95 protein-coding genes, 6 tRNA genes and 1 pseudogene (1 of these 102 only partly in view) are annotated in these 115343 nt (G+C 45.4%); 46 read left to right on the top strand and 56 right to left on the bottom strand.

The features are described 5' to 3' along the window. The 7 genes from CIK94_RS03770 to CIK94_RS03740 all read right to left on the bottom strand — a co-directional run. On the bottom strand, positions 1-151 hold the 5' end (the start) of the coding sequence (locus CIK94_RS03770; RefSeq protein ID WP_094387475.1) for a DUF4738 domain-containing protein. The gene continues 641 nt to the left of window position 1, outside the view; only the first 151 of its 792 coding nucleotides appear in the window; it begins with the start codon at positions 149-151; its stop codon lies beyond the left edge, outside the window. After that, a complete protein-coding gene (locus CIK94_RS03765; protein ID WP_022311483.1) occupies positions 148-1464 on the bottom strand; it encodes a UDP-glucose/GDP-mannose dehydrogenase family protein in 1317 nt (438 codons plus the stop codon). The genes CIK94_RS03770 and CIK94_RS03765 overlap by 4 nt, the downstream gene beginning before the upstream one ends. Beyond that, positions 1464-2012, bottom strand: a complete 549-nt coding sequence (rfbC, locus tag CIK94_RS03760) for a dTDP-4-dehydrorhamnose 3,5-epimerase (RefSeq protein WP_022311482.1) — start codon at positions 2010-2012, stop codon at positions 1464-1466. Before rfbC ends, CIK94_RS03765 begins: the two co-directional genes overlap by 1 nt. A 438-nt stretch (positions 2013-2450) precedes the next feature. Beyond that, entirely contained in the window at positions 2451-2774 is a 324-nt protein-coding gene (locus CIK94_RS03755) for a hypothetical protein (protein ID WP_094387476.1), read from the bottom strand. Positions 2775-2846: 72 nt separating this feature from the next. Next, positions 2847-3647, bottom strand: a complete 801-nt coding sequence (locus tag CIK94_RS03750; RefSeq protein ID WP_094421382.1) for a hypothetical protein — start codon at positions 3645-3647, stop codon at positions 2847-2849. Position 3648: 1 nt separating this feature from the next. Beyond that, on the bottom strand, positions 3649-4932 hold the full coding sequence (locus tag CIK94_RS03745) for a Na+/H+ antiporter NhaC family protein (protein ID WP_094421380.1): 1284 nt from the start codon (positions 4930-4932) through the stop codon (positions 3649-3651). A gap of 4 nt (positions 4933-4936) precedes the next feature. Beyond that, the gene (locus CIK94_RS03740) at positions 4937-6004 is read right to left on the bottom strand and encodes a LacI family DNA-binding transcriptional regulator (protein ID WP_094387125.1); all 1068 of its coding nucleotides are present in this window, start codon (positions 6002-6004) and stop codon (positions 4937-4939) included. Positions 6005-6172: 168 nt separating this feature from the next. Here CIK94_RS03740 and CIK94_RS03735 point away from each other — a divergent pair, with 168 nt between their 5' ends. From CIK94_RS03735 to CIK94_RS03625, 24 genes are all read left to right on the top strand, one after another. After that, positions 6173-7198 carry a sugar kinase gene (locus CIK94_RS03735; protein ID WP_094421378.1) on the top strand — a complete coding sequence of 342 codons (1026 nt, stop codon included), beginning with the start codon at positions 6173-6175 and terminating at the stop codon, positions 7196-7198. Between the two features lie 19 nt (positions 7199-7217). Next, on the top strand, positions 7218-7889 hold the full coding sequence (locus CIK94_RS03730) for a bifunctional 4-hydroxy-2-oxoglutarate aldolase/2-dehydro-3-deoxy-phosphogluconate aldolase (RefSeq protein ID WP_094387140.1): 672 nt from the start codon (positions 7218-7220) through the stop codon (positions 7887-7889). Positions 7890-8018: 129 nt separating this feature from the next. After that, positions 8019-11435, top strand: coding sequence for a DUF5112 domain-containing protein (locus tag CIK94_RS03725; protein WP_094421420.1), 3417 nt, complete (start codon positions 8019-8021; stop codon positions 11433-11435). A 12-nt stretch (positions 11436-11447) separates the two neighbouring features. Continuing rightward, positions 11448-12170, top strand: coding sequence for a DUF5932 domain-containing protein (locus CIK94_RS03720; protein WP_094421376.1), 723 nt, complete (start codon positions 11448-11450; stop codon positions 12168-12170). After that, a complete protein-coding gene (locus CIK94_RS03715; protein ID WP_022311471.1) occupies positions 12160-12750 on the top strand; it encodes an AbgT family transporter in 591 nt (196 codons plus the stop codon). The genes CIK94_RS03720 and CIK94_RS03715 overlap by 11 nt, the downstream gene beginning before the upstream one ends. Before the next feature lie 99 nt (positions 12751-12849). Then, on the top strand, positions 12850-13065 hold the full coding sequence (locus CIK94_RS03710; RefSeq protein ID WP_094421374.1) for a hypothetical protein: 216 nt from the start codon (positions 12850-12852) through the stop codon (positions 13063-13065). 651 nt (positions 13066-13716) lie between these two features. Next, positions 13717-17334, top strand: coding sequence for an isoleucine--tRNA ligase (gene ileS, locus CIK94_RS03705; RefSeq protein WP_094421372.1), 3618 nt, complete (start codon positions 13717-13719; stop codon positions 17332-17334). A 70-nt stretch (positions 17335-17404) separates the two neighbouring features. Continuing rightward, positions 17405-17785, top strand: coding sequence for a molecular chaperone DnaK (locus CIK94_RS03700; protein ID WP_094421370.1), 381 nt, complete (start codon positions 17405-17407; stop codon positions 17783-17785). Between the two features lies 1 nt (position 17786). Next, the gene (locus tag CIK94_RS03695; RefSeq protein ID WP_094388924.1) at positions 17787-18455 is read left to right on the top strand and encodes a lipoprotein signal peptidase; all 669 of its coding nucleotides are present in this window, start codon (positions 17787-17789) and stop codon (positions 18453-18455) included. Further along, positions 18430-19395, top strand: coding sequence for a DUF4296 domain-containing protein (locus CIK94_RS03690; RefSeq protein ID WP_094421368.1), 966 nt, complete (start codon positions 18430-18432; stop codon positions 19393-19395). The genes CIK94_RS03695 and CIK94_RS03690 overlap by 26 nt, the downstream gene beginning before the upstream one ends. A gap of 36 nt (positions 19396-19431) precedes the next feature. After that, a complete protein-coding gene (nadC, locus tag CIK94_RS03685) occupies positions 19432-20280 on the top strand; it encodes a carboxylating nicotinate-nucleotide diphosphorylase (RefSeq protein WP_022311465.1) in 849 nt (282 codons plus the stop codon). A gap of 61 nt (positions 20281-20341) precedes the next feature. Continuing rightward, positions 20342-21931 (top strand): dipeptidase, encoded by a 1590-nt coding sequence (locus CIK94_RS03680; RefSeq protein ID WP_371591407.1) that lies wholly within the window; start codon positions 20342-20344, stop codon positions 21929-21931. Between the two features lie 185 nt (positions 21932-22116). Further along, positions 22117-23067 carry a signal recognition particle-docking protein FtsY gene (ftsY, locus tag CIK94_RS03675; protein WP_094387134.1) on the top strand — a complete coding sequence of 317 codons (951 nt, stop codon included), beginning with the start codon at positions 22117-22119 and terminating at the stop codon, positions 23065-23067. Between the two features lie 16 nt (positions 23068-23083). Beyond that, a complete protein-coding gene (gene rimO, locus CIK94_RS03670) occupies positions 23084-24394 on the top strand; it encodes a 30S ribosomal protein S12 methylthiotransferase RimO (RefSeq protein WP_094421364.1) in 1311 nt (436 codons plus the stop codon). Next, positions 24391-24684, top strand: a complete 294-nt coding sequence (locus CIK94_RS03665) for an HU family DNA-binding protein (RefSeq protein ID WP_094387136.1) — start codon at positions 24391-24393, stop codon at positions 24682-24684. The genes rimO and CIK94_RS03665 overlap by 4 nt, the downstream gene beginning before the upstream one ends. Continuing rightward, positions 24677-25975: an HU family DNA-binding protein gene (locus tag CIK94_RS03660; protein WP_094421362.1), complete on the top strand. Its 1299-nt coding sequence runs from the start codon at positions 24677-24679 to the stop codon at positions 25973-25975. The genes CIK94_RS03665 and CIK94_RS03660 overlap by 8 nt, the downstream gene beginning before the upstream one ends. A 53-nt stretch (positions 25976-26028) precedes the next feature. Continuing rightward, positions 26029-26673: a WG repeat-containing protein gene (locus CIK94_RS03655; RefSeq protein WP_022311459.1), complete on the top strand. Its 645-nt coding sequence runs from the start codon at positions 26029-26031 to the stop codon at positions 26671-26673. A 74-nt stretch (positions 26674-26747) separates the two neighbouring features. Further along, positions 26748-26933, top strand: a complete 186-nt coding sequence (locus tag CIK94_RS14330) for a hypothetical protein (protein WP_022311458.1) — start codon at positions 26748-26750, stop codon at positions 26931-26933. A 487-nt stretch (positions 26934-27420) separates the two neighbouring features. After that, positions 27421-27496 (top strand) — tRNA-Lys (locus CIK94_RS03645). A 29-nt stretch (positions 27497-27525) separates the two neighbouring features. Further along, positions 27526-27598: transfer RNA gene (locus CIK94_RS03640), tRNA-Lys, on the top strand. A gap of 115 nt (positions 27599-27713) precedes the next feature. Beyond that, positions 27714-30278, top strand: a complete 2565-nt coding sequence (locus CIK94_RS03635; RefSeq protein WP_094421360.1) for an ATP-dependent Clp protease ATP-binding subunit — start codon at positions 27714-27716, stop codon at positions 30276-30278. A gap of 42 nt (positions 30279-30320) precedes the next feature. Continuing rightward, positions 30321-31208, top strand: coding sequence for an RluA family pseudouridine synthase (locus CIK94_RS03630; protein ID WP_022311455.1), 888 nt, complete (start codon positions 30321-30323; stop codon positions 31206-31208). Between the two features lie 5 nt (positions 31209-31213). Further along, a complete protein-coding gene (locus tag CIK94_RS14545; RefSeq protein WP_173823497.1) occupies positions 31214-31372 on the top strand; it encodes a hypothetical protein in 159 nt (52 codons plus the stop codon). A gap of 390 nt (positions 31373-31762) precedes the next feature. Further along, a complete protein-coding gene (locus tag CIK94_RS03625; RefSeq protein ID WP_094421358.1) occupies positions 31763-33823 on the top strand; it encodes an AAA family ATPase in 2061 nt (686 codons plus the stop codon). A 7-nt stretch (positions 33824-33830) separates the two neighbouring features. Here the strand turns inward: CIK94_RS03625 and CIK94_RS03620 are convergent, their stop codons facing one another. Continuing rightward, positions 33831-38945, bottom strand: coding sequence for a DUF4062 domain-containing protein (locus CIK94_RS03620; protein ID WP_094421356.1), 5115 nt, complete (start codon positions 38943-38945; stop codon positions 33831-33833). A gap of 179 nt (positions 38946-39124) precedes the next feature. Here CIK94_RS03620 and CIK94_RS03615 point away from each other — a divergent pair, with 179 nt between their 5' ends. Beyond that, on the top strand, positions 39125-39460 hold the full coding sequence (locus CIK94_RS03615) for a cupin domain-containing protein (RefSeq protein ID WP_094386873.1): 336 nt from the start codon (positions 39125-39127) through the stop codon (positions 39458-39460). Here CIK94_RS03615 and CIK94_RS03610 read toward each other — a convergent pair whose 3' ends face one another. The 15 genes and pseudogenes from CIK94_RS03610 to CIK94_RS03545 form a co-directional block, all read right to left on the bottom strand. Beyond that, the gene (locus tag CIK94_RS03610) at positions 39461-40495 is read right to left on the bottom strand and encodes a hypothetical protein (RefSeq protein WP_022311449.1); all 1035 of its coding nucleotides are present in this window, start codon (positions 40493-40495) and stop codon (positions 39461-39463) included. It abuts the gene before it with no gap. Continuing rightward, positions 40492-41634 carry a glycosyltransferase gene (locus tag CIK94_RS03605; protein ID WP_094421354.1) on the bottom strand — a complete coding sequence of 381 codons (1143 nt, stop codon included), beginning with the start codon at positions 41632-41634 and terminating at the stop codon, positions 40492-40494. Before CIK94_RS03605 ends, CIK94_RS03610 begins: the two co-directional genes overlap by 4 nt. Beyond that, the gene (gene lysA, locus CIK94_RS03600) at positions 41631-42788 is read right to left on the bottom strand and encodes a diaminopimelate decarboxylase (RefSeq protein ID WP_094421351.1); all 1158 of its coding nucleotides are present in this window, start codon (positions 42786-42788) and stop codon (positions 41631-41633) included. Before lysA ends, CIK94_RS03605 begins: the two co-directional genes overlap by 4 nt. A 35-nt stretch (positions 42789-42823) precedes the next feature. Then, positions 42824-44146: an aspartate kinase gene (locus tag CIK94_RS03595; protein WP_094386876.1), complete on the bottom strand. Its 1323-nt coding sequence runs from the start codon at positions 44144-44146 to the stop codon at positions 42824-42826. Positions 44147-44190: 44 nt separating this feature from the next. Further along, the gene (locus tag CIK94_RS03590; protein ID WP_022311445.1) at positions 44191-44910 is read right to left on the bottom strand and encodes a cell division ATP-binding protein FtsE; all 720 of its coding nucleotides are present in this window, start codon (positions 44908-44910) and stop codon (positions 44191-44193) included. A gap of 16 nt (positions 44911-44926) precedes the next feature. Continuing rightward, positions 44927-45568 (bottom strand): bifunctional phosphoribosyl-AMP cyclohydrolase/phosphoribosyl-ATP diphosphatase HisIE, encoded by a 642-nt coding sequence (gene hisIE, locus CIK94_RS03585; protein ID WP_094421349.1) that lies wholly within the window; start codon positions 45566-45568, stop codon positions 44927-44929. A 3-nt stretch (positions 45569-45571) separates the two neighbouring features. Further along, entirely contained in the window at positions 45572-46336 is a 765-nt protein-coding gene (gene hisF / locus CIK94_RS14540) for an imidazole glycerol phosphate synthase subunit HisF (RefSeq protein WP_254046130.1), read from the bottom strand. 21 nt (positions 46337-46357) lie between these two features. After that, positions 46358-47044, bottom strand: a pseudogene (gene hisA, locus CIK94_RS14715) (1-(5-phosphoribosyl)-5-[(5-phosphoribosylamino)methylideneamino]imidazole-4-carboxamide isomerase); the annotation flags it as partial. Beyond that, positions 47041-47634 carry an imidazole glycerol phosphate synthase subunit HisH gene (gene hisH, locus CIK94_RS03575; RefSeq protein ID WP_094421345.1) on the bottom strand — a complete coding sequence of 198 codons (594 nt, stop codon included), beginning with the start codon at positions 47632-47634 and terminating at the stop codon, positions 47041-47043. The pseudogene hisA and the gene hisH, both read right to left, overlap by 4 nt. 78 nt (positions 47635-47712) lie before the next feature. Then, complete coding sequence (locus tag CIK94_RS03570; RefSeq protein WP_094421342.1) at positions 47713-48246, bottom strand: FHA domain-containing protein; 534 nt, start codon at positions 48244-48246, stop codon at positions 47713-47715. After that, on the bottom strand, positions 48246-49262 hold the full coding sequence (locus CIK94_RS03565; RefSeq protein ID WP_094421340.1) for an SPOR domain-containing protein: 1017 nt from the start codon (positions 49260-49262) through the stop codon (positions 48246-48248). Before CIK94_RS03565 ends, CIK94_RS03570 begins: the two co-directional genes overlap by 1 nt. 330 nt (positions 49263-49592) lie before the next feature. After that, the gene (locus CIK94_RS03560) at positions 49593-50894 is read right to left on the bottom strand and encodes a glycoside hydrolase family 28 protein (RefSeq protein ID WP_094421338.1); all 1302 of its coding nucleotides are present in this window, start codon (positions 50892-50894) and stop codon (positions 49593-49595) included. 54 nt (positions 50895-50948) lie between these two features. Beyond that, positions 50949-53285 carry a GH92 family glycosyl hydrolase gene (locus tag CIK94_RS03555; RefSeq protein WP_094421336.1) on the bottom strand — a complete coding sequence of 779 codons (2337 nt, stop codon included), beginning with the start codon at positions 53283-53285 and terminating at the stop codon, positions 50949-50951. 39 nt (positions 53286-53324) lie between these two features. After that, positions 53325-53795 (bottom strand): 23S rRNA (pseudouridine(1915)-N(3))-methyltransferase RlmH, encoded by a 471-nt coding sequence (gene rlmH / locus CIK94_RS03550; RefSeq protein WP_094388935.1) that lies wholly within the window; start codon positions 53793-53795, stop codon positions 53325-53327. Continuing rightward, the gene (locus CIK94_RS03545; protein ID WP_094388936.1) at positions 53792-54076 is read right to left on the bottom strand and encodes a DUF4491 family protein; all 285 of its coding nucleotides are present in this window, start codon (positions 54074-54076) and stop codon (positions 53792-53794) included. Before CIK94_RS03545 ends, rlmH begins: the two co-directional genes overlap by 4 nt. A gap of 122 nt (positions 54077-54198) precedes the next feature. Here CIK94_RS03545 and CIK94_RS03540 point away from each other — a divergent pair, with 122 nt between their 5' ends. Continuing rightward, on the top strand, positions 54199-55944 hold the full coding sequence (locus CIK94_RS03540; protein WP_094421334.1) for a phospho-sugar mutase: 1746 nt from the start codon (positions 54199-54201) through the stop codon (positions 55942-55944). A 60-nt stretch (positions 55945-56004) separates the two neighbouring features. On the opposite strand, the gene CIK94_RS14325 is transcribed toward CIK94_RS03540, so the two are convergent. Then, positions 56005-56175, bottom strand: a complete 171-nt coding sequence (locus CIK94_RS14325; RefSeq protein WP_158216504.1) for a hypothetical protein — start codon at positions 56173-56175, stop codon at positions 56005-56007. Positions 56176-56296: 121 nt separating this feature from the next. Here CIK94_RS14325 and CIK94_RS03535 point away from each other — a divergent pair, with 121 nt between their 5' ends. Continuing rightward, positions 56297-57118 (top strand): MBL fold metallo-hydrolase, encoded by an 822-nt coding sequence (locus CIK94_RS03535; RefSeq protein ID WP_094388938.1) that lies wholly within the window; start codon positions 56297-56299, stop codon positions 57116-57118. Here the strand turns inward: CIK94_RS03535 and CIK94_RS03530 are convergent. The 7 genes from CIK94_RS03530 to mltG form a co-directional block, all read right to left on the bottom strand. After that, positions 57093-57974: a glycosyltransferase gene (locus CIK94_RS03530; protein WP_158216503.1), complete on the bottom strand. Its 882-nt coding sequence runs from the start codon at positions 57972-57974 to the stop codon at positions 57093-57095. The two genes, CIK94_RS03535 and CIK94_RS03530, sit on opposite strands and share 26 nt — an antisense overlap. 4 nt (positions 57975-57978) lie before the next feature. Further along, positions 57979-60792, bottom strand: a complete 2814-nt coding sequence (uvrA, locus tag CIK94_RS03525) for an excinuclease ABC subunit UvrA (protein WP_094421329.1) — start codon at positions 60790-60792, stop codon at positions 57979-57981. 120 nt (positions 60793-60912) lie between these two features. Further along, positions 60913-61473 carry a pyridoxal 5'-phosphate synthase glutaminase subunit PdxT gene (gene pdxT, locus CIK94_RS03520; RefSeq protein ID WP_094421327.1) on the bottom strand — a complete coding sequence of 187 codons (561 nt, stop codon included), beginning with the start codon at positions 61471-61473 and terminating at the stop codon, positions 60913-60915. Then, complete coding sequence (pdxS, locus tag CIK94_RS03515; protein WP_094421325.1) at positions 61470-62345, bottom strand: pyridoxal 5'-phosphate synthase lyase subunit PdxS; 876 nt, start codon at positions 62343-62345, stop codon at positions 61470-61472. The genes pdxT and pdxS overlap by 4 nt, the downstream gene beginning before the upstream one ends. Further along, a complete protein-coding gene (locus CIK94_RS03510; protein WP_094388942.1) occupies positions 62342-63283 on the bottom strand; it encodes a bifunctional hydroxymethylpyrimidine kinase/phosphomethylpyrimidine kinase in 942 nt (313 codons plus the stop codon). Before CIK94_RS03510 ends, pdxS begins: the two co-directional genes overlap by 4 nt. Positions 63284-63392: 109 nt before the next feature. Continuing rightward, positions 63393-66197: a prolyl oligopeptidase family serine peptidase gene (locus CIK94_RS03505; protein WP_094386892.1), complete on the bottom strand. Its 2805-nt coding sequence runs from the start codon at positions 66195-66197 to the stop codon at positions 63393-63395. 119 nt (positions 66198-66316) lie between these two features. Then, the gene (gene mltG / locus CIK94_RS03500) at positions 66317-67369 is read right to left on the bottom strand and encodes an endolytic transglycosylase MltG (protein ID WP_094386893.1); all 1053 of its coding nucleotides are present in this window, start codon (positions 67367-67369) and stop codon (positions 66317-66319) included. 207 nt (positions 67370-67576) lie between these two features. On the opposite strand from mltG, the gene CIK94_RS03495 reads away from it, so the two are divergent. Further along, positions 67577-68215, top strand: coding sequence for an HAD family hydrolase (locus CIK94_RS03495; protein ID WP_094386894.1), 639 nt, complete (start codon positions 67577-67579; stop codon positions 68213-68215). 12 nt (positions 68216-68227) lie between these two features. Here CIK94_RS03495 and CIK94_RS03490 read toward each other — a convergent pair whose 3' ends face one another. From CIK94_RS03490 to CIK94_RS03460, 7 genes are all read right to left on the bottom strand, one after another. Then, positions 68228-68830 carry a riboflavin synthase gene (locus tag CIK94_RS03490; RefSeq protein ID WP_022311425.1) on the bottom strand — a complete coding sequence of 201 codons (603 nt, stop codon included), beginning with the start codon at positions 68828-68830 and terminating at the stop codon, positions 68228-68230. Positions 68831-69129: 299 nt separating this feature from the next. Then, the gene (locus CIK94_RS03485; protein ID WP_094421323.1) at positions 69130-70377 is read right to left on the bottom strand and encodes an NAD(P)/FAD-dependent oxidoreductase; all 1248 of its coding nucleotides are present in this window, start codon (positions 70375-70377) and stop codon (positions 69130-69132) included. Then, the gene (gene gcvPB / locus CIK94_RS03480; protein WP_022311423.1) at positions 70364-71821 is read right to left on the bottom strand and encodes an aminomethyl-transferring glycine dehydrogenase subunit GcvPB; all 1458 of its coding nucleotides are present in this window, start codon (positions 71819-71821) and stop codon (positions 70364-70366) included. Before gcvPB ends, CIK94_RS03485 begins: the two co-directional genes overlap by 14 nt. After that, entirely contained in the window at positions 71811-73133 is a 1323-nt protein-coding gene (gene gcvPA / locus CIK94_RS03475) for an aminomethyl-transferring glycine dehydrogenase subunit GcvPA (RefSeq protein WP_094421320.1), read from the bottom strand. The genes gcvPB and gcvPA overlap by 11 nt, the downstream gene beginning before the upstream one ends. Before the next feature lie 34 nt (positions 73134-73167). Further along, entirely contained in the window at positions 73168-73545 is a 378-nt protein-coding gene (gcvH, locus tag CIK94_RS03470) for a glycine cleavage system protein GcvH (protein ID WP_022311421.1), read from the bottom strand. Positions 73546-73598: 53 nt separating this feature from the next. Next, entirely contained in the window at positions 73599-74693 is a 1095-nt protein-coding gene (gcvT, locus tag CIK94_RS03465) for a glycine cleavage system aminomethyltransferase GcvT (RefSeq protein WP_094421318.1), read from the bottom strand. 19 nt (positions 74694-74712) lie between these two features. After that, positions 74713-75426 carry a lipoate--protein ligase family protein gene (locus CIK94_RS03460; protein ID WP_094421316.1) on the bottom strand — a complete coding sequence of 238 codons (714 nt, stop codon included), beginning with the start codon at positions 75424-75426 and terminating at the stop codon, positions 74713-74715. Between the two features lie 659 nt (positions 75427-76085). Between CIK94_RS03460 and CIK94_RS03455 the strand changes: the two genes are divergently transcribed. The 3 genes from CIK94_RS03455 to CIK94_RS03445 are packed head-to-tail and all read left to right on the top strand — an operon-like array spanning position 76086 to position 78166. Further along, the gene (locus CIK94_RS03455; RefSeq protein ID WP_094386897.1) at positions 76086-76691 is read left to right on the top strand and encodes a TetR/AcrR family transcriptional regulator; all 606 of its coding nucleotides are present in this window, start codon (positions 76086-76088) and stop codon (positions 76689-76691) included. Positions 76692-76733: 42 nt separating this feature from the next. Next, entirely contained in the window at positions 76734-77492 is a 759-nt protein-coding gene (gene fabG, locus CIK94_RS03450; protein ID WP_022311417.1) for a 3-oxoacyl-[acyl-carrier-protein] reductase, read from the top strand. Then, positions 77492-78166: an RluA family pseudouridine synthase gene (locus CIK94_RS03445; RefSeq protein WP_094386898.1), complete on the top strand. Its 675-nt coding sequence runs from the start codon at positions 77492-77494 to the stop codon at positions 78164-78166. Before fabG ends, CIK94_RS03445 begins: the two co-directional genes overlap by 1 nt. 19 nt (positions 78167-78185) lie before the next feature. Here CIK94_RS03445 and CIK94_RS03440 read toward each other — a convergent pair whose 3' ends face one another. The 4 genes from CIK94_RS03440 to ppdK form a co-directional block, all read right to left on the bottom strand. Beyond that, positions 78186-78866 carry a tetratricopeptide repeat protein gene (locus CIK94_RS03440; RefSeq protein WP_144008161.1) on the bottom strand — a complete coding sequence of 227 codons (681 nt, stop codon included), beginning with the start codon at positions 78864-78866 and terminating at the stop codon, positions 78186-78188. 17 nt (positions 78867-78883) lie between these two features. Continuing rightward, a complete protein-coding gene (gene dnaB / locus CIK94_RS03435) occupies positions 78884-80389 on the bottom strand; it encodes a replicative DNA helicase (RefSeq protein WP_094421314.1) in 1506 nt (501 codons plus the stop codon). A gap of 399 nt (positions 80390-80788) precedes the next feature. Beyond that, complete coding sequence (locus tag CIK94_RS03430) at positions 80789-81295, bottom strand: hypothetical protein (protein ID WP_094421311.1); 507 nt, start codon at positions 81293-81295, stop codon at positions 80789-80791. Between the two features lie 86 nt (positions 81296-81381). Beyond that, the gene (ppdK, locus tag CIK94_RS03425) at positions 81382-84102 is read right to left on the bottom strand and encodes a pyruvate, phosphate dikinase (protein ID WP_094421309.1); all 2721 of its coding nucleotides are present in this window, start codon (positions 84100-84102) and stop codon (positions 81382-81384) included. 199 nt (positions 84103-84301) lie between these two features. Between ppdK and rlmD the strand changes: the two genes are divergently transcribed. Both rlmD and CIK94_RS03415 read left to right on the top strand, forming a co-directional pair. Then, complete coding sequence (gene rlmD, locus CIK94_RS03420; protein WP_022311410.1) at positions 84302-85759, top strand: 23S rRNA (uracil(1939)-C(5))-methyltransferase RlmD; 1458 nt, start codon at positions 84302-84304, stop codon at positions 85757-85759. Between the two features lie 15 nt (positions 85760-85774). Further along, complete coding sequence (locus CIK94_RS03415; protein ID WP_094421307.1) at positions 85775-86887, top strand: porin; 1113 nt, start codon at positions 85775-85777, stop codon at positions 86885-86887. Positions 86888-87640: 753 nt separating this feature from the next. On the opposite strand, the gene CIK94_RS03410 is transcribed toward CIK94_RS03415, so the two are convergent. From CIK94_RS03410 to CIK94_RS03400, 3 genes are read right to left on the bottom strand one after another with little or no spacing between them, the layout of a single operon-like run. Next, a complete protein-coding gene (locus tag CIK94_RS03410; protein ID WP_094421305.1) occupies positions 87641-89191 on the bottom strand; it encodes a peptide MFS transporter in 1551 nt (516 codons plus the stop codon). 5 nt (positions 89192-89196) lie between these two features. Next, complete coding sequence (locus CIK94_RS03405; protein WP_094421303.1) at positions 89197-89940, bottom strand: porin family protein; 744 nt, start codon at positions 89938-89940, stop codon at positions 89197-89199. Then, entirely contained in the window at positions 89940-91295 is a 1356-nt protein-coding gene (locus tag CIK94_RS03400) for a LysM peptidoglycan-binding domain-containing protein (protein WP_094421418.1), read from the bottom strand. The genes CIK94_RS03405 and CIK94_RS03400 overlap by 1 nt, the downstream gene beginning before the upstream one ends. A gap of 108 nt (positions 91296-91403) precedes the next feature. On the opposite strand from CIK94_RS03400, the gene CIK94_RS03395 reads away from it, so the two are divergent. The 12 genes from CIK94_RS03395 (at position 91404) to CIK94_RS03340 (ending at position 107486) form a co-directional block, all read left to right on the top strand. Continuing rightward, positions 91404-92111, top strand: a complete 708-nt coding sequence (locus tag CIK94_RS03395; protein WP_094421301.1) for a gliding motility-associated C-terminal domain-containing protein — start codon at positions 91404-91406, stop codon at positions 92109-92111. 19 nt (positions 92112-92130) lie between these two features. Next, positions 92131-94959, top strand: a complete 2829-nt coding sequence (gene uvrA / locus CIK94_RS03390; RefSeq protein ID WP_094421299.1) for an excinuclease ABC subunit UvrA — start codon at positions 92131-92133, stop codon at positions 94957-94959. Between the two features lie 142 nt (positions 94960-95101). Then, entirely contained in the window at positions 95102-96724 is a 1623-nt protein-coding gene (locus tag CIK94_RS03385; RefSeq protein ID WP_022311401.1) for an ABC-F family ATP-binding cassette domain-containing protein, read from the top strand. Positions 96725-96772: 48 nt separating this feature from the next. Continuing rightward, positions 96773-97348, top strand: a complete 576-nt coding sequence (locus tag CIK94_RS03380; protein WP_022311400.1) for a nucleotide exchange factor GrpE — start codon at positions 96773-96775, stop codon at positions 97346-97348. 19 nt (positions 97349-97367) lie between these two features. Then, positions 97368-98516, top strand: a complete 1149-nt coding sequence (gene dnaJ / locus CIK94_RS03375) for a molecular chaperone DnaJ (protein WP_094421297.1) — start codon at positions 97368-97370, stop codon at positions 98514-98516. Between the two features lie 6 nt (positions 98517-98522). Next, positions 98523-99809: a folylpolyglutamate synthase/dihydrofolate synthase family protein gene (locus CIK94_RS03370; protein WP_094421295.1), complete on the top strand. Its 1287-nt coding sequence runs from the start codon at positions 98523-98525 to the stop codon at positions 99807-99809. Between the two features lie 177 nt (positions 99810-99986). Then, positions 99987-101078, top strand: coding sequence for an aldose epimerase family protein (locus tag CIK94_RS03365; protein WP_094388955.1), 1092 nt, complete (start codon positions 99987-99989; stop codon positions 101076-101078). 34 nt (positions 101079-101112) lie between these two features. Beyond that, positions 101113-102429, top strand: a complete 1317-nt coding sequence (locus tag CIK94_RS03360) for an MFS transporter (protein WP_094388956.1) — start codon at positions 101113-101115, stop codon at positions 102427-102429. 44 nt (positions 102430-102473) lie between these two features. Beyond that, positions 102474-103634 (top strand): galactokinase, encoded by a 1161-nt coding sequence (gene galK, locus CIK94_RS03355; protein WP_094421293.1) that lies wholly within the window; start codon positions 102474-102476, stop codon positions 103632-103634. 181 nt (positions 103635-103815) lie between these two features. After that, positions 103816-104976 carry an aldose epimerase family protein gene (locus CIK94_RS03350; RefSeq protein WP_094421416.1) on the top strand — a complete coding sequence of 387 codons (1161 nt, stop codon included), beginning with the start codon at positions 103816-103818 and terminating at the stop codon, positions 104974-104976. Between the two features lie 43 nt (positions 104977-105019). Then, the gene (locus tag CIK94_RS03345) at positions 105020-107038 is read left to right on the top strand and encodes a transketolase (RefSeq protein WP_094421291.1); all 2019 of its coding nucleotides are present in this window, start codon (positions 105020-105022) and stop codon (positions 107036-107038) included. Between the two features lie 4 nt (positions 107039-107042). Next, the gene (locus CIK94_RS03340; RefSeq protein WP_094385399.1) at positions 107043-107486 is read left to right on the top strand and encodes an RpiB/LacA/LacB family sugar-phosphate isomerase; all 444 of its coding nucleotides are present in this window, start codon (positions 107043-107045) and stop codon (positions 107484-107486) included. Between the two features lie 61 nt (positions 107487-107547). On the opposite strand, the gene CIK94_RS03335 is transcribed toward CIK94_RS03340, so the two are convergent. The 9 genes from CIK94_RS03335 to CIK94_RS03295 form a co-directional block, all read right to left on the bottom strand. Next, positions 107548-108582: an esterase-like activity of phytase family protein gene (locus CIK94_RS03335; RefSeq protein ID WP_094421289.1), complete on the bottom strand. Its 1035-nt coding sequence runs from the start codon at positions 108580-108582 to the stop codon at positions 107548-107550. Continuing rightward, a complete protein-coding gene (locus CIK94_RS03330; RefSeq protein ID WP_094421287.1) occupies positions 108569-109174 on the bottom strand; it encodes a 4'-phosphopantetheinyl transferase superfamily protein in 606 nt (201 codons plus the stop codon). The genes CIK94_RS03335 and CIK94_RS03330 overlap by 14 nt, the downstream gene beginning before the upstream one ends. 2 nt (positions 109175-109176) lie before the next feature. Then, entirely contained in the window at positions 109177-110505 is a 1329-nt protein-coding gene (gldE, locus tag CIK94_RS03325; RefSeq protein ID WP_254046128.1) for a gliding motility-associated protein GldE, read from the bottom strand. Positions 110506-110522: 17 nt separating this feature from the next. After that, entirely contained in the window at positions 110523-110939 is a 417-nt protein-coding gene (locus tag CIK94_RS03320) for a single-stranded DNA-binding protein (protein ID WP_094385407.1), read from the bottom strand. Then, positions 110936-111499, bottom strand: coding sequence for a hypothetical protein (locus tag CIK94_RS03315; protein ID WP_094385409.1), 564 nt, complete (start codon positions 111497-111499; stop codon positions 110936-110938). The genes CIK94_RS03320 and CIK94_RS03315 overlap by 4 nt, the downstream gene beginning before the upstream one ends. Before the next feature lie 42 nt (positions 111500-111541). Continuing rightward, positions 111542-111614: transfer RNA gene (locus tag CIK94_RS03310), tRNA-Gly, on the bottom strand. Between the two features lie 22 nt (positions 111615-111636). Continuing rightward, positions 111637-111720, bottom strand: a tRNA-Leu gene (locus CIK94_RS03305). A gap of 28 nt (positions 111721-111748) precedes the next feature. Then, positions 111749-111830, bottom strand: a tRNA-Leu gene (locus CIK94_RS03300). A 37-nt stretch (positions 111831-111867) separates the two neighbouring features. Further along, positions 111868-111940, bottom strand: a tRNA-Gly gene (locus CIK94_RS03295). 414 nt (positions 111941-112354) lie between these two features. On the opposite strand from CIK94_RS03295, the gene CIK94_RS03290 reads away from it, so the two are divergent. After that, a complete protein-coding gene (locus CIK94_RS03290) occupies positions 112355-113446 on the top strand; it encodes a hypothetical protein (protein WP_022309601.1) in 1092 nt (363 codons plus the stop codon). Positions 113447-113449: 3 nt separating this feature from the next. Here CIK94_RS03290 and CIK94_RS03285 read toward each other — a convergent pair whose 3' ends face one another. Further along, a complete protein-coding gene (locus CIK94_RS03285) occupies positions 113450-114037 on the bottom strand; it encodes a YigZ family protein (RefSeq protein WP_022309600.1) in 588 nt (195 codons plus the stop codon). Beyond that, positions 114030-115280 carry a DUF1015 domain-containing protein gene (locus tag CIK94_RS03280; protein WP_094421285.1) on the bottom strand — a complete coding sequence of 417 codons (1251 nt, stop codon included), beginning with the start codon at positions 115278-115280 and terminating at the stop codon, positions 114030-114032. The genes CIK94_RS03285 and CIK94_RS03280 overlap by 8 nt, the downstream gene beginning before the upstream one ends. Positions 115281-115343 lie beyond the last annotated feature (63 nt).

The raw sequence follows: 115343 nt of genomic DNA, 5'->3' as shown, positions 1-115343 counted from the left end.
AGGCAACGTCTTCTCCGTCCTCGTTTATCCAGATTCCCTGTAGCATCCTTTTGGCAGCCCTGTCTTCCTGTATAATCTTTTTGGTGTGCGGCTGTTGGCTGCACGACAAGATTAGCAGCAAGGTAGCTGCAAAGATTGTAAACTTCTTCATCGTCCAATGCAGTGATAAACAAAGCCAGCTGCTTCAAGTTCGCTGGGTTCGAAGATGTTACGACCATCAAGCAGTATGCGGCGGTTCATAATCTTGCCTATAACGTCCCAATTAGGCAGACGGAATTCCTTCCATTCAGTAAGTAACAGTAACGCGTCAGCACCATTGGCGGCGTCATACATATCTGTAGCGTATTCAACGCTGTCGCCAATTCTTCGCTGACATTCATCCATAGCCACAGGGTCATACACCTTGATGCGGCAGCCGGCTTCCTGCAGTTTCTTGATGATTACCAGTGAGGTAGACTCTCGCATATCATCGGTCTCGGGCTTGAACGAAAGGCCCCACAGGGCAACAGTTATGCCCTTGAGGGATTCGCCGGAAAAGACAGATGTGAGCTTGTCAAACAAGACACGCTTCTGTTGCTCGTTGACACGTTCTACGGCTTTGAGTACTTCCATGGAATATCCGTTGTCGTCGGCGGTCTTGATAAGGGCTTTGACATCTTTTGGGAAACAGCTTCCGCCGTATCCGCAGCCTGCGTAGAGGAATTTACGACCGATACGCGTGTCGCTTCCTATGCCCGCTCTGACCATATTGACATCGGCTCCAACTTTCTCGCAGAGATTGGCGATGTCATTCATAAAAGAAATACGTGTAGCAAGCATCGAATTGGCGGCATACTTGGTCATTTCGGCGCTGGGAATATCCATAAATATGACGCGGAAATTGTTGAGCAGGAAGGGCTTGTACAATCTTGTCAGAAGCTCCTTGGCCCGGTCGCTTTCTACGCCTACCACTACACGGTCGGGGCTCATGAAGTCTTTGATGGCATTGCCCTCCTTGAGAAACTCAGGATTGCTGGCCACATCAAAGGTAATGTCTACGCCTCGGCGGTCAAGTTCTTGCTGGATAGTGGCTCTGACTTTCTTGGCAGTGCCCACGGGCACTGTGCTCTTGGTCACCACTACCATATATTTATTGAGGTTTTCGCCAATGGTCTTGGCCACCTGAAGCACGTACTTCAAATCGGCGCTGCCGTCCTCGTCGGGTGGGGTGCCTACAGCCGAAAAAATAATCTGCTGGTCATTGATAATATCTGCCAATGATGTCGAAAACTTCAATCTGCCTGCTTTGATATTCTTTGTTACCAGTTCATCCAATCCGGGTTCGTAGATAGGAATCTGTCCGTTCTTCAGGCGTTCAATCTTCTTGGCATCTACATCGACACATGTAACTGTAGCGCCCGTGTCTGCAAAGCATGTGCCTGACACAAGACCTACATAACCTGTTCCAACTATTGCTATATTCATTATTCAAATAATTTAGCTTCCTTAAATGATTTGCCCGCCAAGTCCTTGGCGCTTGTTATCACCTTGTCAGGGTCAATTGGCCATTCTATTCCTAATGTTTCATCATTCCATCTTATGCTCGCCTCGTGTTGGGGGGCATAGATGTTGTCCACCTTATAGGTAAAGATTGCCTCTTCGCTAAGCACAAGGAAACCATGTGCAAATCCGCGGGGAATAAAGAGCTGTTGTTTGTTTTCTTCGCTTAGTTCCACCATCACATGATGGCCGAATGTCGGTGAATTCTTACGCAAGTCAACGGCAACATCTATCACTTTGCCCTTGATTACTCTTACCAGCTTGGCTTGCGAATACTCGCCCTCCTGGTAATGTAAACCACGGAGAATGCCGTATCCCGATTTGGACTCATTGTCCTGTACAAAATTGATTTTTCCGACATTCTGCTCAAATTCATCTTGCTTCCAAGCCTCGTAGAAATATCCTCGAGCGTCAAAAAACACCTTGGGCTTAATAATATATACACCTTGAATTTCGGTTTCTATATATTCCATAGTCTGTTTGTTGCTTATTGTTCTTTTTTCTTTCATCGCAAATTATTGCTATCGTGTGATAGTTGCGATATCTATGCAAAGGTAAAGATAAAAATAGACAATATGCTAACTTCGGTCCATTTTTTTTACACAATTCATAACTATTGTTGTTAATATATATAGTCAAACAGAGCTGAAACATCCAATCCTATTGCGTGGCAATAACAAGAAAGCACGCCTTGGTATGCGAGGCGTGCTTGAAGGTAGTGCTTGTTGTTAACTTGTCAATCCCACTCTGGGTCATTGTTGTCTTCCGAATGGTGATGGAGTGGAGCGCGTGCATTTCCTGGGCTTGCGCTTACTCCAGACGAAGTGGCAAAATTTTGGCCCAATAAATCGGATGGCAATGTAATGCGAATTATCTCCGGATGTATATATTCTTTTTTCATAGATGTGAATTTATTTGATAATGAACTTTTTGCCGTTTCTTACGTAGATGCCAGAAGGTAGGTTGGTGGTATCGTTTATCTTTATGCCTTGCAATGTATACACTCCATTGGCTTGTTTCTCGGTATAGGTGTTGGGGTGGATGGCTGTAGGTAAGTCCAAGCCTATGCTTTTGTTAACCTGCTGCGAACCAGATGGGAACAAAAAGTAGCAGCGGGTACCTTTGAGTGTGCCGGTTTCACTGACATTTGCAATCACAGTACCGTCATTACCGCCTAACAATCTGTATTTGTCATCGGCTTCGATTTCTGTTGCGCTATATGTGCCAACAAACATTGCGGTTGAGCATGATGTTTGCCCATTTATTAAGATTCTCCTTTAATATGGGGTGCTATTTACGAACTTGTTCTACTCCTCAACTTCGGCAATAGAACGCGCCATTGATAGAAATAGATAGCTAATGGTCTCTAATGGCGCATAACGCATATATCTTGTACACCGACGCACCCTGCGCCAAAGTGCTTTGGGGTTGTTGCGTATGAAGAGAGGTTTGGTGTCGCTGAGATGCCAGGCTTCGTACTCGTGCTGTCCATGGGACAGGGCGTAGTCAAGCAAGAATTCTGCCCGGGGCTCCGAAGAGTGAACAAATGGCAGCTCATCGGGTTCAAAGCCCATTGCCGTGATAAGGAAACTGCCTTGTAATGCTGCTGCCCTTGTCACATGAAGTTTCTGCAACCAGCGGTCAAGTTTGACAAAATCGACCTTGTCTCCCCTTGTACGAAGATAGACGGCAAGTTGCACGAGATGTCTGAGTGACGCATCCTGTCCCATCATTGCTGTAATGGATGAGAGTAGAATATCAAGTATCTGCAAGGTATCTACTGATGTGTCTATAGCATGTCGCTCTGTGTTGCGTATTCTTTTAAGTTGGTGGTTAAGCCATAGGTTTGCCATGGAGGCTTGTCGCATGGGAATGGCAGTCTGCGCCGAAGTCACTTCGCCATCGCCCAATTGTAGTGAAGGAATTCCCAACCCCTGATCATACTGGTGGTGTCTCAGTCCGAGGGAGACGGTAGGATCCACACCACGGCTAAGTGCCATATCGCCCAACTTCCTCCACTTACAAGGAGTCATTGGTTCAAGTCTGGTATATTCACCTAATGCACCAGAGCGTATGAGCGCAAAGAGATTTCGTTTTACTATATCCATATCAACTGTATTTTCGAGGATATCGGAAGATGATGGCTCCGAGTGCTACCACTCCTATAGCCATGGGATAATATAAATAAGGTATAATGGACATCGGGCTGATATGAGCCAGTCCTGCTGCGAGCAGCATCTGCACACCATAAGGAAGCATGCCCTGTACCATACACGAGAACGTGTCGAGTATGGATGCAGCCTTGCGATTGTCCACTCCAAATCTGCCACCTATACGACGGGAGATATCTCCTACGGTGAGTATGGCTATAGTATTGTTGGCGGTACAGAGATTGACCATGCTCACCATGGCCGCAATTGACAGTTCGGCGCCACGCTTGGTGTGCACCTTGGCAGTAAGTCGGTCTATAAGATAGGAAACTCCGCCCATTTCACTTATGATTTCGAGCAATCCACCCGCCATCATAGCAATAATGACCAGTTCGCCCATAGATGTGATACCGCTGCCCATAGCATCAAGGAGTCCGAAGAAGTCGTAGGCTCCCACTGCGATTCCGATGATAGTACAAAGGGCTATGCCCAGGCTTAGTACAGCCATAACATTCATTCCAAGCAAGGCCATAACCAGTACGGCAACATAGGGTACTATGCGTATCCAATCGATGGGTTCAATGGCTGATGGAGACGCTATGCCACGTCCCATAAAACCATAGACGGCCAGCAGTACAATTGCCGCAGGCGCCACAATACGCAGGTTGACTCTGAACTTGTCGCTCATCCTACAGCCTTGGGTCTGTGTGGCTACAACTGTAGTGTCAGAAATGAACGAGAGATTGTCGCCGAAATAAGAACCTCCAACGATGACTGCCACCATAAGCGGTACGGAAGCCCCAGTATCGAGAGCTATTCCCGCCGCCACTGGTACAAGTGCCACGACAGTACCAACACTCGTGCCAATAGAGAGTGAGATGAAACATGCCGCAACAAATAGTCCCGGAAGCAGCAAGTTGGAAGGAAGTACATGGAGCGCCATAGCCACAGTGGCATCGATGCTGCCCATGGCCTTGGCAGACGAGGCAAAAGCACCGGCTAATACATATATCCATAGCATGAGCAGCAAACGTCCGGAACCTGCTCCACGGCTATAGATGTCAATGCGTCTCTGTAGCGTATGGCCGCCCGAAATACATACGGCATAGACGCTCGCCACCATAAACGCCACCGTAACAGGCACGCGGTTGAAGTCGCCCGCCAGAAGAGATAGCGAGAGGTAGAACGTGATAAACACTACAAGGGGCGAAAGTGCCAGCAGGCCTTTTTTATTACTTGTCATGATACTAAAGGCTGCGTCGGTAAAAATCCATATTCTCGCGTGTAATCAACTCTATCGGCATATAGTTGACAGTCGTTACCTCCTTGTGGAGCACTACCGATTGGAACAGCGTTTCTACGCAGAGACTGCCTTGCATAAAGGCATGTTGGGCGATAAGGAAAGAGATAGTGCCTTCCCTCAGGCACATCGCATTGCGGTTGACCATGTCGTATCCCATAATCTGGACATCCTTGCGATGCGTCGCCAATAGGTAATCGGCTACTATATATGCCTTGGAGTTGAATGTGATGCAGTGATGGATGTCTGGATGCAGGGCAAAGAATGAATCTATCATGGCCGTATAGAGCTCATGGTCGTCGCGGTGCTCAATGGGAAGGTCGAGGTAACTCACGCGCACATTGGGAAACCGTTTTTGCATATAGCTCATAAATCCTACGGCGCGGTTTTCCTGCTGACGACTTACTGCGCGCCCATCTTTTAGCAGTCGCATAAGCATCACCTCCTTCTCTTCACGCGCTATAAGCATAAGCATCTTGGCGGCAAAATAACCACTGCAGAAAGAATCCTGGCCAAAGAAGGCGAGGGGTTTGAGGTCGGGAATGAAAGAGTCAAGCAAAACAAATGGGATGTCCATCGAATGAAGACTATCGGTAAACGCTCGTGTTGTTTCCTCATCCATTGGGACGATTATGAGTCCATCGGGGCGGGCTGAGAGGCAATAGCGGCACTGCTTGACATAAGACTCACTGGAGAAACGGTCAAAATAAACTATCTCGAGACTTATGTGAAAATCGCGACGGGCATCATTGGCCTTCACGGCTCCCAGCTCAATTTCTTCCCAATAAGCCTCGGACTCATACTCTGGCATGAGCAGGATAAAACGATAGGAGCGGTTGCGCGCCAGAGCACTGGCATAGACATTGGCTTTGTAGTCCAACTCCTTGAGTACTGCGTCAACTTTGGCTTTTGCAGATGGCGACACGTTGGGACGACCGTGCAACACCCTGTCAACCGTACCAACCGACACACCGGCACGCTCGGCAATATCCTTGATTCTAATCTTCTCTGACATGTTATAACGATTAATCATTGCAAAAATAACAATAATAACCGAATTGTGTAAACACACAGCTCTAAAAAATGGCATCATTAGTTTTTTTTTCTTCAATTCTTTCCTTATTATATAAATTATGTGTACTTTTGCTTGATGACAATAAACAGATAATCTAAAATAAGAAAAATGGCAAAAATCGTAACAATGGGCGAAATCATGCTTCGTCTCTCGTCACCAGGACAGAAACGTTTTGTTCAGAGTGATTCCTTTGATGTAGTATATGGAGGCGGCGAGGCCAATGTGGCAGTAAGTTGCGCCAACTATGGACATGAGGCTTATTTCGTTAGCAAACTTCCCGAACATGAAATTGGACAGTGTGCCCTTAACGCCCTCCGACGCTATGGGGTACACTGCGATTATATAGCCCGTGGCGGTAATAGATTGGGCATCTACTATCTGGAAAGCGGTGCATCGATGCGTCCCTCCAAGGTAATCTATGACCGTGCCGGAAGCTCAATGGCCGAAGCTACTGCCGAGGACTTCGATTTTGATGCGATTATGAAAGACGCCGACTGGTTTCACTGGAGTGGCATTACGCCCGCCATCAGCGACAAGGCTGCCACGCTTACCCTTATGGCATGTCAGGCTGCCAAGCGTCATGGTGTGACCGTAAGTTGCGACCTCAATTTCCGCAAGAAGCTGTGGACATCTGCCAAGGCACAGCAAGTGATGCGTCCACTCATGCAGTATGTAGATGTGTGTATAGGTAATGAGGAAGATGCAAAGCTCTGTTTGGGCTTTACTCCCGAAGCAGATGTGGAAAAGGGTCAGACTGATGCTCATGGATATTATGGCATATTCAAGGGAATGATGCAAGAATTCGGATTCAAGTACGTAGTGAGTACATTGAGGGAAAGCAAATCGGCATCGCACAATGGATGGAAGGCGCTGAGTTATGATGGGCAGCAGTTCTATGAAAGCAAGCACTATGACATACTTCCCATAATTGACCGCGTGGGTGGAGGAGACTCGTTCTCTGGTGGATTGATACATGGCCTCATTGCATATGACGGAGACCAAGCGCGTGCTTTGGAGTTCGCTGTAGCTGCATCAGCCCTGAAGCACACGATACCAGGCGATTTTAATATGGTAAGCCGAGAAGAGGTGGAGAACCTTGCTGGTGGCGACGCTTCTGGAAGAGTGCAGCGATAAAAACAAAAGACATACAATTATGGCAAGATTTAATAAAGTTCAAGTGATACAGGCCATGCATGATACCGGTATGGTGCCTGTTTTTTACAATAGCGACCTAGAGATATGTAAGCAGGTAATCAGTGCCTGCTACAAGGGAGGGGTAAGAGTATTCGAGTTTACCAATCGTGGTGATTTTGCCCATGAGATATTTGGAGAACTCGCAAAATGGGCTGCTGCAGCCTGCCCGGAAATGATTTTGGGAGCAGGCACTGTAATAGATGCCCCCACTGCAGCCCTGTATATGCAACTTGGCGCCAATTTCATTGTCGGCCCCAATTTCAACGCTGAGATAGCTACTGTCTGCAACCGTCGCCTTGTCCCTTACAGCCCCGGGTGCGGATCGGTAAGTGAAATCAGCAACGCCCAGGCTGCTGGCTGTGATGTGACTAAGGTGTTCCCCGCAGGAAATGTGGGCGGACCGTCGTTCGTTAAAAATGTCATGGCGCCTTTGCGCTGGAGTAATATCATGGTGACAGGGGCTGTAAGTCCCGAAGAAGACAACCTCACCGCATGGATTAAGAGTGGGGTACTCTGTGTCGGCATGGGCAGCAAGCTCTTTCCAAAGGATGTGATAGCCCAAGGCAATTGGCAGGCTATTACAGACAAATGTGTTGAGGCATTAGGTTATATCGCCAAGGCGCGCCAATAACCAAATATCCAGCCAGTATAGGCTTACGCAATGAATAGCAATGACGACATAAAGGCAAACCCAAAGTATGCTCGTTTCCTGAAAGGCTTTATTATATCGCTCGTCGGTATATGGAGCCTTTCATGGCTTATGTCGTGCACAAATCCCACGGCAGGACGCATAGACGGTCTCAACTCGCAAGCCTATGCCTACCATTATCGTAACCTGGACAGCACGGCCTACTATGCACGCCAGGCCCTGCAGCTGTCGTCTGACTACCCGGACGGAAAAGCGGAAGCCCTTAATCATCTTGCCTTTGTCAGTATGGCAAAGATGGACTATGACAGTGTGAAAACGCTCATTGGAAACCTCGACAGGATAACTAACAATCAGGTGGAATTGCTCGTTGCTGACGTGCAGATGATGCGCCTCTGCCAACGTAAATCCTATAACAAGGATTTCTATGTTTATAGGGAGAGGGCTCTTGGTCGGCTGCACCGGATAGAGGAGGAAAGCCGTCTGCTTAACTCACACCAGCAACATCGTTTTGCTTATGCCTGTTCAGAGTTTTACATCGTTGCCTCGGTCTATTTTTATTACATGGGACTGCCCAACCAGTCGCATGACGAACTGGCCCACCTTTCCCAGAGCGACTATCTTAAAGAAGACACCCTACAACTTCTCAATTATTTATATAATGTAGGTTCGGGAGGTATCATTCGTGCGCGGACTCAGGAGAAAGTCGAACAACTTGAATTCGAAAGCCTTATCAAGTGTTATGTCCTTGCCCGCCAAGAGGGCATCCCATTCTTTGAAGCTCAGGCTCTGCAGGGCATGAGTGAGCACCTCGTAGATACCCGTGCACTCTCCAGACTTTTAGATAATAACCAGCCTGCGATGAGTTATATCAACAATGATGATATGCCCGATTCGCTCTTTGCTGGAAATCTCGCACAGCGTGCGCTGCATATTTTCCAGCATTATGGTGACGTCTATCAGACAGCTGGTGCTTATCGTACTCTTGCAAAATGTTATTGGGCACTCAATGATTACCGCTCGTCACTCATTTGTCTGCATAACGCTCTTGAGGAAGACACAGTTATAGAGCGTGCCCCTGACCTGGTAGCCTCTATTCGGGAACAACTGTCACTGGCTTATTCTGCCATCGATGACAAACCCAACAGTGATTATAACCGCAATATCTATCTCGACATGCAGGAGAAAACGCGACAAGACCGGCAGCTTGAGGCGCGTGCCGAGCAGTTGGACAAGTCGGCCAAACTGCTCAACTCGATGATAGCAGCTATACTTGTAGTGCTTGTAGTATTGGTAACCCTGCTCATAGTCCTTTACCTGAAGAGAAAAAAAACCGACCGAAGCAGTGATATTGAATCGTTGCTCATGTCTCTGCGTAAGTGGAAAGAACTCAATGACCGACAAATGAGTCGGCAGATGGAGAAGAGCGACGAGATATGCGAAATGATAGAGATAGAAAAGCTGCACCTGACGCAGAACCGCCGCCGCAACCTCGAGCAGAGGGCCAAGTTATCTTTGGTAACCAGCATAACACCCTTTATCGACCGCATGCTTCATGAAGTAAGAATGCTACGCAAGGTTGGTGATACCAACAACGAACGAATAGAGTATATCGCTGAACTCACAGACCAAATCAACAAGTATAACGAAGTGTTGACCGATTGGATAAGACTACGCCAAGGTCAACTCAATCTACATATCGAAAGTTTTGCTCTACAATCATTGTTTGATATCGTGGCCAAAAGCAAGATGGGATTTCAGCTTAAAGGAATCTCTCTCGATATACAAAAGACCGACCTGACGGTCAAGGCAGACAAGACCCTCACGCTTTTTATGATAAATACGATGGCGGACAATGCACGTAAATTCACTCCCGAAGATGGGCATGTGGAAATCTATGCAATACGCCATGACACTTGTGCCGAAATCAGTATTTGCGACACCGGGCCCGGGATGAGTGATACTCAGCTGAAGCATCTCTTTGACCATAAGCCGATAGTAGATACCTCCGGCGCGGTGCAAGACGGAAAAGGGCATGGGTTTGGACTGATGAATTGCAAGGGAATTATTGAAAAATACAAGAAGGTAAGTCCTATCTTCGCCCAATGTGCAATCGGAGCTGAGAATACCGGCACGGGTAGCAGATTCTGGTTCAGACTTCCGGTGGGTGTTGTGAGATTGTTTATAGGACTCTTTATGTCTTTGACAGTATCTACCACATTCGGGTACGATATGTCTGATAAAGTTCGTAAATATGCTGACTCCATCTATCAATGCAATGTTGACGGACGCTACCACCAAGCACTCGTTATGGCCGATAGCTGTATGCAGGCACTTAACGGCAGACGGGGTTATATACATAAGCACCAGACTTCTGTCGATTTGATGGCTATTTATGACAGTACTGGCAAAGAGGCGGCTGAATTAAAGTGGTTCCGGAGTGGGGTAGAGGCTGACTATACTACTATTCTGAACATGCGCAATGAGATAGCGGTAGCTGCCTTGGCGCTGCACAGATGGAAGCTCTATGAATACAATAACCAGGCATATACCCAGCTGTTCCGCCTGCGCAGTGCCGACCAGTCGCTGAGCAATTATGTGCAGGTTATGCAGAAGGCAGAAACAAACAAGAATGTTGCAATTATCATTCTGATACTCTTGCTGCTTGTCCTTTTTCCAGCATACTACATATTCTATTATCGTTATAGGCTGATGTATAGGCTTTGTCTGGATAGACTGAAACTCATAAACAACCTGCTGATGGAAGATGAACGGCCGGAGAGTAAGTTGCTAAAAATCAGTAAAATCTGGGTGATGCCTAAAGTTTCATTTGATAATGATGTCCGGCAGCTTGACCGTCTTGTGGCACAGATTTGCAATGACCTTCGGCAGCAGGTGGTCTATAATGAAAAGCAGCGGGATGCCATTGAAATGGAAACAGATGAGCTCAATCGACGCCAATATGAAGTGGCGCGTCTGCACGTAAGCAACAGTGTGCTCGACAACTGCCTTTCCACCCTTAAGCATGAGACGATGTACTATCCCTCGCGTATCAGGCAGATAGTGGATACCAGACCTATAGACTGCGATGCTCTCGACGAGGTGACCGGATACTATAAGTCGCTTTATGACATATTGAGCCAGCAGGCATTGCGACAGACAGAGACGCCTATGCGCATAGATGGTGAAATGTGGGAAATGTTGTTGGATATATTGTCCAGCATTAATCAGGCTCGCGTAACATGGACTGCCCATACAAGTGACGGACAATATCAGACAGTGCGGATACCCATGCCTAACGTCAAGCTGACAGAGCAAGAGTGTCGGCAGCTCTTTACACCATCTACCAAAGATGTGAGATATTTGATGTGTCGACAGATAATAAGGGAGCTCGGCGAAGTAAGCCAGGCTCGCGCGTGTGGTATCAAGGCAAGCCCCGCAGAGACAGGCATTGTGGTGATGCTTGTGATTCCGCGAAACACCTCATTCTTTGCCAAACAGCAAGGCGTACAATCTCAACCAGGAACGTAACAACTTACAGATATGGAAAAATTTCAAGTAGTCATAGTAGAGGATGTTCCTCTCGAACTCAAAGGAACCGAAGGTATCTTCAAAAATGAGATTCCCGAAGCCGTAATTATTGGAACTGCAGACAATGAGCAGAACTATTTTAAGCTCATGAAGCAGCATCAGCCCGATTTGGTGTTGCTCGACCTGGGACTTGGTGGCTCTACCACTGTGGGCGTTGAGTTGTGCAGATACACCAAAGAGAATTATCCAGGGGTTAAGGTCCTTATCTTTACAGGAGAGATACTTAATGAGAAACTCTGGGTGGATGTGCTCGATGCTGGTTGCGACGGAATTATTCTGAAGAGTGGCGAATTGCTCACCCGAGGTGATGTTGCCAGCTGTATGAGCGGTAAACGTCTGGTTTTCAATCAGCCCATACTCGAGAAAATAGTAGAGCGATTCAAGCATAGTGTCGGGAGTAGCCTTATGCGTACCGAGTCGCTGATTGACTATGAGATTGATGAGTACGATGAGCGTTTTCTGCGACATCTTGCTCTGGGGTATACCAAAGAGCAAATTACCAATCTGCGCGGTATGCCTTTTGGCGTGAAGAGTTTGGAAAAGCGTCAGAATGAGCTGGTACAAAAACTCTTCCCCGACGGAAACCGTATGGGAGTAAATGCCACGAGACTGGTGGTAAGGGCTCTCGAGCTGCGCATACTTGACATTGATGACCTGCATCCCGATGAAGAATAGGCTCCCTCAGACGGCGTTGACTTTGTTGGTGGCTTGGATAATGCTTGTGCTGCTCTCATGGATACTTACAGCACTAAATCCCACGGCAGACCTACGCTCGCTCCTGAGCGCAGAAGGCATACGCTGGTTGTTCGGCAGATTTGTATACACCCTCTCGTCGCCTTTGCTTATATGGCTCGTGTTGGGTGTTATGGCATATGGCCCTTTGACAGAGAGCCAACTGTTCAGGCTCCGCCGTCCGCTAGGAGTAAAAGAACGGTTTGCCCTGCGCGTGGTAATGCTCGAATTGACCATTGTCGTAGTGATAATGGCCCTTCTTACCCTTTTGCCTCAGCCCTTGCTGCTTACGGCTACGGGTACTGTCAATCATAGTAGTTTCCTTCATTGTCTCGTGCCGGTCACTTGCGTGACATTGATTATAGCAGGGCTCACATTTGGAGTAGGGGCGGGAAAAATAGATGGACTGGCGGGCGCCTACAATTCGCTGGTAGCAGGATTTAGAAGTGGTGGACATCTTTTTGTTTTCTACGTGCTCATCGTGCTGCTTTGCTCTACGATAGGCTACGTATTCGACCTATAAACGGCAAATGTTTGAGAGATGATAAAAATTAAGGTCAAAACGCCTTTAGTTTCAGTATTATTTGTTAATTTTGCACCTATAAAAAACAGATAGACAAATATGAATGTATTTTTTTGCGTATTAGCATTGTTCGTGGTGGCCCTCATTGGTTGGGCTGTAGCCGAGTTTAAGAGCAAGTTCTTTGGATACACCGTGTCTGAAGAAGAAATCGAAGCCGCCCATCATGAGGCAGCTCACCGTAGCCCAGACGGCAAGGAGATGGGTATCAAGGAAGTAATTGAAACCATTAGCACAAAGGGCTATAAGTCTGTATAGGCCAGCTGAAAAGTATGGAATTGCCGAACTGTGTGTCGGCAGAAATTAGTATTGGGCAAAGTGCATCGAGACATGCATTTTGCCCAATTGTTTTTTGCAGACAACTCGAATTTGACGCATTGTTTATGACATTAAAATGGAGGAAACATCGTTAAGGACGTTTTCAAATGCAAATTGCATCGTGAATCGATAATATCCAAGTCTGAAATAGTGGTTGCCAATATGTATTTTTTCAATTCGTGATTTAATTGCTAAAAGAAACAGTATCAGGATTATTTGTGGGCCCTGTTTCGGTCTTTGTGTCCCTATGAGGTAGCTTTCAAACGTTTCGCGCGGTTTCTGAGAATCACTGCCATTCTGCTTGCTATCATTCAGAATGAAGGAAACCTTAAAACAAATTCTTTGTAAATATACTTGGAACTTTGGCAGATTGTCTTTTTCCGTCTAATACAACTTACGCTTATTGTACAAAGGACTATTGATAGACAATTGGTGCCGTTCCCTATTGCCGAACCTGCACTAAATGCTTGTTTGTGATAGCGCCATACATAAAAAACCTCTAAAATTGTGCATATCATCGATTTTTTTGTGTAACTTTGCCAAATTAAAAAAAAACAGGTATAATAGGTATTAAACGCAAACATAGGTAATATGGCTAAGAAATTTGCCGAACACAATGGCTTGAATCTTGTTGAGGTTAACAAGAGCGTATTGGAAGAGTGGAAGAAGAATGATATCTTCCACAAAAGTATTGATGAGCGTGATGGCAATCCCCAATTTATATTTTTTGAAGGTCCTCCTTCAGCCAATGGTCACCCTGGTATCCATCATGTTCTGGCACGTGCCATCAAGGATACATTCAATCGCTATAAGACCATGCAGGGAATGCAGGTACACCGCAAGGCAGGATGGGACACTCATGGACTTCCTGTAGAATTGGGTGTGGAGAAAGAACTTGGTATTACCAAAAAAGATATTGACAACAAGGCATCGGACAAGTATATCTCAACGGAAGAGTACAACCATAAGTGTCGTGAAAACGTAATGAAGTTTACCGCTGAGTGGCGTCAACTTACCGAGGAGATGGGATATTTCGTAGATCTTGACCATCCCTACATCACTTACGACAACAAATACATTGAGACCCTTTGGTGGCTTCTCAAGCAGCTTTATAATAAGGGACTGCTCTATAAGGGTTATACTATCCAGCCTTACAGCCCCGGTGCCGGAACCGGTCTTTCGAGTCATGAGCTCAATCAGCCGGGATGCTACCGCGATGTCAAGGACCTTACCGTAACAGCTCAGTTTGAAATCGTCAATCCTAAAGAGGAGTGGACCAAGTGGGGAACTCCATACTTTGTGGCATGGACTACCACTCCATGGACATTGCCCTCCAATGTGGCGCTCTGCGTAGGCCCCAAGATTGACTATGTGGCTGTGGAGACATATAATCCCTATTCGGGCGAGCCTATGACCATGATTATGGCCGAAAACCTCGTGACTTCATACCTCAAGGCCGATCATGAAGCCAAAGAGGGAGAACTGCCTGCATTTGACAAAGACAAGAAGATATGCCCTTGGCGCATCGTGGACCGCATGAAGGGTACTGAACTTGAAGGATACCACTATCGCCAGCTCATGCCGTGGGTCAAGCCTTGCGAGAAACTTAATGATCTGTCACCCGCCTTTGTAAGCGATTATGCCGAGGCTCATCCGGAAAAGGTTTTTGCCAGCGAGGATGGTCGTGACCGTTTTGTTGAAATGAATGACCAGGCTTTCCGCGTAATCTTGGGCGATTATGTGACCACAGACGACGGTACTGGCATTGTTCACATTGCTCCTACGTTCGGTGCCGACGACGCCAAGGTAGCCAAAGATGCCAATATTCCGGCACTATACCTTATTAATAAAAAGGGCGAGACTCGTCCGATGGTAGATTTGCAGGGTAAGTTCTATCTCATTGAAGACCTGGATACTAACTTTGTCAATGCTTGTGTGGACAAAGATTTGTATGCTAACCATGCGGGTGATTATGTCAAGAATGCTTATGATCCACGCTTCAACGAGAACGGAGTATGGGACAAGGCTGCATCCGACAAGGCCGAAGACCTGAACGTGGTATTGTGTATGGAACTCAAGATGGAGGGTAAGGCTCTCCGTACAGAGAAGCATGTGCACAATTATCCTCACTGCTGGCGTACGGACAAGCCAATTTTGTACTATCCTCTTGATTCTTGGTTTATCAAAGATACCGCTGCTAAAGAGAGAATGGTGGAACTCAACAAGACCATCAATTGGCAGCCCGAGTCAACAGGAAGTGGACGCTTTGGCAACTGGCTGGAGAACCTCAACGACTGGAACCTCTCGCGTTCTCGTTTCTGGGGTACGCCGCTCCCTATTTGGCGCGATTCCAATCGTAACGAGAAGTGTATTGGTAGCGTCGAAGAACTCTACGATGAAATTGAGCGATCGGTAGAGGCAGGTGTGATGAAGAGCAATCCGCTGAAAGACAATGGATTCGTTCCTGGAGATTATTCTCAGGAGAATTATGACCGTATAGACCTCCACCGCCCTTATGTGGACAATATCGTGCTTGTCAATGCCGCAGGTAAACCAATGTATCGTGAAACCGACCTGATAGATGTTTGGTTTGATAGTGGCTCTATGCCCTATGCCCAGCTGCACTATCCATTCGAGGGAGAGATGGCACGCGGTACAGAAGCCGATCGTCAGGCTATGATACACTCTGATTACGAAGGAACGCCAATACCTCCTGCCTATTTCCCAGCCGACTTTATCAACGAAGGAGTCGACCAGACTCGAGGATGGTTCTTCACGCTTCATGCTATTGCTACAATGATATTCGATAGTGTAGCATTCAAGAATGTTATTTCTACCGGCTTGGTTCTTGATGCCAAAGGCAATAAGATGAGTAAGCATGTGGGCAATGTGACCAATCCATTTGAAATGATGGAGAAGTATGGTGCTGACCCTGTACGCTTCTATATGATGACCAACAGCGAGCCATGGGATAATCTCAAGTTCGATCCTGAAGGCGTGGATGAAGTTCGTCGCAAGTTCTTCGGTACATTATATAATACATATAGCTTCTTGGCTCTTTATGCCAACGTTGATGGTTTTGACCCGGAGACCATGCTTAATCAAGGCAATCTGGCAGAACGCCCAGAGATTGACCGTTGGATTATTTCCAAGGCCAATTCTTTGATTATTAATGTCTGCAAGCAGTTGAATGATTATGATCCAACAAGAGCAGGCCGTTTGATAGACAATTTCGTCAACGATGACTTGAGCAACTGGTATGTACGCCTCAACCGTAAACGTTTCTGGGGCAAAGAAATGGACAGTGACAAGCTCAACGCCTATCAGACACTTTATTCATGTCTGATGACAGTAGCCAAGCTCGTTGCACCGTTTGCTCCGTTCTATGCTGATCGTCTCTATCACGACCTTGGTGGAAAGATGGAGAGTGTGCATCTGGAGAGTTATCCTGTGGCTGATACCGAGGCCATTGATGCCGAACTTGAAGCCCGCATGGATATCGCTCAGAAGATAACATCCATGACTTTGGCTCTCCGTCGTAAAGTTAACATCAAGGTTCGTCAGCCTTTGGCCCAACTGATGATTCCCGCCATCGACGACAAGCAGAAGCAGCGTATCTGCGCTGTCAAAGACCTTATTAAGAATGAGGTGAATGTCAAGGAGGTCAACTTTGTAGAGAATTCTGGATTCCTCGTGAAGAAGGTAAAGTGCAACTTCCGCGTGATGGGCAAAAAGTTCGGCAAGCTGATGAAGAGTGTTGCTGCCCATATGGATGGCTTGGATCAAGACGCGATAGCATTGTTGGAACAGAATGGTAGCATTTCGTTTGATATCGATGGTGCTCCTGTCACCGTTGATGTAGCAGATGTCGAAATCATCAGCGAGGATATCCCTGGATGGCTCGTTTCCAATGATGGAAATCTCACTGTGGCATTGGAGGTTGAACTGACCGAAGATTTGCTCAATGAAGGTATGGCACGTGAACTCATTAATCGCATTCAGAACATGCGAAAGGACGCTGGTCTTGAAATTACTGACCGCATAGCAATAAAGGTCAGTCCTAATGACAGTATTGCCAAGGCTATTGCCAACTACGAGGATTATGTGAAAACTCAAGTTTTGGCCGATAGTATCTCTGTGGAGGACAATGCTGGGACAGATGTAGAGTTTGATAATTTTGTCGTTCGCATACAAGTAACTAAAATTTAATAATAATAATCCAACCATGGCGCAGTTGTCAAGCGATGTCTGCGTCATGGTTAACCTAAATCACCGATGCATGGAAACTAAGGTACGTTACAGCGATGAAGAACTCCAGGAGTTCCGCGCTATTATTAATGACAAACTGGCAGTTGCACGTGAGAGTTATAGCAAGGTAATGCGTAGGCTGATGAATCAGGATACCAATGATGTTGATGATACATCTCCTACATATAAAGCATTGGAGGAGGGTAGTCTTACCCAATCCAAGGAACAGTTGGTGGAGATGGCGGCACGGCATCAGAAGTTTATCCAAGGTTTGGAGGCGGCATTGATTCGTATAGACAACAAAACCTATGGTATAGACCGTATGACAGGTGAGCTTATACCAAAGGAGCGTTTACGCGCGGTGCCCCATGCCACTCTGAGCGTGGCGTCAAAAAATGCTCGCAAGCAATAAAATGAAGGATATTAGAAATGTTGTGACCCGAGGACGTCTCTCGGTTCTGCTTATTGTGGTGCTATTGGTTATTGACCAGATTATCAAGATTCTGGTCAAGACTAATATGTGCTTGGGTGATGCCATCCATATAACTGATTGGTTTTATATCGATTTCGTGGAAAACAATGGTATGGCGTATGGCATGACGTTTATCAACAAGTTCCTGCTTAGCCTATTGCGTATAGCTGCTATCTGCATTATAGGTTGGTATATTCATCGCCAGATAAAAGTACGTGCCCGCTATTGTTATATCATTTTGTTGTCTATGGTATTTGCCGGGGCTGCAGGAAATATATTTGACTCTATGTTCTATGGGCTTGTCTTTGATGCTTCAACCCCATTTGACGTTTCCTCTCTTGTTCCCTTTGGCACTGGCTATGCTCCATTCCTGATGGGAAAGGTGGTAGACATGTTCTATTTCCCAATCATCGTAACGACGTGGCCTTCATGGGTTCCAATGGTAGGTGGCTCTGAATTCATTTTCTTCTCACCCGTATTCAACTTTGCTGATGCTTGCATTAGCGTAGGTGTGGTTATGTTGCTCTTAGTTTGTCGCAAAGAGCTTGAGACCTTATCTCTTTTTTCCCAATCTAACAAGAAGGATGTTGATAATTCAGAACAAAAATAAAAGGATGTTAGGTAAGGTGCTCTCCTTTATATCCGTTTCATTTCTGCTTATATTTATGCAAGGATGTAAGCCATCCTTGCCTTCAGACATTCTGTCACGTGGAGAAATGGAGGATGTTATGTACGACTATCATCTTTCTAAGAGTTTGGCTTCTCAGCAGGGGAACCCTGGAGAATGGGAGCGTATTTATGAGGATGCGGTTCTTCGCAAACATGGGATTACACAGGAGCAGTTTGACCGTTCGCTGACCTATTATATGCGTCATACCGACGAGCTTTCTAAGATATATGACAAACTTGAGGACCGCCTGCGTGCTGAGGCAGGCTCTTTGGGAGTGTCGACATCAGAGTTGGGCAGTCTTGGCACATTGGGTGCGACAGGAGATACTGCCAATGTATGGAGCGAAACGCGTTCTCTTACACTTATTCCCCAAGCTCCATTCAATCAGAAGAGTTTTGTTATAAAGTGTGATACCTCATATCATGCTGGCGATGCCTTTGCATTAGCATTTGATTGCAATTTCATCTATCAAGACGGAATGCGCAATGCTTGTGTGCTTCTTGCTATCACATTGGCAAATGATAGCATCGTTTCTTCTTTCACTCAAGTTTCTATGCCATGTCATCAGACGGTAAAATTGTCTGATTATGGGCGGGTAGGCATTAAGGAGATTCGTGGCTACTTTATTTTGAGCAAGAGCCAAAGCCAACTGGAGTCGGCTACTACTTTGCAGCTTATGTTTATCAATAACATACAATTGGTAAGAATGCACTCCAAGCCACAGCCGGCTACATTACCGGATGATGCAGATACATCGGAAATACGTCCGGTTAACGTGCCCCCAATCCCCCGCAAACCTTTATCCCTCCCACAAAGCGCTTCTGGGCAAGTGCAGCAAATAGATAGGACGTTGAAGGTAGAGCCCACAAAGTTGAAATAACTCATTAATTTAGTGTCAAATAAAATTATTCAAGTCATGCAGAGTGTTAACGAATTAATAGACAGACTGATTGATTTGTCTTTTGCAGAAGATATTGGTGATGGTGACCACACCACACTATGTTGCATCCCTGAAGATGCTATGGGTAAGTCTCATCTCCTCATCAAGGAAGATGGAATCCTTGCCGGTGTAGAAATTGCCAAGGAAGTTTTTGCCCGCTTCGACCCAACTATGGTTGTAGAGGTACTCATTAATGATGGAGCCAAGGTTCATCGTGGCGATATCGCAATGGTTGTAACTGGCAAGGTAAGGTCTTTGCTGCAGACCGAGCGCCTTATGCTCAATATCATGCAGCGTATGAGCGGTATTGCCACAATGACCCATCGTTATGTAGAACGTATAGAAGGTACTGGTGCACATGTTCTCGACACACGTAAAACCACTCCTGGTATGCGAATGCTTGAAAAGATGGCAGTCAAGATTGGCGGTGGCGTAAACCATCGTATCGGTCTTTTTGATATGATATTACTCAAGGACAATCATATTGATTTTGCTGGCGGTATTTCCAACGCTATCAACCGTTGTCATGCTTATCTTAAGGAACGCAACCTTGACCTGAAGATTGAGATTGAGGTTCGTAATTTCGATGAGCTCAATCAGGTCCTTGAATGTGGCGGTGTAAATCGTATTATGCTTGACAACTTTACTGTGGCAGATACCAAGAAGGCTGTAGATCTCATCAATCATCGTTATGAGGTTGAGTCGAGTGGCAATATAACCCTTGATACCATTCGCAGCTATGCCGAGCAAGGTGTAGATTATGTTTCTGTCGGTGCTCTTACTCATTCTGTAAAGGGCCTTGATATGAGTTTCAAAGCCTGTTAATCTTTCGCCTATGTATCGTTATATCATAGCATTTATCTTCTCATTGGTGAGTGCAAGCAGTATGGCCTGTACCAATTTTATAGTGGGAAAACAGGCTTCTACCGATGGTTCGGTCATCTGCACTTATAATGCCGATGATTATGGCATGTTCATCAATCTTGCCCACTATCCTGCGGGAATTCATCCCAAGGGAACTATGCGCCAGATTTATGATTGGGACAATGGTGAATATCATGGAGCCATCCCCGAGGCACCTGTTACATATAATGTGATTGGCAATATCAACGAATATCAGGTTACTATTGGCGAAACCACCTATGGTGGACGTGAAGAGATGATAGACCCTACCGGTATTCTTGATTATGGTAGCCTAATATACATCGCGCTTCAGCGTAGCCGCACGGCCCGCGAAGCCATTGAGGTGATGACCACGCTGGCAGAGACCTACGGCTTCAATAGTAGTGGTGAGACATTTACTATCTGTGACCCCAACGAGGCCTGGATTATGGAGATGATGGGCAAGGGACCTGGTTCCAAGAGCGTGGTTTGGGTGGCTATGCGTATTCCCGACAATGCCATTTGTGCCCATGCCAACCAGAGCCGCATAGGCAAATTCAATATGAAGGACAAGAAGAATGTCCTTTATTCCAAGGATGTAATCAGCTTTGCTCGTTCTAAGGGATGGTTTACTGGCAAGGACGCCGATTTCTCTTGGAAGTGGGTATATGCAGCTCCCGATTTCGGCGGACGCCGATTCTGCGACGCACGCGTTTGGAGTTTCTTCCGTCATTTTGACAAGGGCTTCGACCGTTATCTCCCATGGGCATTGGGTAAAGATAAAGATGCCGAAGATATGCCTTTGTGGATTGTTCCCGACCACAAGGTTTCTGTTCAGGAGGTGCAGGCATGTATGCGAGACCATTATGAAGGCACTCCTCTTGCCACCGATACTCTTGATATGGGTGGCGGTATCTGGCAGATGCCTTATCGTCCCACTCCGTTGTCATATACGGTTGATGGCGTCAAGTATTTCAATGAGCGCCCGACCAGTACCCAGCAGTCTGCTTTCAGTTATGTCAGCCAGATGCGCTCGTGGTTGCCTCGTGAGATTGGAGGCGTTATATGGTGGGGTAACGATGATGGCAATATGATAGCCTATACTCCCATATATTGTGGCAATACCGTGCAGCCCGAGTGTTATAATACGCCTGGAGCTGATGCTGTTACATTCTCAGACCGCAATGCTTATTGGGTTTGCAACTGGGTAAGCAATATGGTTTATCCCCGTTATAGCCAGATGTTCCCCACTTTGCGTGAGGTGCGTGACAGTTTGGAGAATAGTTATTTTGCTCAGCAAAAGAGTGTTGAAGACGAAGCCCTCACCTTATATAATAAGGATAAGGCTGCTGCTCTCAAATATCTCAACGATTATAGCAACACTCAGGCTCAGAACATGCTTGCTACATGGCGTGAACTTGCTACTTTCCTCATTGTTAAATACAATGATATGGTTGTCAAGCCCACCGAAGGACGTACTTTCCTGCGTACCAAGACAGGATTGGGAGCCCGTGTAAAGCGAGAGGGTTATCCTGAACAGTTTGCCCGCCAGTTTGTCAAGACTACAGGGACGAAGTTCCAGTCTCCAGAGTAGTCTGATAAAAAAATCATATAACCTTGCAATTGTTACAGATTGCAAGGTTTTTTATTTCATTATGTTCATATTCATTTCTTCCATGTTTATTTTTTTATCAGCTGTTAAAGAAATGAAAACATTGCTTCGCCTAATTGGAAAAAATACCGTAACTTTGCAAATATATAATAATAAACAAGTTACTCATGGGTATTTTTGATTTTTTTAGCAAGAAGAAGAAGGAAACACTGGATCAGGGATTAGAGAAAACCAAGCAGAGTGTCTTTGAGAAGATTTCGCGCGCCGTTGCCGGAAAATCCAAAGTTGACGACGAGGTTCTCGATGATTTGGAGGAAGTGCTGATAACCTCTGATGTGGGTGTCGATACAACCATTAAGATTATTGACCGCATCCAGCAGCGTGCCGCACGCGACAAGTATGTCTCTACCTCCGAACTGAATGCCATCCTTCGTGACGAAATCGCAACTCTGCTTGCTGAGAATGATAAGGATAGTTTTGCAAATTGGGATCTTCCTGGCGACCATAAGCCCTATGTTATTTTGGTTGTCGGAGTCAATGGTGTGGGCAAGACCACTACCATAGGCAAGTTGGCCTACCAATTCAAGCATGCTGGCAAGAAAGTTTATCTTGGTGCTGCCGATACGTTCCGTGCCGCTGCTGTTGAGCAGTTGCAGATATGGGGCGACCGGGTAGGAGTTCCTGTTATCAAGCAGCAGATGGGTGCAGACCCCGCTTCCGTTGCTTTCGACACTCTTCAGAGTGCCAAGGCCAACGATGCCGATGTAGTGCTTATTGATACGGCAGGCCGCCTTCACAATAAGGTGGGCTTGATGAACGAGCTCAAGAAAATCAAGGACGTGATGAAAAAGATTCTTCCCCAGGCACCCGATGAGGTAATGCTTGTCCTTGACGGAAGTACAGGTCAGAATGCCTTTGAGCAGGCTAAGCAGTTCAGTGCGGTCACCCAGATTACCAGCCTTGCCATTACCAAACTTGACGGCACAGCCAAAGGTGGCGTTGTTATAGGAATCTCAGACCAGCTCAAAGTGCCTGTGAAGTTCATCGGACTTGGTGAGAAGATGGAAGACCTGCAACTTTTTGACCGTAAGGAGTTCGTTGATTCTTTGTTTAAGTAAAACAGGCAAGAGTAACATGAAAAAGAAGCATATCGACTTCATCACCATGGGATGCTCCAAGAATCTTGTAGATTCAGAGAGCCTGATGCGTCGGCTGGAGTCCAACGGCTATCATTGCACGCACGACCCTAAGCATCCTTCGGGCGAGATTGCCATAATCAACACTTGTGGCTTTATTGGCGATGCCAAGGAAGAGAGCGTCAATATGATATTGGAATATGCCCAGCGTAAGCAGCAGGGTAAGTTGTCACGCCTCTATGTCATGGGCTGCCTTTCGCAGCGATATCTGGATGACCTTGAGGCCGAAATTCCTGAAGTGGACAAGTATTATGGCAAATTCAATTTCAATCAGTTGATTGCCGACTTAGGTCCGGCTGAGGGTTGCGTTCAGGCTGGTCCCGATTCGCTTCCGGTTCGCCATCTTACCACGCCTCACCATTATGCTTATGTCAAAATAGCCGAAGGATGCGACCGTCGTTGTGCCTATTGTGCTATCCCGCTTATTACCGGCAAGCACCATTCGCGTCCTAAGCAGGAAATCTTGGATGAGATACGTTCGCTTGTTGCCGGTGGCACCTGCGAGTTTCAGATTATTGAGCAGGAATTGACTTACTATGGCGTAGATATCGATGGCAAGCGTCATATTGCAGATTTGATAGAGGACATTGCCAATATCAATGGCGTCAAATGGATTCGTCTCCATTATGCCTATCCCAATCAGTTCCCAATGGAGCTGCTTGATGTGATGGCCCGCCACGACAATGTCTGCAAATATCTCGATATCGCCCTACAGCATATATCCGACCACATGCTTGAGCGCATGCACCGCCATGTCTCCAAGCAGGAAACCATCGACCTCGTGAAGGCCATCCGCCAGCGCGTGCCCGGTATTCATTTGCGTACCACGCTCATGGTCGGATTTCCCGGTGAAACCGATGAAGATTTCAATGAACTTGTCGAGTTCGTGCGTTGGGCACGCTTTGAAAGGATGGGCGCCTTTGCTTATTCAGAAGAAGAGGGGACATATAGTGCCCAGCACTATGCCGACGATGTTGCACCAGAGGTCAAGGAGCAGCGACTTGCCCAGCTTATGGCCGTGCAGCAGGATATAAGTGAAGAGATTGAGGCCGCCAAGGTTGGACGTGTCATGCAAGTGATTATTGACCGCAAGGAGGGGGACTATTATATAGGACGCACAGAGTTCTGTTCGCCCGAAGTCGACCCCGAAGTTCTCATTCGTGCGTTACGCCCATTGCGTGTAGGCCGTTTCTATCAAGTAAGAATTACAGACTCCGATGAGTTTGATTTGTATGGTGAAGTAGTATGAACAACAAGGAATTTATTGCAGCTCTGTCACAACGCAGCGGATATACCCAGACCGATACACAGCGGTTGGTTAATTCGCTTATTGACGAGATGGCCAACTGTTTTGGCGAAGGTGAAGTCGTTTCCATTCCGTCTTTCGGGTCGTTTGAGGTAAAGAAACGTTTGGAGCGCGTTGTTGTCAACCCTTCGTCGGGTGTGCGCATGCTGGTTCCCCCTAAACTTGTTTTGGGATTCAAGCCCGCAGCATCGGTTAAGGAACAATTAAAATACGGAGGAGGAAGCGATGAGTAAAGTTGGCATAAAGGAGCTGGCAACCATTCTTGCCAAGAAGCGCAAACTTGATTCCGAGGCAGCTCTTGCGTTTGTCGAGAGCTTCTTTGACGTCCTCTGCGACAGCCTCCGTGATGAAAAGATGGTAAAGGTCAAAGGGCTTGGCACATTCAAGGTGGTGCCAGTCAGTGCCCGCAAGAGCGTTGATGTCAATACTGGCGAATCTATCGAGATTTCCGGCCGTGACAAGATTTCTTTTACCCCAGATACAACCCTTCGAGATTTGGTTAACCGCCCATTTGCGCAGTTTGAAACCGTGATGGTCAATGAAGGAGTTGACTTTACCGCTATAGACGAAGCCGCCAATCTGTCACAAAGTGAGGCTGATGTGGATGAGCCTGAAACCGCTGCACATAGCGTAGAACCTTTGCTTGTTGAGACCCAATCACAGGTAAATCCCGAGGTCGAAGAACCAAAGACCGTCGCAGAACCGCAAACTCCGCAGATTGACGAAGCGATAGAAGGCGCTGAGCAAGCGGTGGAAGAGGCAGGGGAAGTGGGAGAAGATACCTCTGAGTCCCAGGAGGCAGCCCCTGCTTGTCAACCGGAAAAGGAAGATGCCAAGGCAGAAAACATAGAAACTGTTCCCGAGCCTGTAGAGATACCCGCCGTTGAAGCGTTAGAGCCTACGCCCATGCCCGTAGCTGTGGTTGATGATAGTGCCAAAATGCTTAGCGAAGTCTTGCGCAAGCAGAACGAACAACTGTCTGAAGCTAACGACCTCCTGCGTGAACAGTTGGAGCGTTCCCATCACCTTATGCGTCTGATAGGCATCGCCGTCGTGGTTGTATTGCTTTTGGTCCTTGGCGGTGGTTATTATATATTTACCAACTTCAGTTCTTTTGCTCGTCTCGCCAATACGGCCACGACGCCTCAGGTTGCCGTTGTTGCCAATCCACAATCCACAGTCAAAGATACGGTTCCCGTCAAGGTTGTCGAGCAGCAGCCAGCGGTCGATGTGCAGCATAAGGACACCACCAAGCATGTGGCTGCAAAAAAAGAAGACAAGCCTGCAGCTGAGCCTCAGCCCATGACCGAGTATAACAATGATGCCCGAGTGCGCACTGGAGCCTATAATATAATAGGTGTAAAAACGACCGTAAAAGTTCGTGCCGGGCAGACCCTCGCATCGATTAGCAAGTATTATCTTGGTCCGGGCATGGAGTGTTATGTAGAGGCGATAAATGGCACGCGTGAAGTCAAGGAAGGACAGATGATTAAGATTCCCGAACTTAAAATAAAGCGGAGATAGTTTGCTCCTTACAAGAATTATTGGTAATTTTGATGAAACTTAGTGTATAGAATATGATAACTCAAGAGAATTTTGAAAAGCAATATAGCGACCCCATTGAGCAGCAGCAGATAGACAAGTTCGTCTGTGTCGAGATGGGACGCCAGATACACCGTTACATCAAAGGTATGTCTGGCACGCTTGCCATGATGCATCGCTTTGAAGAGCAGCTGGCCCACCTCAATACCGAACAACGCGAACAGGCTATAGCCCGATATATAGACCTGAACCGCAAGGTGCTTGACGGCCTCGATCTCAAGGTCGTGCTGGCAAGAGCCATTGCCAACTATTGCGACACGTTCAGCTATATGCTCGAATTTATCAACGACAAACAAAGGGTGAACTTCTATCTCGCCCGTATCAAAAGCAAATATATCCAGTATCATCAGATATATGAAGAGAATGGCAAATATGGCATTCTTGACCATACGGGTAAGGTGATATTGAAGGCTCAATATGATTTCTTGCGTACTCCTTACGTCTATGTAGATGATTTGCGCACAATGCCTATTATAGCCCAGAAAGACGGCAAGATGGGTTTGGTGCTTCCAGACCGTAAAGATACCATTTATGCCGATTTCATCTACGATGACATTACCCTCCGCGAAGAGCCTCCGTACTTTGAGGCTGTAAAGGATGGCAAGGTTACCTTATTATAATACGGCTGGCAGCTGTTTCGCCGATTTCATCGGCATCGTGACTATCAACTATATATTTTAGGCCATAGATCTGTATGCCTGAATATATAGTTGATAATTTTATATCGGGCAAGGTCGTTTTCTGGATTATTGTCAGACCGACCGTTGTCATCGTGATTCGTCGCATCAGTTTTGATGATTGCAACGCCGAGCTATTCCACTATCGCATCGCGGTAAAAGGACTGCTTGCACCTGGTTTCTCCTTCACCCTTGTTCCATAGTATGTCTCTGCCGGTCGGTAGCGACTTGTGCCGGAACGGTTCGAAAAGTGCCGTGTCGACGTAATCTCCATGTTCGAGGCATGAAACCATAAAATCAAAGTTCGATTTTATCATTTCGCAACTTGATTTGTTAGTTTCAAACTTTGAAATCAAGAAAAACATGCATTTGGGAGAGATGTCGTAGGATAGGGGAGCCGCGTGGTATGGCCAGGATGTTGTCTATGTCTTCATAGCAGTGCCGAATGTGACTTTTATGCAGCCTATGGTAAGCATTGTGCCTGCAGATGAGGTTTGGTGGTGTCTAACAAATTAATTATTAATATGTTCGCATGATAATGGCATCCATGTATGCCAAACGCACAATGGTATAATGATGCCCAAGCCTCACGAATACTGATATTTTTTCAAAAATATGTTCTGAAAAATTTTGTGGTTACCAAAATAAGTCGTACCTTTGCACTCGCAAATAAGGAAAGTCAAAACATGAGCACCCTTAGCTCAGTTGGTAGAGCAACTGACTCTTAATCAGTGGGTCTAGGGTTCGAATCCCTAAGGGTGTACCACAAGACAAATCATTTTGCACTTTCCACTTGCACCCATAGCTCAGTTGGTAGAGCAACTGACTCTTAATCAGTGGGTCTAGGGTTCGAACCCCTAAGGGTGTACAAAAGAGATAATCTGACAAAGATTATCTCTTTTTTTTGGTACGCTTTTTGCATATTCAATAATGAATGTGTAATTTTGCATAACAATTAATAAAAAGGGAATCGAAACGCATATATGAATAATCTGTTTTCACAAAAAGTATCTGATTTATTGGTATTTGCTCGCAAGGAGGCTGACAGGCTTTCCAGCCAGGCCATCTGTCCGGAGCATATACTGTTGGGCGTTTTGCATGACGATAGTGGTAAAGCTGCAGAATTTCTGAAACATCTCAATATAAACTATACATCTTTGAAAGAGACTGTTGAGCATCGCATCATTGACGAGTATCGCTACGAGTCAGCCTCAGACAGCGAGATATCGCTCACCGAGCAGGCCAGTAATATATTGAGGTTGGCTGTCTTGGAAGCCCGTTTGCAGCATAGCCAGATGGTGGATGTCCACCATGTGCTGCTTGCTATCCTGCATGACAAGGCTCACACCGCTGCTAAGGAAATTCTCAATGACAACAATATAAAATACGAAGATATGCAGAACTATTTGGCTCAAAAAACCAATAGTGGTCCTGTAGACGGACTTTTCATGTCTGATGACGATGAGGGAGAAACTCCTGAATACGACAATCGTTCTGACCGTGACACGGCTGCTGCCACCAAGGGCAAGGACGCTATGGGTGGCACTCCCGTCATAGACAACTTCTCTGTAGACCTGACCCGCGCTGCAGCCGAGGGCAAACTTGACCCCGTGGTAGGGCGCGATGAGCAAATTCTGCGCGTCACCGAAATTCTCTGTCGGCGTAAAAAGAACAATCCCATACTCATCGGAGAGCCAGGCGTGGGTAAAAGTGCCATCGTAGAAGGCTTGGCACAGATGATAGTTGAGCAGAAGACTTCGCCGCTGTTGTTCAACAAGCGTCTGATTAATCTTGACTTGACAGCAATCGTAGCCGGAACCAAATACAGAGGTCAGTTTGAAGAACGCATCCGCGCATTGCTGAAGGAACTGGAGAACAATCCAGACATAATCGTCTTCATCGACGAGATACACACGATGATTGGTGCAGGCAGCACACCGGGCAGCATGGATGCTGCCAACATCATGAAGCCGGCATTGGCGCGCGGCACCATACAGTGTATCGGCGCCACCACCTTTGACGAATATCGCAACTCCATAGAGAAGGACGGAGCCTTGGAGCGCAGGTTCCAAAAGGTTCTGGTCGAGCCGACATCTGCAGAAGACACCCTGTGTATCCTGCAGAATATCAAGTCTCGCTACGAGGAGCATCACCATGTCGAATATACCGACGAGGCCCTCAAAGCGTGTGTCCGTCTTGCCGATAGATATATAAGTGACCGTAGTTTCCCCGACAAGGCAATCGATGTCTTGGACGAGGCCGGCTCCCATGTGCATTTGTCTCATGCCACCATCCCTGCCGAAATCCGACAGGCTCAAAAGGAGCTGGCCGAGATTAAGGACAAGAAGCAGAGTGCTGCCAAGAAGCAGAACTTTGAGTTGGCAATAAGCTATCGTGACCGGGAATTGGTCTTGGAAAAGGAATTGGCGGATATGCGCAGCAAGTGGATGTCTGGAGAAAGCGAACAAAGGGAAAAGGTAAGCGAAGCAGACATCGCAGAGGTTGTCGCCACGATGACCGGTGTGCCCGTTCGGCGCATCTCTGAAGGCGAGACCGCACAGTTGAAGACGCTGGCTGCCACACTCAAGCAGACCGTAATAGCGCAGGATGAAGCTGTGGAAAAGGTTTCCAAAGCCATCATGCGCAATAGGGTGGGGCTGAAGTCGCCCAACCAGCCTATTGGCGTCTTTATGTTCCTCGGTCCAACCGGTGTCGGCAAGACCCATTTGGCCAAGAAGATAGCTGAGCACTTGTTTGGTTCTACCGACTCTCTCATACGCATAGATATGAGCGAATATGCCGAGAGCTTCACCACTTCCAGACTGGTTGGAGCTCCTCCCGGATATGTAGGTTATAATGAGGGCGGCCAGTTGTCCGAGAAAGTGCGTCGTCATCCCTATTCAGTCGTTTTGCTCGATGAGATTGAAAAGGCCCATTCCAATGTTTTCAACATGTTGTTACAGGTGCTCGACGAGGGTCGTCTTACCGATGGCAATGGTCGTCTCGTAGATTTTCGCAATACCATTATTATTATGACCTCAAATGCCGGAACGCGCCAACTGAAAGACTTTGGTCGTGGCATTGGCTTCTCCAAGCGCAATATCTTGGGCGCTGACCTTGACGAGGATGATAAGAGGTATGCGCGCGATATCATCATGAAGAGCTTGAGCAAGCAGTTTGCCCCCGAGTTCCTCAATCGTCTTGATGATGTCATCACCTTCGACCAGTTAAGCATTGAAGCTCTCGAGAAAATCGTTGACATTCAGCTTGCCGACTTGTCTGAACGCCTCCTGTCAATGGGCTATCGTCTTAGCATAACCGATGCAGCCAAGTCGTTTGTCGCCAACCATGGATATGATGTGCAGTTTGGCGCACGCCCATTGAGACGAGCCATACAGACCTATATAGAGGACAAACTGTCGGAAGCGTTGATTTCAGAAGAGTTCACCCCCGGTCAGACGATAGTCATAGACAAGATTACGGATAAAGATGAGCTCTCGTTTACGGTCGAAACCGAAAACAATGCAGATACCGCGCAGCCATCATAAGCGCACCGAATATTGAGACATTAACTGTTCAAAAGCAAACAGATGATAAACAATTATAACAAGAAGAACGATTATGCCCAATATGTGGCGCAAGAAGATGATACGTTGCTCTCATGGCTCCTTGCCAACCTTAAAGAGAGCCGCTCTAAAGTCAAGGCGACTCTGCAGGGGCGTGGCATAAAAGTCAATGGCAAGCAAGTAACCCAATTTGACTTCCCCATCCATAAAGGAGATAAGATTTCAATCAGCCGTTCAAAAAAGAACGACCAGTTCAAAAGCCGCTATCTCAGTATCGTCTATGAAGACAAGTACCTTGTCGTGATAGAGAAAAACGTGGGCATACTGAGTATGGCAGCTGGTCATTCTTCGCTCAATGTCAAAACAATATTGGATGATTATTTCCGTCGTACACGCCAACGCTGCACTGCTCATGTCGTCCATCGACTGGACCGTGATACATCTGGTCTGATGATTTATGCCAAAGATATGCAGACGGAGCAGATACTGGAACATGATTGGCATAATATCGTATATGACCGTCGCTATGTTGCCGTTGTTTCTGGTGAGATGGAAGACAACGAGGGTACTATTGCCAATTGGCTGAAGGACAACAAGAACTACGTGACCTATTCATCGCCTACCGACAATGGTGGCAAATATGCTGTTACCCATTTCTATGTATTGAACCGTACTACTGAACATTCTTTGGTAGAGTACCAATTGGAGACAGGGCGCAAGAATCAGATACGTGTTCACTCTGCAGACATGGGACATCCGGTATGTGGTGATGTCAAATACGGTAATGGCGACGACCCGCTCGGCCGATTGTGTCTTCACGCTTACGTACTGTGCTTCTATCATCCAGTGACACACGAGCGGATGGAGTTTGAAACAATGATACCCACACAATTTAGAAAACTCTTCAAATAAACGATATGGATATTAATTTCACCTATTTTATCTTTATTCTCATTGCTGTAGTCGTGGGCGTGATAGTAATCAAAAAGATAACAGGTTGCCTAATCAAGACAGCCATTCTGGCAATAATCGTAGGCATTCTGGCTTATATCTATTTTGCCTACTTCAGGTCATAGGTGCCTAATTGTAGGTTTATAGGTTATCATGCATAATGTGGGCATGTCCATTGTTTGGGCACACCCACATTATTTATTATTAGGGGGCTCATCCTGTGTTCTGTGCAAAAATATACTGAAAATATTTGGCAGTTAAACAAAAATCATTACCTTTGCAACGAATATTGACGGTAAAGTCAAAAAACACAATAACAAAGATTAAAGATAAATCAATGCAAGCAAACATTCTATTCGGTTTCTCGTGGCCATGAATATGAAGTAAAATTCATATAGGTCCAGATAACTGAAAGGGATTGTTGTACGCGTTCATTGGTTTATTGATACACCATGAAACGGAAGGCCGTTTCATATTTTATAAATTTCACTTTATTCATTTAATCATTTGTTATTATGACTGATATTGTATCTGTTAGAGTCGTATTATCCGACTCCTTCCATGTTTATTATGACATTACGTTTGCCTCTCATCTCAATAGAGGCGACAAGTATTCAATCTCTAATTATGACCATACACTTATGTGTTATGTCAACGACTTCCAGCCTCAGCGCATTGGTATAAAGCGTAACCGTCTGCTCATCCGATGTGAGTCGCGATATGCCATGCTATCAAACGATTATTTTGCAATCTTGACATGCAATGACCGGGCTGTGGCCAAAATATCCTACAACCTGTCTGCCGATGACAGCGTAAGCAATCTTACGACCACTACGCTTACCCATGCCATGATGGAAAGTATAGTCGTAGAGCAGCTCTCACGCAAAGAGTTTTACCAGTTGGAATGGGATAAACTTGGAGATTATCCTGGGATAACTCCAATCAAGCAGCGTGCCATAGAACTGTTTCGATGGAAAATGTTCAATGAGCGTCGTTATATCATGAATCTGAAGGATGTGCGCCCTTGCCTTAACTTTACAGTGAGCAGCGATGATGCTCAGTATCTGACAAATCCTTTGCAGAACTTTGCTAAGATTGTAGACATGACATGGAATGTAAGCGATGACGATTTGTCTTCTGTCATTGAAGAGGGCAATGGCTCCAATTTATTTCAAACCGCTGATAAGTATTTTGAATCTAATCAGACTTTCTATATTCTGCACCACATCGGCAGTCTGCTCTGGGGAGCAGGAGCGTCTTTAGCCAAAATGATAGAGTCGCGTATGAAAGTGAATGGCGACATTGGCTTTATCTTCGTTGGAACGAAGGCAGAAATTACCCTGCTTGGTGAAAAGTATCCTACGTTGATTGCCAAAATCGATGAGCAAAACCACTTGGAATTGCAGCCCATGAACGTTAAAGAATTCCTGTTGGGAGTGCAATGCGAACTGAGGAAAATGGACTTGCGTTTGTCTTCAGATGCATTGAATGAATTGAATATAGGGCTGCTGCTTCGGTCATTACAGAACACTCTACCCAAGTTGTCGCTATCTATGCTTTCGCGCTTTGTCACAAAGGGACTGGCGGAGCGTTTTGTCAAGCGTGTAGCAAATACAGATAGCGTTGTTGAGCCACAATCGGCTATGCAACTGCAGATGATAGATAGCCGCGATATTGACTGGAGTATGTTCGAGACAGCCAGCCTGAGTGTTGATGACGTCATGCATTCTCTGTCCAGTATGGTCGGATTGACTTCTGTCAAGAAGGTTGTCGCAGATATGGCCTCTCTCGAACGTTATGCCCGTCTTTGTCAACAACAAGGAATCAATATTTCCTGTGTTTCCAATCACCACATGATATTTACGGGTAATCCAGGTACTGGCAAAACCACTGTGGCCAAGAAAATAGGTCAACTATTCCACTCTCTTGGCGTGCTGTCCAAAGGTGATGTCATAACAGCAGAACGCGGAACCATAGTTGGAAGATATTTGGGGGACACCGAAAATAACATGCAAAATCTGTTTGCGCAAGCAAAGGGCAATGTCTTGTTTATAGATGAAGCCTATTCTCTGAATACCGGAGCAGGCGATAAAGCGGATTTCGGCAATAGAGTGATAGAGTGTCTGCTAACAGTCTTGGCACAGCCCAACCCTGATATGATAATTATTATGGCTGGCTATCAGAACGAAATGGACAAGATGCTTGATAGCAATCCTGGACTGAGAGGACGATTTACCCACTATCTGCATTTTGAGGATTACTGTTCAGAGGAACTGCAGGAGATTGCTCAAATGAGAATTGCTTCAAGAGGATTGAAACTGTCTCTCAGTGCCAATGAAACCTTGGCTGACGCTATTGGCAAAACCCTGAGGGATAAAACCAATGGATTTGCCAATGCGCGATGGGTTGAGCAGTTTGCTGACAAGGCCATCTGCCACACCGCAAACAGAGTCCTGGCTTCTCACCTGTTTACTCAAGACTATCTGGTAACCATTACCTCAGAAGACATTGAAGCCGCCTATAATGAATTGACTATCGGTAACAATTATGCGAAGCCTAAAATTGGCTTCGCATAATCTGTAATCAGATGCCATCAATGAGTCTCATTCTGTTCTGGCATATCCCACTATTGCAATTGCTCATGAATTTAAGAGCCTTAGCTTTGGCTTGTTTCGCAAGTCTGTGCTCGTTGTTTTCAATCAACGCAAGGGCTGTTTCAATATAATATAGAGCGCAGTATTGAAGCACGGCATCGTCTTGACATTCATTGTTCTCCTTACCGTCTTCGATGTTTGCTTCTTTGGCAGCCTGTTCAAAGAGTGATTGCGCATCAGCCATCAGATGGCGGTGTACATAGGCGATGGCCTCAACAATCTTTATACATGCGAGACCATCATCAGAGGGATATGACGTAGTAGGATTATTTATTAATTTGATAGCCTCTTGCTCTTTATTGCAATAAATGAGGCATAATGCTTCGTCTCGAATAGTATGATCCCAATCACTAAGGTCATTTTCGCCATCATTTTCTTCTGCTATCTTGTGTATATACTGATAGATGTTTAATGCCTCTTGGTATTTTGCCTGCTGGAAGAGGCATTGTGCCTTGTCATATTCGGCATCGGTGATGTAGCTGGTAATGAAGTCGGCATGATGTTCGTTGGCTCCATAATCATTACAAACCGACAATGCTTCTTGATAGTGGCCACGATATATCAATTCTTTCCGTAGCTTTTCGGCAACTTCTCGTTGCACATAATATTCAAGATGAGACTTTTTCATCTGGTTATATTTGCCTATAACGGCGTCTATGTCATTATAGTCCTCATCGCGTATAGGTAGCACTATAGGCAGCCCGCATAGATTGTAAAGGTGGGTCAACATCTTCATGTCATTGATATCCATATTGTATATCAGTTGCATGATGACCTGACCAACGGTTCGCTTGTCTTTAACTGTTGTGTCGGAATATTGGCGAATTAGTTTTGCCGTCTTTTCAATAAATAGTATGAAGATATCCGCTGACGATGAGTGGCTTACTTCATCAATCTTCCTGATGACTTTGGCAAGTTCTTCCTCACAATGAGGAGATTGGGTAATGGCTTCGATGACGGCACGGACAATGGTCTCAGTCCATTCTTCGTATCTACACAAACGGAATATAGCCTTGCTTATGGGATAATCAGGCAGAATCTGCCTTATCTCAGACAAGTATTGAGTAACACATTCGTCTATATTGTACCTGCCATTTAGTATTATGCATCTAATCTTGATATGCAGCTTTATATAGTCGGTAGTCTGTCTTTCATCAAACGCTTGAACGGAGGACAGATATTTTACCCAAACTTCATCGTATGTCTCTGTAGGTTCAGGGTCGCTAAGAATATAGTGGTCAACACACTGCATATAAAGCAGACCTGCCAAAGAGATATCATTGTCTTCGATGAGAGGTAAGGCTGTATAGAAATCTTCTTTGGTGATGAATTGAAAATAGTGGCGGGTGTAGTGTTCTAACAGTTTTGTATCAACTGGCTTGGTATAGTTGTTGTTAACCAAGTGGATAAATCTATCCAAAAGATACTCAATGCCCTCCTTCTTGACTCTCTTGTCTGTACTCTTGGTTTTGAGCTGGGCCAATCTGGTTTCATCAAATGCTCCTTCCTGCATTGCCTTGGTTCCTGTCAAGATGGCTTCCTGATTATTTCCCTTCAATGTCAATAGTTGGCACTTGTTTGTATAGTAACTCTCTGCGTCTTTATCTTTTATCTTCTCATTGTATGCTTCCAATGTGTCAAGTTGGGAAGCAGTAGCATAATCGGGATATTCTATCAGGCAATTGACCAGATTGAAAGCAATGGTTTTTGCAGCCTCATCATCAAGAGCAGCCAATTCGTAACTTTTAAGAAAAGCTTCAAAGGCCTTGTCGTAATATGCTTTGGACTTATCACCACTCACCTTGTTTATCATGTTATAAGAGCAGAGGCCAATAATATTATAAAAGTCTTCAGCGTAGTGAGATGCATTCACTGTCTTGGCTTCCAGTGATTGTTCACAGAGATTGATACAATCTACATAATGGGCTCCAAGATATAATTGCCTGACTGCCTGATAGGAGCAATGGTGGTATTTGGAGTTATTATGAACTGCCTTATATGCGTCAGCAGCATTTGTATAAGACTTATATGCCTCGTAATATTCTTTGTCTGAATCGAAACAATCTGCAGCCTGCGAATAGAAATATGCATTCAGCTCTGGAGAAGAGGGGGAGATGTAATTGTTAAGTTCAAGGTAAGCTGTAGCCGCAAGGTAATATTCCCTGAATATCAATAACTGTTCTGCCAATTGCTGGAGTGTGCCGATTTCGTTGGCGTAGGTGCATGATGATAAAAGATTCCACATCCGCTCCATACATTGATGGACATCTGGGCTCTTGCCTAATTTGACTTGAAGGATGAACATATAGCGCTCACTATCTACTTTTTGTGTTGACTGTTCGATGGTGCCATCACGCATACTCATAATCTTATCCTCTATCTCTTGGGCATTTGTCAAATCGTTAAAGGTCAAATCAAATAGTATTTCAATTCTGGTTATAATAAAGGCATACTTATCAATATATGCCACTGTGTCAAGCATGTCTTCTGCTTCCTTTCTATTCTCCAATCGTATATAGCATTGGGCTGCTATAAGTAGAAAGAGAGTTTTTTCCATATCGCCGTCTTCATAATGGTCTAACATCATGTTGGCCTGTTGTAGTATATGCTCAACGCGGTTCGTATCCAATATTGTCTCTATACTATTGAGCAGAAGCGGCGTCTGTACATAATCTATTGTGCGTCCTGGACTCCATGTGTCTTCAATATTAATATCGTCGTTGAAGTGTTGTCCAACAGCATAATTTCGTAGGTTATTCTTTATTTCTCTCTTCATTCCCCATGGGAGCAGAAGTACCCAATTGACATTACGAACAATCCGGTTGATTTCACGGGTGCGTATGTCTTCTGGCAGAAGCATTGAGGGTAACGTGATAGCTGATATTAATGTCATAAATTGAGATCGGTAATTCTCTGGGGAAACAAAAAACGATAAAAGTATCAGACGGTATAATGACCAACACGAAAGCTGGCTGGATATGACATGATAGCCAGCTTTGTACAATTCAGGATAAAGGCCATAGAGTTCGGTAGGAGGAATGTTCAAATCAGATAAAGCGGTTATCGAACGGATGCGTTGATATAATTTCCCCCATTCCTGGGTCTCAGCGTAGAGCTTTACCAGTTCAGTGTTATTGCGGCGAATGGAGTTCTGGAAATGTTCTTCGATAGTGTTGGCAAACAACAGATTGATGAGAATGAATCCCAAGAAGCCATTGTGGCGTTTTGTCAGTTGGCGACTTTGCCTATCCAAGTTGTTGGTTTCTTTCTCCAATAGTTTTATGGCTTGGCGCATAAATGATTCTTTCTTAGCTCTATCGTCGATGTAACGTTGAATGACAGCTTTCTGCAAAGATTGATTGGCGAGCATAATATGCCCGTCGATGTCAATGGTAAGCAACCGCAGCGCGCCATAAAGACTTGCCCATTCTATAGGAGGCAATGACAAATGGCTGGCCAACAGATTTTCGGCCAGACCAGTTTGGGTAACGGCAAGAAGACATAAAATTTGCGCAGTCAAATCGCGTCCGTGCTCTTCTTCAACTCCTTCAATAATAAGGTTATAAAAGTCGTTTTCATCACGTGCAGACAGGTAATGGTCAATGTATTCGTCAACTCTTTCGTAAATGCCAAATTCTTGAAGTTCATTTAGAAACATTATCAGTAATGAGGGATTTCTTAGTATGTTGCATCGGGCAATGTGCAGATACTGATTGTCTACGAGATGTTTGGCTTTGATGGCAAGATAACGTTTGGTTATCTCTATGATATCCGTAGAAGATAAATCGCATAGTTCATAGTGCTGCATTGAACGACAGGCTTGTTTTATTTTTTCGTCAGTAGCCGTGACCACAAGACTGATTTGGTTGGGCAGTTGGTTAACCCATGCCATAGAGAGGTCGTCATCTCCAATAAGACGGTCAACTCCATCAAGCATCCAAAGGATACGCTCGTTATAGTGTGCATTTTCAAAGATGTCTTTAAGCGAAATGGGTGTCTCATCATACAAGTCAATGTCGGCAAAAGTTGGACAAGTCTGCCCAAGTTTCTTCAAGAACATGCGATAGCACTTATCAACGGTGTTGATGTCGTTATCTATATAGGTGCGAATAATGGGTACAAATCGTTCGGTGTATCCTTCTTCGTGTGTTCTTTTGTCATTTACATAACCAAAACCATATTCATCTTCTGCCAAATAGATTCCTTCAACTCCATCCTCGTTGGTAGTATCAGCATAATAATTCGCAACAAATGCACTTTTCCCCATTCCGTTTTTACCGATAACAAGACGATGTGTGTCGAAATCAGCTGCAGCCGTAAACAAAGCAGGAATACGCCCATTAATATAGACCTGTCTTAACTCATTTTCCTTAGCTCGTTGTAGCTTATCGGCAATCGAATAGAAATCCAGATTCTCGTCAGGGTAGAGGTCATTGATTTTGGCCATTAGCTGATTGTATATTCTGCGTCCCAAATCCTTTGGGGTAGTATAGGATGTAGCACTGCAGAGTCCTTTACTTTCGGCTTCTGCAATGCAGGTCTTTAGTCTTTTGAGCTTCTCGATCTTTACTTTATCGGTTTCTCGTTTTTGCTCTGGTATATAGTTGTCTTGTCTGATGAAGAACATTGCATTGACGGGCGTCTTGCTCTTCAGAGCCCCATATTGCATCTCTATTTCGGTAATCGACATATTGCTATTGAGATACTTCTCTATCCATGGGTATTTCTGCAAGAGACGGTTGTTGTCTCCATATCCGTTGGCACCTGGAATCCATCCATATCTTCCGCCAATCATTCCGATAAAGAATGGGCGTGTATGCTCTATCTCATCAATACATATTTCTATTACTTTGCCGCTTTTTGAATCTTCTTCAGTAACGCCCCATCTCAAATCAATAACAGAGAAATTGACGTTACGGCGATGACATTCGGCCTTTATCATGGGGAATACTTTTTTTACAAGGTAGTTGCGTTCGTCCTGCATATCTGCAAAGGTGGATGACAAGAAAACGCGAATCTGTCTTTTGGCAGTATTGGTGCTCATACAAATGATGTTGGTTTCGGTAATAAGTAAACTTTCATTACAAAAATACTTATTTATTCTGAAAACCGAAAATGATTTATGCTATTTCTTCGGTGCAATTCCAAAAAATATGGTCAACCATTGTGTTGACTACATACATTTTTATAACTTTGCATCAAAATCTTATTAATAGTTGCAGTATGGTAATTGACTTTGATGACATTAAAGAATGTCGTACGATGAATTTCAAGGGCGGTAAGGGGCCTTTGGATTCTCGAAGTTTTTCAGATGATAATGTAAAAATAATGTATTCTACTCTTCGTCCTGGCTCGTCTACTGGTTTGCATACCCACAATGGCAACAGCGAGGTAATCTATATTTTAAGTGGTGAGGCTACTTTCCACTATGATGATACAACGGAGGTGGTAAGAGTAGGGCAATGTCATTATTGTCCAGAGGGACATTCGCACTATATGGAGAACCTAACCGATCACGATTTGGTGTATTTGGCCATAGTGCCACAGCACAACAAGTAATTAGTTATTGGGTACAGAGTAGAGAAGCGCAGGGATAAAACCTTCGCTAAGACCGGTTATCTCTTGCATATCGGTCATAAGTTTTTTGGCCTTTTGAAAGAGGTGATTGCGTTTAAGCATCTCTACCAATTTGTCCTCATCATAATCTGCGTTATGTAATAATTTATAACATGAAGCATAACGGGATAGGAGAGGGCAGCCCCTTTTCTTGTCTTCTATAATTTTAGATATTGTGGCATAGACAATGTCAGTAGCATTTCCAGTTTGGATTGTTTCCTCATTGCAATCTGCCTGCCTAATGCTATTGTCAAATGTTTTTATCTGTCTGATGTCCATTAGGGGTATGCGTATCTGTAGCCTCTCCAAGGCGTTGTGTATGTAATCTATTATACCTTGGTCATAGGAATAAAGCATAATATGGCGCCATTGCTCTTCTGAAAATGTCTGTATTCTTGAAGTAACACCTCCAATGAATGGTTTGTCTTGTAGTAAATTATAGTCAAGGCCAATCTGAAGCAATGAATAGACGTCTTGGCGCAAACCGCGGTCTATAGCCATTTCAACATGTGTGTCTATTATCTTCTGGTAAAGTTTAATAAACTTGTCACACATGTCTTCTTTGCTAATGGTTCGTGTTACAACTGCATTGGGAATAAATACCAAGTCAACGCATTGAAGGATACGTTCCAAGTAATTCTGCTCTGTTCTGCTCCAAGCATGGATGGCTTGAGATGATTTCATCATGCTTTTTTGTAATACAAACCGCATAGATGATTGAGTGTTGGTCCAAGGAAGGATTTCGCCCAAAGGGGAATATAGAGATGGAATGTGTTTGCTGGCTGTCGTAGAAATGAGTCTACAAGAATAAAGGTCATTTCCTCCCAAAATATGAACAAGGTCTAAGGTGGGGTCCAACTTGTCATGACGGGTCAGTGTCTGGACTCTGTTGCCCAAACCTTCACTCAACAGGTTGGCAAATGCATAGGCCAAAGGATCCTTTGCACAGCTGGAGGAAATATAAAGACCAATCTTCATAATTTGTGACAAGTAAATTCATTCTTATCAGTAAACTTGTGCAAAAGGGCAGTCATCGCATTGTGCCAGATGATACGAAGTTCATAGATGGGAATAAGAAAAGTATTTATCTTGATATCCAATTGCCTAATAACTTTTCGGGCCTGGATAATGCGTGTAAAGAGTAAACACAAAAACAGAAAGGCTGCAACTCCCAATGAAATCCAATGCTGTGTAATTCCGCTTGCGACTGCCAAACCTATGAGGACGATATAGGAAAGATGGAGTACAGTCTGATCAGTGATATAGGTCAAGCGAGTAATAAAACCATGCTTAAGATGACGGCGAATTTCCCATGCAGCAACTGCACGGTTACGCCAAATATGGCGCGATGGCGTTTGCTGGATGAGCTGCGCTTTAGGATTAACAAATACGCTTGTCTCTTCTCTTGTGGCATATCGATTCGTGAGAATCTCATATTCTCCACCTATAAGGTGTAGGCTTCCTAAGAAGCCTTGACCTTGCATGAACATGTCTTTACAGAATAGCAGGCTGTTAGAATTGGAACCATAAGCGGCACCACTTACGGCAGAATGCATATAGTAAAGTGAACGATGTAGATGCTCAAACTGATAAAAGCCTTTGCATGGCTCTTGGTAATGGGATAGAGGCATGACCATGGTGCAGGAAGATGGGTTGTTGGCCTGTACCAATAGTGCCAGGGTTAAATCCGAAGCAGGACTACAATCTGCATTGACAAGCATTACCATTTGGTGATGTGCCGCTTTCACACCTAAAGTTACAGCCAGTTTGGTTCTGCTCATGTAACGTGATGTTTGGGGTACGAAGGTTCTGTGAATATCATGCGTTGTAGCAATGCGTTTTAATACATCGTCAGCATAATGGTCCCCCTCGTCGGTAACAACGATTATCTGCAAATCTGCGTTATACCGTTGAGTTAACCATAATGGGAGATTTTCCTCCAATGCTTGGGCATTGCCTTGAGTTATGATGACAAGCGACAATGGGGGATTGTCTGTAGTGTCTTCATTAGCTTCCGCATTGAAAATTCTTCGGCGGAATGGGTTGAAAAGCCATGCGAGAAGCAGAATGAACAACGCGACCAAACTACATACTATAGTAAATGTGTCGAATATCATAATTCTTCAGAGATATATCCTTTAGGTAGTTGTCGGCAATTATAATGGCTTGCCATAGCTTCCCCATAAGCTCCCGCGCTACGGATGGCGATGAAATCACCACGATGAGTACTATTGATATCAATGGATTTCGCAAAAACGTCGCTTGATTCGCAGATGGGGCCAACAACATCATAGGTGGCAAGAGGAGCTTCGCTACTGATGTTTTCTATCTTGTGATAAGCCTGATAGAGCGCAGGGCGGATTAAATCAGTCATTCCTGCGTCTACTATTGCAAACTGTTTGTGTGTCCCTTGCTTCACATAAAGGGTTCGAGTTATAAGAGTTCCACATTGGCCCACGACAGCACGTCCCAATTCAAAATGAAGATGCTGATATGGCCGTAACTTGAGATGTCGGGCATAACATTCAAAATAGGCCTTGAAATCAGGGATAGATACGCGGTTGGGGTGGGCATAGTCAATGCCCAATCCGCCTCCAACGTTAATAACGTCAATGCGTATATTATGCTGCTCCATTTGCTTCTGGATGTCGTTGATGCGATTACACAAGGCTTCAAAATCGCCCATGTCAAGTATCTGTGAGCCGATATGGAAATGTAATCCCATTATATGTATATGGGACATAAGATGCGCCTTCTCAATCACGTCCATCATATCGCCCAAGGCAATACCAAATTTGTTCTCAGCAAGTCCTGTGGTGATGTTGGCGTGGGTATGTGCGCCTACATTTGGGTTGATGCGAAGACAAATATTTGCCTTCTTGTTCATATCCGCAGCAAGTTGCTGGATAATTTCAAGTTCGGCAAGGCTCTCAACATTAAAGCAAAATATGCCTTTCTCCAGGCCCAAACGAATTTCCCAATCGCTCTTGCCGACTCCCGCATAAACAATCTTGTTTGCAGGAAAGCCCGCTTTACTTGCTGCCTCTATTTCACCGCCGCTTACACAGTCTGCTCCTAATCCTGCCTGACAAATGATGTTGAGCAACTTGTGATTGGCATTGGCTTTTATCGCATAGTGTACTTCAAACCGCTCATAACGTTCAACCTCTTTGTGTATCACATTCAAGGTGCGCCTGAGCAGTTCTGTATCATAATAATAGAATGGTGTCTCAATGCTTTGAAACTTGTCTATTGGAAATGTTCCTTTCACTTATCCTGATTTTTTTCAATATGTCCTTTAACTACTTATGCTTGTTCGAAGAGTTCTTTGCTAAGGTTCTGCAGAGCTCTCTTCTTGTCAGCTTCCTTAATGAGGAATGAAATGTTGTAATTGCTACCGCCATATGAAATCATGCGTACAGGAATGTCCTTCATTGCATGAGTTGCTAACGACTCGAATCCCAAGTTGTTCCAGTCCAAATCACCAACGACACATATGATACACATGTCTGAATCAACGGTTACGGTACCGTATTTCTTAAGCTCATCTACAATTTCCATAAGATGCGCGGCATTATCAATGCTCATTGACACGCCTACCTCACTGGTGGCAATCATGTCAATAGGAGTCTGGTAGCTCTCAAATATCTCGAACACTTTGCGGAGGAAACCTGTAGCAAGTAACATTCTCGATGATTTGATTTTTATGGCTGTAATGTTATCTTTTGCTGCCACCGCCTTTATCTTGCCATGCATGATTACATTGTCAATGATGGTTCCGGGAGCATCTGGATCCAATGTGTTCTTCAGACGAACAGGAATACTTGCGTATTTGGCTGGTTGTACACAGGTAGGGTGGAGAATCTTTGCACCGAAATAAGCCAACTCTGCGGCTTCTTCAAAGTTGAGTTGAGGGATGGCTTCCGTGTGCTCAACGATACGTGGATCATTATTATGCATGCCATCAATGTCGGTCCATATCTGAATCTCTTCTGCGTTAAGTGCTACTCCTATCAGAGAAGCAGTGTAATCACTACCTCCTCTTTGGAGATTATCTATTTCTCCGTATGCGTTACGGCAGATAAATCCTTGTGTGATATATACTTGATGACCTTGATGGTCATTCATGATATCCGTTAGCTTCTCCTTGATATAATGTGGGTCTGGCTCGACATTTTTGTCGGTACGCATAAAGTCCAAGGCGTTAAGCAGGCATACGTTGAATCCTTGCTCCTGCATATAGTTGGCAACCATATTGGTGCTGATGATTTCACCTTGAGCGACGATGGACTTCTCTTCAAATGAAGTAAACAGGTCTTTGGTGAATGAACGCAGATAGTTAAACTCTTCACGAAGGAATGAACGTGTTTTCTCTTTATACTCTTCTGTAGAATAAAGGGTTTCCACATGGCGCATATATGTATTTTCGAGAGCATTAATATGCTCGTTGGCCCCTTCAGGATTTTTCTTATAGAGGTAGTCGCTGATTTCGACTAAGCTATTGGTGGTCCCACTCATTGCTGAGAGAACTACAAATGTCTGATCATTTGACTTTGTGACAAGTTGTGCAACATTCTTCATTCTTTCAGGAGAGCCTACTGATGTGCCTCCAAATTTCATTACTTTCATAATACTGTGTATTGAATTGAAAAATATGTTTATACTTCTATTACTTAATCTGTTGTCTGGGCATCTTCACTGAGATCCATACTATTATATTCGCTTGTTACGTCCTTGACGCTTCCATCGTGGCAACGATATACTATGCCGGGGAATTTGTCGAGCATTTGTATATTGTGAGTTGACATAATCACTGCCGTTCCGGTTAAGGTGATATCCTTGAGTAAACGTACTATGTATTCTGCTGTCTCGGGATCCAGATTGCCCGTCGGTTCATCTGCGATGATGATGTCGGGATGATTGAGCATCGCACGTGCAACAACGATGCGCTGTTGTTCTCCTCCAGACAGTTCGTGTGGCATGCTGTTCTTTTTGTCAGATAAACCAACAGTTTCCAGAACTTCATCTATACGTGCTTCTACTTTCGCCTTGTCTTTCCAACCAGTTGCTTTCAGAACGAATAAAAGGTTCTGATATACAGAGCGGTCATGAAGCAATTGGAAATCCTGGAAGATAATGCCCAAATGGCGTCGTAGTTCCGGAACATCCTTGCGGCGTAATGTTAACAGGTTGCGGCCAAGTATTTCTGCTTTTTCGCAATCTTCACTGTAGAGGTCGAGTTCGCAATAGAGAGACTTGAGCAAAGAACTTTTGCCCGAACCTACCTTACCGATGATATAGGCAAATTCACCTTTGTCGATGCCAAAATTGACATCTTTAAGAATGACAGTATCTTGTTGGTAGATGTTTACGTGATTATATTCTATTAGCATGATATCTTAATATGTTTTATTTGTTAGCCTTGTCTATGCGACGTAGCCGGTCCCATTCGGGGTCATGTCGTTTCTTCAGTTCTATGGCCACATCATTCAAACTTAACCCTTTGCTGGTGAGAAGTACTATAAGGTGATATAGCAAGTCTGCAGATTCATAAACAAGATGCTCGTTAGTCCCGTTGGTTGCTTCAATTATGGTTTCGCATGCCTCTTCGCCGACCTTTTGCGCCATCTTGTTTATGCCTTTCTTGAAAAGGCTTGTGGTATAGCTCCCTTCAGGCATCTGCTTAAACCTGTTTGTAATAAAATCTTGCAACTCGGAGAGAAACAAGATTGGGTCGGCTATATTGTCTTCGCCCCAACATGTGTCAGTACCTTTGTGGCATGTAGGTCCCAATGGGTTGGCTTTGACTAACAGTGTGTCGCAATCGCAATCGAGTTGCATGCTTACCAGCTCAAGGAAGTTGCCAGAAGTCTCTCCTTTTGTCCACAAGCATTGGCGGGAACGGCTCCAGAATGTTACCTTCCCAGTGTTGATGGTCTTCTCATATGCTTCGTTGTTCATAAAGCCAAGCATAAGCACTTTACGAGTCGTTGCATCTTGTATTATGGCAGGAACCAGTCCGCCCATCTTGTCGAAGTCAATATTTGTCATTGTTTACAATCTCACGTTTATATGTTGACCATTAAGATATTGTTTAAGTTCAGGTATGCATATTTCTCCAAAATGAAAAACACTTGCAGCCAGAGCAGCATCAGCTTTTCCTCTCTTAAACACATCACTAAAATGCTCTGGTCTTCCAGCGCCACCACTGGCAATTATTGGAATCGAAAGTATCTCAGAGAGATGTGAAAGTGCATTAATGGCAAAACCATCTTTAACCCCATCATGGTTCATGCTGGTGAAAAGTATTTCTCCTGCCCCTCTATATTCTACTTCACGTGCCCAGTCATACAGGGTTAGAGATGTACGTTCTCTACCTCCTTTGATATAACAATTCCATTGGCCTTCTTCATATTTTGCGTCGATTGCACAAACGCATACTTGAGAACCGAACTTTCCAGTAATGTCATTGATGAGTTGGGGATTTTTAATTGCTGCAGAATTAACACTCACCTTATCAGCACCGGCATAGAGCAAGCGTTCAACATCATCAATGGTATTGATGCCTCCTCCTACAGTGAAAGGAATATTGATTTCTGATGCTACCCGAGTTACCATTTCTGTGAAAGTGTTACGTCCTTCTGCACTGGCGGTTATGTCCAAAAATACCAATTCGTCCGCCCCCGCCAGGCTATAAGACTTGCCCAGTTCAACTGGATCGCCAGCATCGCGCAGGTTAACGAAATTTGTACCTTTGACAGTCTTGCCATCTTTTACATCAAGGCATGGTATGATACGCTTTGTGATACCCTTTGGAATAAACAGACTATGAGTGTCTATACGCCCTTCATAAAAAGCTTTTCCGAATACCACGGAAGGAATGCCCGCTTTGGCAAGGTTATGGATGTCTGCAGTCGACGAAACACCACCGCTGGCTATAAGGTGCAGGGTGGGATGGCGTTTCATGATATCTGCATATAGCTCGATGGCAGGTCCGGAAAGGGTTCCATCTTTGCTGATATCCGTACACAACACTTGTGTTACACCTTGGTTGATGTATTGTTCCAAGAAAGCAAAGAGGTCTATCTCTGAGTCTTGTTTCCAACCGTTGACAGATATTTTTCCATAACGTACGTCTGCGCCGAGGATTATTCTATGTGCTCCGTAATGGTTGAGCCACTCAACAAAAAGCTCAGGCTGGGTAACGGCTACACTGCCAATGGTTACCATAGAAGCACCAGCTGCAAAAGCCTTTTCTATATCCTCCTGCGTTTTTATCCCTCCGCCAAAATCTACTTTTAATCGAGTCTGGCTTGTGATATCTTTGAGCACGTGTTCATTGACAATGTGGTGTGACTTCGCTCCATCCAGGTCTACGACATGAAGACGCTTAAATCCGAGACTTTCAATATGTTTCGCCACATCAGTTGGATTTTTGCTATATACGGTTTGAGCATCGTAATCACCACAAGTGAGTCTTACGCATTGACCATTGATAATGTCTATGGCAGGTATAAGTTCTATCATAGGTTCAAGAAATTATTAAGAATGATTTCACCTGTTTTCCCACTCTTTTCCGGGTGGAATTGAGTGGCATAGAAATTGTCTTTGCAAAGGCATGCGCTAAATGGAAGTATATGATATGCCTCTGCCGTAGTCCATTTACATGTTGGCACGTAATAGCTATGTACGACATATGCATAAGATTGTTCGCCGAGACCTTTGAGCAGAGGGTTGTCGCTAACAATATTAAGTTGATTCCAACCCATTGCAGGAACTTTGTCTTCTTTATTTTCAGGGTGGAACCTCTCTACATCAATAGGAAATATGCCCAAGCAATCTACGTCACCTTCAGCCGAACGGCGACACATAAGCTGCTGGCCTATACATATCCCCAAAACTGGTTGAGTAAGATGGACAAGAACTTCGTCCAGGCGATGTGCTCGGAGATAGGACATCGTAACACTTGCTTTTCCCTGTCCAGGGAAAAGAACTTTGTCGGCAGATGCTAATTCTTCAACGTCATCTGTGAGTATAGGGTTAACACCTAATCGTTTCAGTGCGTTTTCTACAGAGAATATGTTGCCGGCGTTATATTTAACTATCGCAATTTTCAATATCGTTACACTTTAGCAATTTCTGCAAGTGCAAAGATACAATTTTCTTTTGAAATATGTGAGGTTTAGTTATATTTTTTACGCATCATCGCCATCAGGAGTCTTGAGAATGATACTTGTGGCTCCAATGGTGAAAAGTGTACCGTTCTGTATGACTCGACGTTCGCGGTCGCCAAGGATTACGTTGTCAACAAATGTGCCCGTATAACTTGGTCCATCACGGAGTATATATTTTAATGCCCCATTTTTGTCATGTTGTACAGTAATAATACAATGGTGCATATCTATGCTTGGGTCGACAGTTTCAATAGGACAGTTTATGCCAGACCCTTTCATGTATCTGCCTATTATGTTTTCTCCCATGTGGAGAGGGATAATCTGCTTATAATGGAAAACATTTTCGATTACCACAATCGAGCCGAAGGTGGTATCCTCTACCTCTTCTTCGGGATTCTCATCACGTTGAAGACGTCGTAATTTGGAAACTCCCATACGTATTCCAAACTGTTTTCCGCACCTGTCACATACAAAAACAAGTGATTGGCCTTCTGTGTATTTGGTTTCGTCAAATAGTATATACTGATCGCATTTTGGGCATCTTACTCTTTTCATCAGTCTTTCATTTTAGTTACCCAACAATCAGAGATGCCAGTATTCTTCTGGATGCGAATAGCCTCTAAAGAGGCTTCTCTTTCAGATAAAAAGCGACCTAAAACCACTTTGGTATAGTTTCCTTGCGTTGTCACCCGAGCTTCCATGAGCCCTTGCCTGTGTAGCTGCTCAACATATGCGTTCGCATTTTTAACTGTTACACGGCTACATAATACAATAGTATAATAAGGACTATGGCTAATTGTGTCTGATGATTCTGCCATGGTGTTCTTAACGGCCTCAACGGAATCTTTATTCTCGACGTCTAACTTTAGTTGAGCCTTTTCTATATTCTCGCATCGTGGCATAATTCTTAGGAGCATATCAGTATTGATACGTGCTTCGTTAGAATTCACATCAGAATTATTTATAGGTGATGAGATAAAGAAAAATGCGATGATGGTTATGCATGCCACGGCAATATTGCGCAAGGTGCTCAATTTGATGGTACGCTCATGTTCTTCATCTTCTTCGTTGCTATCCACCAAGATGTCAAATGGGCTTGCCTCTTTTTCGGGTTTGTCAATAGCTGCCGGAATGGTTTGGACAGATGAAGATGCTATCGGCTTCATAATGAATGAACTTAACCCATACAATTCAGGAGTAAGAATTCCTGCTTCACATGGCTCAAATTCATATTTGCCATACTCGTTCAGGCGAATAATACCTAAATCATATAGCTCGTAACTGCCATTACACTCAATATGCTGACGCAGTTCTCTTACCTCGTCCTCTATACGGCGCAAGGCTTCTGGATAACTGATGTCGTATGCTTCGATATATGATTGAGCCAACAAAGAATCATTCAGCGTCAACTGTGGGTTGAAGCCAATAGTGCGCTGCGGTGGCAAGAAGAGATTTTCCTGTTCGTCGTAACGTGCATCTACATGATGAGCCATGAAGCCCCCAAAACCAGGGACTATCACACAGTCGTTGCTCAAAAGTAGGATTTCAATATGTCTTTCGAGTTCAATCATTATTTGCAAAGTTACGGATAATTGACCGATATACCAAATAAATATTATTAATTATTTCAACATTTTTTTAGTGTCTTTCGTATGCTCTTTATTTACAGTTGTTTGCAATTTTGGGCTGTTTTTTTGAAAGATTTTGTCCTTTCGCAACTTTTTTTTTGAAAAAGTTAAAAGAATTATTTGGCAGTTAAAAAAAAAAGCGTATCTTTGCAAATGTTATCCTGAAAACAATCTTTTTACCTTAGAATAGCTAATACCTATTGAAGAGTGAAAGTGGTCGCTGTGAAGCTGACCGCTTTTTTTTATTTTAATACCATATACATTGCCAATCATTTACTTGGCGGTTTTTGTGATGATGTTGCAAGCCGATGTTGATGGCTTTTTATGTACGTTGTCATAGATTATGGGTGTGCGATAATCCTTTCCTTTCAGCTGGAGGGTAACGTTCTTTAGTTTTACTTGCCCAATATTTCTAAAATACATGCCCCAACAGGGGAATACTGGCCATTCGCTGAAATCTTTCCCGTCAAACCATGAGGGAAGGGTAGGGTCATCTTTTCCCACGAACTCCATATGCACATTGCGCATGCAGACTAAATCAGTGAGAGCGCTTCCCCAACTTTTTACTGATAATGCCATATGGTTGACATTGGTGGCCTTGACGTCATCAATGACGATTGTACCAGCTGTGTTGTCTTCACTTAATGTGACAGAGATAGGAGTCAGTACATTATTTATAATACAATGCTTTATATATATACCATCCAATCGTCCGGGAGCTTTACCCCATCCTCCGGGTTGAATGTTGATTGCAGACTCTGTCGCTGTGCGGCCCGATGTAATGTGTGGATAGACACCTGGACCTTCAAATCGGCAATGAGATACATGTACATTGGTCGATGGCATTATCATGCGTATACCATTGCAAGATGAGTTGAGCGTGCAATTGGTTATCTGTGCTTTTTCCCAATAGCCACCAGCCAAAGCATCGTCGCCGGAATGAATGTTACAGTTGCTAATATGGAGACGCTTGGCTCCGCGCACATGGATTCCATCCCATCCGCCATTGATTTTGATTCGTTCGTAGCGGGTGCTTTCTATCTGATAGGCCAAGAATGCATAATTGGCCGAATGATTAACTGTGAAATCGCAGAAACTCATGTCCTTACAGCCCGCCAATAGGACAGTGTGAGGACCACGCATGTGTTCTTCACCTTTTGGATTGCGTACATTGTCGCCGTCTATGGTTCCTTCGCCACATATTCCTGCATTATGTACACCTATGGCAAATATAAGCGAGCGCGACCATTCCGGGTCTGTAGCGCTGTTATAGTTTACCGTTCCTTCACCGCTTTCATATTTAGACAAATCAAGTGTTGTCTTTAGCGATTGATAGTCTTCAAGGCGTGGGGAGCCTTTCAATACTGCCCCCTGTTCCAGAACAAGCATGACATTGCTTTTGAGGTAAATGGTGCCAGTCACAAATGTACCTGCAGGAACCACGACCTTTCCGCCTCCCTTTTCGGCCGCAGCTTCTATTGCCTTATTGATTGCCTGCGCGTTGTTGGTTTTAGCATTGTCTGCCACGGCGCCAAAGGTAAGGATACTGATAATGGTTGATAGTAATAAATTCATCTTTTGTATATTAAAAATGAGGGGACACGATGACCGTGCCCCCTCTTGTTATTATTATTTGGTCATAGAATATGGCTTGTCCGTAGCCTTCAATCCTCTGCTCTTGTTGGGCTTGGAGGTCATGTCAAACTCGATAGTAGCTCCATTGACCAGCTGGTCATGTGTAAAATAGAGTTTGGTGTAAGGACGGCCATTTATGCGGACGTTGCGGATATAGCGATTGCGATCGCTTACTCCAGGAGCCTTGATAGTGACGGTCTTTCCATTGGGAAGATTAATCTGCATATAAGGCAGGAAAGGAGCGCCAATGACATACTGGTCGCTACCAGGGCAGACGGGATAGAAACCCATGGCAGAGAACAGATACCATGCCGACATCTGGCCGCAGTCATCATTACCGCTCAAACCACGGATATTGTTCTTATACATCTGATCCATAATGGTACGCAGACGCTCTTGAGATTTCCATGGAGCTGAAGTCCAGGCGTAGAGATAGGGAATGTGGTGGCTGGGCTCATTGCCATGTACATAGCCGCCAACCAGTCCCTCTTCGGTAATGTCTTCGTTGTCCACATAGTACTTCTCTGGCAAGTGCATCTGGAACAATTCGTCAATACGTTTTTGGAAAGCCTTGTCGCCTCCATACAATTTCATGAGACCATTGACATCCTGAGGAGCTTGGAAGGAGAAGTTCCACGAGTTGCCCTCAATGAATCCCTCGTCATAAGTCTGGTATGGATCCAGGTCTTTCTTGAACTCGCCGTTGGCATAACGTGGAGAGGCAAAGCCTATCTTCTTGTCAAAAGTATTGCGATAGAACAAGGCACGCTTGGCATATTTGTCCGCAATGTCTTTGCGTCCCATTTTGAGAGCGGCGGCATAGATGGTCCAGTCATCGTATGAGTACTCGAGTGTGTTGGATGCTGCTGTCTTGTCTTTGTCGTATGGAGCATATCCCAATTCCTTGTATTTGTCAACGCTTGGGAAGTAAGAGCAGTTGGCGGTCTCGTCCATAGCGCGGAGAGCTTCGTCGGCATTGAGAGCGGCGCCCTTGACGAGAGCGTCGGCTACAACCGTAACAGCATGGTATCCCGTCATGCACCAGCCTTCATTGCCCATGAGGCTCCAAACCGGCAGCATGTGCAGGCGATTCTGCTGCTGGTGGGCTATCATAGACTTTACCATGTTCAGGTTGTGCTTTGGCTTTACCAACTGGAGGAATGGATGTTCTGCACGATAAGTATCCCAAACCGAGAAGATAGTGTAATTGTCAAAGTCCTTGGCTTCATGGATGTTGCCATCTACACCACGGTATTTTCTATCCACGTCCATGTAGATGGAAGGGTTAATCAGCGTATGATATAAAGATGTATATATCATAGCCTTCTGGTCTTCGCTTCCTTCGACATCAATACATGCAAGCTCCTTTTCCCACAGAGCCTCATTCTTGGCACGGGCCTGTTCGAATGTCAAACCTTCAGCTTCGGCTTTGAGGTTCTTGAGTGCGCCCTCGGTGCTGACAGCAGAAAGCGCAACCTTTACGGTGATAGGTTTGCGGTCGGTATTGTCAAAGTTGAAATAGGTGACAACGCCCTGGCCGGCAATCTCGGGGAAATTGTTGTATATGTCAAACTTGCGCCAGAAGCCACGGTACTTCAGTTGCTTCATGTCGCGATAGCCATAGGTCTTGATAGGCTTGCTCAGACTGATGGCAAAATAGGTATAGTTGGCTCTTGACCATCCATTGGTGATGCGATAACCAGTGAGCAGCGTGTCATTCTCCACACGCAGCGTGCTCCACAGCACCTTGCCGTCGTAATTGTAGATGCCGTGCATGAGGTCAATAATCAGGCGGGCCTCGCTTACATCGGGGAATGTATATTTATGTACGCCCACGCGAGGAGTGGTGGTAAACTGCGCACGTACATTGTTGTCGGCAAGAGTCACCTCGTAATAGCCTACCGATGCCTTTTCTGTGTCATGCGAATAGCGTGAACGATAGCCCGAGTCGGGGTCCTTTGCAGTACCGGGGTTGAGCTGCAATTTGCCAGTCTGGGGCATGATGAGAATGTCGCCCAGGTCACTGTGGCCAGTGCCGCTCAGATGGGTGTGGCTGAAACCTACGATTGTCGGGTCGTCATATTGGTATCCGGCGCAATAGGAATAAACCTCCGTTTGATACTTGCCATCCACATTCTGTGGAATGGTGTCGGTCTCGGGACTAAGCTGCACGATACCGAATGGTGAACAGGCACCTGGAAAGGTATGGCCCATACCGGCTGTACCAATCATCGGGTTAACATAACTCGACCTTGTGCGTTGCTGCGCTTGGGCTGATGCGCACATGACCATCATTGTGATAGCTGATAAAAGCAGTACTTTCTTCTTCATGATTATATTACTGATATTAGTTATTATTCTTGTCGTCTATTATTCATGGTGGTATGGCTCACCTTTTATTATAGTGCAAGCACGATAGAGCTGTTCGGTAAATACCAGACGCACCATCTGGTGCGAGAAGGTAAGCCGCGAGAGGCTCAGCTTGTCGTTGGCTCGTTGATAGACATCGGGAGAGAAACCGTAGGGGCCACCTATCACAAACACCAAGCGGCGCGATGTCTGCTGTCGCTTTTCGAGCCATTGGGCCAGTTCTATGCTTCGCAACTCTGCTCCATGTTCGTCCAGGAGCACCAGCGTATCTGAGGCTTGCAGCTGTTTTAGTATCAGCTCGCCTTCACGCTCTTTCTGCTGCTCTTCAGAGAGGCTCTTGGTGTTCTTGATTTCTGGTATGGTGATTATCTCAAAGGGCATGTAGTGGCCGATGCGCTCGGTATAGTCCTTGATGCCTGCCGCAAAATGCTTGTTCGTGGTTTTGCCAACCAGAATTAATAATGACTTCATTGGCGATTCTTGTTTTTAGGAAACCAACCTTTGTCTACACGTTTTTTCTGTTCAAACAGTTCGCCTATTGACCATAGGCAACTCGCCCCAATCACTCCCAGAAGACTGGATAGGATAACCTGGGCTATGCAAAGCGAGGCTATTATGGCGCCAATCCCCAACACCAGGAATACCCACCATGGGCCGGTACCAAAATAATATTCGGTCTTGATTACTATCGGATGGAATACTCCGATAATAAGAAAAGTGCCGAAAGCGATTATCAAGCCGGTGAAAAACATAATAAATACACGTTTATTGATTATTGCTTGCAAAAATACAAAAAAAAATCGTCTAATTGGCGATTATCACGGATATAATTTGTTATCTTTGCATCAGACTATAACAATTTATTTAACGTAATATGGAAAATAATGCACAATTGATTGCTCAGTGTACAGAAAAGGCACAGCAATGGTTAACTCCTGCTTTTGACGAGGCTACTCGTAAGGAGGTAGAAGCGCTCATCGCTTCGGAAGACAAGACCAATCTCATCGAATGTTTCTACAAGGACCTTGAATTTGGTACCGGTGGACTTCGTGGTATCATGGGTGCTGGTAGCAATCGTATGAATATCTATACAGTTGGCATGGCAACACAAGGATTTGCCAACTATCTTAAACTGAACTTCAAGGACAAGGAGCAAATCTCTGTTGTAGTATGTCATGACTGCCGCAACAACAGCCGCCTCTTTGCCGAGAATGTAGCAGCTATCTTCTCTGCTAATGGTATCAAGGTATATCTCTTTGACGATATGCGTCCTACTCCAGAGTGCTCTTTCGCAATCCGCCATCTCGGATGCCAGGCAGGTGTTAACATTACTGCCAGCCACAACCCCAAGGAGTACAATGGCTATAAGGCTTACTGGGAGGATGGAGCCCAGGTGCTGTCACCCCACGATACCGGCATCATCGACGAGGTCAACAAGGTTACTGTAGCCGACGTGAAGTTTGCTGCCAACAAGGACCTTATCCAGATTATCGGCGAAGAGATTGACAAGGCATACCTCGAGAAGATACGTACTGTATGCATCGACCCTGAAGTGATTAAGCGTCAGAAAGACCTGAAGATAGTTTACACTCCTCTGCATGGCACTGGTATGATGCTGATTCCCCAGTCACTCAAGTTATGGGGCTTTGAGAATGTACATTGTGTCAAGGAGCAGATGCAGCGTAGTGGCGATTTCCCAACAGTGGTTTCTCCTAACCCCGAGAATGGCGAGGCGCTGACTCTGGCTCTCAGAGACGCCAAGGAGATTGACGCCGACATCGTTATGGCCAGCGACCCCGATGCCGACCGCGTAGGTATGGCCTGCAAGAACGACAAGGGCGAGTGGATACTTATCAATGGCAACCAGACCTGTCTGCTCTTCCTCTATTACATCATTACCAACCGCAAGGCAATGGGCAAGATGAAGGACACCGACTTTATCGTCAAGACCATTGTTACCACCGAGGTTATCCGCAAGATTTCTGAGAAGAACCATATCGAAATGCGCGATTGCTACACAGGCTTCAAGTGGATTGCACGTGAGATTGCCATCTCTGAAGGTAAGCAGCAGTTTATCGGTGGTGGCGAAGAGAGCTACGGCTTTATGGCCGAAGACTTTGTTCGTGACAAGGACGCCGTTTCTGCATGTTCTCTCTTGGCTGAGATTTGTGCTTATGCCAAGGACAAGGGCAAGACTCTCTACGAACTGTTGATGGAAATCTATCTTGAGTATGGCTTCTCTGAGGAATTTACCATCAATGTGGTTAAGCCAGGCAAGACTGGTGCCGACGAAATCAAGCAGATGATGACCAACTTCCGCAACAATCCTCCCAAGGACCTCGCAGGAAGCAAGATAGTATGTTCTAAGGACTACCAGAGCCTGACCCAGACCGATAGCGAGGGCAATGTCACCAAACTTGATATGCCTGCTACCAGCAATGTGCTGCAGTGGTTCTGCGAGGATGGCACCAAACTTAGCGTAAGACCGTCTGGAACCGAGCCTAAGATTAAGTTCTACTTCGAGGTCAAGGGCACTATGAAGTGCGCAGGATGCTATACCCGTTGCAAGGAGGAAGGTATGGCCAAGATAGAGGAAATCAAGAAGCAGCTGGGTCTCTAACCCAACGCTCCTATAGCCAATAAATAGATTTAGGTGTCTGATTGTCGTCATGTTGACCAATCAGACACCTTTTTTATGTGCTTGAATTTCGTCAGTGATTATGTTGATTTCTTTTCCAACCATGTTGAAGGTAATTTCAAGGTTTGAAATGACGGTTTCGTGGTTGGCAATAGATTTTTCACGGTTTGATTTCTGCAACTCGTAGTTCGCAATCACTTTGTAGGTGGTCATGGGGTAGAATGAATCAGACAGGGGCTTGGCGGAATTAAGAACCGGCTTGAAAAAAGTGTAGGTAAGTTTTGTAATCTCGCCATTTTTGAGTAGTTTTGCATCTCAAAAAGACAAAACGACAATGCTCAATTTTATATCTTTCGGAAGCGGTAGCAGTGGTAACTGCTATTTTTTTTATAATGACACTGACAATCTGATGGTTGATGTCGGTGTCGGCATACGAACGCTGAAGAAACACTTCTCTAATTATGGTCTTTCTCTGTCGCAGATACAGAATATCATCGTCACCCATGACCATGCCGACCATATCAAGTCTGTGGGCTGTATCAGCAAGGACTTCCATATTCCGGTCTACGCCACGGCCACGGTCCATCATGGCATTGAGCGAAATTACTGTGTAAGGGCCAAGGTTCCGGTTGGCAACAAGCATGTGATAGAAAATGGCGTCATGCAGAAGTTGGGCAATTTCAACATTACCTCATTCCATGTGCCTCATGACAGTATGGACTGCGTGGGCTACCAGATAGAGCATGAGGGTATGACAATAGTCTTGGCAACCGATGTGGGTGAAATTACCGATGAAATCAGAAAGGCTATCAGCGTCGCTGATTACCTGATAATTGAGGCCAATCACGATGAAGCCATGCTGATGAGCGGTCCCTATTCGGCCTATCTCAAACAGCGGGTGAGTGGTCCCAACGGACATCTCAGCAATAAGAATTGTGCCAAAGTAATAGCCGAAGAGGCTTCAGAGAAGCTGAAACATATATGGTTGTGCCATTTGTCTGAAGAAAACAATCATCCGGAACTTGCACGCATAACCATAGAACAGACATTGGCAGAAGCCGGAAAACCGATAGGAGGCAGTTTGAAACTGGATGTACTGAAACGCAAGATACCGACAGGTGTATTCAAACTTACTTCTGACAACGAGCAAGATTAATATAGTACCCAATCTTATATAACGTGAACAACATCAAGCGGGGGCAGGTCACAATCTGTCTCCGCATTTTGTTCTGTACCAATCGGAACAATGCTCCAGCCAGATGATGCAGGTGTATGCGTTCGACAACTGCCGTTACGGCGATGATGCGGGAATAGTCTTTCAGTTGGGAGCGGTGCCGGTACAGGGTCAACAGGCTCTCTTCTACTTTTAGCATATATGATTCGTTGGTCTCAAAATCATAATAACCCACGGGATTGTCAATATGCTGAATGGGAATGCCTGCTCGGCACAATTGGTCGCCATACGCCACGTCTTCATATCCGTAGCCTTCGTAGGAAACGTCTAATGGGTGGGCGATAAAGATGCTTCGGTCTATGCAGAAGTTGGAGGTGTGAAAGTCTTTATAGCAGTTCTGTTGTCTCACCGAGGCCCGATGCCTGTGCTCGGCTTGGCGTTCATACTCATAGCGCAGATTGCCCGCATGATTTCCCACGATACTATAGCTGCCATATATTACTGGGGCTGAAGATGCAAGGTAGGTCTTCACAAAGTCTTCGGACACGATGCACATATCTGAATCGATGAAGAGCAGGCGGTCGTATTGCGCTTTTTCGGCAAGGAAGTTGCGGATAGCCGCACGACCCATATTCTGCTCGTTGCGTATGAAGGTGCAATTGTCCCAGGTGCCGATGATGCGATTCTGATTGACGGCAGTCTCATCGATAGAACCATCGTCTGCAACGACAATCTCCCAAGAAGGCAACAGGGCTGAGGCGCACTGGCGGTGCAAATCGCGCACAAGCTGGGTGCAGTCGCAATTGTATTCAGGTATCAGTATGGACAGTCCTTTCATATCTTTATGCTTCTTTGAGTTTGTCTGCCAGATACTTGCCGGTAATGCTTTCCTTGCAAGTCGCCAGATTTTCTGGCGTTCCCTCAAATACCAGGCCGCCACCTTTGTCTCCGCCATCGGGGCCGAGGTCGATGACCCAGTCGGCACACTTGATGACCTCCATATTGTGCTCGATAATCAGTATGGAATGACCTCGCTTGATAAGCGAGTCAAAAGAGTGGAGCAGTTTCTGGATGTCGTGGAAATGCAAACCGGTCGTAGGCTCGTCAAAGATAAACAGGGTGGGGTCGGCTTTCTCTTGCCCAATAAAGTAAGCCAATTTGACACGCTGGTTTTCGCCTCCCGACAGTGTTGAAGAGCTCTGTCCCAACTTGATATAGCCAAGTCCGACATCCTGAAGAGGCTTCAGGCGGTTGACAATGACTGGTTGGTTGTACTGGGTAAAGAAGTCGATGGCTTCGGATATGGTCATGCAGAGCACATCGTAGATGTTCTTGTCGTGGAAGGTAACATCGAGGATGTCTTTTTGGAACCGCCGGCCGTGGCAGGCTTCACACTCGAGCACCAGGTCGGCCATGAACTGCATCTCTACCGTGATGACGCCGGCTCCCTTACATTCCTCGCATCGTCCGCCCTCGGCGTTGAACGAGAAGTATTGGGCAGTATATCCCATCTGGCGCGAAAGGGGCTGGTCGGCAAACAACTGCCGGATGGCATCGTATGCCTTGACGTAGGTGGCCGGATTGGACCTGGTGGATTTGCCAATAGGATTCTGGTCGACAAACTCGACGTGCTTGATGGAATCCACGTCGCCCTCGAGGGACAGATACTCTCCTGGCAAATCGGCAACCTCATCGAGTCTGCGCTTCAGTGCGGGATAGAGTATACCCTTGATGAGAGAGCTCTTGCCCGACCCCGACACACCGGTGACGACGGTCATGACATTGAGCGGTATCTGTACGTCTATGCCTCTGAGGTTGTTCATGCGGGCGCCCTTGACCGTCAGGGAGCGATTCCATGGACGGCGCGATGCGGGTATGGCTATTGTCTCTTCACCGGTAAGATATTTCACGGTATAAGACTGCGGATAGTCCTTGACGGTAGCCTTAGACAGCTGGGCCATATCGCCTTCGAAGACGATGCTTCCTCCATGCTGGCCTGCATCGGGACCGACATCTATCAGGTAGTCGGCGGCACGCATGATTTCTTCGTCGTGCTCTACCACTATCACGGTATTGCCCAACTGCTGCAGTTCTCTCAGAACTTTTATCAACCGTTGGGTGTCGCGACTGTGAAGTCCTATGGACGGTTCGTCAAGGATATAAAGAGAACCCACAAGCGAACTGCCGATGGCGGTGGTAAGGCTGATGCGTTGAGATTCGCCTCCAGACAGACTGTTGGACTGGCGGTTCAGCGTGAGGTATTGCAGCCCAACCTGACACAGGTAATCCAGACGATTGGTAATCTCTGTCAACAGACGTTTGCTTACTTTCTGCTCGTACTCAGATAGTTGCAGATTCCTGAACCATTCCAGCAGGTTGCCTATGGGCATCTGTACGAGGTCGGTTATGCTTCGCCCATTAATCTTTACCCAGTTGGCCTCCTTCTTCAGACGTCCGCCACGACAATCAGGACACGTGGTTCGTCCACGATAGCAACTCAGCATCACACGATATTGTATTTTATACTGGTTGTCTTTGACCATCTGGAAGAAAGAGTCGATGCAAACCTTGTCATGAATGTTCATGTGTTGCTCGGATGGCAACCCATGCCACAGCATATCCTTCTCGGCTTGGGTCAGGGCATTGTAGGGGGTGAAGATGGGGAAGTTGTCTTTCTGTGCGCGACGGCAGAACTCTTCCTTCCAAGCCTTCATCTTCTCTCCATGCCAGCATTTGACGCATCCCTCATAGACACTCAGCGTAGAATTGGGGATAACCAGTTTCTCGTCGATGCCGATGATGCTTCCAAAGCCCTCGCAGGTAGGGCAGGCCCCTACAGGAGAGTTGAAGGAGAACATATTGTCATTGGGCTCTTCAAAGGTTATGCCGTCGGCCTCGAATCTTGTGGAGAACTCGTAGGACAAGTTGGACGGTATGAATACCAATACGCAGGTGCCGTTGCCTTCGTACATGGCGGTCTCTGCCGAATCGACCAGGCGTGACACCTGGTCATTCTCTGCCGAAACGGTAAGGCGGTCGACCACTATATATATATCTTTGGCATCGGGTAGGGGCTCGGTGCTTGCGAGAAGGTCGTCCAGACGCTGCACCTCCTTATTGACATACAGGCGCTGGTAGCCTCCCTGTCGGTACATTTCCAACTGCTGAGCCAGAGTGCGGTTTTCGGCCACATGGACAGGGGCCAATATCAGAAAGCGGGTACCCTCGGCAAACTGGTGGGTGCACGCTATGATGTCTTCTGTAGAATGACGCTTTACCTCCTGGCCGCTAATCGGAGAGAAGGTCTTGCCTATACGTGCGAAGAGCAATCGCAGATATTCGTAAATCTCTGTAGATGTACCTACGGTAGAACGCGGGTTGCGCGAAATTACACGCTGCTCAATGGCAATTGCAGGAGGAAGTCCCTTGACGAAGTCATACTCGGGCTTGCTCATTCTTCCCAAGAACTGACGGGCATAACTGGAGAGAGACTCTACATAACGGCGCTGTCCTTCGGCATAGAGCGTATCGAAAGCCAATGAACTCTTGCCCGAACCACTGACTCCCGCTATGACAACAAACTTGTTGCGGGGGATTGATATATTGATATTTTTCAGGTTGTTGACCCTTACGCCTTTCAGTTCTATATAGTCCATAAGAAGAATAATTGGTAATGCTTAAGTAATGGTGATTGGGAAAAAAACAATCACCTTGGGTATGCTAAAGATTACCATTTGTAATGCCCAAGATGATTGTGTTAGAATATTATGATTATCTTAGAGGCTGAGGAACAGTCTGTGTATCTCTTCCGAGTCATTGAGCTCGGGATGGAATGAGGTAACAAGCTGGCTACCTTGGCGTGCGGCCACGATATTGCCATCGACTGTTGCTAATACTTCTACTCCCTCGCCCACAGACTGGATGTATGGAGCACGGATGAATGTCATAGGTATCGGATGGTCGATGCCCTTGAACTCAGACTCGGTATAAAAGCTGCCCAACTGACGTCCGTAGGCGTTGCGACGCACGGTAATATCCATGGTGGCAAGTCCGGTGTCGGTCTCGTTCTCGATGTGTTGGGCGAGAAGTATCATTCCTGCGCATGTTCCAAAGACTGGCATTCCGTCAAGGATGCGCTCGCGGATAGGTGTAAAGAGCCCTGTATCCTTGAGCAACTTGCGCAATGTGGTGCTTTCTCCGCCCGGGATAATCAGACGGTCGATGGGTTGTTGAAAATCTTTTAACTGTCTGATTTCAAATGCTTCAACACCTATGTGCTGAAGCATCTGTTCGTGCTCGATGAAGGCTCCTTGGAGAGCTAATACACCTACTCTCATTTGCCACGTTCTGCCATAAGCAGTTCAATCTCCTGCTCGTTGATACCAACCATAGCTTCGCCTAAGTCTTCGCTCAGTTCTGCCAGTTTGACGGGGTCATTGTAATTGGTAACAGCCTGTACGATGGCGGCTGCGCGCTTTGCAGGGTTGCCACTCTTGAAGATTCCGCTTCCAACAAATACGCCTTCCGCACCCAACTGCATCATGAGGGCGGCATCGGCAGGTGTGGCAACACCACCAGCGGCGAAGTTTATTACAGGGAGCTTGCCATTCTCGTGAACATAGACTATGAGGTCGTAAGGTACCTGGAGTTGCTTGGCAGCTTCATAGAGTTCATCCTTGCTCATGCTGGTAATGCGACGGATTTCGCTCTGCATCATGCGCATGTGGCTAACGGCCTGAACGACATCGCCTGTACCGGGCTCGCCCTTGGTACGTATCATGGTAGCGCCTTCGGCAATACGACGGAGGGCTTCTCCCAGATTCTTGGCACCACATACGAAGGGCACGTCAAACTGGGTCTTGTCGATGTGATAGATATTGTCGGCAGGAGAGAGTACCTCGCTCTCGTCGATATAGTCAATCTCGATAGCCTGCAGAATCTGTGCCTCGGCAATATGGCCGATACGGCATTTAGCCATTACAGGAATGCTGACAGCCTCCTGGATTCCCTTTATCATCTTGGGGTCACTCATACGTGATACACCTCCGGCTGCGCGGATGTCCGCAGGGATTCGCTCCAATGCCATTACGGCACAGGCACCAGCTGCTTCGGCGATACGTGCCTGCTCGGGGGTTGTTACGTCCATGATTACACCGCCTTTGAGCATCTGAGCCAAGTTGCGGTTCAAAATTTGTCTTTCTGTTGTCATTGTATATGATTTTTACGATAATTACTTGGAGTATATCCAGTGATACGTTTGAAGAACTTGGTAAAGTGAGCCTGTGAAGAGAACTGGTATTCATAGGCTATTTCCTGAATAGTCTTCCCTGTGTTAAGAAGTTCGTTGCAGATTGCGTCTTCCAAATGCTGCTCTATGATGGCTTTGGGTGTCATGCCGCTGATGCGGTTTGTAACCTGGGCCAGATAGCGCGGGGTGACATTCAGGAAGTCGGCATAATAGGCTACATCGCTCCGCTGCTTGAGGTAGGCGGTTATGGCCTTGGTGAAATCGCGGTAGAGTTCGGTGCTGCGGTTATGCGAACTGTCTTCGGGAGAAACGTGGATGCGCAGATACTCGGATGCTTTCTGCATGGCCTCGTTTATCGAGTTGCCTTGCGAGAGATAATAAGTAATGGCGGTGGAAAGCAAGTTGGAATATCCGTGAACAGGGGTGTCGTCGAGCAGTGAGACATTGTCTGGGGATGTATTGCCTAATACCAGCGTAGACTCCTTCCTTCTGAGAAGTATCAGCGAACAAAGGGGTAGGAGATGCTGGCGTATCATACCTATGAGATGGCTTTCCATCAGCAGGTCGCCGTTACTGGAAAAGACGACGGGGTCATAGATAACGTATGAAGGCTTGTATCGGCGGAGGTAATTGATGATGACCGATAAGGTCTGGAGATTGCGCACCATTCCAACCTTGACGATGGGGGGCTGCATATCATTCCCAATGGCTTCAATCTGGTCTGCAACTACTTGGGCGGGTATGTCATAAAACTCCTGAATACCAAGCGTATTCTGGATGGTGATACAAGTGACTACAGAAACCATACGGCCTCCAAGTTCAGTAATGGCTCTGATGTCCGCCTGAACACCAGAGCCTCCTGTATTGTCTGAACCTGTAATAGTCAGTATTGTATCCATTGCTCGTCTACCTTTTGCTATGCAAAATAACGTATTATTTCTGACATATCAAAGAAATGTTCTTGAAAAGACAATAAAAACGAGCAATTTAGCAAAATCTTTGTCGCTGTTAATAGAGCCTCTTGGCCTGGCCGTTGATGATATAAGGTGTGTCGGGCTTCATCCAGTCGGGGAGAGGAGCTCCCTTGAGATAGTGGTCGAAGAAATCAGACAGACGCTTGCTCAGGTCTTTGGCATTCTTACGATTGGAGAGATTATGGGCCTCTCGGTTATATTCAAGCAACCAGGCGGGTTTGCCCAAACGACGGAGCGCCATAAACATCTCAATTCCCTGATAATAGGGAACAGCACCATCGGCATTGTTGTGCATGATGAGCACAGGGGTCTTTACCTTGGGGTAATCGAAGAGGGGAGAGTTCTCTATGTAGAGGTCGAAGCCGCTCCAGAGGTCTTTGCCAATACGGCTCTGTGTCTGCTCATACTGGAATTGGCGGCTTATTCCTGTGCCCCATCTGATGCCTCCATAAGCACTCGTCATATTGCAAACGGGAGCACCGGCTCCACCTGCAGCAAACATATCAGTGTGGGCTATGAGATAAGCTACCTGATAGCCACCCCAACTTTGACCCTGGATGGCCATGTGGGAACTGTCCACCCACTTATTGGCTGCAAGAGCTTTGGCACCAGCTACAATACAATTGTAAGCAGATTTGCCAGGATGACCTACCTTATAAACCACATCGGGAACAAAAACAATGTATCCGTTGCTTACAAAGTAAGGGATGTTAACGATGCTGCGGCTGGGCGCAGGACTGAAGTAACGGTAGAGTGACTCACTGTTGCGCTCATAGAAATAGACAATGACCGGATATTTCTTGTTGGGATCAAAGTTGTCTGGCTTATAGAGCACACCGTCGAGTGGGGTGCCGTCAAATGCCTTCCACTGGAAGAGCTCTGGCTTACCCCAAGCATAGTCAGCCTGCTGGGGATTGATGTTGCTCAACTGAGTCCACTTGTCGTTGACGAGCCAAAGATTCATAGGAACTTCAAAGTTACCCTTGCATACCATGAACGTGTTGGCAGAATCGGCCTTGCACAGGCTGGTATAAGTATACTTTCCATATTCGAGTTGCTGCAGGTTGGCATTCAAATCTGTCTTTGCGAAGCCGTTCTCCTTGGTGCGGTAGTTGTATACCGAAAGATATATAGGCTGGCAGGCGTCGAAGCCAACCTTGTCTGTAGAAGGCTGAAGGTTGCGGAAACGGTATTGTATGCTATCCTTGCGTCCGTTGCCCTGAGTGAGGTTAAGTGGTTTGTTGCCGTCGAGAGGGATATACCATAGGTCGAAACGGTCGGTGAGAATCATACCACGATTGTCGGAAGTCCATATAACGCCGGCGTAGGGAGCCGCTTCGCTGGGGGTGTCTGTGTCTTCGTTGTAGAATGGAACCTTGAGTGATGCTGTAATGTTGGCAATCTTATGAGTAGAGGTGTTGGCAAGCATCCAGTGATGCTTTTCCAAGTCAAACCATGCGGCGTGTTTGCCATCAGGTGAAATGGTTTCGCCCGCAGTTTTGCAGTCGGCAATCTGGGTGCGCTTACCTGTATAGGTATCTATGACAGAGATGCGCTTCTTGGTCTGAATATCCCATTGCTGCTCGAGTATGCGTCCTGTATTGTCCACGGAAAGGGCCGTATTTGTAACACTGAGGTCGGGGAATAGCAGTCGGTCGTAGTAAGACTGCCCAAGACGGATGAAGTTGCCTTCGTTGTCAATGGTGCATGTTACCTGCGAGGTGCCGTTCTTCAGTTCTCCTAATTTGAACATCGGTGGAATCAGGTCGGCATCATAGCGCCAAATGCTGGGCTCGGCGGTCTCGAAGTCATACTTGGTTTTGTCGTCTGGAGCTACATAGGGCATAATGCCAACCATAATGCGATTGCCGTTACGGGTGTAGTATGGATTTGACTTGTCGGTAATTCCCCAACCATCAATGAGTTTTGATGAATCATCACTGCTTACAACCGTACGGAGTCCTCCCTGAAGACGGTATTCATAGAGTGAACAGTGGCGGCTACCAGAGGGTATGGTATCTGTGGCTGCCATAAACATAAGTCTGTCGCCTGTCCAGTTGAATTTTGGCGATGACATGAATGTGGCTTCTGCCGAGACGCTCCGAATATCCAGGTTCGACAGATTGGCGAGTTTCATGATATTATGGTTCTTCTTGTCGCGGGCAACGTATGCCATCTGTGAACCTTGGGCATTGATTTCGTAACCAGCTACACAGCGCATACGCACGGTGTCGCCTGTGGCAAAGGTGTAGAGCAACATGTCATTGGCAGCATCCTTGTCCACCTTGGCCTTGGGAGCCTCATCCTTTGTCTTTTTGTTCTTTTTCTTCTTTTTAGCTTTCTCCTTTTCGGCTATCATAGATGGCTCTGGAGTCTTATAGGTCAGAGCAATGGCAACTACAGGCTGCTCTACTCGTCCCATGCTATATCCGCTGACGTTGGCGATTTTCTTAATGTTTCCATCATTGATGTCTATGATAGCCACAGAATCCTTGGGCATATCGGCTGCTTTCTTCTTCTTGATTTTAGCATCACGTGTCTGCGAGAACAATGGCTTAATCTGCGCCACTACATATTTCTCGTTTGAGGTGATTCTTGCTCTGTAGCCTCTGGGGAGTGTGATGAGGCGACCGTTGCGGTTGTCGCGGATGTAGAGTGTGCCGTCGCCTTGTTGTGGATTAACTTCCCATAGGCTTACATTGCCTTTTGAGGAAAGAAAAGCAGATTTTACGCTCTGCCAAGCATCATACACATCGTGGGTAAGGGGCTTCTTCTGAGCCCAACCATACTGGATGGCGAGAGCCATCAAGATTAAGAACAACAGTGATTTCTGTTTCATTGGGTATTAAATGAAGTTAGAGTATTAGTAGCCATTCCCATCGGACGAAGTAATCATAAAGACTGATGCAACATGCGGATAGGGGATGGCCACATTGATTGTTAATAAATAGGTGAATTCTACTTTATGCCTCTTGCATTGAGGGCTTTGCTATACTTGGCAGCATTGGCCTGATGGTCCTTATAGTTGCTGGCAAAATTATGAGTACCACTGAAGTCTTCCTTCGCGCACATATATATATAATTATGGTGTACCATATTGAGTACTGCGTCTATGCCTGCCACGGTAGGAATGCGGATGGGGCCTGGAGGCAGACCTGTGTTGACGTATGTGTTGTATGGACTTTGCGTTTGTAGCATATTGTGGTAAATGCGTTTCAACGCAAACTGCTTGAGCGCGAATTTGATAGTAGGGTCGGCCTGCAGCGGCATGCCATTTGGGTATTCTCCATCGCGCATCATCAGGCGATTGTAATACATACCAGCCACCATGGGCTTCTCGGCATTGTTGGCAGTCTCTTCGTCTACTATACTTGCAAGGGTGATAACCTCTATGGGTGTTAGTTTCAGACGCTGCGCCTTAGCCATACGGTCTTCATTCCAGAATGAATCACTCTCCTTCTTCATGCGCTTGAGGAGTTTGGAGAGAGATATGTTCCAGTAGACCTCATATGTATTTGGTACAAACATACATGTGATAGTCTCAGGTGTGTAGCCGTAAGTCTTACAGGTATCTGGGTTGACAAGGGCCGCATGGAGTGTGGCACTGTCAAGCATGAGCTTGGTTGTGAGCTCTTCTGCCAAATCTTCCACCGTACGTACCGAGGGGACTGTGAGGTGCACGGGAGATTGCATGCCTGCTTTGAGTCTTCTAAAAAGCTGGAATGCCCCTATTGATGTGGTTATCTCGTAGCGTCCGGTCTTAATGATTTCTGGGTAATCGCTGTGTCTTACAAGCGTGCTCAATCCTTGCATACCGTGACGCGAGGCTATCGGGGTAAGTTTGGTGAATACCGAGTCGATGTTATCGTCCTGGTCTATGTACAGATATTCTGTTGTGGAAGAAACGGAGAAGGCCGAGAAGAAGTAGTAATATGCAAATCCCGACATGACCGCGAGGCAGGTCAATGCCATGACGATATACTTCTTATTGCTTTTTGTAAGTGGTTTCATCTTTATACTAATTAGTTTCATGCAAAGTTAGCGAAAAGCCATTGGAGAACAAAATAAAATGATTTATTTTTTGCCCGTGAGAGTAGCTGTTTCCCGTGGTTTGCCATAAAGATAAGGATAAGGCCAATAATTAGCATTTTTTATAGTTGCTCAGGATAGATGAGTGGGGAATAATTGTTACCTTTGCCGATGTTTGGAGGATATACAATGGAATATCAGACATATATTTTTGACCTTGATGGTACGCTGCTCGATACATTGCATGACTTGGCAGCGAGTACCAATTATGCTCTTCGTACTTATGGCATGCCCGAACACAGCGAAGATGATGTAAGAAGATTTGTAGGTAACGGAGTGAAGAAACTTATGGAGCGGGCTATACCCGAAGGGACGGATAATCCGCTCTTTGACGATGCCTATGCCTGTTTTCGTCAGCATTATCTCAAGCACAATCTCGACACCACGGCGCCCTACGAGGGAGTGATGCCTATGCTGAAAGAACTCAAGAAACGTGGAAAGAACATTGCTGTGGTGAGCAATAAGTTTTATGCCGCCACACAAGAGCTATGCCGTCATTTTTTTGGCGAATATGTAGCGGTGGCGATTGGTGAACGCGAGAATATTCGTAAGAAACCTGCTCCTGATACGGTAGAGGAGGCCCTAAGACAACTTGGGGCAAGTAGGGATGGTGCAGTGTATATTGGCGACAGTGATGTGGATATTGAGACCGCTCGCAACTGTAATATGCCTTGCATCAGTGTGCTGTGGGGATTCCGTTCTCGCGATTTCCTCATCGAGCATGGTGCCCAACGCTTGGTAGAGACGCCAGAAGAAATTCTATTATAAAAAGATTGCAATCTATTGGAGAGATTGCAATCTTGCGATGTATTTTCCGAGAATATCAAACTCTATGTTGACCGTAGAGCCTACTGTGATTTCACCAATATTGGTGTGCTCGCGTGTGTAGGGGATGATGGCAACGCGGAAACTGTTGTCCGTGGGCTGACATACAGTAAGTGATACGCCATTGACTGTTACTGAGCCTTTGTCCACTGTAAAGTAGCCACGATGGGCCATAGCCCTGTCGTAATGGTAGGTAAAATCGTAATAGGTACTGCCGTCGGCATCGGTCACGGCAGTGCATAGTGCGGTTTGGTCCACGTGTCCTTGTACGATATGTCCATCGAGGCGGCCATTCATGAGCATCGAGCGTTCTATGTTAACGTGGCTGCCAACGGTAAGCATACCTAAATTAGAACGGTCGAGCGTCTCTTTCATCGCGGTGACCGTATAACAATCACCATCGATAGCCACTACTGTAAGGCAGACGCCGTTGTGGGCTATGCTTTGGTCTATCTTGAGCTCAGCGGTGAACGAGCATCTCAGGGTGATATGTATATTCTCTTGTTCTCTGACGATGGCTGTGACTGTGGCCATCTCTTCTACTATTCCACTAAACATGCTGTAATCGTATTATTGGGTAAAAAAATAAAGAAGGGGTTGCACGATGATGTGATGATAAGTCCGAGTAAATAAGATTTGAGTGCCCTCCGCCTTTGTAATCCATCGGTCTTTCGACTTAGTTCCCTTGAGGGAGTTTATATGGCCCGCCATTGACAAGAGGAGCTTTCTCGGTAATTGTTTTAAATGTGATGACTATCCCGATCGAATCGGTGCAACCCCTGTTTTGTGCATGCAAAATTACAACATATCGCTCATTTTACAAAACTATTGTCTGACTTTTTTCGTGTCAGATTAAATCAACTGTTGATAGCGATGTCCTGGATGATTTCGCCCAAAGTGGGGTGGATGTGCACAATATCAGCAAGTTGTGCAAGCGTGACATCCTGGTTCATGAGGGCGGCTATCTCCTGTACCATATCGGCTGCATGGGCACCCAGAATGTGGCAACCTATTATGCGGCCCTCGTCATCTGTTACAATTTTGGCCAGACCTTCGGTTGCTTCATCTGCCAGAGCCTTACCGTTGGAGCGATAGAACCCTTTGTGCACTTTGCATGTAATACCCTCCTTCTTGCAGGCATCATCAGTAAGTCCGACGGTAGCGACTTCCGGGTCTGTAAATACCGCGGATGGCATGATGTCAAGACGGATAGAGTCTGCCCGTTGAAGTATGTGGTTAACTGCACGGAACCCCTGGAATGTGGCAGCGTGGGCGAGCAAAGCCTTACCGTTGACGTCGCCGATGGCATAGATACCTGTTACCGATGTCTGCATATTGTTGTCGGTGACGATACCTCTGCGGTCATACTCTATGCCCAATGCCTGCAATTCGTCTTCATCAAGATTGGGTTTGCGACCAGTTGCCACTAACACGGCGTCGGCTTGAAGAGATGCAATGCTCTCTACACTATAACCCATGTTGAATTTGATACCGTCTTTTTCCATCTTCTTGCGGAGGCGCTTAGCGAGGTCCTTGTCTATCATAGGCAGACATTCCTTGAGGAATTCATAGACTTCCACCTCTACACCCATACGATGAAAGATGGCGGCAAACTCCATGCCTATCACGCCTGCTCCTACTACGGCAAGGCGCTTGGGGAGCGACTTTAGTTGTAGCAGTTGGGTAGATGTCATCACTTCTGGTCTGTCGATGTCGCTGATGGGTGGCATCTTGGCGCTGCTGCCAGTAGCGATGATGATGTTGTCGGTGCTATAGGTCTCTGTTCCTGCCTCTACAGTGCCGGGGGCGGTGATACGGGCATGGGCCTTGACCATTGTGACATGGGGCTGCGACATGAGTATCTCCACTCCCTGACGCAGCTGTGCGCTAACTTCCTCCTTTCGTAGCATGGCCTGCTCAAATGGGGTGCCTTTGAGGGAGTCGTGAACCAGGCATTTGGTGGGTATACATCCCTCGTTAAGGCACGTTCCTCCGGCCTGACGGTCTTCAAAGATGATGACTTCCAGTCCGTGCTGTGCTGCATATTGGGCGGCCCGGTAACCTCCGGGGCCGCTTCCAATGATAATCAGATCAGTCTTTGTCATTGACCAATTGTTTATAGGTGAGTATAGGATGCTTGGCAGCCAGAACGTCGTCAACACGAGAGATTGGCGCATTGTGGGGAGCTGTCTTCACCACATCTGGGTTTTCCTTGGCTTCCTGTGCAATCTGTCGCATCACGTGGATGAAGCTGTCGATAGTCTGTTTGCTCTCATTCTCTGTGGGCTCAATCATCATAGCCTGATGGAAGAGGAGTGGGAAGTAGATAGTGGGAGCGTGGTAGCCATAATCAAGCAGACGCTTGGCCACATCCATCGTGGTAACATCGGTAGATTTGTCCTTGAGTCCGTCGAATACGAATTCGTGCTTGCAGAGTCCCTCAATGGGTAGCTCGTAGACGTCTTTGAGACTTTCCTTGATGTAGTTGGCATTGAGGGTGGCCAAAGGACCAACCATCTTGACATTCTCGTGACCCAAAGTAAGTATATAGGTATAGGCGCGCAGAATCACTCCGAAGTTTCCAAGCCATGCTCCTACATGGTTGTGGCTATCGTTTGTAACAGTGAACTTGTCGCCATGCTTAACCACGTGGGGCGAGGGAAGGTATTGCTCCAGTCCGCTGCGCACACCAACGGGGCCGCTTCCCGGACCACCGCCTCCATGGGGCGTAGAGAATGTCTTGTGGAGATTGATGTGCATAACGTCAAATCCCATATCTCCAGGGCGGCATGCACCGAGCATGGGATTGAGGTTGGCTCCATCATAGTACATCAGTGCACCGCAGTCGTGTACCAGTTTCGCAATCTCAGGTATCTTTGTTTCAAAAAGACCAAGTGTGTTGGGATTGGTCATCATCATTGCAGCAATGTCATCTCCCAATAGTGGCTTGAGGTCTTCCACGTCAACCACGCCTTCGGCTGTACTCTTGACTTCCACAATCTCCAGTCCGCATACAGCTGCTGATGCAGGGTTAGTACCATGGGCTGAGTCGGGCACGATTACCTTCTTGCGCTTGGTATCACCACGTTGCTGGTGATAGTTGCTGATAATCATCAGTCCGGTGAGCTCTCCGTGAGCACCGGCAAAGGGATTCAGAGTGAAGTCAGCCAATCCGGTAAGTTCGGCAAGCGACTGCTGTAGGTTGTATTCTACCTCGAGGGCTCCCTGGCAGCTATCTGTAGACTGGGCGGGATGGAGGTTGGCAAACTGTGGGAGGTTGGCTATTTCCTCATTGATGCATGGATTGTACTTCATCGTACAACTGCCGAGAGGATAGAAACCATTGTTGACGCCAAAGTTGTTGCCGCTAAGATTTGTGTAGTGTCTTACAACGGTCAGTTCGTCACACTCGGGCAATTCTGCATCGTGCTGACGGCGCTGGCTGTCAGGGAGTGCATGATGGCCGAAGTGGTTGCGGGGCAGGCTGTAGCCTCGGGTGCCGGGGCGTGACAGCTCAAATATGAGGTTTCCGTATAATCTACTGTTCATGACACAAACTAATTAAAAGGTCAACTTCTTCTTTGGTGCGTTTCTCCGTTACGGCCATCATGATGGTATGGTCACCGATTTTGATACCTCCCAAAATGCCATTTGCTTCGAGTCTGTTCAGGAGTTGGTCTACATCTCCCTTGTAATCGATGCAGAACTCATTGAAGAAAGGCTGGTCGAAAGTGGGGGAGAAGCTATCGCTCTTGAGCAGATTGTCGTAGAGATAGTGGGCTGCGTCATAGGAGAGTTGGGCAGCTTCTTTCAGACCTTCCTTGCCCATCAAGCTCATGTAAATGGTCACAAAGAGAGCCATGAGTGACTCGTTGCTGCAAATGTTGCTGGTGGCTTTCTGACGGCGTATGTGTTGCTCGCGAGCCTGCAATGTGAGTACGAAGGCGCGTCGTCCGTCGTGGTCGGTGGTCTTGCCAACGATGCGTCCCGGCATCTTGCGCATCATCTTCTCTGTACAGCACATGTAGCCTACCGAGGGGCCTCCGTAGGTCATTGGAATACCGAGTGACTGTCCGTCGCCTACAGCAATGTCTGCGCCCCATTCTCCTGGGGTCTTGAGGAGGGCCAGGTCGGCTGCAATACTGTTGATGATGAAGAGGGCTTTATGGTCGTGACAGAGGTCTGCCATACCTGTAAAGTCTTCGATGATGCCATATCGGTTGGGCTGCTGTACTACAACTCCTGCCACGGGAGCTTCGTCAACGAGCGAAGCAAGGGCTTGGTGTGAGGTCACTCCGTCTTGAGCGGGAATCGTAACCAGTTCCACTCCGTGGTAATGGGCATAGGTGTCCACTACACTGCGAGTTTTGGGGTCGAGTGTCTCAGATACGAGCACACGGTTAGACTTCTTGCTCGAAGCGTTGGCCATGAGTACAGCTTCCGCTGTAGCAGTGGTGCCGTCATACATTGATGCGTTGGAGATTTCCATTCCGGTGAGTTCGCTCATCATCGATTGGTATTCGAAGATGTAGTGGAGGGTACCTTGTGAAATCTCGGCCTGGTAGGGGGTGTAGCTTGTAAGAAACTCGGAGCGTGCTATCAGTGAAGGAATGGCCGACGGGGTGTAGTGGTCATAGATTCCGGCTCCGGCAAAGCATACAAGCTGCTTGTTGTTCTGTGCCAACTTGCCTATAAACTGGCGTACTTCTACCTCGCTCATTGCGTCGGGCAGTCGGTATTCGCCTTTATAGCGTATTTCGTCGGGCACTTCCGCATAGAGGTCATCCAGCGAGCCCGCGCCTATCTTGGCCAGCATTTCGCGGATGTCTTCCTCTGTCTGTGGAAAATATTTGTATGCCATAACTTGAATGGTTGTGTCAGTGTGATTAAACCTTTTATTTGGTCATTTCAGCGTAGGCCTTGGCGTCCATAAGATTGTCGAGTTCCGATGGGTCGCTGAGCTTTACTTTTATAATCCAGTTGCCGAAGGCATCTTCGTTGATTTTCTCGGGTTGGTCTTCGAGCTCTTCGTTAACTTCTACCACAGTTCCGCTGACGGGGGAGAGCAAATCAGAAGCAGCTTTGACGCTTTCTACAGCACCAAATTCTTCGCCGGCAGTCACTTCGTCGTCAACTTCGGGCATATCTACATATACTACGTTGCCCAATTCGTGCTGAGCATAGTCTGTGATGCCTACGTAGCCGAATTCGCCTTCTACTTTTACATACTCGTGTGACTCTGCATAATAGAGTCCTTCCATTACTGTTGCCATAGTTTTATTCTTTAATAGTGATTATTGATTTTTGTGTTGTTGGGGTGGGGTGGTTATGCCTTGTGGTAGTGCTTCTCGTAGAACTTCTTCTTGACAACCTTACCAGGGAAGGTTTTCTTGCGTATCTGAACTTCTACGGTGTCACCCATCTGGATGCTGCTGTCGACAAGAGCTACGGCGCAACTCTTATCAACGGAAATCAGTCGGTAGCCTGTAGTCACTTCGCCTACTTCCACACCATCTTTGAGCACCTTGTAGCCATGTCGGGGCACGGCGTGTCCCTCGAGTTCTATTCCGCGAAGACGCTTACTTACTCCTTCGGCTTTCTGTTGTGCCAGGGCTTCGCGACCAATGAATTCTTCTTTGTCGAGTTTGCAGAACATGGAAAGGCCGGCCATGACGGGAGAGATGTCCTGACTGAGCTCGTCACCGTAGAGAGGCAGTCCAACCTCGAAGCGCAGTGTGTCGCGACAACCCAGTCCGCAAGGTTTGCACTGGCCACTTTCAATCAGTTTGTCCCATGCCTGACGTATATAGTCGTGGCTTCCATAGATCTCAAATCCGTCTTCGCCAGTATATCCAGTACGTGATACGATAATCTCTTCTCCATCAGCCAGGGTAATGGTCTTGACGGTGTAGAAAACGAGGTCATTGCAGTCGAGGCCCAGAATGTCGAGCATCACCTGTGGCGATTTAGGACCTTGCACGGCCAGCTGGCCATAACGGTCAGAGCAGTGGTCGAGCGTGATGTCAAATCCCTCGGCGTGGCCTTTCATCCATTCCACATCTTTGTCAATGTTGGCAGCATTGATGACGATGAAATAGTCTTGATGTCCCATCTTGTAGACGAGCAGGTCATCTACGGTGCCACCGTTGGGGTAGCACATCATGCCATAGTATATTTTGCCCTGTGGGGCGTCCTTGATGTCGTTGGTGAATATGTGGTTTACATATTTTTCGGCGTCTGGACCGCTTACGCGTACTTCGCCCATGTGTGACACATCGAATACACCGCAGTGTTGTCTTACTGCCTGATGCTCATCGATGATGGAGCTGTACTGTATCGGCATGTCAAAACCGCCGAAGGGAGAGATGAGTGCGCCCAGCGCTACATGTTTGTCATAGAGACACGTTTTCTTGTTTTCCATATCTTGTCTGTTAATGTTATTAGTCTGCAATTCCGATAAACTGAGGGTCAAGGTATTCGAGCTCTATCTCTCTCACCTTTTCGCGGTCATGCTCTGTCAGCGTATAGGTCGTTTGGCAGAGGTGCTGGCGTATCTTTGCGCGTATATCTGCAAAGGGGAGTGGAGTATAGTCTTTAAGCAGGCAGATGCGTTGACGTACACTCTCTACTCCATGACGGTCGAGCTTCTGCCGTGAGGGGGTAATGGCGTGCATCATATGTTCCATATCTGTATCGTAGAGCAGAGTGCCATGGGCGATGATGCTGCCTGGCAGCCGGTAGATGGCATTGCCCGACACCTTGCGGTTGCCAATCATGATGTCGTTGTGGTCGTTGGGATGAGCGTCGATACCTATTTCCTGCAGAGTGTCGGCTACCATTCGCATATATCTGCTGAACGTATCGGTCACATTGGCGTCAGGAGTTATATAGGAGAGCATCACGTTGCTTTGGTCAGCATAGACACATCCACCTCCGCTCTTGCGGCGGTAAGTTTGTATGCCATTCTCGATACAGTATTCTATATTTACCTCGTTCTGAGGAACCTGATTGCGTCCGAATATTACGGAGGGCTCCACTTGCCACATGAAGAAGCAATCGTCTTGATGTAACAAATGGCGTGCTATATATTCTTCCATGGCGAGATAGAAACTCAGCCGGTGGGTCTGTTCGTCGCCTGTTTCAATATAAGTCATTGTCTATATTTCTATATCTTGTTGTCTATATTCTATATCTTGTTTAATCAGTTGCAAATATAGTAATAAAATGCTGAAAAGAAAAAATAAAATGCTGAAAAGAAAAAGGAAAGTCATGAAAAAAATAAATTAAAGCACGCACTTCACTTTATCTTCATAAATTTGTCACAAATACCAAATATAAACCCAAATGTGAATAGATAGAAAAATAATATAATCGCCATTATGTTAAATAAATATTATGACTGCATGTCCTATTCTTTTCTCGAATACTGCGGAATGGTAGAAAATAACAGTGCTTTCATTTAATACATTCTGTTTGTTTCGCTTCAGTTCTGATTTTTGTTGCTTTGGGCGTAGTAATTATTAATGTGTAGTCTTTTTTAGTGGTTAAACTTTTAGTCGTGTTAGTTTAACTTGATGTCAATATATCATTCCATGTTATCAACGCCCCTGGAATTTTTCGATTAATCAATATGGCCCATCTCGAATTAATTTCCTAACTTGGTATTGTGACTATAGCTGTCGTGGAATTAAAGTTTTTTAATACTTCTCTAAAAATTGGGAGCGAATTGTTTGTATTATTCCCTAAAAGTCCCTACTTTTGCACAATAAAATTGGCATGTGCAATTTTGTACGCCTTTAGATTGTTATAGATTATGTCCATATCCAAGACAAGACAGATGCTGGTAGACGTAGCTCGTCAGCTGTTTGCCAAGAAAGGTATAGCTAACACCACTATGAACGACATTGCAGTCGCTTCAGGCAAAGGTCGCCGAACCCTCTATACATACTTTAATCGTAAAGAGGAAATCTTTTCTGCTGTCATTGAGTCTGAATTGGAGCGTTTGTCTGAAAAACTTGATGAAGTGGCAAACAAGAAGATTCCCCCACAGGAAAAAATCATCGAACTTATATATACACATCTCAGCATGATACGCGAAACGGTTGTACGCAATGGAAATCTGCGTGCAGAATTCTTCCGTAATATATGGATGGTCGAAAAAGTTAGAAAGAATTTTGACGAATACGAGATTGAGCTCTTCCGTAAGGTTTATTCTGATGGTAAGGCTGACGGAGAGTTTGATATAGACAACGTGGATCTGGTCGCAGACATCACGCACTATTGTATCAAAGGACTCGAAGTGCCTTTCATATACGGACGATTAGGCCACGGTCTCAACGTGGAAACAAGCAAGCCGCAGGTGGCAAAGGTGGTATATGGAGCCTTGGGTAAAAGTCGTGAATTCATGGATAAGCGATAGATTATAGGAACATTATAAAATTTACTTTAATATTAGATTAACATGGGATTATTAACAGGTAAAACTGCTCTTATCACAGGAGCAGCACGCGGCATCGGAAAAGCTGTCGCAATGAAATTTGCCACAGAAGGCGCAAACATCGCATTTACCGACCTCGTGCTCAACGACGATATGGCCGCTGGACTCGAAGCAACACGTAAGGAAATCGAAGCTCTGGGCGTAACATGTCGTGCATATGCTGGCAATGCCGCTGATTTCGAGGAGACAGAAAAAGTAGTAAAGCAGATTCATGCCGATTTCGGCAGCATCGACGTATTGGTCAACAATGCTGGTATCACTAAGGATGGACTGATGCTCCGTATGTCGGAAGCTCAGTGGGATGCAGTACTCAATGTAAACCTAAAGTCTGCATTCAACTTCATCCATGCTTGTGCCCCCATTATGTTGCGTCAGCGTGGTGGTTCAATCATCAACATGTCTTCTGTAGTTGGAGTTCATGGTAATGCTGGCCAGTGTAACTACTCTGCCTCAAAGGCGGGTATGATTGGATTGGCAAAGTCAATTGCACAGGAACTTGGACCTAAGGGCGTTCGTGCAAATGCAGTAGCACCAGGTTTCATTGAGACACCTATGACAGCTCAGCTTTCTGAGGATATCCGCAAAGACTGGATGAAGAAGATTCCTCTGCGTCGTGGCGGACAGACCAACGACATTGCTAATGTATGTCTGTTCCTCGCTTCAGACATGTCATCATACGTAAGTGGCCAGGTAATACAGGTTGACGGCGGCATGAATATGTAATGGAAGTAGTATACGAAGACAATCATATCATTATCGTCAACAAGCAGAGTGGCGAGATCGTTCAGGGAGATAAAACCGGCGATCGCCCTCTCTCGGAGACGGTGAAAGAATATATTAAGGTGAAGTACCACAAACCGGGGAACGTATTCCTCGGTGTGGTGCATCGCTTAGATAGACCTGTAAGTGGGTTAGTTGTCTTTGCTAAAACATCTAAGGCTCTTGCACGTCTCAATGAAATGTTCCGCAAGGGAGACGTACACAAAACCTATTGGGCAATAGTGAAAAACACACCAATACAGAGTGAAGCCGAACTGAATAATTGGATAGTGCGTAACGAGAAACAAAATAAAAGCTACGCCTATGATCACGAAGTAAAGAACTCTAAGAATGCCTGTTTGCGGTATTCCGTGCTGGCAAGAACAGACAGATACACCTTGCTTGAAGTGCATCTTATGACTGGAAGGCATCACCAGATAAGATGTCAGCTGAGCCATATGGGCTGCCCTATCAAGGGCGACCTGAAATATGGTTTTCCGCGATCTAACCCTGATGGCAGCATTTCCCTCATGGCCAAGCGTATTGAGTTTGTTCATCCGGTATCTAAAGATACAATACAGGTGGAAGCCCCTACCCCATCTGATGCTTTGTGGAAGGCATTGGCCGAAAGCATTTGATCAAGAATGTCGTTATAGGCTAACGCTTTAGCCGTTTGTACTGTTCCAACAGAGCTGCACGTGGTACACCGTGGACTACCATCCAATCAAGATCGGCTTTGGCAGCATCTAATTTACCCAAGCGGATATACAAATCTATACGATTCAGACGGTAATCAGTGTTGCCCGGAGATTTCTTCAATGCCATCGTGTAATCGTCTAATGCTAAATCATACATTCCTCGCTCAATTTCCATACCGCCTCGGGCAGCATACGCAAGTGCACTGTCGGGATATTGGCTAACAAGGCGATTAATTTGGTCAAGGGCCAGCGTGTATCTTTTGTCCTTTTGATTGAGAAGGGCTAAGCCGAGTTGCGCTTCAAAGTTTCCGGGTACAAGTAGAAGTAGGTTTTCATAGTCCATACGGGCAAAGTTGTAACGTCTCAACTGCTCGTTGACATATGCCCGGTAGTACAGGCCTGCGATATTGGTGGGTTGGAGCGCCAACACCTTATCATAAGCATCTTTGGCATAATTCCACTCACCCAACTCGATATTCCAGGCAGCTTTCTTGAGCAGCAAGTCTATCGAATCGGGATGGAATGCAAGTTCGTTGACGGCAATCTTCAAACTGTCTCGCAGCGGATTGGTCTTTTGTGCATAACCCATGTCGCAGATTATACAAAGGGCAGCCGTCAACAATAGTTTTGATACTTTCATAATTAAAGTTTTATATCTTAGAATGGCATGTCTGGCGGTGGAAACGAATTGTCATCACTCAACGGGTCATTCATGCGACTGCCGATAATTTCCCCGTTGGGACCTTGAGGTTCAGGACCATTCTCGTTTTCTGGGTTTTGAAAGCGTGTAAACTCGCCCTTGAAGGTAAGAAGCACATCACCAGTTGCTCCTTTACGGTGTTTGGCAATGATAATCTGCGCCATTCCATGCAGGTCGCGTCCCTTGTCATCCTGGAAGATATGATAATATTCAGGACGATGTACAAACATTACCATATCCGCATCCTGCTCAATGGCTCCCGATTCACGCAAGTCGCTAAGTTGTGGACGCTTTCCCTCGACTCCTTCACGACCTTCTACAGTACGGTTGAGCTGAGAGAGAGCCAAAATGGGAATGTCCAATTCTTTAGCCAGACCCTTGAGTGACTGCGATATTTTGGCAACCTCCTCTTGACGGCTACCGAAACGCATACCATTTGCGTTCATCAACTGTAGGTAGTCAATCATTATAATCTTCACCCCTTTTTCGCGTACCAATCGCCGAGCTTTGGTTCTTAATTCAAAGATAGACAATCCGGGTGTGTCATCGATATAGATAGGTGAACCCTGGAGTTTTCGTATGTCCTTGTCAAGACGCTCCCACTCGTCATGGGACAATTGACCGTTAAGCATTTTGCTGCCCGAAATGGAGCAAACGTTGGAAATAAGGCGGTTGACAAGCTGGACATTGCTCATTTCAAGTGAGAAGAAAGCAATGGGGAATTTATAGTCTACAGCAATGTTTTTGGCAAGTGACAGAGCGAAAGAAGTTTTACCCATTGCAGGACGTCCGGCTATGATGACAAGGTCTGATTTCTGCCAGCCACTGGTCTTCTCATCAAGTTTGGTATAGCCTGTTGGTACTCCAGTAAGACCTCCTGTGGTTTCGGCGGCCTTCTGAAGCATTTCGATAGCCTTATTGATAACCGGATCAACCTGTACATAGTCCTTCTTCATGTTATTCTGCGACAACTCAAACAGGCTTCCCTCTGCCTCCTGCATCAGTTCGTTGACATCAATGGACTCGTCAAAGGCTTTGGTCTCAATGTTGCCTGCATAAGAAATAAGTTGGCGTGCCAAGAACTTTTGCGCCAGGATATGTGCATGGTATTCAATATGAGCAGACGAAGCCACGTCATGGCTTAACTGGAGTACATACGAGGGACCTCCGATGTCATCAAGAGTGCCTTCGCGTTTTAATTCTTCTATAACTGTAGAGATATCAACAGGATGCTCATCCACATTAAGCGTTTGGATAGCTTGATATATTTTTTGGTTGCGTGGTTCATAAAACGTCTGAGGTTTTAAAAACTCAGAAACTACTGAAAATGCATCTTTGTCTATCATCAAGGCGCCCAATACCAACCTTTCCACATCCAGGGCTTGGGGCTGCAAGTGACCATACGAGGTATCAATTGTTGTCGAAGACGCTTTGCGGCGAGTAGAATTATTATTATCTGCCATAATCAAAAATTTGGGATTGCAAATGTACGAAAAGAATTTGAGCTGACATAACAAGATGTTTCTTTTTAGATAGATTTAACGCTATCGCCATCTATCCTCCCGACCGATATCCTTACTCTGGTTGTTCTTGTAACGCATATGGAAAATCTCCCGAATGTTATGGGCAAAAAAAAGATTGATTGTCTCACGACAACCAATCCTTCTAAACCTTAATAATCTAATACCATGAAAAACACACTGCAAATTTAATAATTATCATATATTTATGCAAGTATTTTTGCGCAAATTTTGTTCTGTTATAACATCTTTTAACCATAATATGGCCATTGTGGTGACATTATTCACAAATTTTACGCTTTCAGCTGTTGCCTGTGCGTTTTTTAACATGAGATTTATGATTTATTTCTTTATTTTATGAAAGGCACCGAAGCGAAGTTCGGTCATCCAGCGACCTTCTCTACGCTGCGTATAAATAGTAAACAGAAAGCCGATACTCTCTGGAGATGCGCCGCCTTTATAGAATTTGTTTCCATTTTCCTCGTAATCGGTGCTGATGCCGTAACCATACTTATGGGCCATTACTCTGGCTATAGAGTCGCGCTGTACAACAGCATGGTGTCTTGCGTGGCGGGCAATGAAGAAGCGAGCCTGATTGAAATGATGGTCATCGCTCTTGTTTTCAAAACCGATAATAATCTTGTTGAACCTGAAGCCACGATAGTCTTTATTCAGAAAGACGATGGCTTCATCGTTAACAATGTCGGGTTGGCCCCACATTGTAATAAAGTGTTCAGTTGCTTCCTTTTTAGAAGTTCCAAAATCTATAGTGACGAAACCTTCTCCTAATGCTTCTGTCAATGGCAGAACGCAAAAGATAAAGGATAAAAGAATCTTGATTATCTTCACTCTTATATGTATATATATAATAATGTATTAAATATAAAGAGGTGGAGAATATTATCTCCACCTCTTTTATAATTAAGAATAATGAATTATTCCTCAACAGCAGCCTGCGCCGCAGCAAGACGGGCTATTGGCACGCGGAAAGGTGAACAGCTGGCGTAGTTGAGGCCAATCTTGGCACAGAACTTAACTGAACTGGGTTCGCCTCCGTGCTCACCGCAGATACCGGTAAGCAGGTTTGGACGTACGGCACGACCCTTTTCTACAGCCATCTTAACCAACTGACCAACACCAGCCTGGTCGAGAACCTGGAAAGGATCGACCTTCAGAATCTTCTTCTCAAGATATACGGGCAAGAAGCTGGCGATGTCATCGCGGCTGTAACCGAAGGTCATCTGAGTAAGGTCGTTAGTACCGAAGCTGAAATACTCAGCCTCCTCAGCAATGCGGTCTGCTATAAGGGCGGCACGAGGAATCTCAATCATTGTACCGATTTCAAAATCAATCTTCTCACCATACTCCTCGAATACTTCGGCAGCGGCTTTGAGGATAACACCCTTCTGCTGCTTAAACTCGTTGAGTGTACCGATAAGAGGTACCATAATCTCTGGCATAGGATTCTTGCCTTCCTTCTTCAGTTCGCAAGCGGCAGAGAGGATGGCACGAGTCTGCATGGCAGTAATCTCTGGGAATGTGATTCCCAGACGGCAACCACGGTGACCAAGCATAGGATTGTTTTCTGCGAGGCTCTCAACGCGACGCTTGATAGCAGAAACATCCACGCCCATTTGTTTTGCCATAACTTCCTGACCAGCACGATCGTGGGGAACGAACTCGTGGAGAGGTGGGTCAAGCAGACGTATGTTGACGGGGCAACCATCCATAGCCTCAAGGATACCCTTGAAGTCTGCCTTCTGATAAGGCAACAGCTTGTCAAGAGCATTCTTGCGTCCCTCGGCACTGTCAGCCAAAATCATTTCACGCATTGCAACGATCTTCTTGTCTTCGAAGAACATGTGCTCAGTACGTGTAAGACCGATACCCTTGGCACCGAATGTGCGGGCTACGGCTGCGTCATGAGGAGTGTCTGCATTGGTGCGAACCTGCAACTTGGTATACTTGTCGCAGAGGTCCATCAGCTCCTTGAAATCTCCGCTGAGCTCAGCTGCCTTGGTGGGAACTTCGCCTGCATAAACCTGACCGGTTGAACCATTGAGAGAGATATAATCACCCTCCTTGTAAACGACTCCGTCGATTTCTACAGTTCTTGTCTTATAATCTACATTGATGCTACCAGCACCAGATACACAGCACTTACCCATACCACGGGCAACTACGGCAGCATGAGAGGTCATACCGCCACGAGCGGTAAGAATACCCTCGGCAGATGCCATACCAGCCAAGTCTTCGGGGCTTGTCTCGATACGAACCATAATTACGCGATGGCCGTCGGCGTGCCACTTCTGTGCATCGTCAGCATGGAATACAATCTGGCCACATGCGGCACCGGGAGAAGCGGGCAGACCCTGGGTGATAACCTTAGCCTTCTGAAGCTCAAGTTTGTCGAATACGGGGTGAAGCAGTTCGTCCAGCTTCTGAGGCTCGCAGCGCATGATGGCTGTCTTCTCGTCAATCATACCCTCGTGCAGCAGGTCGATGGCAATCTTAACCATTGCGGTACCGGTACGCTTGCCGTTACGGGTCTGAAGGAACCACAGCTTGCCCTCCTGAACAGTGAACTCCATATCCTGCATATCGCGATAGTGGTGCTCAAGCATATCCTGGAGTTCATTCAGCTGGTTGTAAATCTCAGGCATAGCCTCTTCCATAGAAGGATATTTGCTGACGCGCTCCTCTTCGCTGATACCTGCACGCTCAGCCCAGCGCTGAGAGCCAATCTTGGTAATCTGCTGAGGAGTACGGATTCCTGCAACAACGTCCTCGCCCTGTGCGTTTACGAGATACTCACCATTGAAGAGATTCTCACCGTTTCCGGCATCGCGGCTGAAGCAAACGCCAGTAGCACTGGTTTCACCCATATTACCGAATACCATGGCCATAACGCTAACAGCGGTACCCCACTCGTCTGGAATTCCTTCCATCTTGCGGTACAGGATAGCACGCTCGTTCATCCAGCTGCGGAATACTGCGCAGATGGCACCCCAAAGCTGCTCGATAGGATCATCGGGGAAATCTTTGCCAGTACGTTCCTTGATAGCGGTCTTGAACAGTTCAACCAGCTTCTTCAGTTCCTCTACAGATAAGTCCTTGTCGAGCTTGATACCACGTTCAGCCTTTACGCTTTCAATAATTTCCTCGAATGGGTCGATGTCTTCCTTGTTTACGGGCTTCATCTCGAGAACTACGTCACCGTACATCTGTACGAAGCGACGATATGAGTCATATACGAAATGAGGGTTGTTGGTCTTGCGAACCAAACCTTCTGCTACCTCGTCATTAAGACCCAGGTTGAGGATGGTGTCCATCATACCAGGCATAGATGCGCGGGCGCCAGAACGTACACTTACCAACAAAGGATTCTGGACGTCACCAAATTTGGAGTTCATCAGCTTTTCGATGTGCTTGACAGCAGCTGTTACTTCATCGTTCAGGATTTCCTTGATTTTCTCCTGGCCCACCTCGTAATATTCATTACAGCAACCAGTGGTAATTGTGAAACCGGGAGGAACTGGAACTCCGATAAGGTTCATCTCGGCAAGGTTAGCGCCCTTGCCGCCGAGTTCCTCTCTCATTTTTGCATTACCTTCGGCTTTACCATTGCCAAAAGTATAGACTCTTTGCTCACTCATATTATCAAATTTATTCAAAAATTATTTAGTTTTTCTATTATTGCAAAGTTACTTCATTTTTAGAATATCTCCAAGTAAATTATTGAAAAATTGACATGTGGAGTTTACATTTTATGTTTTTTGGTTTGGGCAGCATATTTTCTGCAAAAATTATTAACAAATACCTAATTTATTTGTAACTTTGCCCTTAAAAAGAATTATGACCCGTAAGCGTAAACCCTTACCCATGTTGGAAAACGTGACCATCGAAGCTGTGGCAGCCGAAGGCAAGTGTGTTGCCCATGTCAATGAGATGGCCGTATTCGTACCCTTTGTAGTACCTGGCGACATTGTTGATTTGCAGGTAAAAAAGAAGAAACACAAATATTGCGAAGCCGAGGCTGTCAGATTTATTAAATACAGTGCATTGCGCACCCAGCCCATGTGCGACCATTTCGGCATTTGCGGAGGTTGTAAGTGGCAGAATCTTTTGTATTCGGAGCAGCTAAAAGCCAAGCAACAGCAGGTCTATGACCAACTCTCGCGTATCGGGAAAGTTGAATTGCCCGAGTTTATGACCATTCTGGGTTCAGAAAAAACATGCGAATATCGCAATAAACTTGAATTTGGCTGCGCTAACAAGCGTTGGTACACCAAAGAGGAGGTAGCTGCATTGCCTCCAAGGACCGAAGATGGCCCAAGCAACTTGAGCGAACCGGCAATTGGATTTCATATTACTGGCGCTTTTGATAAGATTTATCCCATCTCCAAGTGTCATCTGATGGATGACTTGCACAATCAGATACGCAATGAGATACGCGATTTCACGCTTGCCCATGGTTATACCTATTATGATATACGTAATCAGGTAGGATTGCTGCGCGACATGGTTTTCCGCAACTCCAATACCGGCGAATGGATGCTTATTCTGCAGTTCCATTACGATGAGGAGGGCGACGAGCAGAAAGCCCTCTTACTGCTCAATCATATTGCAGACAAGTTCCCTCAACTTACATCCATATTCTATGTAGACAACCAGAAAGGCAACGATACGTTCAACGATTTGGAACTGACGCTGTTCAAGGGAAAGGACTTCATTTATGAAGCCATGGAAGACCTCAAGTTCAAGGTAGGCCCCAAGAGTTTCTATCAGACCAATACCGATCAGGCTTATCACCTCTACTGTGTAGCCCGTGACTTTGCCCAATTGTCTGGTAACGAGCTCGTTTACGACTTGTACACGGGAACGGGAACCATTGCCAACTTCGTAGCCAGACGTGCCCGCAAGGTGGTCGGCATCGAGTATGTTCCCGAGGCGATTGCCGATGCAAAGGTCAATAGCAAAATCAACAATATCGACAATACATTGTTCTATGCCGGTGACATGAAGGACATCCTTACCGATGACTTCGTCAAGGAGCATGGACGTCCAGATGTGATTATCACCGACCCCCCACGCGCAGGAATGCATCCTGATGTGGTAAATGTGATCCTTAACGCGTCGCCCGAACGCATTGTATATGTGAGCTGTAACCCTGCAACGCAGGCAAGGGACTTGGCGTTGATGGATGCTGAATATAAAGTGGCCAAAGTTCAGCCTGTGGACATGTTCCCCCATACGCCACATGTAGAGAATGTTGTTCTGCTGGTCAAGCGCACTTCTGAGAATAATAACTAAAATACGTAATATAAAATGAAGAAATCAATAATGCTGGCTATGGTTTTGATGACCGCCTTTGCCAGCTATGCGCAGAACAAACCTGCTTCTTGGATTAACAATGTAAAGCTATCGGGTTATGGCATCGTACAATACCAAAGTAGCAGCAAAGTTAATGACAAGTCCAACTCTTTCAACTTGAGATTGGCACGTGTAAGCCTCGATGGCCGTATACTTGATGACTTTTATTGGAAAGCCCAAATTCAGTTTAATGGCAACACCACGGATCTTGGCAATTCTCCCCGTGTCGTTGACCTTTTTGCGGAGTGGCAGAAATATGGTTACTTCAAGATAAAGGCAGGACAGTTCAAGCGTCCATTCTCTTTTGAGAATCCCATGCACCCAGTAGACCAAGGGTTCATGAGCTACAGCCAGATTACCTCCTCCATCGCAGGTTTCAATGACCGTGCTGGTGCCCACGCCAGCAACGGCCGCGATATCGGTGTCCAGTTGCAGGGCGATTTCCTGCCCAATGCCAACGGCCGCAACCTGCTTCATTACCAGGTAGGTGTATTCAATGGACAGGGTATCAACGTTAAAGATGTAGATCAGCGCAAAGACATCATCGGTGGAGTTTGGGTTATGCCTGTTGCAGGTATGAGAATCGGTGCTTTTGGTTGGACTGGCTCGTATGCCCGCAAACGCACAGTTGATACTGACCACGGTAAAGTCACAGAGATTTTGAGTTTGCCCCAACGCAGATATGCCTTTTCTGCAGAATATGTAACCAACGACTGGACATTCCGCTCTGAGTATGCCCACAGTACAGGCTTGGCTTTCAAGACACGCTATCAGAAGCCGGAGAATGCTACCGACTTCGAGCTTAGCAAGAACGGTGACAAGGCGCAAGGTGTCTACGCTCTGGTTATTGCCCCAATTATCAAGAAGAAGATGCACGCCAAAGCCCGTTATGATATGTATCAGCCCTCAGGCGATGCCTCCAAGCAGAAGACATTCTATGAGGTGGGCCTGGACTATGAGTTCTGCCGCAATCTCAAGTTGAGTGGAGAATATGCGTTTGTCAATGACCGCAGTCTGACCAAACATAATTATAATATGGTAGATGTAGAACTGGCTTTCCGTTTCTAAAGCCATCATTCCTATCATCCCGACCAGGAGGAAAGCATCGTTTGTTTTCCTCCTGTTTGTTTTCTTTCACCACTACCCTATTCTTCCTCTCGTTGTTCCTTGTGTCGAGGCTCACGCCCGGTTGGCTCATTTAGCCTGGCACCATGCCATACCAGTCGTTTCTTGTCGACATGTGACAGGTTGGCTATCTGGGGCAAATTGCGAGGCATGAAATGGCTAATGCAAACTGTGATTCAGATAATTCCAAACTTGAAATATCTGTTTTGTATTTTGAAGTCATTTAGTATTTGGCCCCTGGATAATTGTGGGTTACGGTTACACTTATAGCCTTCATGCGGGAATTAGTATTGTTAAAAAATAGCAAAACAATCACTTTTGCCTTTGATTTGTTTGCTAAATCAATTATATTATCTACTTTTGTAATCTAATACATTTAGACTTAGACAAAACTACCAATAACACATAAAAACTTTATACATGACTACGAATAACAATAGACATCATATCCATCATCACGAGCATTTGGATGAAGCCGAGATCTATAAAAGAAAGAACTTGAGTGCTGCTCAGCGCCGCAAGAAGTTAGCTAAAATTCTGTTTAGAGTCTTATGCGTGATAGCTGTCGCCATCACCTGTCTTGTCATCTACGTATATACTCATTAAGCAAGCATCTATCTTTGCCCTGTAGATATAATTAAAGGCTGATTTCTATACGTTTAGAAATCAGCCTTTAATAGTAAATAATCTATCTGCCTATGCTGTCATTTCCTTCAGCTTCTTGAGCAATGCAAACATTACCAATGCGCTGACGAGACAAAGCGCGATGAGGATACCCCAGTTGTACATCAGTGGTATTCTGTTCCACAACATAGATGGGATTGAGCTCAGGTAGTTACCAATGGCTGTGGCAACAAACCATCCACCCATCATAAGGCCCTTATACTTAGGAGGTGCAACCTTGGAAACAAATGAGATGCCCATAGGCGACAGCAACAGCTCTGCCAGTGTAAGGGTAAAGTAGGTAGAGATGAGCCATCCTGGAGACAGTATGCTCTGGGTCTTGTCGCCCAATGACATCGGCGAAATAAGGTCGGTAGATGCCATGGTGATGACGCCAAATCCAAGAGCGGCCACAAGCATACCCCATGCGATACGGGTTGGCGCGCTAACCTCTTTGCCCTTGTTGGCAAGAGCGCCGAAGAATGCCATGCTGAATGGGGTGAGTGCTACTACGAAGAAAGGATTGAACTGCTGGAAGTCTGATGGCTGTGCGTATGTAGGATTGTCCATTACTGCATAGAGAGCGTAGGCTCCAGAGAGCAGCAGAACGGTAGCGACACCACAGATAGCACGACTGCGAGTAGACTTGGATTGGAATGTTGCAAAACCGGTATAAACAGAGATGGCGATAAGAGCCAGACTGAAGATGTTGAATCCGATGCGCATAGTGCCGCTAACAGTCAGGTCGGTATACTTCTTCGCAAAGAATGTAAGAGCCGAACCGTTCTGGTGGAATGCCATCCAGAAGAAGATAACCACGGCAAAGACGAGCAGCAATGCCACGATGCGGTCTTTGGTCTGCTTGGGGGTCAACTCCTCTACGGCTACAGCCTGCTCCTTGGCCTGCTTGGCAGTGACATCGGCATGCTTGAACCATCCGCGGAAGGCGAAATAGATGACTGCTGACAGAATCAGAGATACACAGGCTACACCAAAGCAAAGACCGTATGCGCCAGAGAGGGCCTGGAGATAACTGGGGTCAGTGCTTGCTGCGTCATATTGGAAGCCATAGTGAGACAGATATACGTTGGTAATCCATTTAGCCATTGAGGGGGCAAACATTGCACCGATATTGATAGCCATATAGAAAAGGCTGAAGGCCGAATCACGACGTGATGAGTACTTGGGGTCGTCGTAGAGGTTACCTACCAATACCTGGAGATTGCCTTTGAACAAGCCGGTACCCAATGACACGCAAGCCAGTCCGCCAAACATGGAAATCTGTCCGATAGTATCGGCCTCTGTGGGGATGGCAAGACCCAGATAGCCGAGGAACATTGTGGCAAAACCAATGGTTACGCACTTGCCATAGCCAATCTTGTCGGCTATCATACCGCCAAAGAGCGGAGCAAAATAAACTACTGCCAGGAATATGGCATAAACCTGTCCGGCTTGTGACTCTGTCCATCCGAACTTAGCCTGCATAAACAGGGCAAAGATGGCAAGCATGGTGTAATAACCGAATCGCTCGCCAGTGTTGGCAAGAGCCAACGCATAAAGACCTTTAGGTTGTCCTTCAAACATAATTATTATTTTTTGGTTTTGGTTATATCAAACAGATAAGCAGCCTTGATGATTATATTGCCAAAGTTGGAGCTGCCAAAGTAATCGCGCTTGGAGTCGCCGTATATGTTGCCGAGTCCATAGTAGTATCGGGCCTCTACCAGGAAATGTCCTACCTTGGGTACGGTGTACTCCATGCCTGCTCCGACGGCAATGCCATAATCAAACTTGTTTTCTACGGCCATTGTGTCTTGTGCAACAACAGTGGAAACACGGTCATCCATATTGCAATCCTTAACATTAAAGTTGCTTTTGGTCTTCTCGCTGAGGTAGAAACCAAATTGTGGACCCAAATTCACAAAGAAACTGACGCCCTTGTATTCCTTTCCCCATGCCAAATGGGCCAATATGGGGACCTGTACATAGTTGATCGTACGGCTATAGTTTTCTGCCAATCCTGTGACGGGATTGATTACAGCCTGGTTGTTGATGTCGAGAATATCCTCCTTCCATCCCAACTGCGAATAGTTGACCTCCGCATATACTGAAGCAATGGTCTTGAAATATTTTTCGCATACATAGCGTATGGACAAACCACCTGTAAGGCCGCCATGATAACCTTGAGTCACCTTAGGGGTAAAACTGACATTGCTCAGGATATATCCGCCATTGACGCCCAATGTGAAATCGTTCCGATGTTCGCCTATCTGCGACATGACGGAAAGAAACGGCATCATGGCTAAACTTAAAATCAAATATAACTTCTTCATTAATATGTTATAGATTCTATCGTTTGGTCGTTTTTATAGTGAATTAACTGGAAACAGGCATTCTCCATACCTCCGTTAGTGTTCTTGTCAAAGTACAACTGGGTCTGAACGGGTTTCATGACTTGTTGCTTTTTTGTTCCGGAAAAGCTCTGTCCGTATTTGTGCAATCCATTGATGAAATATATGGCATGGTCGTAACCGGTCAAGGCAAACTTGGGGAGTGCCTGGATGGTCTCGGTCTTGAACCACTGTCGATAAAGGGCTTCTATCTGCTGGGTCGATTCGGACAAAGGATTGTAATAGAAAGTGGTAGGGATATATGCATCAAACTGATAATAATTGGCAAGATTGTATTTGGTGTACATAAGCCACTCAGTATAGCCAAAGACGGAAATCTGGACATTGGGTGCTGTCATCTTCAGACCATTGAGTTTGGCAAAAACAACATTAAGTTCTGGAGACCGTCCCGAATTAAGTACAACTACATTGGGGAGAGTACGGCTGAATGCCTTACCGAACTGCTGTTCAGATGATTTGATATTGGTAATGCTGTACTTGATGCCTTTGCTATCCAGCTGCTTTCTCAAACCGAATGTGAAAATGCCCTTCTTGCTGGTGCTGTCATTGCAATCTACAAAAATGGCGTGGTGCTTGGGGAAACGTTCCATAAAGGCATAGATAGCCTTCTCGTTGAGACGCTCGGGCGACTGGTAAACTTGGAAAATCTGGCTATTGTGTTTCACCTCGTCGCCAGTGATGGAAAATGGGATAACCATCTTAATCTTATATGTCTTGCAGAATTCGGCAAGATACTTGACCTGATTGGAATACAGCGGGCCAAAGATGATATCACAATTCTGGGCGCCCTTGTCGAGCAAAGTCTGGCGTATATCCGCATCTATCGGAACATTCCATGCGTGGATATCAACTGAGATATTTTGGGCTTTCATCTGCTCGCATGCCAAAAGGAAACCTCGGTAATACTCAGTCATGCGTTTTCCGTCGCCATCAACATTGTGCAGAGGCAGCATCATGCCTATTCTAATGGCTCTCGAGCGTATATCGATGTCTTTCTCTGTGCTCTTCTTGGATGGCTGCTGTACCTCTTTGGGCTGTGATACAAAGGGGATGAACACAATGTCACCCTTCTTCAATTGATAGCCGTCCTTCTTCATGTCAGGATTGGCCTCCATCAGCTGGTCAACGGTGATGCCGTATTTATGGGCAATGCCATAGATGGTATCTTTCTTCTTGGCCTTGTACAAGTCTTGCCAATTGCTTATCTGGGCATCGCAGACGGCACACGCCATAAGGAGCATGGGCAACAAAATATAGCGTAACAAACGTTTATTCATTATCTTTATGATTATTTCCATTTGCAAAAATACAAAAAAACTATTACTTCACTCCCAAAACTCTAAACTTTTTGTTAACTTTGCTATCTATTTTTAAGTTCATACACAATGAAGATAGCAAAATTAGTTTTTTTATTGCTAACACTTGGCATATTTGGTCCCGTCTATGCTACACCAGGAATGCCATCAATCGCCCCTTCGGTTGTATTTACAGATGCTGCTGGCAACGAGAGTACGGATAGTTATTTCTCCGGTTCGGCGCCTATAAAAGCGACCTTCAAGCTCAACCCCTCTGATGCGGACGGATGGACGGCGCATTACGAATGGCGCTTCTTCAAAGAAGGCAAAGAGAATGAGCCATATCTTGTGAGATATGAAGAAGATACAGAATACATATTTGCCGAATCGGGAGTCAATCATGTGGTATGCTACACGGTGTTTACCCTCGGGACAGACACGGTCAGATACGAAGCTGACTATTGGCGTGAGGCTCGCTTCACGGTAACCGTCTACGAAAGCAAACTCGAATTTCCAAACGCTTTCTCTCCCAATGGAGATGGTATAAATGATATCTATCGCGCCAAGCCTGGGTATCAGAGTATTGTAGAGTTTAAGGCCATTATCATCAACCGTTGGGGCCAGAAACTGTATGAATGGAACGATCTGGCAGGTGGCTGGGACGGCACATTCAAAGGAAAGGATATGAAAACCGGAACATACTACTGCGTCGTCAAGGCACGTGGTGCAGACGGCCGCGTATTCAATATCAAGAAGGATGTAAATCTCATGCGTGATTACATCGAAACCGAACATTAAAGAAGATATCTTCAGACCGATGAAAGTTAAGAAAGAAACTATAAATGTATGGGGGGCACGCGTGCACAATCTCAAGGATGTGGATGTCACAATTCCTCGCAACTCACTCACAGTAATAACAGGTTTGTCGGGTTCTGGCAAGTCTTCGTTGGCCTTTGATACCATATATGCAGAGGGTCAGCGGCGATATATCGAAACCTTTTCGGCATACGCACGCAATTTTTTGGGCAATATAGAGCGCCCCGACGTGGATAAAATTACCGGTTTAAGCCCTGTAATCAGCATTGAACAAAAGACCACCAACAAGAATCCCCGCTCAACGGTCGGAACTACTACCGAAATATACGATTATCTGCGTCTGCTCTATGCAAGGGCTGGTACGGCATATAGTTATTTGTCGGGAGAGAAAATGGTAAAATATACAGAGGAGCAGGTGATGGAAATGATATTCGAACAGTATATCGACCATCGCATCTTCATCCTCGCCCCCTTGGTCCGTCAACGCAAAGGACATTATCGCGAACTCTTTGAAAGCATGCGGCGTAAAGGATACCTCTATATACGCGTAGATGGAGAGATAAAGGAGATTGAGCGTGGCATGAAGGTTGACCGATACAAGAATCATAACATCGAGGTGGTTGTCGACAAACTGAAAGTACGTGGTAAAGACGACGAACGGCTCAAGAAAAGTGTGCAGATAGCGATGCGCCAAGGCGACGGCACGCTAATGATTTTTGACGAACACGATAATAGCATCAAGAATTACTCCAAGCGTCTTATGGACCCTGTAACCGGGTTGTCGTATGGTGAACCGGCTCCAAATATCTTTTCGTTTAATTCTCCTGAAGGCGCCTGCCCGCGATGCAAAGGTTTGGGTGTGGTCAACGAAATAGATTTAAACAAGGTAATACCCGATGACAAGCTGTCTATCCGTGATGGAGCAATATCTCCCTTGGGCAAATATAAGAACCAAATGGTATTTTGGCAGATTGATGCTATCCTGCAAAAATACGACTGTAACTTGAAGACGCCCGTATGTGATGTCCCACAGGAAGCCATGGACGAAATTCTCTATGGAACAATGGAAAACCTGAAAATTCCTAAAGAAGTGGTTCATACATCAAGTGATTACTTTGTCACCTTTGATGGTATCATCAAATACTTGCGTGACATCATGGATAATGATGACACATCGGCAGGACAAAAGTGGGCTGAACAGTTCCTGGCCACAAACGTATGTCCCGAGTGCCATGGATTAAGACTCAAAAGGGAATCCCTCTCATACAAGATTGGCGACCAGAATATCTCTGAAGTCGCCAATCTGGATTTGAATGAATTGGCAGAGTGGCTATCTAATATGGCTGAGGGCCTGTCGACAAATCAAAAAATAATAGCCAGCGAAATAATAAAAGAACTACGTACACGTGTTGGTTTTTTATTAAATGTGGGCCTTGACTATCTGTCGCTTAATCGTCAGTCGGCAACCCTCTCAGGTGGAGAAAGCCAGCGCATAAGGCTGGCCACGCAAATCGGAACAAGGCTTGTCAATGTTCTGTATATCCTTGATGAGCCAAGTATCGGCCTTCATCAGCGTGATAATCAGCGGCTCATCAATTCGCTTAAAGAACTGCGTGACCTGGGGAATACTGTAATCGTAGTCGAGCATGATGAAGATATGATGAGAGCGGCTGATTGGATAATTGACATCGGTCCCAAAGCTGGGCGAAAGGGTGGCCAAGTGGTGTTTCAGGGTACGCCCGAAGAAATGCTTCACCGCGATACAATCACGGCCAATTATCTGAATGGAATCCAGAGTATACAGATACCTGCTCAACGTCGTCGGCCTAATGGCAAGGCGATGGTATTGCACGGATGTACTGGCAACAATCTGAAAAATGTTGATGTCGAGTTCCCTCTTGGTGTCCTTACAGTTGTTACCGGTGTCAGTGGTTCCGGTAAATCTACACTGGTAAACGAGACTCTTCAACCCATATTGGCGCATCACTTTTATCGGGCATTAAAGAAGCCTATGCCCTGCTCTTCTATTGAAGGGTTGGAATACCTGGACAAAGTGGTAACCGTAGACCAAAGCCCCATTGGTCGTACACCGCGAAGCAACCCAGCGACTTACACCGGTGTATTCTCCGATATCCGCACCTTGTTTGTGGGACTCCCCGAAGCCAAGATTCGTGGTTACAAGCCCGGTCGCTTCTCATTCAATGTCAAAGGCGGCAGATGTGAAACTTGTGGAGGAAATGGATATAAAACAATAGAAATGAACTTCATGCCAGATGTGATGGTGCCATGCGAGACCTGCCATGGCAAGAGGTACAATCGTGAAACTCTAGAGGTAAGATATAAGGGCAAGTCCATTGCAGATGTTTTGGATATGACCATAGGCCAGGCGGTAGAGTTCTTTGAGAACGTTCCATCAATTTTGCCTAAAATCAAGACGCTGCAAGACGTCGGACTGGATTATATCAAGTTGGGACAGTCAAGCACTACCCTCTCTGGTGGAGAGAGCCAGCGTGTTAAACTCGCAACCGAGTTGGCTAAACGGGATACTGGAAAAACTCTGTATATATTGGATGAGCCAACTACCGGATTGCATTTTGAAGACATCCGAATATTAATGAATGTAATAGAGAAACTTGTCGACAAGGGTAATACAGTTATAATTATCGAGCATAATCTTGATGTCATTAAATTGGCTGATTATATAATCGATATGGGTCCTGAAGGTGGTCGAAACGGAGGCAGGGTGCTCGTAACCGGAACTCCCGAACAAGTGGCAGATTGCAAATTAGGATATACTTCAAAATACTTAAAGCTGGCATTGGCAAAATGACAAGTGCTGACCGAATGGGATTTGTGGTCGTTTTTAACACGTTGCATGTGGGGCGTTATAAAAAACGAGCATATATATTTTGTTCTACCCAAGAGTTTTTGTAACTTTGCACACTAAATTATAAATAAGGTATATACAAAAGATGATAACGCTTACCAACCTTGCCATTCAGTTTGGCAAACGAGTATTGTACAAAGACGTCAATATCAAATTTACTCCAGGAAACATTTATGGTGTTATTGGTGCCAATGGTGCCGGCAAGTCAACGCTGTTGCGCGCCATCAGCGGCGATTTGGAGCCCAATAAGGGAACTGTAGAACTTGGTCCTGGTGAACGCCTCAGCGTTCTTGAACAGGACCACTTCAAATATGATGACTACAGCGTAATGGACACTGTACTCATGGGGCATCAGCCCCTTTGGGAAAACATGAAAGAGCGTGAGCGTCTCTACTCTAAGCCGGAAATGACAGAGGAAGATGGCAATAAAGCAGCTGATCTGGAATTGAAGTTTGCTGAAATGAATGGTTGGGAGGCTGAATCTGATGCGGCTCAATTGCTCCAGAACTTGGGCATCAAGGAAAACTTGCACCAAAAGCAGATGGCCGAACTTGCCAATAATGAAAAGGTAAGAGTTATGTTGGCTAAGGCCTTGTTTGGCCATCCTGAGAATCTTCTTCTTGATGAGCCTACCAATGACCTCGATTTGGATACTGTAGAATGGTTGGAAGACTATTTGAGCGAAATCGACGAACGTCAGACAGTCTTAGTCGTATCGCACGACCGTCACTTCCTTGACTCTGTCTCAACTCAGACTATAGACATTGACTTCGGTAAGGTTACCGTTTTCTCTGGTAACTATAGTTTCTGGTATATGAGTTCACAGTTGGCTCTTCGCCAAGCCCAGAACCAGCGCATGAAGGCTGAAGAGAAAAAGAAGCAGTTGGAGGAGTTCATCCGTCGTTTCTCCGCGAACGTGGCCAAAAGCAAGCAGACTACATCACGTAAAAAGATGCTTGAAAAACTTAATGTGGAGGAAATCCGTCCTTCAAGCCGTAAATACCCAGGTATCATTTTCCAGATGGAACGTGAACCCGGAAATCAGATACTCGAAGTCGAGGGACTGAAAGCTACAGACAACGATGGTAACGTGTTGTTTGACAATGTCAGCTTCAATATAGAAAAGGGCCAGAAAGTTGTGTTCTTGTCACGCAATCCGAAGGCAATGACTGCGCTCTTTGAGATTGTAAACGGTAATAAAGAGGCTGATGCAGGTACTTTCAAATGGGGCATCACGATAACAACAGCCTACTTGCCCTTGGACAATACCGAATACTTCCAGAGCGATATGAATTTGGTGGACTGGCTGTCGCAGTACGGACCTGGCAATGAGGTTCAGATGAAGGCCTATTTGGGAAGAATGCTGTTCTCTGGTGAAGAAGTAATGAAGAAGGTAAATGTTCTTTCGGGAGGCGAAAAGATGAGATGTATGATTGCACGCATGCAGTTGCGTAATGCCAACTGTCTCATACTTGACACACCTACCAACCATTTGGACCTTGAGAGTATTCAGGCATTTAACAATAATCTTACTTCGTTCAAGGGAAATATCATTTTCAGTTCACATGACCACGAGTTTATTGAAACTGTAGCTGATCGCATCATTGAACTTACACCTAATGGAATAATAGACAAACTGATGAGCTATGATGAATATATTCATGATGAGCAAATCAAAGAACTCAAGGCAAAACTCTACGCAGAGTAGTGTTTGGCATGCTTTTTGTTATTCCAAAAGTAATAAAAGATAAGTATTATGAGTGAAGTAAAAGAAAACAAAGTTAACGAAGAAACGTCATCAGAGGCTAAAGATACCATCTCTTCTCAGGCTGCTGATGACTCTAAGAATACCTCAACAGAGAGTTCTGAAGAAGATGCAAAAGAATCTTTAGATGCTCTTAATAAGGAACTGGCCGAAACTAAAGACAAATATCTGCGTACCTTGGCCGAATTCGAGAATTATAAGAAACGTACCATCAGAGAGAAAGCTGAATTGATTCTTAATGGTGGAGAAAAGGTTATCACTGCAATTCTTCCTGTTCTTGATGATATGGAAAGAGCTATAACCAATGCTACCAAAATAGAAACTAAAGAGGCTCTTGAAGAAGGCTGGGAACTTATCGACCAGAAGCTGCATAAGACTCTCGAAGGGCTTGGTCTTAAGCGCATTGAAACGGAAAACTCTGATTTTGATGTGGATTTCCATGAAGCTATAGCCAAAGTCCCTGGTATGGGCGATGACAAGAAGGGTAAGGTCGTTGACTGTACCCAGACTGGCTATATGCTGAACGATAAAGTGATACGACATGCCAAAGTTGCTGTTGGCGATTAATACATTATTATATTAACGTATGGCAAAGCGCGACTATTATGAGGTGCTGGGCGTTAGCAAAAACGCAACTGAAAGCGAGATTAAAGCCGCTTATCGTAAGTTGGCTATAAAGTATCACCCCGACAGAAATCCAGATAATGCTGAAGCTGAAGAAAAATTCAAAGAAGCGGCAGAGGCTTATGATGTTCTTCACGATTCACAGAAGAGACAACAATACGACCAGTTCGGATTTAACGCACCTGGTGGCGGATTCGGAAGTGCCGGAGGATTCGGTGGAGGATTCTCTATGGATGATATCTTCTCTATGTTTGGCGATGTGTTTGGAGGACATGCCGGCGGCTTTGGTGGATTCGGTGGAGGTCGTCCGCAATACAGGGGTACTGACTTGAGACTCACTGTAAGGCTTTCGCTTCTGGAGATATCGACAGGCGTAACAAAGAAGTTCAAGGTAAAGAAGGACATTACATGCAGCCATTGCCATGGAACAGGCGCCGCGGATGGAAGTGGCAATACGACTTGTCCGACTTGTCAAGGTCGAGGCTATGTCGTAAAAACAGTTCGTACGATGCTGGGCATGATGCAGACCCAAACGGACTGCCCAACATGTCATGGCGAGGGTTCTGTTATCAAGAATAAATGTAAGGCATGTAACGGCACCGGCGTCGAAAAAGGCGAAGAAGTCGTTGAAATCAACATCCCTGCAGGAGTCGCAGAAGGAATGGTCGTAAATGTCTCTGGTAAAGGAAATGCCGGTCCACATAATGGAATAAACGGCGATATTCAAGTCTACATCAAAGAAGAGGAAAACGATACATTCGTCCGTGACGGTCAAGATGTCATCTATAACCTTCTGCTCGATTTTCCTACAGCTGCACTTGGTGGTGAAGTCTCAATCCCTACTATTGAAGGAAGTAAAGTAAAAATCAAGATTGAGCCTGGTACCCAGCCAGGTAAGACACTGCGCTTGCGCGGGAAGGGACTGCCTCATGTACAAGGATATGGAACAGGTCATGGCGACTTGGTTGTCAATATCAGTGTTTATGTTCCGAAAGGCTTGAGTAAGCAGGAACGCGCTGCAATTGAAAGTATGCGTGACAGTGATAATTTCAAAGGAGACGCAAGTACTAAGAAATCGATTTTTGACAAGTTCAAAAACTATTTCAGTTAAGGTGTTATGAACTATCGGGAAACTGTTAATTATCTATATGAATGCACCCCTGTTTTCGAACATGTGGGTGCATCTGCATATAAAGAAGGTCTGGATAATACTCATGCGCTTGACAAACACTTTGGTCACCCGCATCAGCACTATAAGATTATTCATATTGCGGGAACTAACGGTAAAGGTTCTTGTTCTCATACGCTTGCTGCAATATTGCAAGATATGGGATATAATGTCGGACTATATACATCTCCGCATTTGGTAGATTTCAGAGAACGTATCCGTGTAAATGGCGAAATGATACCCGAAGAGTATGTGGTGGACTTTGTCGAAACAGAAAAGAATTTCTTCACTCCCCTTCATCCTTCGTTTTTCGAGCTAACCACAGCAATGGCCTTTAAGTACTTTGCGGAGAAGCATGTTGATTACGCCGTTGTCGAGGTAGGTCTTGGAGGGCGCCTTGATTGTACAAATATAGTAACTCCAATATTGTCAATCATTACTAATATAAGCAAAGACCATACCCAATTCCTTGGTGAAACATTGCCTCAGATTGCAGCGGAGAAAGCGGGGATAATCAAGCCAAATACGCCTGTCGTCATAGGGGAAGCAATCCCTGAAACGCGTCATGTCTTTGAACACAAAGCAATCGAAACACACTCCAAGATTATTTTTGCAGAAGACGCTTGCGAAGTAGTCTCGGTTGATAAATCTCAGGGTGGTGGTATCTCCTATCAAACGGTTAACTATGGCGTCGTTACGGGTGCTCTGATAGGAGAATATCAAATAAAAAACACAAATACAATCCTATGTGCTATCCGAGAATTAGGCATAACGGATGTTGAGGCTGTGAAGAAAGGATTCCTCAATGTTGTTCAGCTGACTGGCCTCATGGGAAGATGGCAAATATTGTGCAACAAGCCATTGATAGTATGTGATACAGGACATAATGTTGGCGGTTGGAAGTATTTGTCAAAGCAAATTATCCACCAAGAATGTCATCAAAAGCACATTGTATTCGGAATGGTTGATGACAAGGATATTGATTCTGTTATGGAGTTGTTGCCCAAAGATGCTATTTATTATTGGTCCCAGGCAACTACGCATCGAGCTATTCCAAGTCAGGTTGTTGCTCAAAAAGGGCTTGCTCACGGACTTGTTGGTCGTGTTTACGATAGCGTTGAGAGCGCCTATATGGCAGCGCTTGCAAATGCCGTCCCCGATGATTTCGTTTTTATAGGAGGAAGCAGTTATATTGTGTCTGATCTGCTTGCCTGTCTCGCGACACCAAAAGAATAATTGTCTTTTGGTGTCGTTTTCTTTATATATAGCGGTACATTTCGCCAATCGTCTAGTGCCATAGTGCTTTGTTAATTGTTTTTAACGCAACAAACGCGATAATAAATGGCGTGACTTTTGTGGTATTCACTTTTTTTTATTTACTTTGCAAGTACATAAAGTAACTAAAAACTTTTTATGATGAGCACAACAGAAACAGAACACATCTGTGGCCTGAGACGAGAAGACTTTCAGGCCACAATCAATGGAAAGAAGACAGACTTATACTTCCTGAAAAATAATCGTGGCAACGTGGTGGCTATTACCAATTATGGTGGCGCATTGGTTGCAATTATGGTTCCTGATAGAAATGGTGTAAAGGCCAATGTCATACAAGGACATGACAATGTACAAGATGTCATCAACAGCCCGGAACCCTATCTTTCGACCCTCATTGGTCGCTACGGAAATAGAATTTGTAAAGGCAAATTCCAGTTGCATGGCAAAGAGTATCAATTACCCATAAACAATGGTCCCAACAGCTTGCATGGCGGAAAGAAAGGATTTAACGCTAAAGTATGGGATGCCAGACAAATGAATGAACACTCTTTGGTTCTTGAATATACCAGCCCTTATGGCGAAGAGGGCTTCTCAGGTGAAGTTAAAACTACTGTTGTTTATAGTTTTACTGATGATAACGAACTTGTTATCGATTATATGGCTACTACAAATAAGAAAACCATCATTAACCTTACAAGCCACGGTTTTTTCTCTTTGTCGGGTATTGCTAATCCAACTGCAAGTATAGAGAACCTTATTTGTCAAATAAATGCTGATTACTATCTTCCAATTGATGAAACGAGTATTCCTACCGGAGAAATTCGTTTTGTAAAAAATACTCCATTTGACTTTACCTCACCTAAAGCTGTTGGCAAGGACATAGACGCCGATGATGAGCAAATAAGGAATGGAGCTGGCTACGACCATTGCTTTGTTCTTAATAAGAAAGAAGAGGGAGAGCTTAGTTTTGCTGCAAAAATCGTTGAACCAGTGAGTGGCCGTACTATGGAGGTTTATACAACAGAGCCAGGTGTACAGGTCTATACAGACAATTGGGCTGATGGCTACAAGGGACAGAATGGAGCTACATTCCCCCGTCGTAGCGCAATCTGTTTTGAAGCTCAGCACTTCCCCGATTCCCCAAATCACCCATATTTCCCATCTGTCGTGCTTAAACCTGAAGGTAAATATACGCAGAAGACCATATACAAATTTAGCGTAGAACAATAGAATAATCATAATAACATCATTAATAACAAGTAAAATGGAAAAATTAGAAAAGAAACAAGGTAGTATTATTGCCATTTTGGCAATGGTCTTCCTTTTTGCGATGATTGCGTTTGTGACTAATCTCTGTTCGCCGATGGCAGTTATTCTGAAAAACAATTTCTCAGTAAGCGAATCGCTTGCCCAAGTTGGTAACTATGGCAACTTTGGTGCCTACCTCCTTATGGGTATCCCCGCAGGATTGCTTATTCAGAAGTTTGGTTATAAGACTACTGCATTGGCTGCTTTGGTTGTAGGTATTGTTGGCTTACTTGTACAGTGGCTTAGCGGCTCTGTCGGTTGGTCTAGTGGTACAATTGGATTTGTTGTTTATCTTATTGGTGCCTTTGTATCAGGACTTTGCATGTGTATGCTTAACGCTGTAGTTAATCCAATGCTTAATCTGCTTGGCGGAGGCGGTAACAGAGGAAATCAATTGGTTCAGATTGGTGGAGTCTTCAATTCTGCCGCAGCCGTATGCGTTTACATCCTTATGGGTAGCCTTATCGGCGATGCTGCTACAGCAAAGGTTTCAGACGCCCAACCTGCATTGTTTATAGCCTTGGCAATCTTCATATTTGCCTTTGTCGTAATATTCTTTACTAAAATCCAAGAACCACAGCAAGCAGCGAAAGCTAAAGAAGCAAAAGACGAGCACAGTTGCTATTCTTTCCGCCATTTCAAACTCGGTATGTTGGCTATTGCTGTTTATGGTGCAGTAGAGGTATGTCCTCCTACTTACATCTTCTCTTATCTTACCGCTGCAAAAGATGCTACTAATCCTGGATTAGGAATGGATGCCGGTTATTGCGGTACACTGGGTGCTGTTTACTTTATCTTTATGCTGATTGGTCGTTTCGTTGGTGGTATGATAGGTGGTAAGATTTCTGCAAAGTCCATGATTTCTACCGTCAGCATTGCGGCTATCATCCTTACAGCAGCAGGTATGCTTTTGCCCGAGACCATGATGGTAAAATGTCCTGGTATCGACTATACCCATCTTACTTTGGTATGGGGTGAGATACCCGTCGGCATCTTTGCATTCCTGTTGGTTGGCCTTTGTGCTTCTGTTATGTGGGGTGGCATCTTCAATCTTGCCACAGAGGGACTCGGAAAATATACAGCTGCTGCCTCTGGAGCCTTCATGATGATGGTTGCAGGTTTTGCTGTTATGATCTTTATCCAGGCTAAGGTTATCGACTTTACTCACAACTACATCTCCAGCTTTATTGTAGTACTGCTGAGTGCTGTATACATTTTATATTATGCACTTCTCGGCTCAAAGAATGTGAATAAAGACATTCCTGTAGAATAACATTACAATTATTATATTGTCTAACCTTTTTGAATTTACAAACTATGGATATTGAAAAAGTAAGAAGCCGCTTCATCAAGCATTTTGATGGCAAAACTGGTAACATTTATATGTCTCCAGGTCGTATCAATCTTATTGGTGAGCATACTGACTATAACGGAGGTTTCGTCTTCCCAGGAGCTGTAGATAAAGGTATTATGGCGGAGGTACGCCCTAATGGTACTGATACAGTTATGTGCTACTCTATTGACCTTAAGGATCGCGTAGAATTTAAGGTTAACGACCCCGTAGGTCCTCGCACTACTTGGGCAAGATACATTTATGGAATCGTGCAAGAAATGAAGGCCCTCGGTGTGGATGTTAAGGGTTTCAATACTGCTTTCTACGGAGATGTACCACTTGGTGCAGGCATGTCTTCTTCTGCTGCTTTGGAGAGTTGTTTCGCATTTGCGCTTAATGACCTTTTTGGTGACAATAAAGTTTCCAAATGGGATTTGGCTCTCGCCGGACAAGCTACGGAGCATAAATATGTCGGTGTAAACTGTGGTATTATGGACCAGTTTGCAAGTGTATTTGGTAAGGAAGGCAAACTTATGCGTTTGGATTGCCGTTCTCGAGAATTCGAGTACTTCCCTTTCAACCCAGAAGGCTTCAAATTGGTGCTGCTTGATTCCAAAGTTAAGCACGAACTCAAGGGCTCACCATATAACGACCGCCGCAATAGTTGCGAGAATGTAGTAAAACACATAGCCGCCAAACATCCAGAGTCTCATTTTGAGACACTTCGTGATTGTTCTTGGGAGCAATTGGAAGAGGTTAAGGATGAGGTAGGAATGGAAGACTACACTCGCGCACACTTCGTTCTTGGAGAAAAGGATCGTGTACTTGCTGTATGTGATGCTTTGCAGAAAGGCGATTATGAGACCGTAGGCCAAAAGATGTATGAGACCCATGACGGCCTTAGCAAGGAGTATGAAGTTTCTTGCGAGGAGCTTGACTATCTCAATGAGTTGGCTAAGGAAAATGGTGTCACTGGAAGTCGCATCATGGGCGGTGGCTTCGGAGGCTGTACCATCAATCTGGTAAAGGACAGCATCTATGACTCATTCATTGCTAATGCAAAGCAGAAATTTGCCGAGAAATATGGTCATGAGCCAGCTGTATACAACGTCGTTATCAATGACGGTGCTCACAAAGTATGCTAATTTAGCATAGGTTCTTACGGCAAATAATATCATCTAATAATTATAAAAAAGCCATTGTTCTATACGGACAGTGGCTTTTTTTGTATCCATTAGAAAATAATCATTGCAAATGGCCGTTTATCTAAAAAAAAAGATGTATATTTACACCCAAAAAGGAAATAATACTAAAAACAACGAAATAATGAAAAGAGTCAGAAATCTAACATTATGCATTGGAATTATAACCGTTTTCCTCTGCGCTTGCTCAGGTGGTGGACAGCGTACTATCTCTGGACTTAACCCTGCTGATTTTGATACCATAATCAACAACAAAGCCGTAAAGCTGTTTACCTTGACCAATGAAAGTGGTATGGAAGCCTGTATCACCAATTATGGTGGAAGACTCGTTTCATTGTGTGTACCCAACAAAGCTGGACAATTGACAGATGTGGTCTTGGGTTTTGACAATATTCATCAATATGCTGATACGGTCAATACACCCAGTGATTTCGGAGCATCTATTGGCCGTTATGCCAATAGAATCAATAAGGGACAGCTTAAAGTTGGCGGAAAAACAATTCAGCTACCGACCAATAACTTTGGTCACTGTCTGCATGGCGGTCCGTCTGGATGGCAGTATCAAGTATATGATGCGGTTCAACCGAATGACAGTACTCTGCAATTATCAATTGTATCTCCCGATGGAGACAACAATTTTCCTGGAACGGTAACCGCTAAAGTCATTTATACATTAACAAGCGATAATGTATTGGATATCAAGTACGAAGCTACTACTGATAGAGAGACTGTAATCAATATGACCAACCATTCTTATTTTAATCTGACTGGCGATATGAGCCAGGCAGGTACAAATATGGTTCTTTATATTAATGCAGACAATTATACCCCAATTGATTCGACTTTTATACCCAATGGCAAGGTCAAGTCTGTCTATGGTACCCCATTGGATTTTACCAAACGCCATGCGCTTTATGAAACGATTGGTGATACAAGTTTTGAGCAAATCAAGTATGCCAGAGGATATGACCACAATTGGTGCCTGAACACATATACCAAAGGCAAAGGTAACGACAAAATAGTTGCAGCAAGCCTTTATGCTCCCAATACAGGAATTTGTCTTGAAATGTTCACTACCGAGCCTGGCGTACAAGTATATACAGGCAATTTCCTTGATGGTAAAGTTAAAGGAAAGCATGGCATTGCTTATCCCAAGCATGCGTCGGTATGCCTGGAAAGCCAGAAATACCCCGATTCACCGAACAATCCTAATTTCCCATCTTCATATATCAAACCTGGCGAGACATACATTAGCCATACAGCATACAGATTTAGAGTCAAGTAGTGTGCCGACAGATATAATGAGGACCATATAATTTTATTATATAATGAACGAAACGAAAGTTATGAACCGTGCAGCCGACAATATCCGCATTTTGGCTGTTTCTATGGTAGAGAAAGCTAATTCAGGCCATCCTGGAGGTGCTATGGGCGGAGCAGATTTTATTAATGTGCTTTTTTCCGAGTATATGGTTTATGATCCAGATGATGCAACGTGGACAGGACGTGACCGCTTCTTCCTTGATCCCGGGCACATGTCGCCCATGTTATATTCTGCACTTGCCTTACAGGGAAAATTTACAATAGACGAGTTGAAGCAGTTCCGCCAGTGGGACTCTCCTACTCCAGGTCATCCAGAACGTGACATCTGCCGTGGTATTGAGAATACATCAGGTCCGTTAGGTCAGGGACACACATTTGCAGCGGGTGCTGCAGTTGCCGAAAAGTTCTTGGAGGCACGTCTCGGGAAAACCGTTATGCAGCATAAGATTTATGCCTATATTTCAGATGGTGGCATAGAAGAGGAGATTTCCCAAGGTGCTGGTAGATTGGCCGGACTTCTCGGGCTCAACAATCTTATCATGTTCTATGATTCTAATGATATTCAGCTTTCTACCGAATGTAAAGTCGTAATGCAGGAAGATACCAAAGCAAAATACGAAGCATGGGGTTGGAATGTTATTACTATCAATGGAAATGATGCCGACGAAATTCGCCATGCACTTGACATGGCCAATCTTGAGCAACATCGCCCGACTCTTATTATCGGCAAAACCATTATGGGTAAAGGCGCCCTCAAAGAAGATGGCTCAAGTTATGAAAATACGATTAAGACTCATGGCGCCCCCCTTGGTGGGAATGCTTACCGCAATACGGTGACTGCTCTTGGTGGAAATCCTGATGATCCATTTGTTATTTTCGACGAAGTAAAAGCTCTCTATGCCAATCGGGCCAATGAATTGAGAACAATCGTTGCCGAGCGTAGAAAGGCAGAAAAGAAGTGGGCAGAAGAAAATCCGGATAAGGCTCAGCTTAAGGACACTTGGTTCTCGGGCAATGCTCCTCAGATAGATTGGAGTGGTCTTATCCAAAAGCCAGACATCGCTACTCGTGCAGCATCGGCGGCTTGCTTGGGCGTTCTTGCCGAACAGGTACCCAATATGATTTGTTCCTCTGCCGATTTGTCTAATTCCGACAAGACCGATGGTTTCTTGAAGAAGACACATGATCTTAGCAAGGACGATTTCACAGGTGCGTTCTTTGAGGCAGGCGTCAGCGAGCTTACTATGGCTTGCATGTGTATAGGTATGTATCTCCATGGCGGAGTCATTCCTGCATGTGGAACATTCTTCGTATTCTCTGACTATATGAAGCCTGCTGTCAGATTGGCGGCATTGATGGAAGTGCCAATCAAGTTTATCTGGACTCATGATGCGTTCCGTGTCGGTGAAGATGGACCTACCCATGAACCAGTAGAGCAAGAGGCTCAAATCAGACTCATGGAGAAACTGAAAAATCATCACGGCAAGGATTCGGTTCGCGTATTCCGTCCTGCTGATGCCAATGAGGCTACAGTATGTTGGCAGATGGCAATGGAGAATATGGATACGCCGACAGCATTGATATTCTCACGTCAAGGAATCAAGAATTTGCCCGAAGGCAACGATTATCAGCAAGCTCGCAAGGGTGCATATATCGTGGCTGGCTCAGATGAGGCGTTTGATGTGGTGCTGCTTGCAAGCGGTTCTGAAGTGTCAACATTGCAGGCCGGTGCAGAACTTCTGCGCCAAGATGGCATTAAGGTTCGTATCGTGAGCGTGCCATCAGAAGGATTGTTCCGTCGACAGAGCAAAGAATACCAGCAGATGGTTCTGCCCACAGGTGTCAAGCGCTTTGGTCTCACAGCCGGACTTCCTGTCACTCTTGAAGGTCTTGTAGGTGAGAATGGCAAGGTATTCGGTCTTAACAGCTTCGGATTCTCTGCTCCTTATAAGGTATTGGATGAAAAGTTAGGCTTCACAGCCCAGAATGTATATAACCAAGTTAAAGAACTTCTAAACAATTAAAACTATGGACGTAAAGACAGTCGGAGTCGCTTGCGATCACGCAGGCTATCCATTAAAGCAGTTTGTTATCGATTATCTTGAGAAGAAAGGTTATTCTTACAAAGATTATGGTACATATAGTGACTCAAGTGTTGACTATCCTGATTTCGCTCACGAGTTGGCTAAAGGTATAGAAAGTGGCGAAGTTTATCCAGGCATTGCTATATGCGGCAGTGGAGAAGGTATGGCGATTTGCTTGAACAAGCATCAGGCAGTTCGCGCAGGATTGGCATGGTGTATTGAGATTGCCGGCCTTATTCGTCAGCACAACGATGCAAATGTATTGGTTCTTCCTGGTCGCTTTATAGACAACAAGACGGCTGAAGCCATAATGAACAAGTTCTTTGCAACCACATTTGAAGGTGGTCGTCATGAGCGCCGTGTCAAGAAGATTCCTGTTCAGGATTAAGTAAATTACAACTAATATGAAAGTGCCATTGCTTTGCATTGGCACTTTTTTATTTTACTGTCTATTTTATGACAATGGTTTTGAACCAGTCCTTTAGTGTATTCGCATATTGCCCCTGTGAGTCTGACACCAAGACTACAACTTGCGAGCCATCGGCAAGTTGTGGGCCCAAGCACATGCCTTCATAATTGGCAATATTTCGTTTGAAAAGTCCTATGTTAGTTTTCCATTCCGCCAAAAGGAATTTATCCATAACAGGTGTTTCGTCTGCTGTGATTTCTTTATCATGCGTTATAGGCATTGAGGGCCAGGCTTGATAAATCTTGCAGTTTACAAAACTACCCATAAGCATTGGGGGAACGTAGAATTCTCGTTCCAAAACAAGCAGTGACCCGTCGGCAAGAGGTGTTATGGCCGAGACGCCCATGGCATAATACTTGGAAGGTTTTCTGGCAATAGGTTTGTCCATTTTGTAAACGTATTGCTCCATAGCCTTAAGAGAGTCACTGAAAGATTGAAAACGTAATCGGTTTTCAATCGGGTTGTTGACTTCAGCCCTACCCCCATCTCCATTCAATGGGCTTTCATTACAGGTCCATAAGCGATGCATAGACTCGGAATATCCCAAGGCTTCAAACCCCATGTTTGCAGCAGAATTCTTGAAGATTTCTGGTATTTCGGCCTCTCGTCCGGTAGGTGTTCCATCCAGACTATATTCCAAGATTCTATTAACAGCCTCTCCGCTTATCAGTACCGAATTGATAGGCTTGATATAAGCTATCCCCTCACCGTCTCGGTTGGACATGCCCGATGACACAAAACCATGATTGGATACATACAGAATATTTCCGGTCAAGCTATCTATCTCTATAGTAAACAGATGGAAACCATCTGATGCTGATTTGTCATCGACAACGAGATATTCATTGTTGCCCAAATAGGTTATGCCACTATAGTTACCTGCTTTGACAGATAAGGGGAAGGAATGTTGCGGATTTATACGGATTATTTGTATAGTATCCCGGCTTTCCGCATGAGTGGCTATTGATGTCAGAAGAAGGTAAATAGCCAGACAGAGTTTTCTAAATCGCTGCATAGGTAAGCACATATTTGTCATTGCAAAGATAATGCACCGACTGTTTCTTTTCTATTTTCAGGTCATCTACCTCGATATCTCCTTCTTCCCGCTGATCAAATGGGGCGATTCGCATATCAAAGAAATCCAAGTTTTCGTTAGCAAATAGCTTATAAATCGTTTCCTTTGCGCTCCAATGGATGAGTTTCGCATAGAGAGAGTCTGCCACCTCATCATTTCTGATGAACTTGGAAGCGACACGCTCTACCCTATTGCTGATGAATTCGATGTCTATAGCCACCTTGTGCCGAGTTGAGAGCAGCAGTGCCGCATAGCCACGGGTATGGCTTATGCTGACATGATAGCCGTCGATTACTGGTCGTGACAAATCGTCATGCTCAATACGTAAACAGGGATTGTCTGTCATCGCAAACAATAATCCATAGACGGCCAGCACTTCTTTGCGTCTTGATTCTGAATGGAAATGCTCAATCTTATCAATCACGCCAGCCAACCGATTGTCAGTTGCTATTATATCGTCTATGGTGTCTTCTATCCGCCACAATCCCATATGGCATTGAGGTGCGATTGCGTCAATACTTATAAGTGGCATGGTCAATTGTTGTGCAAATCGTGTACGATAACCTTTACCCTACTGATGCGTCTACCCTCCAGCTCCATTACTTCAAAGGTGTAATTCTTGTAGTCTATGCGTTCATGCAGGCTAAGGAAGTCTCCCTTGATTTCGAGCAACATTCCTGCCAGAGTATCAGCATCGCCTTCCACATCGCAGAAGGCGTCGTCATCGACATTAAGAATTCGGCTCAAATCACTTAGCAGTGTTTTACCCTCAAAGAGATAGGTATTATAATTAATCTTGGAATACGTTTTTTCGTCATCATCGTATTCGTCATTGATTTCGCCTACTATTTCTTCCAGAATATCCTCAAGCGTAACCAAGCCGCAGGTGCCGCCAAATTCATCTACCACAATGGCAATATGGATTTTGTTTTCTTGGAATTCGCGCAACAAGTCGTCTATCTTTTTGGTTTCGGGGACAAAATAACCCGAGCGAATCAGACTCTGCCATCTGAAATTGGCCGGCTTGGAGACGTGAGGCAGCAGATCCTTGATATACAAAATACCGCGTATGTTGTCATCATTGTCCTGATAGACAGGAATGCGACTATAGTTGTTTTCCAGGATACATGACATCACTTCAGAAAACGAGCTACGAATGTCTATATCGACAATGTCCTGTCGGCTGGTCATAATTTCCTTCGCCGTCTCATCGCCAAAGCGGATGATGCCTTGCAGGATGCTCTTTTCGTCCTTGATTTCATTCTTGTCAGTCAACTCCAATGCCTGTTCCAGGTCATCCATGCTCAGATGCTGGTTTTCCTTGTGTACCATCTTCTCCAAGAAAATGCCGCTCTTGATAAGTATCGTTTCGAGCGGCCAAAAGAGCCGGCGCATGAACATTATTCCTCCAACTGATACTCGGCAATATGCTAAAGGATTCTGCCGACTGTAGACCTTGGGTATAATCTCGCCGAAAAGGAGCAACAGGAATGTAAGGATGACAGTAAGGCTCAGAAACTGCAGCCAATAAGCCTTGGCGCCAAAACTGATTAAGTTGCCAAAAGCATAGTTGCATAGCATGATGATGGTAACATTGACGAAATTGTTACCGATAAGGATGGTTGCCAGTGTGCGCTCATTGTCTTCGCGCAACATACTTATATGCTTGTCCTTCTTGGTCTTTGACTGCTCGAGTTCAGATACATCAGAAGGAGACAAACTGAAGAATGCTATCTCGGAAGCACTGGCAAACCCAGATACAAACAACAGCAATATTGCCATGACAAAGGCAAAGAGTACGCCAAAGGATGGCGCATTCAAGTGTACATCGCTTAATGTTTCAGATAGAAATGTAATGTCCAATGTCAGAATAACCTTAATTAAAATGGAAGTACCTTGTTGTTTTCGGCAGAGGCAGTGCCACCATCAGTCTTGCCCTGTTCGCTTGTGGGCGTGGGCTGAGATGTAGTTTTCGGGGTAAGCATTTCCATATTTTCCACTAAAATCTCCGTCAAATATCGACGGTTGCCCTGCTTGTCGTCATACGAACGGTAACGTATGCGCCCTTCTATATACAACTTGTCACCCTTCTTGACGTATTTTTCGACAATTTTGGCTAAGTTGCGATAGAAGACAAGATTGTGCCAGTCTGTATGGTCTGGCACCTGTGTGCCATTTTGAAGGGTGTATCCGCGCTCGGTGGTTGCAAGTGATACTTGGGCTACGGCCTGGTCAGCCTCATAGTAGCGCACATCAGGATCTTTGCCCACATTGCCTATCAACATTACTTTATTCATAAGTCACATTCCTCCTTCCATCTTCCTAAATAAGAGAACTTAAAGTTTTTACCCTTGGCAGAAGGGAATTGGCTGCGTGCGTCGACGCGCTGGCGCAGATATTCTACCATCCGGTTATAGCAGTCCATGCCTGACACGGCTTTGCACCTTACCTCAAAATGGGTATCTCTATATTCGTGCTTGCCGGTATTGGGAACCATTACAACGCGCTTGAAATCCAAACTACCCTCATACCATCCTTCGCGAATCTCAGTAAGTTTAGTGGTGACAGAGGCTATCAAGTCGCGGCGGTCATTCATACCTGGAACCATTGGGCGTACAGCTTTCTTCTGCTTGAAATCATCCATGTTTTGAGCGGTCGTCTTTATCATTATAAAATATACGCGTGGACGAACCTTATATCTCTTCGGGAAAAACATATCGTTGCTTGCAAACTCACGTATGTCTTTCTCCATACTGGGGGTAATATCAACTTCTGGAATAGAACGAAGAAAATCCAATGCTTCTTCAACGCTATAAACAAGAATTTCCTTATCGAAATATCTAATGTATAAATTCATTTAATTTTGATGTTTCTCTAAAAATAAAAAGGACAAGAAAAGAGCGGCAAACGAGACTCGAACTCGCGACCCCGACCTTGGCAAGGTCGTGCTCTACCAACTGAGCTATTGCCGCACAAGAAATAATTTTTTATTTGTGAAGAGGAGGAGACTCGAACTCCCACGACATAATTGTCACTACCCCCTCAAAGTAGCGCGTCTACCAATTCCGCCACCCCTCCAACAAATAAATATCTCAGATAAAAACCGTGCCCAGAACAGGACTCGAACCTGCACGCCTTGCGGCACACGCACCTGAAACGTGCGCGTCTACCAATTCCGCCACCTGGGCATTGAGAAAATTCTCTATTGGCTTTATCCAAAATGTGAGCGGCAAACGAGACTCGAACTCGCGACCCCGACCTTGGCAAGGTCGTGCTCTACCAACTGAGCTATTGCCGCATAAATCCTTTTGTAAGGAGCATTTCTCTAAATGCGATGCAAAGGTAGTGCTTTTTTGTTATACCTGCAAGTCTTTCCAAGTTTTTTTTCATAAAAACATTGATTTTTTCTATTCTTCTGCTCATATACGACAATGCCACCTTATTATATTATATAAACAGCAAATTCGAGCCTATTTTGCCCGAAACCGAAAAATACTAAAATTACAAGTGGGAAATGCTCAATGCGAGATTTTATCTGACGATTTCAGGCTATGATTTGAATAAATTCAACTTTGAAATGATAAATAATTGCTGTTTCGGACATTTGGTTTTGGATGGAAAAACTATCTTTTGATGAATAACCAAGATAAAAATACTCAGTTCCCTTTTGGTATAACAATAAAAAGCACTATCTTTGCTATAAAAATAAGCAATGCTAAAACGACTATATCTATTACAAGCTGCCTTATTGGTAGCGATGACAATATGCGGACAAAACCTTGAATACAAACAAATCAAGGCTACCAGCGGATTGAAAGATGGGCAAGACTGCTTTGTTACTGGTGAAAGACAGACTAAATTGTATGATTTGGTTCTTAGTAGAGATGATAGAAGTGATGTTGTCTATGACTTCAAAGGCACAGCTACGTATAAGGAAATTGATAAGTTAGCTGCAAATACTCAAATGTTTAAGGTAAAACTGGTCGAAGATAAGTTCTACCTATATTTGCCTGAGTCAAATGCATTTGTATCTATAGTCGATAATAGTATTTCATCTAACAATGTTTTGCAGTTCATGTTTGCCCTTACTGCCGACGCGCGTAGCCCCATTACCTTTGAAACCGCCAATGGCGTGACTGATGTCAAGGTGGGGAGCAAGTTCATGCGCTTTCATCGTACTGCATATACCTATCGCCTGATTAACAAAAGCTCTACTGATTATCTTCCTATCAAATTTTATGTAGTCCAAGAGAAGGGCGAGGACCCTGTGCTGGAGCTCAACGGTAATACCGACTTGACGAATACAAAGTTTACGGGTACCATCAAGTTCGATAGAAAATTTGAAGTGGGTTATTATAACACGTTGGTGCTCCCCTTTACCATTGATGACCCATGGGAAGTTTTTGGTGAAGGAGTTGAAGTTTATGAGGGTGTCTCTGGAACTGCAAACGAAGTGGGTTTCAAGAAGCTGAAAAAGGGTGACAAAATGACAGGTTACAAGCCATATCTCATTGGTGGCACTTGGAAGGAGGCTCCTTATTATATCAAAAATGTCACTCTTACCTACAATTCTGTTGGCACGAGACTCAAGACGACTGTGGGCAACCAAACCCTGCATAGCGTCTTCCAAAAGGCGCAAATGGGTAAAACGGGGAACTATGTACTCTATAAAGATCAGCTGCGCAGCTGTAAAAATGTTCAGTCGCTGTATATAGAGCCATACAAGTGGTATCTGATGACTCCTAAAACCAAATCCAGCGCAACGCAATGTGAGAGAATTATCTTTCTTAATACCGACAATTAGTGGTTATTCGAAAGATAATTTCTCAAGTCTGTCGCGCAGAACCGGGGCCATTTCTTGCCGTATCGACATAGAAATGGAACAAGTGTTATCAAAAGTCTGCGATACAATGCGCGGCTGCATCTCTTTGATGACACGCATCACTGCATTCATCATAGGGTATGGGAATGAATAGGTTATGACTTCCTCAACCAGGCGGGTTTCGATGGTCGCGTGGTCCAAGGCATCGGCGGCTGCGGTGCGGTATGCGACAATCAGGCCGCCGGTTCCCAAGTTGACACCGCCATAATACCTGACCACAATTACCAGCACATTGGTCAAGTCATAAGAATTAATCTGTCCCAATATGGGCTTGCCTGCCGTGGATGAGGGCTCGCCATCATCATTGGCTCGGAAATCGGCCTTGTCGGCACCAAGCACATAGGCATAGCATACGTGTCTGGCGTCATAATACTTTTTACGGTATGACGCCAGAATGTCCTTAATCTCATCGATGGTCTCTACATGATGAGCAAAGGCGAGAAATTTACTCCGTTTCTCCGAGTAGAATCCCTCGCCTATTACTTCTGTTATTGTCTTATATTCGTCAGTCATCAAGTTTGTGTATAACCAATCCGCTTCTCAATTTGGGTTCAAACCAAGTGGCCTTGGGAGGCATGATTTTGCCGCTGTCGGCAATATCCATAATCTGTTGCATGGTCACTGGATAGAGGGCTAATGCCATGCGCATTTCTCCGGAGTCAACACGGCGTTTGAGTTCGCCCAATCCACGAAGACCGCCAACGAAGTCGATGCGCTTATCGCTGCGCAAGTCTGTAATATTGAGAAGTTTATCCAGTATCAATCGAGAAGAAATGTCAACATCCAAGACGCCGATGGGGTCACTGTCATCGTAGGTTCCTTCTTTGGCAACAAGGCTATACCAAAGTCCATCAAGATAGAGCGAGAACTCGTGCAAACGGGCGGGATGATATTCCTGCTCTCCCTTCTTCTCTACGATGAAATCGGCTGTTAGCGCTTCCAAGAATTCCGCTGACGACATACCGTTCAAATCCTTGACGACTCTATTGTAATCGAGAATGGTAAGCTGGGATGCCTGGAAGCAAACTGCCATAAAGTAGTTGTATTCCTCGCTTCCTGTATGATTGGGATGCTTGCCTGCCTTTTCGGCACCTACAAGCGCAGCTGCTGCTGAACGATGGTGCCCATCGGCAATGTAAAGGCTCGGCATCTTGGCAAACTCGGCCGTGATGGTCTGGATGTCTGCAGCGTCAGACACAACCCACAACTGATGTCTGAAGCCGTCAATGGGGGCTATGAAATCGTATTCAGGTTTGGTCGCAGCATATCTTGTCAGCAATGCGTCAAGCGTCTGATTGTCAGGATATGCAAAGAAGACAGGCTCCATATTGGCATCACAGATTCTGACATGCTTCATGCGGTCTTCTTCTTTGTCTCTACGTGTCAATTCATGCTTCTTGATAACGCCATTAAGATAGTCATCTACATATGCTCCAACAACAATACCATATTGGGTTTTGCCATTCATTGTCTGGGCGTATATATAATAATGTTCCTCGGAATCCTGAACCAGCCATCCATTCTTCTGGAAAAGTTCAAAATTCTCTTTGGCACTTTCATAAACACGTGGGTCGTATTCGGAAGTGCCTGGCTCAAAATTAATTTCCGGTTTGATGATATGATAAAGACTCTTCTCGTTATCCCCTGCTTCTATTCTTGCCTCTTCTGAATCAAGAACATCATAAGGACGAGATTCTACATCCTCGACATATTGCTGAGGAGGACGAACACCTTTAAAGGGTTTGATGATTGCCATAATTAAGTTTAGGTTTGTTAAGAAAAAACATCCCCTCCACCAATGGCGGAGGAGATGATCTTT

Source organism: Prevotella sp. P4-51 (assembly GCF_002251455.1).
Lineage (GTDB): Bacteria > Bacteroidota > Bacteroidia > Bacteroidales > Bacteroidaceae > Prevotella.
This window is presented reverse-complemented; position numbering and strand designations above follow the sequence as displayed.

What these genes read in the sequence shown, in the direction of transcription:
- CIK94_RS03765 (WP_022311483.1), bottom strand. Translation starts at nt 1,464, where the DNA reads ATGAATATAGCAATAGTTGGAACAGGTTATGTAGGTCTTGTGTCAGGC.
- rfbC (WP_022311482.1), bottom strand. Translation starts at nt 2,012, where the DNA reads ATGGAATATATAGAAACCGAAATTCAAGGTGTATATATTATTAAGCCC.
- CIK94_RS03755 (WP_094387476.1), bottom strand. Translation starts at nt 2,774, where the DNA reads ATGTTTGTTGGCACATATAGCGCAACAGAAATCGAAGCCGATGACAAA.
- CIK94_RS03750 (WP_094421382.1), bottom strand. Translation starts at nt 3,647, where the DNA reads ATGGATATAGTAAAACGAAATCTCTTTGCGCTCATACGCTCTGGTGCA.
- CIK94_RS03745 (WP_094421380.1), bottom strand. Translation starts at nt 4,932, where the DNA reads ATGACAAGTAATAAAAAAGGCCTGCTGGCACTTTCGCCCCTTGTAGTG.
- CIK94_RS03740 (WP_094387125.1), bottom strand. Translation starts at nt 6,004, where the DNA reads ATGTCAGAGAAGATTAGAATCAAGGATATTGCCGAGCGTGCCGGTGTG.
- CIK94_RS03735 (WP_094421378.1), top strand. Translation starts at nt 6,173, where the DNA reads ATGGCAAAAATCGTAACAATGGGCGAAATCATGCTTCGTCTCTCGTCA.
- CIK94_RS03730 (WP_094387140.1), top strand. Translation starts at nt 7,218, where the DNA reads ATGGCAAGATTTAATAAAGTTCAAGTGATACAGGCCATGCATGATACC.
- CIK94_RS03725 (WP_094421420.1), top strand. Translation starts at nt 8,019, where the DNA reads ATGTCGTGCACAAATCCCACGGCAGGACGCATAGACGGTCTCAACTCG.
- CIK94_RS03720 (WP_094421376.1), top strand. Translation starts at nt 11,448, where the DNA reads ATGGAAAAATTTCAAGTAGTCATAGTAGAGGATGTTCCTCTCGAACTC.
- CIK94_RS03715 (WP_022311471.1), top strand. Translation starts at nt 12,160, where the DNA reads ATGAAGAATAGGCTCCCTCAGACGGCGTTGACTTTGTTGGTGGCTTGG.
- CIK94_RS03710 (WP_094421374.1), top strand. Translation starts at nt 12,850, where the DNA reads ATGAATGTATTTTTTTGCGTATTAGCATTGTTCGTGGTGGCCCTCATT.
- ileS (WP_094421372.1), top strand. Translation starts at nt 13,717, where the DNA reads ATGGCTAAGAAATTTGCCGAACACAATGGCTTGAATCTTGTTGAGGTT.
- CIK94_RS03700 (WP_094421370.1), top strand. Translation starts at nt 17,405, where the DNA reads ATGGAAACTAAGGTACGTTACAGCGATGAAGAACTCCAGGAGTTCCGC.
- CIK94_RS03695 (WP_094388924.1), top strand. Translation starts at nt 17,787, where the DNA reads ATGAAGGATATTAGAAATGTTGTGACCCGAGGACGTCTCTCGGTTCTG.
- CIK94_RS03690 (WP_094421368.1), top strand. Translation starts at nt 18,430, where the DNA reads ATGTTGATAATTCAGAACAAAAATAAAAGGATGTTAGGTAAGGTGCTC.
- nadC (WP_022311465.1), top strand. Translation starts at nt 19,432, where the DNA reads ATGCAGAGTGTTAACGAATTAATAGACAGACTGATTGATTTGTCTTTT.
- CIK94_RS03680 (WP_371591407.1), top strand. Translation starts at nt 20,342, where the DNA reads ATGGCCTGTACCAATTTTATAGTGGGAAAACAGGCTTCTACCGATGGT.
- ftsY (WP_094387134.1), top strand. Translation starts at nt 22,117, where the DNA reads ATGGGTATTTTTGATTTTTTTAGCAAGAAGAAGAAGGAAACACTGGAT.
- rimO (WP_094421364.1), top strand. Translation starts at nt 23,084, where the DNA reads ATGAAAAAGAAGCATATCGACTTCATCACCATGGGATGCTCCAAGAAT.
- CIK94_RS03665 (WP_094387136.1), top strand. Translation starts at nt 24,391, where the DNA reads ATGAACAACAAGGAATTTATTGCAGCTCTGTCACAACGCAGCGGATAT.
- CIK94_RS03660 (WP_094421362.1), top strand. Translation starts at nt 24,677, where the DNA reads ATGAGTAAAGTTGGCATAAAGGAGCTGGCAACCATTCTTGCCAAGAAG.
- CIK94_RS03655 (WP_022311459.1), top strand. Translation starts at nt 26,029, where the DNA reads ATGATAACTCAAGAGAATTTTGAAAAGCAATATAGCGACCCCATTGAG.
- CIK94_RS14330 (WP_022311458.1), top strand. Translation starts at nt 26,748, where the DNA reads ATGCCTGAATATATAGTTGATAATTTTATATCGGGCAAGGTCGTTTTC.
- CIK94_RS03635 (WP_094421360.1), top strand. Translation starts at nt 27,714, where the DNA reads ATGAATAATCTGTTTTCACAAAAAGTATCTGATTTATTGGTATTTGCT.
- CIK94_RS03630 (WP_022311455.1), top strand. Translation starts at nt 30,321, where the DNA reads ATGATAAACAATTATAACAAGAAGAACGATTATGCCCAATATGTGGCG.
- CIK94_RS14545 (WP_173823497.1), top strand. Translation starts at nt 31,214, where the DNA reads ATGGATATTAATTTCACCTATTTTATCTTTATTCTCATTGCTGTAGTC.
- CIK94_RS03625 (WP_094421358.1), top strand. Translation starts at nt 31,763, where the DNA reads ATGACTGATATTGTATCTGTTAGAGTCGTATTATCCGACTCCTTCCAT.
- CIK94_RS03620 (WP_094421356.1), bottom strand. Translation starts at nt 38,945, where the DNA reads ATGAGCACCAATACTGCCAAAAGACAGATTCGCGTTTTCTTGTCATCC.
- CIK94_RS03615 (WP_094386873.1), top strand. Translation starts at nt 39,125, where the DNA reads ATGGTAATTGACTTTGATGACATTAAAGAATGTCGTACGATGAATTTC.
- CIK94_RS03610 (WP_022311449.1), bottom strand. Translation starts at nt 40,495, where the DNA reads ATGAAGATTGGTCTTTATATTTCCTCCAGCTGTGCAAAGGATCCTTTG.
- CIK94_RS03605 (WP_094421354.1), bottom strand. Translation starts at nt 41,634, where the DNA reads ATGATATTCGACACATTTACTATAGTATGTAGTTTGGTCGCGTTGTTC.
- CIK94_RS03595 (WP_094386876.1), bottom strand. Translation starts at nt 44,146, where the DNA reads ATGAAAGTAATGAAATTTGGAGGCACATCAGTAGGCTCTCCTGAAAGA.
- CIK94_RS03590 (WP_022311445.1), bottom strand. Translation starts at nt 44,910, where the DNA reads ATGCTAATAGAATATAATCACGTAAACATCTACCAACAAGATACTGTC.
- hisIE (WP_094421349.1), bottom strand. Translation starts at nt 45,568, where the DNA reads ATGACAAATATTGACTTCGACAAGATGGGCGGACTGGTTCCTGCCATA.
- CIK94_RS03570 (WP_094421342.1), bottom strand. Translation starts at nt 48,246, where the DNA reads ATGAAAAGAGTAAGATGCCCAAAATGCGATCAGTATATACTATTTGAC.
- CIK94_RS03565 (WP_094421340.1), bottom strand. Translation starts at nt 49,262, where the DNA reads ATGATTGAACTCGAAAGACATATTGAAATCCTACTTTTGAGCAACGAC.
- CIK94_RS03560 (WP_094421338.1), bottom strand. Translation starts at nt 50,894, where the DNA reads ATGAATTTATTACTATCAACCATTATCAGTATCCTTACCTTTGGCGCC.
- CIK94_RS03555 (WP_094421336.1), bottom strand. Translation starts at nt 53,285, where the DNA reads ATGAAGAAGAAAGTACTGCTTTTATCAGCTATCACAATGATGGTCATG.
- rlmH (WP_094388935.1), bottom strand. Translation starts at nt 53,795, where the DNA reads ATGAAGTCATTATTAATTCTGGTTGGCAAAACCACGAACAAGCATTTT.
- CIK94_RS03545 (WP_094388936.1), bottom strand. Translation starts at nt 54,076, where the DNA reads ATGTTTTTCACCGGCTTGATAATCGCTTTCGGCACTTTTCTTATTATC.
- CIK94_RS03540 (WP_094421334.1), top strand. Translation starts at nt 54,199, where the DNA reads ATGGAAAATAATGCACAATTGATTGCTCAGTGTACAGAAAAGGCACAG.
- CIK94_RS14325 (WP_158216504.1), bottom strand. Translation starts at nt 56,175, where the DNA reads ATGACCACCTACAAAGTGATTGCGAACTACGAGTTGCAGAAATCAAAC.
- CIK94_RS03535 (WP_094388938.1), top strand. Translation starts at nt 56,297, where the DNA reads ATGCTCAATTTTATATCTTTCGGAAGCGGTAGCAGTGGTAACTGCTAT.
- CIK94_RS03530 (WP_158216503.1), bottom strand. Translation starts at nt 57,974, where the DNA reads ATGAAAGGACTGTCCATACTGATACCTGAATACAATTGCGACTGCACC.
- uvrA (WP_094421329.1), bottom strand. Translation starts at nt 60,792, where the DNA reads ATGGACTATATAGAACTGAAAGGCGTAAGGGTCAACAACCTGAAAAAT.
- pdxT (WP_094421327.1), bottom strand. Translation starts at nt 61,473, where the DNA reads ATGAGAGTAGGTGTATTAGCTCTCCAAGGAGCCTTCATCGAGCACGAA.
- pdxS (WP_094421325.1), bottom strand. Translation starts at nt 62,345, where the DNA reads ATGACAACAGAAAGACAAATTTTGAACCGCAACTTGGCTCAGATGCTC.
- CIK94_RS03510 (WP_094388942.1), bottom strand. Translation starts at nt 63,283, where the DNA reads ATGGATACAATACTGACTATTACAGGTTCAGACAATACAGGAGGCTCT.
- CIK94_RS03505 (WP_094386892.1), bottom strand. Translation starts at nt 66,197, where the DNA reads ATGAAACAGAAATCACTGTTGTTCTTAATCTTGATGGCTCTCGCCATC.
- mltG (WP_094386893.1), bottom strand. Translation starts at nt 67,369, where the DNA reads ATGAAACCACTTACAAAAAGCAATAAGAAGTATATCGTCATGGCATTG.
- CIK94_RS03495 (WP_094386894.1), top strand. Translation starts at nt 67,577, where the DNA reads ATGGAATATCAGACATATATTTTTGACCTTGATGGTACGCTGCTCGAT.
- CIK94_RS03490 (WP_022311425.1), bottom strand. Translation starts at nt 68,830, where the DNA reads ATGTTTAGTGGAATAGTAGAAGAGATGGCCACAGTCACAGCCATCGTC.
- CIK94_RS03485 (WP_094421323.1), bottom strand. Translation starts at nt 70,377, where the DNA reads ATGACAAAGACTGATCTGATTATCATTGGAAGCGGCCCCGGAGGTTAC.
- gcvPB (WP_022311423.1), bottom strand. Translation starts at nt 71,821, where the DNA reads ATGAACAGTAGATTATACGGAAACCTCATATTTGAGCTGTCACGCCCC.
- gcvPA (WP_094421320.1), bottom strand. Translation starts at nt 73,133, where the DNA reads ATGGCATACAAATATTTTCCACAGACAGAGGAAGACATCCGCGAAATG.
- gcvH (WP_022311421.1), bottom strand. Translation starts at nt 73,545, where the DNA reads ATGGCAACAGTAATGGAAGGACTCTATTATGCAGAGTCACACGAGTAT.
- gcvT (WP_094421318.1), bottom strand. Translation starts at nt 74,693, where the DNA reads ATGGAAAACAAGAAAACGTGTCTCTATGACAAACATGTAGCGCTGGGC.
- CIK94_RS03460 (WP_094421316.1), bottom strand. Translation starts at nt 75,426, where the DNA reads ATGACTTATATTGAAACAGGCGACGAACAGACCCACCGGCTGAGTTTC.
- CIK94_RS03455 (WP_094386897.1), top strand. Translation starts at nt 76,086, where the DNA reads ATGTCCATATCCAAGACAAGACAGATGCTGGTAGACGTAGCTCGTCAG.
- fabG (WP_022311417.1), top strand. Translation starts at nt 76,734, where the DNA reads ATGGGATTATTAACAGGTAAAACTGCTCTTATCACAGGAGCAGCACGC.
- CIK94_RS03445 (WP_094386898.1), top strand. Translation starts at nt 77,492, where the DNA reads ATGGAAGTAGTATACGAAGACAATCATATCATTATCGTCAACAAGCAG.
- CIK94_RS03440 (WP_144008161.1), bottom strand. Translation starts at nt 78,866, where the DNA reads ATGAAAGTATCAAAACTATTGTTGACGGCTGCCCTTTGTATAATCTGC.
- dnaB (WP_094421314.1), bottom strand. Translation starts at nt 80,389, where the DNA reads ATGGCAGATAATAATAATTCTACTCGCCGCAAAGCGTCTTCGACAACA.
- ppdK (WP_094421309.1), bottom strand. Translation starts at nt 84,102, where the DNA reads ATGAGTGAGCAAAGAGTCTATACTTTTGGCAATGGTAAAGCCGAAGGT.
- rlmD (WP_022311410.1), top strand. Translation starts at nt 84,302, where the DNA reads ATGACCCGTAAGCGTAAACCCTTACCCATGTTGGAAAACGTGACCATC.
- CIK94_RS03415 (WP_094421307.1), top strand. Translation starts at nt 85,775, where the DNA reads ATGAAGAAATCAATAATGCTGGCTATGGTTTTGATGACCGCCTTTGCC.
- CIK94_RS03410 (WP_094421305.1), bottom strand. Translation starts at nt 89,191, where the DNA reads ATGTTTGAAGGACAACCTAAAGGTCTTTATGCGTTGGCTCTTGCCAAC.
- CIK94_RS03405 (WP_094421303.1), bottom strand. Translation starts at nt 89,940, where the DNA reads ATGAAGAAGTTATATTTGATTTTAAGTTTAGCCATGATGCCGTTTCTT.
- CIK94_RS03400 (WP_094421418.1), bottom strand. Translation starts at nt 91,295, where the DNA reads ATGAATAAACGTTTGTTACGCTATATTTTGTTGCCCATGCTCCTTATG.
- CIK94_RS03395 (WP_094421301.1), top strand. Translation starts at nt 91,404, where the DNA reads ATGAAGATAGCAAAATTAGTTTTTTTATTGCTAACACTTGGCATATTT.
- uvrA (WP_094421299.1), top strand. Translation starts at nt 92,131, where the DNA reads ATGAAAGTTAAGAAAGAAACTATAAATGTATGGGGGGCACGCGTGCAC.
- CIK94_RS03385 (WP_022311401.1), top strand. Translation starts at nt 95,102, where the DNA reads ATGATAACGCTTACCAACCTTGCCATTCAGTTTGGCAAACGAGTATTG.
- CIK94_RS03380 (WP_022311400.1), top strand. Translation starts at nt 96,773, where the DNA reads ATGAGTGAAGTAAAAGAAAACAAAGTTAACGAAGAAACGTCATCAGAG.
- dnaJ (WP_094421297.1), top strand. Translation starts at nt 97,368, where the DNA reads ATGGCAAAGCGCGACTATTATGAGGTGCTGGGCGTTAGCAAAAACGCA.
- CIK94_RS03370 (WP_094421295.1), top strand. Translation starts at nt 98,523, where the DNA reads ATGAACTATCGGGAAACTGTTAATTATCTATATGAATGCACCCCTGTT.
- CIK94_RS03365 (WP_094388955.1), top strand. Translation starts at nt 99,987, where the DNA reads ATGATGAGCACAACAGAAACAGAACACATCTGTGGCCTGAGACGAGAA.
- CIK94_RS03360 (WP_094388956.1), top strand. Translation starts at nt 101,113, where the DNA reads ATGGAAAAATTAGAAAAGAAACAAGGTAGTATTATTGCCATTTTGGCA.
- galK (WP_094421293.1), top strand. Translation starts at nt 102,474, where the DNA reads ATGGATATTGAAAAAGTAAGAAGCCGCTTCATCAAGCATTTTGATGGC.
- CIK94_RS03350 (WP_094421416.1), top strand. Translation starts at nt 103,816, where the DNA reads ATGAAAAGAGTCAGAAATCTAACATTATGCATTGGAATTATAACCGTT.
- CIK94_RS03345 (WP_094421291.1), top strand. Translation starts at nt 105,020, where the DNA reads ATGAACGAAACGAAAGTTATGAACCGTGCAGCCGACAATATCCGCATT.
- CIK94_RS03340 (WP_094385399.1), top strand. Translation starts at nt 107,043, where the DNA reads ATGGACGTAAAGACAGTCGGAGTCGCTTGCGATCACGCAGGCTATCCA.
- CIK94_RS03335 (WP_094421289.1), bottom strand. Translation starts at nt 108,582, where the DNA reads ATGCAGCGATTTAGAAAACTCTGTCTGGCTATTTACCTTCTTCTGACA.
- CIK94_RS03330 (WP_094421287.1), bottom strand. Translation starts at nt 109,174, where the DNA reads ATGCCACTTATAAGTATTGACGCAATCGCACCTCAATGCCATATGGGA.
- CIK94_RS03320 (WP_094385407.1), bottom strand. Translation starts at nt 110,939, where the DNA reads ATGAATAAAGTAATGTTGATAGGCAATGTGGGCAAAGATCCTGATGTG.
- CIK94_RS03315 (WP_094385409.1), bottom strand. Translation starts at nt 111,499, where the DNA reads ATGAATTTATACATTAGATATTTCGATAAGGAAATTCTTGTTTATAGC.
- CIK94_RS03290 (WP_022309601.1), top strand. Translation starts at nt 112,355, where the DNA reads ATGCTAAAACGACTATATCTATTACAAGCTGCCTTATTGGTAGCGATG.
- CIK94_RS03285 (WP_022309600.1), bottom strand. Translation starts at nt 114,037, where the DNA reads ATGACTGACGAATATAAGACAATAACAGAAGTAATAGGCGAGGGATTC.
- CIK94_RS03280 (WP_094421285.1), bottom strand. Translation starts at nt 115,280, where the DNA reads ATGGCAATCATCAAACCCTTTAAAGGTGTTCGTCCTCCTCAGCAATAT.